Source organism: Sphingomonas paucimobilis NBRC 13935, assembly GCF_000739895.2.
Lineage (GTDB): Bacteria > Pseudomonadota > Alphaproteobacteria > Sphingomonadales > Sphingomonadaceae > Sphingomonas > Sphingomonas paucimobilis.
Genome location: NZ_BBJS01000004.1, coordinates 1 through 103,884, shown reverse-complemented (window position 1 = coordinate 103,884; position 103,884 = coordinate 1). Strand labels below are relative to the sequence as shown.

General features: G+C 65.8%; 123 protein-coding genes, 1 tRNA gene and 1 riboswitch. Of the genes, 54 read left to right on the top strand and 70 right to left on the bottom strand.

Annotated elements, in window-relative coordinates; genetic code table 11:
- The first annotated feature begins 47 nt into the window (after positions 1-47).
- The gene (rnr, locus tag SP6_RS01390) at positions 48-2,246 is read left to right on the top strand and encodes a ribonuclease R (RefSeq protein WP_007407116.1); all 2,199 of its coding nucleotides are present in this window, start codon (positions 48-50) and stop codon (positions 2,244-2,246) included.
- A 181-nt stretch (positions 2,247-2,427) separates the two neighbouring features.
- Positions 2,428-3,396: a glutathione S-transferase family protein gene (locus SP6_RS01385; RefSeq protein WP_016510905.1), complete on the top strand. Its 969-nt coding sequence runs from the start codon at positions 2,428-2,430 to the stop codon at positions 3,394-3,396.
- Between the two features lie 158 nt (positions 3,397-3,554).
- On the opposite strand, the gene proS is transcribed toward SP6_RS01385, so the two are convergent.
- A complete protein-coding gene (proS, locus tag SP6_RS01380) occupies positions 3,555-5,087 on the bottom strand; it encodes a proline--tRNA ligase (RefSeq protein WP_035386813.1) in 1,533 nt (510 codons plus the stop codon).
- A gap of 91 nt (positions 5,088-5,178) precedes the next feature.
- Between proS and SP6_RS01375 the strand changes: the two genes are divergently transcribed.
- Positions 5,179-6,075 (top strand): DMT family transporter, encoded by an 897-nt coding sequence (locus SP6_RS01375; protein WP_016510906.1) that lies wholly within the window; start codon positions 5,179-5,181, stop codon positions 6,073-6,075.
- 131 nt (positions 6,076-6,206) lie between these two features.
- On the opposite strand, the gene bluB is transcribed toward SP6_RS01375, so the two are convergent.
- Complete coding sequence (gene bluB / locus SP6_RS01370) at positions 6,207-6,830, bottom strand: 5,6-dimethylbenzimidazole synthase (protein WP_007406635.1); 624 nt, start codon at positions 6,828-6,830, stop codon at positions 6,207-6,209.
- Between the two features lie 99 nt (positions 6,831-6,929).
- Between bluB and SP6_RS01365 the strand changes: the two genes are divergently transcribed.
- Positions 6,930-7,187 carry a SemiSWEET family transporter gene (locus SP6_RS01365; protein ID WP_197913059.1) on the top strand — a complete coding sequence of 86 codons (258 nt, stop codon included), beginning with the start codon at positions 6,930-6,932 and terminating at the stop codon, positions 7,185-7,187.
- Between the two features lie 174 nt (positions 7,188-7,361).
- On the opposite strand, the gene gcvPB is transcribed toward SP6_RS01365, so the two are convergent.
- The 6 genes from gcvPB to SP6_RS01335 form a co-directional block, all read right to left on the bottom strand.
- On the bottom strand, positions 7,362-8,918 hold the full coding sequence (gene gcvPB, locus SP6_RS01360) for an aminomethyl-transferring glycine dehydrogenase subunit GcvPB (protein ID WP_007406639.1): 1,557 nt from the start codon (positions 8,916-8,918) through the stop codon (positions 7,362-7,364).
- Positions 8,915-10,273 (bottom strand): aminomethyl-transferring glycine dehydrogenase subunit GcvPA, encoded by a 1,359-nt coding sequence (gcvPA, locus tag SP6_RS01355; protein WP_007406641.1) that lies wholly within the window; start codon positions 10,271-10,273, stop codon positions 8,915-8,917. Before gcvPA ends, gcvPB begins: the two co-directional genes overlap by 4 nt.
- Positions 10,273-10,659 carry a hypothetical protein gene (locus tag SP6_RS20735; protein ID WP_007406619.1) on the bottom strand — a complete coding sequence of 129 codons (387 nt, stop codon included), beginning with the start codon at positions 10,657-10,659 and terminating at the stop codon, positions 10,273-10,275. The genes gcvPA and SP6_RS20735 overlap by 1 nt, the downstream gene beginning before the upstream one ends.
- Positions 10,656-11,027, bottom strand: coding sequence for a glycine cleavage system protein GcvH (gene gcvH, locus SP6_RS01345; RefSeq protein ID WP_007406634.1), 372 nt, complete (start codon positions 11,025-11,027; stop codon positions 10,656-10,658). Before gcvH ends, SP6_RS20735 begins: the two co-directional genes overlap by 4 nt.
- A 2-nt stretch (positions 11,028-11,029) precedes the next feature.
- Positions 11,030-12,205 (bottom strand): glycine cleavage system aminomethyltransferase GcvT, encoded by a 1,176-nt coding sequence (gcvT, locus tag SP6_RS01340; RefSeq protein ID WP_007406646.1) that lies wholly within the window; start codon positions 12,203-12,205, stop codon positions 11,030-11,032.
- Positions 12,206-12,365: 160 nt separating this feature from the next.
- Positions 12,366-12,474, bottom strand: a riboswitch (glycine riboswitch).
- 212 nt (positions 12,475-12,686) lie between these two features.
- On the bottom strand, positions 12,687-13,325 hold the full coding sequence (locus SP6_RS01335; protein ID WP_042468327.1) for a hypothetical protein: 639 nt from the start codon (positions 13,323-13,325) through the stop codon (positions 12,687-12,689).
- A 102-nt stretch (positions 13,326-13,427) separates the two neighbouring features.
- Between SP6_RS01335 and ispH the strand changes: the two genes are divergently transcribed.
- Genes ispH through rnhA form a run of 3 tightly spaced genes read left to right on the top strand, consistent with a single transcriptional unit; the run spans position 13,428 to position 15,775 of the window.
- Positions 13,428-14,384: a 4-hydroxy-3-methylbut-2-enyl diphosphate reductase gene (gene ispH / locus SP6_RS01330; protein WP_007406623.1), complete on the top strand. Its 957-nt coding sequence runs from the start codon at positions 13,428-13,430 to the stop codon at positions 14,382-14,384.
- Positions 14,385-14,387: 3 nt separating this feature from the next.
- On the top strand, positions 14,388-15,341 hold the full coding sequence (gene thrB / locus SP6_RS01325) for a homoserine kinase (RefSeq protein ID WP_007406618.1): 954 nt from the start codon (positions 14,388-14,390) through the stop codon (positions 15,339-15,341).
- On the top strand, positions 15,338-15,775 hold the full coding sequence (rnhA, locus tag SP6_RS01320) for a ribonuclease HI (protein WP_007406630.1): 438 nt from the start codon (positions 15,338-15,340) through the stop codon (positions 15,773-15,775). Before thrB ends, rnhA begins: the two co-directional genes overlap by 4 nt.
- Before the next feature lie 552 nt (positions 15,776-16,327).
- Here rnhA and SP6_RS01315 read toward each other — a convergent pair.
- Both SP6_RS01315 and SP6_RS01310 read right to left on the bottom strand, forming a co-directional pair.
- The gene (locus SP6_RS01315) at positions 16,328-17,401 is read right to left on the bottom strand and encodes an NAD(P)/FAD-dependent oxidoreductase (RefSeq protein WP_007406649.1); all 1,074 of its coding nucleotides are present in this window, start codon (positions 17,399-17,401) and stop codon (positions 16,328-16,330) included.
- Positions 17,398-18,324, bottom strand: a complete 927-nt coding sequence (locus SP6_RS01310; RefSeq protein ID WP_007406637.1) for an alpha/beta fold hydrolase — start codon at positions 18,322-18,324, stop codon at positions 17,398-17,400. The genes SP6_RS01315 and SP6_RS01310 overlap by 4 nt, the downstream gene beginning before the upstream one ends.
- 52 nt (positions 18,325-18,376) lie before the next feature.
- On the opposite strand from SP6_RS01310, the gene SP6_RS01305 reads away from it, so the two are divergent.
- From SP6_RS01305 to SP6_RS01270, 8 genes are all read left to right on the top strand, one after another.
- Positions 18,377-18,862 carry an A24 family peptidase gene (locus SP6_RS01305; protein WP_007406625.1) on the top strand — a complete coding sequence of 162 codons (486 nt, stop codon included), beginning with the start codon at positions 18,377-18,379 and terminating at the stop codon, positions 18,860-18,862.
- 52 nt (positions 18,863-18,914) lie between these two features.
- Positions 18,915-19,904 (top strand): Flp pilus assembly protein CpaB, encoded by a 990-nt coding sequence (gene cpaB / locus SP6_RS01300; RefSeq protein ID WP_007406655.1) that lies wholly within the window; start codon positions 18,915-18,917, stop codon positions 19,902-19,904.
- A gap of 8 nt (positions 19,905-19,912) precedes the next feature.
- Complete coding sequence (locus tag SP6_RS01295; protein WP_037569835.1) at positions 19,913-21,436, top strand: type II and III secretion system protein family protein; 1,524 nt, start codon at positions 19,913-19,915, stop codon at positions 21,434-21,436.
- A 26-nt stretch (positions 21,437-21,462) separates the two neighbouring features.
- A complete protein-coding gene (locus SP6_RS01290) occupies positions 21,463-22,155 on the top strand; it encodes a CpaD family pilus assembly protein (protein ID WP_007406621.1) in 693 nt (230 codons plus the stop codon).
- Positions 22,155-23,417, top strand: a complete 1,263-nt coding sequence (locus SP6_RS01285) for a hypothetical protein (protein ID WP_007406617.1) — start codon at positions 22,155-22,157, stop codon at positions 23,415-23,417. Before SP6_RS01290 ends, SP6_RS01285 begins: the two co-directional genes overlap by 1 nt.
- Before the next feature lie 4 nt (positions 23,418-23,421).
- Positions 23,422-24,405 carry a type II secretion system F family protein gene (locus SP6_RS01280; RefSeq protein WP_007406652.1) on the top strand — a complete coding sequence of 328 codons (984 nt, stop codon included), beginning with the start codon at positions 23,422-23,424 and terminating at the stop codon, positions 24,403-24,405.
- Positions 24,406-25,404: a type II secretion system F family protein gene (locus SP6_RS01275; RefSeq protein ID WP_007406632.1), complete on the top strand. Its 999-nt coding sequence runs from the start codon at positions 24,406-24,408 to the stop codon at positions 25,402-25,404.
- Positions 25,405-25,493: 89 nt separating this feature from the next.
- On the top strand, positions 25,494-25,859 hold the full coding sequence (locus SP6_RS01270) for a hypothetical protein (RefSeq protein WP_007406645.1): 366 nt from the start codon (positions 25,494-25,496) through the stop codon (positions 25,857-25,859).
- Positions 25,860-26,033: 174 nt separating this feature from the next.
- Here the strand turns inward: SP6_RS01270 and ppdK are convergent, their stop codons facing one another.
- The 3 genes from ppdK to SP6_RS01255 form a co-directional block, all read right to left on the bottom strand.
- Positions 26,034-28,694, bottom strand: a complete 2,661-nt coding sequence (gene ppdK / locus SP6_RS01265; protein ID WP_007406627.1) for a pyruvate, phosphate dikinase — start codon at positions 28,692-28,694, stop codon at positions 26,034-26,036.
- 124 nt (positions 28,695-28,818) lie between these two features.
- A complete protein-coding gene (gene glyS, locus SP6_RS01260; RefSeq protein ID WP_007406640.1) occupies positions 28,819-30,903 on the bottom strand; it encodes a glycine--tRNA ligase subunit beta in 2,085 nt (694 codons plus the stop codon).
- Positions 30,903-31,742 (bottom strand): glycine--tRNA ligase subunit alpha, encoded by an 840-nt coding sequence (locus SP6_RS01255; RefSeq protein ID WP_007406656.1) that lies wholly within the window; start codon positions 31,740-31,742, stop codon positions 30,903-30,905. The genes glyS and SP6_RS01255 overlap by 1 nt, the downstream gene beginning before the upstream one ends.
- Positions 31,743-31,931: 189 nt before the next feature.
- On the opposite strand from SP6_RS01255, the gene SP6_RS01250 reads away from it, so the two are divergent.
- The 4 genes from SP6_RS01250 to SP6_RS01235 all read left to right on the top strand — a co-directional run bounded on the left by SP6_RS01250 (position 31,932) and on the right by SP6_RS01235 (position 35,428).
- Positions 31,932-32,831: a TraB/GumN family protein gene (locus tag SP6_RS01250; RefSeq protein ID WP_007406624.1), complete on the top strand. Its 900-nt coding sequence runs from the start codon at positions 31,932-31,934 to the stop codon at positions 32,829-32,831.
- Between the two features lie 116 nt (positions 32,832-32,947).
- Positions 32,948-33,781 (top strand): diacylglycerol/lipid kinase family protein, encoded by an 834-nt coding sequence (locus SP6_RS01245; protein ID WP_007406628.1) that lies wholly within the window; start codon positions 32,948-32,950, stop codon positions 33,779-33,781.
- A gap of 190 nt (positions 33,782-33,971) precedes the next feature.
- Entirely contained in the window at positions 33,972-34,589 is a 618-nt protein-coding gene (locus SP6_RS01240) for a 50S ribosomal protein L25/general stress protein Ctc (protein ID WP_007406631.1), read from the top strand.
- Positions 34,590-34,927: 338 nt separating this feature from the next.
- Entirely contained in the window at positions 34,928-35,428 is a 501-nt protein-coding gene (locus tag SP6_RS01235; RefSeq protein WP_053058568.1) for an HIT family protein, read from the top strand.
- Positions 35,429-35,579: 151 nt separating this feature from the next.
- Here SP6_RS01235 and SP6_RS01230 read toward each other — a convergent pair whose 3' ends face one another.
- Positions 35,580-36,038: an EF-hand domain-containing protein gene (locus SP6_RS01230; RefSeq protein WP_007406629.1), complete on the bottom strand. Its 459-nt coding sequence runs from the start codon at positions 36,036-36,038 to the stop codon at positions 35,580-35,582.
- Positions 36,039-36,257: 219 nt separating this feature from the next.
- Between SP6_RS01230 and purB the strand changes: the two genes are divergently transcribed.
- Positions 36,258-37,574 (top strand): adenylosuccinate lyase, encoded by a 1,317-nt coding sequence (gene purB, locus SP6_RS01225; protein ID WP_007406650.1) that lies wholly within the window; start codon positions 36,258-36,260, stop codon positions 37,572-37,574.
- Positions 37,575-37,697: 123 nt separating this feature from the next.
- Here purB and SP6_RS01220 read toward each other — a convergent pair whose 3' ends face one another.
- Positions 37,698-38,213 (bottom strand): thioredoxin family protein, encoded by a 516-nt coding sequence (locus SP6_RS01220; protein ID WP_007406643.1) that lies wholly within the window; start codon positions 38,211-38,213, stop codon positions 37,698-37,700.
- Between the two features lie 170 nt (positions 38,214-38,383).
- On the opposite strand from SP6_RS01220, the gene SP6_RS01215 reads away from it, so the two are divergent.
- Positions 38,384-38,941 (top strand): DUF6624 domain-containing protein, encoded by a 558-nt coding sequence (locus SP6_RS01215; protein ID WP_007406633.1) that lies wholly within the window; start codon positions 38,384-38,386, stop codon positions 38,939-38,941.
- A 63-nt stretch (positions 38,942-39,004) separates the two neighbouring features.
- Here the strand turns inward: SP6_RS01215 and dnaJ are convergent, their stop codons facing one another.
- Both dnaJ and dnaK read right to left on the bottom strand, forming a co-directional pair.
- Positions 39,005-40,135, bottom strand: coding sequence for a molecular chaperone DnaJ (gene dnaJ / locus SP6_RS01210; protein ID WP_007406651.1), 1,131 nt, complete (start codon positions 40,133-40,135; stop codon positions 39,005-39,007).
- Positions 40,136-40,312: 177 nt separating this feature from the next.
- Positions 40,313-42,211 (bottom strand): molecular chaperone DnaK, encoded by a 1,899-nt coding sequence (gene dnaK, locus SP6_RS01205; protein WP_007406620.1) that lies wholly within the window; start codon positions 42,209-42,211, stop codon positions 40,313-40,315.
- A 179-nt stretch (positions 42,212-42,390) separates the two neighbouring features.
- On the opposite strand from dnaK, the gene SP6_RS01200 reads away from it, so the two are divergent.
- The gene (locus tag SP6_RS01200; RefSeq protein ID WP_007406653.1) at positions 42,391-42,828 is read left to right on the top strand and encodes a copper chaperone PCu(A)C; all 438 of its coding nucleotides are present in this window, start codon (positions 42,391-42,393) and stop codon (positions 42,826-42,828) included.
- Between the two features lie 144 nt (positions 42,829-42,972).
- A complete protein-coding gene (locus SP6_RS01195) occupies positions 42,973-44,091 on the top strand; it encodes a flagellin N-terminal helical domain-containing protein (RefSeq protein WP_007406622.1) in 1,119 nt (372 codons plus the stop codon).
- 101 nt (positions 44,092-44,192) lie between these two features.
- Here SP6_RS01195 and grpE read toward each other — a convergent pair whose 3' ends face one another.
- Together grpE and hrcA are read right to left on the bottom strand one after the other, a co-directional pair.
- On the bottom strand, positions 44,193-44,738 hold the full coding sequence (gene grpE / locus SP6_RS01190) for a nucleotide exchange factor GrpE (protein WP_007406638.1): 546 nt from the start codon (positions 44,736-44,738) through the stop codon (positions 44,193-44,195).
- 29 nt (positions 44,739-44,767) lie between these two features.
- The gene (gene hrcA / locus SP6_RS01185; RefSeq protein WP_007406642.1) at positions 44,768-45,808 is read right to left on the bottom strand and encodes a heat-inducible transcriptional repressor HrcA; all 1,041 of its coding nucleotides are present in this window, start codon (positions 45,806-45,808) and stop codon (positions 44,768-44,770) included.
- Between the two features lie 125 nt (positions 45,809-45,933).
- Between hrcA and rph the strand changes: the two genes are divergently transcribed.
- The gene (gene rph / locus SP6_RS01180) at positions 45,934-46,650 is read left to right on the top strand and encodes a ribonuclease PH (RefSeq protein WP_007406647.1); all 717 of its coding nucleotides are present in this window, start codon (positions 45,934-45,936) and stop codon (positions 46,648-46,650) included.
- Entirely contained in the window at positions 46,647-47,273 is a 627-nt protein-coding gene (rdgB, locus tag SP6_RS01175; protein ID WP_007406636.1) for an RdgB/HAM1 family non-canonical purine NTP pyrophosphatase, read from the top strand. The genes rph and rdgB overlap by 4 nt, the downstream gene beginning before the upstream one ends.
- 139 nt (positions 47,274-47,412) lie before the next feature.
- Here the strand turns inward: rdgB and SP6_RS01170 are convergent, their stop codons facing one another.
- A complete protein-coding gene (locus SP6_RS01170; protein ID WP_007406055.1) occupies positions 47,413-47,799 on the bottom strand; it encodes a hypothetical protein in 387 nt (128 codons plus the stop codon).
- A gap of 29 nt (positions 47,800-47,828) precedes the next feature.
- Positions 47,829-48,443, bottom strand: coding sequence for a CAP domain-containing protein (locus SP6_RS01165; protein WP_227876670.1), 615 nt, complete (start codon positions 48,441-48,443; stop codon positions 47,829-47,831).
- On the opposite strand from SP6_RS01165, the gene hemW reads away from it, so the two are divergent.
- On the top strand, positions 48,442-49,605 hold the full coding sequence (gene hemW, locus SP6_RS01160; RefSeq protein ID WP_007406104.1) for a radical SAM family heme chaperone HemW: 1,164 nt from the start codon (positions 48,442-48,444) through the stop codon (positions 49,603-49,605). The genes SP6_RS01165 and hemW overlap by 2 nt on opposite strands.
- Here the strand turns inward: hemW and cutA are convergent.
- Both cutA and SP6_RS01150 read right to left on the bottom strand, forming a co-directional pair.
- Positions 49,602-49,916, bottom strand: a complete 315-nt coding sequence (gene cutA / locus SP6_RS01155) for a divalent-cation tolerance protein CutA (RefSeq protein WP_113667457.1) — start codon at positions 49,914-49,916, stop codon at positions 49,602-49,604. The genes hemW and cutA overlap by 4 nt on opposite strands.
- A gap of 11 nt (positions 49,917-49,927) precedes the next feature.
- Positions 49,928-51,160, bottom strand: coding sequence for a penicillin-binding protein activator (locus SP6_RS01150; RefSeq protein WP_037569349.1), 1,233 nt, complete (start codon positions 51,158-51,160; stop codon positions 49,928-49,930).
- Here SP6_RS01150 and rsmI point away from each other — a divergent pair.
- From rsmI to gmk, 7 genes are all read left to right on the top strand, one after another.
- The gene (gene rsmI, locus SP6_RS01145) at positions 51,159-52,028 is read left to right on the top strand and encodes a 16S rRNA (cytidine(1402)-2'-O)-methyltransferase (RefSeq protein ID WP_007406093.1); all 870 of its coding nucleotides are present in this window, start codon (positions 51,159-51,161) and stop codon (positions 52,026-52,028) included. The two genes, SP6_RS01150 and rsmI, sit on opposite strands and share 2 nt — an antisense overlap.
- Before the next feature lie 60 nt (positions 52,029-52,088).
- A complete protein-coding gene (locus tag SP6_RS01140; RefSeq protein WP_007406125.1) occupies positions 52,089-52,457 on the top strand; it encodes a hypothetical protein in 369 nt (122 codons plus the stop codon).
- Between the two features lie 47 nt (positions 52,458-52,504).
- Positions 52,505-52,876, top strand: coding sequence for a YraN family protein (locus SP6_RS01135; RefSeq protein WP_007406117.1), 372 nt, complete (start codon positions 52,505-52,507; stop codon positions 52,874-52,876).
- Between the two features lie 84 nt (positions 52,877-52,960).
- On the top strand, positions 52,961-53,923 hold the full coding sequence (gshB, locus tag SP6_RS01130; RefSeq protein WP_007406118.1) for a glutathione synthase: 963 nt from the start codon (positions 52,961-52,963) through the stop codon (positions 53,921-53,923).
- 102 nt (positions 53,924-54,025) lie between these two features.
- Complete coding sequence (locus SP6_RS01125; RefSeq protein ID WP_007406046.1) at positions 54,026-54,235, top strand: hypothetical protein; 210 nt, start codon at positions 54,026-54,028, stop codon at positions 54,233-54,235.
- Positions 54,232-54,438, top strand: coding sequence for a hypothetical protein (locus tag SP6_RS01120; protein WP_007406140.1), 207 nt, complete (start codon positions 54,232-54,234; stop codon positions 54,436-54,438). The genes SP6_RS01125 and SP6_RS01120 overlap by 4 nt, the downstream gene beginning before the upstream one ends.
- Before the next feature lie 81 nt (positions 54,439-54,519).
- Complete coding sequence (gene gmk, locus SP6_RS01115) at positions 54,520-55,179, top strand: guanylate kinase (protein WP_007406092.1); 660 nt, start codon at positions 54,520-54,522, stop codon at positions 55,177-55,179.
- A 202-nt stretch (positions 55,180-55,381) separates the two neighbouring features.
- Here gmk and SP6_RS01110 read toward each other — a convergent pair whose 3' ends face one another.
- From SP6_RS01110 to SP6_RS01095, 4 genes are read right to left on the bottom strand one after another with little or no spacing between them, the layout of a single operon-like run.
- Entirely contained in the window at positions 55,382-56,071 is a 690-nt protein-coding gene (locus tag SP6_RS01110; protein ID WP_007406067.1) for an ATP12 family chaperone protein, read from the bottom strand.
- Complete coding sequence (locus tag SP6_RS01105; RefSeq protein WP_037569352.1) at positions 56,068-56,283, bottom strand: hypothetical protein; 216 nt, start codon at positions 56,281-56,283, stop codon at positions 56,068-56,070. The genes SP6_RS01110 and SP6_RS01105 overlap by 4 nt, the downstream gene beginning before the upstream one ends.
- Positions 56,280-56,945 (bottom strand): HAD-IA family hydrolase, encoded by a 666-nt coding sequence (locus SP6_RS01100; RefSeq protein WP_007406123.1) that lies wholly within the window; start codon positions 56,943-56,945, stop codon positions 56,280-56,282. The genes SP6_RS01105 and SP6_RS01100 overlap by 4 nt, the downstream gene beginning before the upstream one ends.
- Positions 56,946-56,998: 53 nt before the next feature.
- A complete protein-coding gene (locus tag SP6_RS01095; protein WP_126053341.1) occupies positions 56,999-57,382 on the bottom strand; it encodes an ExbD/TolR family protein in 384 nt (127 codons plus the stop codon).
- Positions 57,383-57,475: 93 nt separating this feature from the next.
- Here SP6_RS01095 and SP6_RS01090 point away from each other — a divergent pair, with 93 nt between their 5' ends.
- Complete coding sequence (locus SP6_RS01090; RefSeq protein WP_007406065.1) at positions 57,476-57,853, top strand: glycine zipper 2TM domain-containing protein; 378 nt, start codon at positions 57,476-57,478, stop codon at positions 57,851-57,853.
- Positions 57,854-58,081: 228 nt separating this feature from the next.
- On the opposite strand, the gene SP6_RS01085 is transcribed toward SP6_RS01090, so the two are convergent.
- From SP6_RS01085 to SP6_RS01075, 3 genes are all read right to left on the bottom strand, one after another.
- A complete protein-coding gene (locus SP6_RS01085) occupies positions 58,082-59,173 on the bottom strand; it encodes an RluA family pseudouridine synthase (RefSeq protein WP_007406124.1) in 1,092 nt (363 codons plus the stop codon).
- Complete coding sequence (gene crcB, locus SP6_RS01080; RefSeq protein ID WP_037569354.1) at positions 59,170-59,544, bottom strand: fluoride efflux transporter CrcB; 375 nt, start codon at positions 59,542-59,544, stop codon at positions 59,170-59,172. Before crcB ends, SP6_RS01085 begins: the two co-directional genes overlap by 4 nt.
- A 62-nt stretch (positions 59,545-59,606) precedes the next feature.
- Positions 59,607-60,338 (bottom strand): hypothetical protein, encoded by a 732-nt coding sequence (locus SP6_RS01075; RefSeq protein WP_037569400.1) that lies wholly within the window; start codon positions 60,336-60,338, stop codon positions 59,607-59,609.
- A 134-nt stretch (positions 60,339-60,472) separates the two neighbouring features.
- Here SP6_RS01075 and SP6_RS01070 point away from each other — a divergent pair, with 134 nt between their 5' ends.
- On the top strand, positions 60,473-60,694 hold the full coding sequence (locus SP6_RS01070; protein WP_037569402.1) for a hypothetical protein: 222 nt from the start codon (positions 60,473-60,475) through the stop codon (positions 60,692-60,694).
- A gap of 59 nt (positions 60,695-60,753) precedes the next feature.
- On the opposite strand, the gene SP6_RS01065 is transcribed toward SP6_RS01070, so the two are convergent.
- Positions 60,754-61,317 (bottom strand): glycine zipper 2TM domain-containing protein, encoded by a 564-nt coding sequence (locus tag SP6_RS01065; protein WP_037569356.1) that lies wholly within the window; start codon positions 61,315-61,317, stop codon positions 60,754-60,756.
- Between the two features lie 178 nt (positions 61,318-61,495).
- On the bottom strand, positions 61,496-61,804 hold the full coding sequence (locus tag SP6_RS01060; RefSeq protein ID WP_037569358.1) for a glycine zipper 2TM domain-containing protein: 309 nt from the start codon (positions 61,802-61,804) through the stop codon (positions 61,496-61,498).
- A gap of 148 nt (positions 61,805-61,952) precedes the next feature.
- Here SP6_RS01060 and SP6_RS01055 point away from each other — a divergent pair, with 148 nt between their 5' ends.
- Positions 61,953-62,591 (top strand): trimeric intracellular cation channel family protein, encoded by a 639-nt coding sequence (locus tag SP6_RS01055; protein ID WP_037569360.1) that lies wholly within the window; start codon positions 61,953-61,955, stop codon positions 62,589-62,591.
- Positions 62,592-62,691: 100 nt separating this feature from the next.
- Here the strand turns inward: SP6_RS01055 and fumC are convergent, their stop codons facing one another.
- The gene (fumC, locus tag SP6_RS01050; RefSeq protein WP_007406101.1) at positions 62,692-64,083 is read right to left on the bottom strand and encodes a class II fumarate hydratase; all 1,392 of its coding nucleotides are present in this window, start codon (positions 64,081-64,083) and stop codon (positions 62,692-62,694) included.
- Between the two features lie 326 nt (positions 64,084-64,409).
- Entirely contained in the window at positions 64,410-64,895 is a 486-nt protein-coding gene (locus tag SP6_RS01045) for an SspB family protein (protein ID WP_007406096.1), read from the bottom strand.
- A 72-nt stretch (positions 64,896-64,967) separates the two neighbouring features.
- Between SP6_RS01045 and hisB the strand changes: the two genes are divergently transcribed.
- The 8 genes from hisB to SP6_RS01010 all read left to right on the top strand — a co-directional run bounded on the left by hisB (position 64,968) and on the right by SP6_RS01010 (position 70,668).
- A complete protein-coding gene (hisB, locus tag SP6_RS01040) occupies positions 64,968-65,555 on the top strand; it encodes an imidazoleglycerol-phosphate dehydratase HisB (protein WP_007406107.1) in 588 nt (195 codons plus the stop codon).
- The gene (gene hisH, locus SP6_RS01035; protein WP_007406098.1) at positions 65,552-66,157 is read left to right on the top strand and encodes an imidazole glycerol phosphate synthase subunit HisH; all 606 of its coding nucleotides are present in this window, start codon (positions 65,552-65,554) and stop codon (positions 66,155-66,157) included. The genes hisB and hisH overlap by 4 nt, the downstream gene beginning before the upstream one ends.
- On the top strand, positions 66,154-66,888 hold the full coding sequence (hisA, locus tag SP6_RS01030) for a 1-(5-phosphoribosyl)-5-[(5-phosphoribosylamino)methylideneamino]imidazole-4-carboxamide isomerase (RefSeq protein ID WP_037569362.1): 735 nt from the start codon (positions 66,154-66,156) through the stop codon (positions 66,886-66,888). Before hisH ends, hisA begins: the two co-directional genes overlap by 4 nt.
- Positions 66,885-67,646, top strand: a complete 762-nt coding sequence (gene hisF / locus SP6_RS01025; protein WP_007406114.1) for an imidazole glycerol phosphate synthase subunit HisF — start codon at positions 66,885-66,887, stop codon at positions 67,644-67,646. Before hisA ends, hisF begins: the two co-directional genes overlap by 4 nt.
- Before the next feature lie 419 nt (positions 67,647-68,065).
- Positions 68,066-68,221, top strand: a complete 156-nt coding sequence (locus SP6_RS21170) for a hypothetical protein (RefSeq protein WP_007406091.1) — start codon at positions 68,066-68,068, stop codon at positions 68,219-68,221.
- A gap of 32 nt (positions 68,222-68,253) precedes the next feature.
- Positions 68,254-68,568, top strand: a complete 315-nt coding sequence (locus SP6_RS01020; protein ID WP_037569365.1) for a phosphoribosyl-ATP diphosphatase — start codon at positions 68,254-68,256, stop codon at positions 68,566-68,568.
- 18 nt (positions 68,569-68,586) lie between these two features.
- A complete protein-coding gene (locus tag SP6_RS01015) occupies positions 68,587-68,964 on the top strand; it encodes a histidine triad nucleotide-binding protein (RefSeq protein WP_007406044.1) in 378 nt (125 codons plus the stop codon).
- 165 nt (positions 68,965-69,129) lie between these two features.
- Entirely contained in the window at positions 69,130-70,668 is a 1,539-nt protein-coding gene (locus tag SP6_RS01010) for an amino acid permease (RefSeq protein WP_007406142.1), read from the top strand.
- Positions 70,669-70,771: 103 nt separating this feature from the next.
- On the opposite strand, the gene SP6_RS01005 is transcribed toward SP6_RS01010, so the two are convergent.
- The gene (locus tag SP6_RS01005; protein WP_007406111.1) at positions 70,772-71,764 is read right to left on the bottom strand and encodes an adenosine kinase; all 993 of its coding nucleotides are present in this window, start codon (positions 71,762-71,764) and stop codon (positions 70,772-70,774) included.
- A 151-nt stretch (positions 71,765-71,915) separates the two neighbouring features.
- Between SP6_RS01005 and SP6_RS01000 the strand changes: the two genes are divergently transcribed.
- The 4 genes from SP6_RS01000 (at position 71,916) to SP6_RS00985 (ending at position 74,005) form a co-directional block, all read left to right on the top strand.
- Positions 71,916-72,593, top strand: a complete 678-nt coding sequence (locus SP6_RS01000) for an EI24 domain-containing protein (RefSeq protein WP_007406085.1) — start codon at positions 71,916-71,918, stop codon at positions 72,591-72,593.
- A complete protein-coding gene (locus SP6_RS00995) occupies positions 72,590-72,973 on the top strand; it encodes a hypothetical protein (RefSeq protein ID WP_007406139.1) in 384 nt (127 codons plus the stop codon). The genes SP6_RS01000 and SP6_RS00995 overlap by 4 nt, the downstream gene beginning before the upstream one ends.
- Complete coding sequence (locus tag SP6_RS00990) at positions 72,973-73,593, top strand: LysE family translocator (protein ID WP_007406120.1); 621 nt, start codon at positions 72,973-72,975, stop codon at positions 73,591-73,593. The genes SP6_RS00995 and SP6_RS00990 overlap by 1 nt, the downstream gene beginning before the upstream one ends.
- A gap of 175 nt (positions 73,594-73,768) precedes the next feature.
- A complete protein-coding gene (locus SP6_RS00985) occupies positions 73,769-74,005 on the top strand; it encodes a hypothetical protein (RefSeq protein WP_007406138.1) in 237 nt (78 codons plus the stop codon).
- A 91-nt stretch (positions 74,006-74,096) separates the two neighbouring features.
- Here SP6_RS00985 and SP6_RS00980 read toward each other — a convergent pair whose 3' ends face one another.
- Positions 74,097-74,504 carry an HIRAN domain-containing protein gene (locus SP6_RS00980; protein WP_007406084.1) on the bottom strand — a complete coding sequence of 136 codons (408 nt, stop codon included), beginning with the start codon at positions 74,502-74,504 and terminating at the stop codon, positions 74,097-74,099.
- 107 nt (positions 74,505-74,611) lie between these two features.
- Between SP6_RS00980 and SP6_RS00975 the strand changes: the two genes are divergently transcribed.
- Together SP6_RS00975 and SP6_RS00970 are read left to right on the top strand one after the other, a co-directional pair.
- Positions 74,612-76,480 (top strand): M1 family metallopeptidase, encoded by a 1,869-nt coding sequence (locus tag SP6_RS00975; RefSeq protein WP_042468319.1) that lies wholly within the window; start codon positions 74,612-74,614, stop codon positions 76,478-76,480.
- Between the two features lie 206 nt (positions 76,481-76,686).
- Positions 76,687-77,199 carry a CHAP domain-containing protein gene (locus SP6_RS00970; protein WP_050794209.1) on the top strand — a complete coding sequence of 171 codons (513 nt, stop codon included), beginning with the start codon at positions 76,687-76,689 and terminating at the stop codon, positions 77,197-77,199.
- Between the two features lie 172 nt (positions 77,200-77,371).
- On the opposite strand, the gene msrB is transcribed toward SP6_RS00970, so the two are convergent.
- Genes msrB through SP6_RS00955 form a run of 3 tightly spaced genes read right to left on the bottom strand, consistent with a single transcriptional unit; the run spans position 77,372 to position 80,062 of the window.
- Positions 77,372-77,866, bottom strand: a complete 495-nt coding sequence (gene msrB / locus SP6_RS00965) for a peptide-methionine (R)-S-oxide reductase MsrB (protein ID WP_037569370.1) — start codon at positions 77,864-77,866, stop codon at positions 77,372-77,374.
- Positions 77,867-77,924: 58 nt separating this feature from the next.
- Positions 77,925-79,148 carry an ABC transporter permease gene (locus tag SP6_RS00960; protein ID WP_007406110.1) on the bottom strand — a complete coding sequence of 408 codons (1,224 nt, stop codon included), beginning with the start codon at positions 79,146-79,148 and terminating at the stop codon, positions 77,925-77,927.
- Positions 79,145-80,062 (bottom strand): ABC transporter ATP-binding protein, encoded by a 918-nt coding sequence (locus tag SP6_RS00955; protein ID WP_007406048.1) that lies wholly within the window; start codon positions 80,060-80,062, stop codon positions 79,145-79,147. The genes SP6_RS00960 and SP6_RS00955 overlap by 4 nt, the downstream gene beginning before the upstream one ends.
- Before the next feature lie 42 nt (positions 80,063-80,104).
- On the opposite strand from SP6_RS00955, the gene queG reads away from it, so the two are divergent.
- A complete protein-coding gene (gene queG / locus SP6_RS00950; protein WP_007406040.1) occupies positions 80,105-81,166 on the top strand; it encodes a tRNA epoxyqueuosine(34) reductase QueG in 1,062 nt (353 codons plus the stop codon).
- Positions 81,167-81,236: 70 nt separating this feature from the next.
- Here the strand turns inward: queG and era are convergent, their stop codons facing one another.
- Positions 81,237-82,133, bottom strand: coding sequence for a GTPase Era (era, locus tag SP6_RS00945; protein WP_007406064.1), 897 nt, complete (start codon positions 82,131-82,133; stop codon positions 81,237-81,239).
- A gap of 136 nt (positions 82,134-82,269) precedes the next feature.
- Between era and SP6_RS00940 the strand changes: the two genes are divergently transcribed.
- Positions 82,270-82,491, top strand: coding sequence for a hypothetical protein (locus SP6_RS00940; RefSeq protein ID WP_007406128.1), 222 nt, complete (start codon positions 82,270-82,272; stop codon positions 82,489-82,491).
- 124 nt (positions 82,492-82,615) lie between these two features.
- On the opposite strand, the gene rnc is transcribed toward SP6_RS00940, so the two are convergent.
- Both rnc and lepB read right to left on the bottom strand, forming a co-directional pair.
- On the bottom strand, positions 82,616-83,323 hold the full coding sequence (rnc, locus tag SP6_RS00935) for a ribonuclease III (RefSeq protein WP_007406052.1): 708 nt from the start codon (positions 83,321-83,323) through the stop codon (positions 82,616-82,618).
- A complete protein-coding gene (lepB, locus tag SP6_RS00930) occupies positions 83,278-84,075 on the bottom strand; it encodes a signal peptidase I (protein ID WP_007406119.1) in 798 nt (265 codons plus the stop codon). The genes rnc and lepB overlap by 46 nt, the downstream gene beginning before the upstream one ends.
- Before the next feature lie 112 nt (positions 84,076-84,187).
- Between lepB and SP6_RS00925 the strand changes: the two genes are divergently transcribed.
- Entirely contained in the window at positions 84,188-84,793 is a 606-nt protein-coding gene (locus SP6_RS00925) for a DedA family protein (protein ID WP_007406089.1), read from the top strand.
- 6 nt (positions 84,794-84,799) lie between these two features.
- Here the strand turns inward: SP6_RS00925 and SP6_RS00920 are convergent, their stop codons facing one another.
- The 28 genes from SP6_RS00920 to rpsL form a co-directional block, all read right to left on the bottom strand.
- Positions 84,800-85,678: a tyrosine recombinase XerC gene (locus SP6_RS00920; protein ID WP_007406050.1), complete on the bottom strand. Its 879-nt coding sequence runs from the start codon at positions 85,676-85,678 to the stop codon at positions 84,800-84,802.
- A gap of 230 nt (positions 85,679-85,908) precedes the next feature.
- On the bottom strand, positions 85,909-86,556 hold the full coding sequence (locus tag SP6_RS00915) for an adenylate kinase (RefSeq protein ID WP_007406143.1): 648 nt from the start codon (positions 86,554-86,556) through the stop codon (positions 85,909-85,911).
- Positions 86,557-86,599: 43 nt separating this feature from the next.
- Positions 86,600-87,964 (bottom strand): preprotein translocase subunit SecY, encoded by a 1,365-nt coding sequence (gene secY / locus SP6_RS00910; RefSeq protein ID WP_037569375.1) that lies wholly within the window; start codon positions 87,962-87,964, stop codon positions 86,600-86,602.
- Between the two features lie 157 nt (positions 87,965-88,121).
- Positions 88,122-88,652: a 50S ribosomal protein L15 gene (gene rplO, locus SP6_RS00905; RefSeq protein WP_007406041.1), complete on the bottom strand. Its 531-nt coding sequence runs from the start codon at positions 88,650-88,652 to the stop codon at positions 88,122-88,124.
- A gap of 247 nt (positions 88,653-88,899) precedes the next feature.
- Positions 88,900-89,076 (bottom strand): 50S ribosomal protein L30, encoded by a 177-nt coding sequence (rpmD, locus tag SP6_RS00900; protein WP_007406145.1) that lies wholly within the window; start codon positions 89,074-89,076, stop codon positions 88,900-88,902.
- Positions 89,077-89,082: 6 nt separating this feature from the next.
- The gene (rpsE, locus tag SP6_RS00895; protein ID WP_007406126.1) at positions 89,083-89,799 is read right to left on the bottom strand and encodes a 30S ribosomal protein S5; all 717 of its coding nucleotides are present in this window, start codon (positions 89,797-89,799) and stop codon (positions 89,083-89,085) included.
- Position 89,800: 1 nt separating this feature from the next.
- Positions 89,801-90,157 carry a 50S ribosomal protein L18 gene (gene rplR, locus SP6_RS00890; protein ID WP_007406066.1) on the bottom strand — a complete coding sequence of 119 codons (357 nt, stop codon included), beginning with the start codon at positions 90,155-90,157 and terminating at the stop codon, positions 89,801-89,803.
- A complete protein-coding gene (gene rplF, locus SP6_RS00885) occupies positions 90,157-90,690 on the bottom strand; it encodes a 50S ribosomal protein L6 (RefSeq protein ID WP_007406127.1) in 534 nt (177 codons plus the stop codon). Before rplF ends, rplR begins: the two co-directional genes overlap by 1 nt.
- Positions 90,690-91,085: a 30S ribosomal protein S8 gene (gene rpsH / locus SP6_RS00880; RefSeq protein ID WP_037569377.1), complete on the bottom strand. Its 396-nt coding sequence runs from the start codon at positions 91,083-91,085 to the stop codon at positions 90,690-90,692. Before rpsH ends, rplF begins: the two co-directional genes overlap by 1 nt.
- A gap of 12 nt (positions 91,086-91,097) precedes the next feature.
- Positions 91,098-91,403, bottom strand: coding sequence for a 30S ribosomal protein S14 (gene rpsN / locus SP6_RS00875; protein ID WP_007406083.1), 306 nt, complete (start codon positions 91,401-91,403; stop codon positions 91,098-91,100).
- Positions 91,404-91,460: 57 nt separating this feature from the next.
- Positions 91,461-92,042 carry a 50S ribosomal protein L5 gene (gene rplE / locus SP6_RS00870; RefSeq protein ID WP_037569379.1) on the bottom strand — a complete coding sequence of 194 codons (582 nt, stop codon included), beginning with the start codon at positions 92,040-92,042 and terminating at the stop codon, positions 91,461-91,463.
- Positions 92,035-92,352 carry a 50S ribosomal protein L24 gene (gene rplX / locus SP6_RS00865; RefSeq protein WP_007406132.1) on the bottom strand — a complete coding sequence of 106 codons (318 nt, stop codon included), beginning with the start codon at positions 92,350-92,352 and terminating at the stop codon, positions 92,035-92,037. Before rplX ends, rplE begins: the two co-directional genes overlap by 8 nt.
- On the bottom strand, positions 92,352-92,720 hold the full coding sequence (gene rplN / locus SP6_RS00860; RefSeq protein WP_007406105.1) for a 50S ribosomal protein L14: 369 nt from the start codon (positions 92,718-92,720) through the stop codon (positions 92,352-92,354). Before rplN ends, rplX begins: the two co-directional genes overlap by 1 nt.
- Positions 92,721-92,954: 234 nt before the next feature.
- Entirely contained in the window at positions 92,955-93,227 is a 273-nt protein-coding gene (gene rpsQ / locus SP6_RS00855) for a 30S ribosomal protein S17 (RefSeq protein ID WP_037569382.1), read from the bottom strand.
- A gap of 12 nt (positions 93,228-93,239) precedes the next feature.
- The gene (gene rpmC / locus SP6_RS00850) at positions 93,240-93,440 is read right to left on the bottom strand and encodes a 50S ribosomal protein L29 (RefSeq protein ID WP_007406063.1); all 201 of its coding nucleotides are present in this window, start codon (positions 93,438-93,440) and stop codon (positions 93,240-93,242) included.
- The gene (gene rplP / locus SP6_RS00845; protein ID WP_007406071.1) at positions 93,440-93,874 is read right to left on the bottom strand and encodes a 50S ribosomal protein L16; all 435 of its coding nucleotides are present in this window, start codon (positions 93,872-93,874) and stop codon (positions 93,440-93,442) included. Before rplP ends, rpmC begins: the two co-directional genes overlap by 1 nt.
- 12 nt (positions 93,875-93,886) lie before the next feature.
- Positions 93,887-94,597: a 30S ribosomal protein S3 gene (rpsC, locus tag SP6_RS00840; RefSeq protein WP_007406047.1), complete on the bottom strand. Its 711-nt coding sequence runs from the start codon at positions 94,595-94,597 to the stop codon at positions 93,887-93,889.
- Positions 94,597-94,974, bottom strand: coding sequence for a 50S ribosomal protein L22 (gene rplV / locus SP6_RS00835; RefSeq protein WP_007406087.1), 378 nt, complete (start codon positions 94,972-94,974; stop codon positions 94,597-94,599). Before rplV ends, rpsC begins: the two co-directional genes overlap by 1 nt.
- Complete coding sequence (gene rpsS / locus SP6_RS00830) at positions 94,974-95,252, bottom strand: 30S ribosomal protein S19 (protein ID WP_037569384.1); 279 nt, start codon at positions 95,250-95,252, stop codon at positions 94,974-94,976. The genes rplV and rpsS overlap by 1 nt, the downstream gene beginning before the upstream one ends.
- Before the next feature lie 6 nt (positions 95,253-95,258).
- Positions 95,259-96,110 (bottom strand): 50S ribosomal protein L2, encoded by an 852-nt coding sequence (rplB, locus tag SP6_RS00825; protein WP_007406051.1) that lies wholly within the window; start codon positions 96,108-96,110, stop codon positions 95,259-95,261.
- A 4-nt stretch (positions 96,111-96,114) separates the two neighbouring features.
- Positions 96,115-96,426 (bottom strand): 50S ribosomal protein L23, encoded by a 312-nt coding sequence (locus SP6_RS00820; RefSeq protein WP_007406080.1) that lies wholly within the window; start codon positions 96,424-96,426, stop codon positions 96,115-96,117.
- Complete coding sequence (gene rplD / locus SP6_RS00815; RefSeq protein WP_007406134.1) at positions 96,419-97,045, bottom strand: 50S ribosomal protein L4; 627 nt, start codon at positions 97,043-97,045, stop codon at positions 96,419-96,421. Before rplD ends, SP6_RS00820 begins: the two co-directional genes overlap by 8 nt.
- Before the next feature lie 3 nt (positions 97,046-97,048).
- Entirely contained in the window at positions 97,049-97,783 is a 735-nt protein-coding gene (rplC, locus tag SP6_RS00810; protein ID WP_007406081.1) for a 50S ribosomal protein L3, read from the bottom strand.
- A gap of 284 nt (positions 97,784-98,067) precedes the next feature.
- Positions 98,068-98,376 (bottom strand): 30S ribosomal protein S10, encoded by a 309-nt coding sequence (gene rpsJ / locus SP6_RS00805; protein ID WP_007406109.1) that lies wholly within the window; start codon positions 98,374-98,376, stop codon positions 98,068-98,070.
- Positions 98,377-98,972: 596 nt separating this feature from the next.
- Positions 98,973-100,166 (bottom strand): elongation factor Tu, encoded by a 1,194-nt coding sequence (gene tuf, locus SP6_RS00800; protein WP_007406059.1) that lies wholly within the window; start codon positions 100,164-100,166, stop codon positions 98,973-98,975.
- 135 nt (positions 100,167-100,301) lie between these two features.
- Positions 100,302-102,377, bottom strand: a complete 2,076-nt coding sequence (fusA, locus tag SP6_RS00795; RefSeq protein ID WP_007406097.1) for an elongation factor G — start codon at positions 102,375-102,377, stop codon at positions 100,302-100,304.
- Between the two features lie 147 nt (positions 102,378-102,524).
- On the bottom strand, positions 102,525-102,995 hold the full coding sequence (rpsG, locus tag SP6_RS00790; RefSeq protein WP_007406077.1) for a 30S ribosomal protein S7: 471 nt from the start codon (positions 102,993-102,995) through the stop codon (positions 102,525-102,527).
- Positions 102,996-103,061: 66 nt separating this feature from the next.
- The gene (gene rpsL, locus SP6_RS00785) at positions 103,062-103,433 is read right to left on the bottom strand and encodes a 30S ribosomal protein S12 (RefSeq protein ID WP_007406072.1); all 372 of its coding nucleotides are present in this window, start codon (positions 103,431-103,433) and stop codon (positions 103,062-103,064) included.
- A gap of 304 nt (positions 103,434-103,737) precedes the next feature.
- Between rpsL and SP6_RS00780 the strand changes: the two genes are divergently transcribed.
- A tRNA-Trp gene (locus tag SP6_RS00780) sits at positions 103,738-103,813 on the top strand.
- Positions 103,814-103,884 lie beyond the last annotated feature (71 nt).

Here is a 103,884-nt window from a genome sequence, read left to right as displayed (position 1 = left end):
GGACGTCCGGGGGTGACGCCGCCCGCCCTACCCCCTATCTCTTTCCCATGAAAAAACCCCAGCCGGGTCTGCCGACCCGTGAGCAAATCCTCACCTTCATCGAACAGTCGGACCAGCCGGCAGGCAAGCGTGAGATCGCGCGCGCTTTCGGTCTCTCTGCGCAGGAGAAGATCGGGCTGAAGGCGCTGCTCAAGGACATGGCCGACGAAGGGCTGATCGACAGTGCCCCCGGCCGCGCCTTTCACAAGATGGGCGGGCTGCCCAAGGTGACGGTGCTGCGCATCGTCGATGTCGATGACGGCGGCAATGTCTGGGGCCAGCCGGAGCGCTGGGAGGCGGACGGCATCCCCATTCCCCGCCTGCGCATCCGCGAACGCAAGCGCGGGAGTCTGGGCATCGGCCAGCGCGTGCTCGCCCGGACCGAGGAAGCGGGCGGCGGCTGGATCGCGCATGTCATGAAGACGATCGCCCCCGCCGCCGAACAGGTGCTGGGCGTCTTGCGCGAGGAGGCAGGGCGCTTCTGGTTGACCAGCGTCGACAAGAAGGAACGGCGCGAGTGGATGGTCTCCGATACCGGTGGCGCGGAAGCCGGCGATCTGGTGCTGGCCGAGAAAGCCGGCCGCCCGCCGCGCATCACCGCGCGCGTGACCGAGCGGCTGGGCGATCCCTTCGCGCCGCGCAGCTTCTCGCTGATCGCCATCCACAAATTCGAAATCCCCGACCGCTTCCAGCCCGAGACGCTGGAAGAGGCGGAGCGGGTCGCACGTCAGCCGCTGGGTGACGACCGCGAAGACCTGCGCGACCTGCCGATCGTCGCGATCGATCCCGTCGATGCGCGCGACCATGACGACGCGGTCTGGGCCGCACCCGACGACGATCCCGCCAACCCCGAGGGCTGGCGCGCCATCGTCGCGATCGCGGATGTCAGCTTCTATGTCCGCCCCGGCTCGGCGATCGACAAGGATGCGCGGCGGCGGGGCAATTCGGTCTATTTTCCCGACCGGGTGGTCCCGATGCTGCCCGAGATTCTGTCCGCCGATGTCTGTTCGCTGAAAGAGGGCGAAGACCGCGCCGCGCTCGCCTGTCATCTTCAGATTACCAAGGACGGCAAGCTCAAGGGCTTCCGCTTTACCCGCGCGGTCGTGCGGCTGGCGGCGAACATCGCTTATGAGGATGCCCAGGCCGCGATCGACGGCGAACTGTCGCATCCACTCACCGAGACGGCGCTGCGCCCGCTCTGGGACTGCTGGGCGGCACTCGCCAAGGCGCGGGATGCGCGCGAGCCGCTCGACCTCGACCTGCCCGAACGGCGCGTGGTGCTGGACGAGCGCGGCCGCATCCTGTCGGTCGCGCCGCGCGATCGGCTGGATGCGCACCGGTTGATCGAGGATTACATGATCGCCGCCAATGTCGCCGCCGCCAAGGCGCTGGAGGCGAAGAAGGCCCCCGTCATGTACCGCGTCCATGAAGTGCCCAGCCGCACCAAGCTGGTGGCGCTGAAGGAGTATCTGGAAACCTTCGACATCCCCTTCGCCATGGGCCAGGTGATCCGCCCGGCGACCTTCAACCGCATCATCGACAAGATCGGCGACGCCGATTTCAAGCCGCAGGTGATGGAGCAGATCCTGCGCTCGCAGACCCAGGCCTATTATGCGCCGGTCAATCAGGGGCATTTCGGCCTGTCGCTGGGGTCGTACGCGCATTTCACCTCGCCGATCCGGCGCTATGCCGACCTGGTCGTCCACCGCGCGCTGGTCGGGGCGTACAAGCTGGGTGACGGCGGCCTGCTGCCCGAGGGCGACGAGATGGAGCGGCTGGGCACGTCGATCAGCCAATATGAGCGCCGCGCGATGGAGGCGGAGCGCGAGACGATCGACCGCTATGTCGCTGCCTATCTGGCCGAGCATGTCGGGCAGGTGGTCGAGACGCGGATCACCGGCGTCACCAATTTCGGCTTCTTCGCCACGGTCGACGGCGTGGGCGGCGACGGGCTGATGCCGATCCGCGATCTGGGCGGCGACTATTTCCATTATGACGAGAGTTCGCAGCAACTGCTCGGCGAGAAGACCCGCGAAATCTATAAACTGGGCCAACGCCTGCCGCTGCGACTGGCCGAGGCGAACCCGGTGTCGGGCGCGCTGCGCTTCGAACTCCCCGACGGCAAGGGCGCCAAGCCTGAACCGCGCCGGGTGCTGAAGCGGCGCGGACGGCCGGCGAACATCCGGCATAACGGTAAACGGCGCTAAAATCCTCCCCGGCACGGGGAGGGGGACCATCCGAAGGATGGTGGAGGGGGCGTGCCGCCGGGCCAGTCCTTTGTGGAAGCCCCCCCTTCGTCAGGCCTTCGGCCTGCCACCTCCCCGTACCGGGGAGGATCGTGGGATCGCTCCCCGTCCCCATGCGTAACCTTCCCAAAGGAGATCATGCATGGGCAATATGGTGGACGGCGTCTGGCACGCCGACGGACTGTTCAAATCGGACGAGAAGGGCAGCTTCAAGCGCCCCGACTCAGGCTTCCGCGACTGGGTGACGGCGGACGGCGAGCCCGGCCCCGACGGTCAGACCGGCCACCGCGCCGAGCCGGGACGCTATCACCTCTATGTCTCCTATGCCTGCCCCTGGGCGCATCGGACGATGATCGTCCGGGCGCTGAAGGGGCTGGAGTCGATGATCGACCTGTCGGTGGTCGATCCACTGATGCGCGACGATGGCTGGACTTTCGCCACCGAGCGCGGCGGGACCGGCGACCCGCTGCATGGTTCGGATTTTCTCTGGCAACTCTATGCCCGTGCGCGCGAGGGCTATTCGGGCAAGGTCACGGTGCCGGTCCTATGGGACAAGCAGCGCGATACGATCGTCAGCAACGAGTCCGCCGAGATCATCCGCATGTTCAACAGCGCCTTTGACGAACTGGGCGCATCGGAGGGCGACTATTACCCCGCCGAGCGGCGCGACGAAATCGATGCGGTAAATGCGGACGTATATGACCGGGTGAATAACGGCGTGTACAAATGCGGCTTCGCCAAAAACCAGGAGGCCTATGACGAAGCGGTCGCGCCGCTATTCGCCGAACTGGATCGGCTGGAGGAGCGACTGACGGACCGCGAATGGCTGGTCGGCGACCGGATGACCGAGGCGGATATCCGGCTGTTCACCACGTTGGTCCGCTTTGACGCGGTCTATCACGGGCATTTCAAATGTAATGTCCGGCGGATTCAGGATTATCCTGCCCTGGAGGGCCTGCTGGAACGGATGCTGGCCATCCCGGCGATAGCGGATACGGTGCATCTCGATCACATCAAGACGCATTATTATGCCAGCCATCTGGAGTTGAACCCGACCGGGATCATACCCGCCGGGCCGGACTTGCCTTGGGTAGGGCTGGTTCACAATTAATACGCTAAACCGCCCCGGCGGAGGCCGGGGCCCAGGTGCCGTGTCTTCAATGAAGCGGGCGAACATCGATTGGGAGGCGACCGGGCCAGCGCCTCCCAAACGCCGTCGTGACTGGACCCCGGCCCCCGCCGGGATGGTCAAAGCTTTAACGGCAGGGGTTAATAGGCGCGCCCGATCAGCACCCGCTCCACCGCCTCGCGGCCGGTGAAGATGCAGGGACCGTCATCGCAACCCGTCTGGCCCATCGGCGCGTTACGGATGGTCAGCTTCAAGCCCTTCAGCTTCTCGACCACCTGTTCCAGTTCCTCGCCGGTCGGCTTGGCCCAGCGGACATCGACCCAGCCGGGGTTCTTCTGCCCTTCGGCGAAATGCGCCTCGACGCCCGCCCAGTCATCGACCGGTACGATCTGCGCCTTTAGCCGCTCGGTCGACTCGCGATGCAGTTCACCCTGAATGTCGGCCAGCAGCGCCTCGACGCCCGAGACGAAATCGCCCCGCGGCTGCACGACCGAATCCAGCTTGCCGTCCTCACGGTACAGCCGGTCGCGGCGGATCACCGAGACATTGCCGCCCGCCATGTCGCGACCGCCAACCTCGATCACCACCGGCGCGCCCTTCTTGACCCAGCCCCAGCGCTTGGTCGCAGCCTTTTGCGCGCGGGCATCGACCATCGCGCGGATCGGCTCGCCGAGCGCCGACTGGCCGACCAGCTCCTTTTGCAGGTCGCGGCAATAGGCGAGCAGCGCCTCGTCCTCGGGCTGGTCGCGCAGCATGGGGACGATCACCACCTGCCACGGCGCGACCTTGGGCGGCACGCGCATGCCGTCATCGTCGCCGTGCACCATGATCATCGCGCCGATCATCCGGGTCGACACCCCCCAGCTGGTCGTCTGCGCGAAATCCAGCCCGCCCTCGGCATTCTGAAAGCGGATATTCTGCGCCTTGGCGAAATTGTCGCCCAGGAAATGGCTGGTCCCGGCTTGCAACGCCTTGCCGTCCTGCATCATCCCCTCGATCGAATAGGTCTCGACCGCGCCGGGGAAGCGCTCATTCTCGGGCTTCTCACCAGCGATGACATGCATCGCGAGGCAATCCTCGGCGAAGCTGCGATAGACTTCCAGCATCTGGAGCGTCTCGGCCCGCGCCTCATCGACCGTGGCATGGGCGGTGTGCCCTTCCTGCCACAGGAACTCGGCGGTACGCAGGAACATGCGGGTGCGCATTTCCCAGCGGACGACGTTCGCCCACTGGTTGATGAGGACGGGCAGGTCGCGCCACGACTGGACCCAACGGGCAAAGGCGGTGCCGATCACCGTTTCCGACGTCGGGCGCACGACCAGCGGCTCCTCCAGCTTCGCCTCGGGATCGGGGACGAGGCCACCCTTGCCGTCGGCGATCAGCCGGTGATGGGTGACGACCGCCATTTCCTTGGCGAAGCCGTCGACATGCTCGGCTTCCTTCTCGAAATAGCTGAGCGGGATGAAGAGCGGGAAATAGCAATTCTCATGCCCCGTCGCCTTGATCCGGTCATCGAGCAGGCGCTGGATCCGCTCCCAGATGCCGTACCCCCAAGGGCGGATGACCATGCAGCCGCGGACGCCCGATTCCTCGGCCAGATCGCCCTCGGCGATGACGGACTGATACCAGGCGGAGAAATCCGCGTCGCGGGTGACGGACAGAGCGTGCTTCATACCCGCCCGATAGCGGCAAAGACCCATGCTCGCCAAGAGGGCGGCGGTTCCGGCCTTTCGCCACCGCGCCGCAAGGGTTAGGAGCGCCCCCATGTCCGATGACCGCGTGCTGAAAGGCATCGGCCTGCGCCTGATCGCCATCTTCTTTCTGTCGACCATGTCGGCGCTCGTAAAACTGGCCGAATCGCGTGGGGCGAGCTTGTTCGAAACCATGTTCTGGCGCCAGGCCTGTGCCCTGCCGGTGGTGCTGGCCTTCGTCATGGCGGGACCAGGGCTGAAATCGCTGCGCACCACCCGACTGACGGGGCACGCGACGCGGGCCATGATCGGGCTCGTCGGGATGGTCTTCACCTTCGGCGCGGTGATGTTGCTGCCGCTGGCCGAGGCGACGACCTTTCAGTTCACCGTGCCGATCTTCGCGACATTGCTCGGGGCGCTGGTGCTGGGTGAGCGGACGGGTATCCAGCGCTGGAGCGCAGTCTTGATCGGGTTCGCCGGCGTCCTGATCGTGGTGAGGCCAGGAGCCAACGACATGTCGCTGTTTGGCGCGGGCGTCGGCCTGATGGCGGCGATGTTCGTCGCGATCGTCGCCATCGTGCTGCGCCAGTTGCGCGACGAGCCGGCGGGGACGACCGTCTTCTATTTCACCATCCTGACCCTGCCCTTCATCGCCATTCCCTACAGCTTCCATCTCCAGTCGCATGACACGCTGACCTGGGTGGTGCTGGCCTCGGTCGGCTTGGTCGGGGGCATGGGGCAGATCGCGCTGACCGGCGCGTCGAGGCTGGCCCCGGTCGCGGCGGTGGTGCCGATGGATTATTCGGGGCTGATCTGGGCGACCGTCTATGGCTGGCTGATCTTCGGCGTGTTGCCGACCATGGGAACCTGGCTGGGCGCGCCGGTGATCATCGCCAGCGGGCTGTTCATCGTGTGGCGCGAACAGCAGCTGGGCAAGCAACAGACGGTCACGGCCGCGCCGGAGGATTGATCCTCCCCGGTACGGGGAGGTGGCAGGCCAGAGGCCTGACGAAGGGGGGGCTTCTTTCATGGGGCGTCCCTCGCGGTAAGCCCCCTCCACCACCGCTTCGCGGCGGTCCCCCCTCCCCGTACCGGGGAGGATCAGCGTACCTCCCACAGCGTCGGGCTATTCTCCTGCCACCCGGCGCGGTGGAGCAACGGCGTATCGTCATCCCATTCGGCGTGGCCCAGGCACAGATAGGCCGTGAACACCCAGTCGTCGGGCACCGCGAACAACCGCTCCATCGCGTGCGGATCGAGGATGGACACCATCCCCATCCCCAGATTGGCCGCCCGCGCCGCGAGCCAGAGCGTATGGATCGCCATCGCCGTCGACTGGCGCAGCGTCTCCGGCATGGTGCGACGGCCCAGGCCGTGGCCTTCCGCCGGATCGATATGAGTGAAGACCGCCAGTTGCACCGGTGCGGCGTCCAGCCCTGCTAGTTTCAGCGCACGATACGCCGCCGCCTGTTCATCGGCATAGTCCGCCGCCGCTTCTGCATCGCATTGCTGAAAATTCGTCCGGACGGCGGCACGAAGGGCGGCGTCCTCCACTCGGATCACCCGCCAGGGCCGCGCATTGCCGACCGAGGGAGACAGCGCCATCGCCTCCGCCAGCCGCGCCAGCGCTGCCTCGTCGATCGGATGGTCAAGAAAATGCCGGACATCGCGGCGCCAACGCAGGATCGTCTCCAGCGTCGCGGCCTGGGTTTGGTCAAAGCGCATCTTCGTCCCTTCTCCGGCTCGGAGCATCCCGCTTCGCTTGCGCGTTGGGAGGCCTCGCTTCAATCGATTTACCTGTCATGAGAAGGAGACCAAGCGCCCGTGAGCGAACGGAAATTGATGCTGCTCGGCTGGATCGCCACCGCAACCGCCGTGGCCATGTACCTGTCCTATATCGACCAGATACAGCTTAATCTGGCGGGACAGAAGGGATCGACGATCCAGCCGCTGGCGACGATGGTGAACTGCTCGCTCTGGGTCGCCTATGGCTTTATGCGGGAGAAGCGGGACTGGCCGATCGTATTCGCCAATGCGCCGGGGGTGATCCTGGGCGGGATTTCGTTGTTCACCGCCCTTTGATCCGGAACCTACCCTCACCCTTCCCACCCGCTGTCGCGGGCGGGGCCAGTGACGGGTGAACAGCGCCCCGCGCTGTTCAATCCATGCCGGGGGCATGGACGACCCGTCACTCCTCTCCCACTGGGAAAGGGAGGGAGGCGCGAAGCGCCGAAAGGGTGAGGGTGTCTTGACCGATCAGGCCACCTTGTCCTTCCACACCAGCACTGGCTTGCGCGCGGCCAGCGTCTCATCGAGGCGCGCGCGCGGGGCGAAGTGCGGCGCGGTCTTGAGCGACTGGTCGCCCGCCTTGGCCCGCTCCGCCACCGAACGCAGCGCGCCGATGAACTGATCAAGCGCAGCCTTCGATTCGGTTTCGGTCGGCTCGACCAGCATCGCGCCATGGACGACCAGCGGGAAATACATGGTCATCGGATGGAAGCCCTCGTCGATCAGCGCCTTGGCGACGTCGATCGTCGAGAAGCCCTCGGCCAGATTCTCGTCCGAGAAGATGGCCTCGTGCATGCACGGGCCACTCTTGGCGAAGGGCGCGTCGAGCGTGCTCTCCAGCGAGCGCAAGACGTAATTGGCGTTGAGCACCGCATCCTCGGCGACCTGACGCAGGCCGTCCGCGCCGTGGCTGAGGATATAGGTCAGCGCGCGGGTGAACATGCCCATCTGGCCATGGAAGGCGACCATGCGACCGAAGCTGTCGGCGTGATGATCGTCGGCATTTTCTTCCTCGACCAGCCGGAAGCCCTCGCCCGTCTTTTCGACGAAGGGCAACGGTGCGAACGGCGTCAGCGCCTCGGAGAACACCACCGGCCCCGAACCCGGCCCGCCGCCGCCATGCGGGGTCGAGAAGGTCTTGTGCAGGTTGATGTGCATCGCATCGACGCCCAGATCGCCCGGACGCACGCGCCCGACGATGGCGTTGAAGTTCGCGCCGTCGCAATAGACATAGCCGCCCGCCGCGTGGACCGCGTCGGAAATGTCCTTCAGGTCCCGCTCGAACAGGCCGCAGGTGTTCGGGTTCGTGATCATCACGCCCGCCACGTCCGGGCCCAGCCGCGCTTTGAGCGCTGCGGTATCGACGCGGCCATCGGCGGTCGCGGGGATATCCTCGACCGAGAACCCCGCAAAGGCCGCCGTCGCCGGGTTGGTGCCGTGCGCCGATTCGGGGACCAGGATCACCTTGCGATGGCCCTCGCCCCGCTTCTCCAGCGCCGCCTTGATCGCAAGGATCCCGCACAGCTCGCCATGCGCGCCCGCCTTGGGGCTCATCGCGACCGAGGTCATGCCGGTCAGCGTGACCAGCCAGTGCGCCAGCTGATGAATGACCTCCAGCGCGCCCTGCACCGTGTCGACGGGCTGGAGCGGGTGGACGTCGCTGAAACCGGGCAGACGCGCCATCTTCTCGTTCAGGCGCGGATTGTGCTTCATCGTGCACGAACCCAGCGGGAAGAGCCCAAGATCGATCGCGTAGTTCTGACGCGACAGGCGGGTGTAATGGCGCACCGTCTCCGGCTCCGACAGGCCCGGCAGGCCGATCGGGTCCTTACGCGACAGGTCGCCCAGACGCGAACCCGCGACATCACCCTCGGCGAAATCGACGCCGGTCGTCTCAGCATCGCCGATCTCGAAGATCAGCGCCTCTTCCAGCATCAGCGCGCGGTTGCCGGTAAAGGTCGCAGGCGCGCCGCCGTCCTTGGCTTCGGGGCTCGTGGGCTTCCAGCCGCTCTGGTTGATCGTCATGCCAGCACCTCCTCGAGCGCCTTAGCAAGCGTCTCGATATCCTCCGGCGTCACCGTTTCGGTGACCGCCACAACCAGTCCGTTCGCGAGTGCGTCTTCGCCCGGATAGAGCCGGCCGAGCGACACGCCGGCCAGCACGCCGCGATCGGCGAGCGTCCGCACGATCGGACGCGCCTCGCGACCCAGATCGAGCGTGAACTCGTTGAAGAACACGTCGTTGATCAGCTTCACGCCGGGAACCTTGGCCAGACGATCCGCCGCGCGGCAGGCGTTTGCGTGGTTGATCCCCGCCATGCGGCGCAGACCCGCTTCGCCCAGCAGCGTCATGTGGATCGAGAAGGCGAGCGCACACAGCCCCGAATTGGTGCAGATGTTCGACGTCGCCTTTTCGCGGCGGATATGCTGCTCGCGGGTCGACAGCGTCAGCACAAAGCCGCGCTTGCCGTCCGCGTCCACCGTCTCGCCACAGAAGCGGCCCGGCATCTGGCGGATATACTTATCCTTGCAGCCCATCAGGCCGACATAGGGCCCACCGAACTGAAGCCCCACGCCCAGCGACTGGCCTTCGCCGACGACGATGTCGGCATCCATCTCGCCCGGGCTGCGGATCGCGCCCAGTGCGACCGGCTCGGTCACGACCGCGATCAGCAGCGCCTTCTTGGCGTGGCAGGCCTCGGCCAGCGGGGTCAGGTCGGCGATGCGGCCCAGAATGTCCGGATACTGGACGACGACGCAGGACGTGTCGCCGTCGATCGCCGCGATCATCTGGTCGATATCGGTCTCGGCGGTCAGGACCGGCGCGGCCGTCTCCAGCGTGTCGCCGGTATATTTCGCCATGGTCTTGGCGACCGAGACATAGTGCGGGTGCAGGCCCGAGGACAGGATCGCCTTCGACTTCTTGGTGATGCGCCGCGCCATGCCGATCGCTTCCCAGCAGGCGGTCGAGCCGTCATACATGGAGGCGTTGGCGACATCGGTGCCGAGGAGACGTGCGACCTGCGTCTGGAACTCGAACAGCATCTGCAGCGTGCCCTGCGCGATTTCCGGCTGATAGGGCGTATAGGCGGTCAGGAACTCGCCACGCTGGATCAGGTGATCGACGCTGGCGGGGACATGATGGCGATACGCGCCGCAACCCAGGAAGAAGGGCACATCGCCCGCCACGATATTCTTGCGGGCGAGCGCCGTCATGTGCCGCTCGACCGCCAGTTCGGAGGCGTGATTGGGCAGCCCCTCGATGGGGCCGGACAGGCGGGCGGATTCGGGCACGTCGACGAACAGGTCGTCGACCGATCCGGCACCGATGACCGAGAGCATCTCGGCCCGATCGGAAGAGGTAAGGGGCAGGTAGCGCATCAGCGATCCTTGACGGCGGCGCGTGGTGCGCCGAAAATGCGAACAATCCGGGTCGGCATCAATTCCGGCCCATGGTCGGTACAAACTTCACGGCGGCACTCTGCGGTGGCGCGCCCTTCGATCACGACTTCGTGACCGGCGGCATCGGCGAGCGAAGGCGTCAGGCCCGCATTATCGCCGATGCTGACCGAGGCAGACGAACCGCCGCCCTGCATCCGCCTGGAGCGCAAATCGCAACCCCAGGTGCCGCATTCCAACCAACCCCGAATCCGAACCACCCGGCCATCCCAGTCTTCCAGCCCCCGCGACAATTGCGCGGGGGAAAGATCGACCGGTTCGGCGGCAGCCTGTGCCGTCAGCAGGAGGAATGCGGCAAGGCCGCTCACAGCTTGGCGACGAACGCGGCGTAGGCGGTTTCGTCCATCAGGCCGTCCAGCTCGGACGTATCCGACAGCGTGATCTTGAAGAACCAGCCCTCGCCCTCAGGATCGCTGTTGACCAGCGCAGGCTCCTCGGCCAGCTGGGCGTTGCCCTCGATCACGGTGCCCGAGACGGGCGCGTACACATCCGAGGCGGCCTTGACCGACTCGACCACGGCGGCCTCGTCGCCCTTGGACAGCTCGCGGCCTTCCTCGGGGACATCGACGAACACGATGTCGCCCAGCGCGCCCTGCGCGTAATCGCTGATGCCGACCGTGCCGACATCACCGTCGACGTCGATCCACTCATGATCTTCGGTGAAATAGCGGCTCATGGTCACTTGGCTCCTGAACGAACGTAACGATGGGGGACGAACGGCATCGCCGTGACGGTGGCGTCATGGGTCTTGCCGCGTTGAAGCAGTTTGAGGGCCGTGCCGGGGGCAGCCAGCTCGGTGGGGACATAGGCCATGGCGATCGGCGCGCCCATCGAGGGGGCGAAGCCGCCGCTGGTGACGCGGCCGATGACCGAACCGTCCTCGGCGACCACCGACGCGCCTTCGCGCACCGGCTGGCGGCCCGCGACGGTCAGGCCGACGCGCTTGACGGCGGGACCGCTCTCACGCTCGGCGAGGATACGCTCGGCACCCAGGAAGTCGGCGGCCTCGCGACGCTTCTTGGCGAGTGCGAAGCCCAGATCAGCCATCACCGGCGTCGTCTCGGGATCAAGGTCATGACCATAGAGCGGCAGCCCCGCCTCCAGACGCAGCGAGTCGCGCGCGCCCAGGCCGATCGGCTTCACCTCAGCCTGCTCGCACAGCAGGTCGGCGAACGCTGCAGCGTGCTCGGCCGGGATCGAGATTTCGTAGCCGTCCTCGCCGGTATAGCCCGAGCGGCTGATCCACAGCGGCACGTCGTCCCAGGTGAAGTCGGCGGCGGTCATGAACACGAGGTTCTCGACACCCGACACGATCCGCGACAGCGCATCGACCGCCTTCGGCCCCTGGAGCGCCAGCAGCGCCTGCTCGTCAAGCAGGTTCAGCGTCGCATCATCAGGGATGAAATCAAGCAGATAGGCGATGTCGTCATATTTGGTCGCGCCGTTGACGACCATGTAGAGTTCCTCGGCGCCATCCAGGATGCGCTTGGTCACCATCAGGTCGTCGAGGATGCCGCCCTCTTCGTTGAGCAGCAGCGAATAGCGGTTCTTGCGATCGCCCAGCCCGGTGATGTCGCCCGGCAGGACCTTTTCCAGCGCGGTGATGACGGGGCCGAGGCCATTCTCGCCGGTGAAGACCACCTGGCCCATATGGCTGACGTCGAAGAGACCGGCCGCCTCGCGGGTCCAGAGATGCTCGGCCATGATGCCTTCATACTGGACGGGCATGTGATAGCCCGCGAACGGAACCATCCGCCCGCCGCGCGCGCGGTGCCACGCGTCCAGCGGCAGCGTCTGGATGATCTCCTGACCCTCGGGGGCGTCTTCTACATTCAGGTCGGTTGCGTCACTCACGGGGCCGGTCTCCGTCAAAGGGTGTCGGCTAGGGACGCATGTCTCCTACCCGATCCGATCCCCCTCTGTCACGGAACCTGAGAGCTTTCGCCGGAGTTCCGGCTTACCCCTTCGGTGGCGCGACGGCGTGAGGCCGAAGCGCGCTTTCCAGAGTGTCGATGGCGATCGCGCGGTCCCATTTGCCTGAGAGATTCCGGGGTGGTTGCTCCTTCGGCGGCCGGGCTTTTCTCACCTAAAAGATGAACCCGGCGCTCTCCCGCGCGCGCCCATGCCGGATATGCCCGACATCGACGCGGTGGCCTCTGCCGGGCGCACGGGTTCAAGTCAATCGGGGACAGTGAGGACTATGCGCGAATATTGTGGATGGCGTCGCAAATCTTCTTCCCTGCGAGGAAAGCCGGCAGGGCGAAGCCACGACGAAGGGGAACTCCACGAACAAAAGCCCGCAGCAAGCCCCTCCCGCGTGTCGGGAAGGGTCGGATCAGCGAGTCGCGTTGTACTTCAACTGCGCCTCGGTCAGCTGGAACCCGACCAGCGCCTCGAAGCTGGCGCTCGCCACCGCCTGGCGAATCTCGGGCTGGGTCAGCGGATCGACCGCCGCATCCTCGTCGCCCGCCTTGCGGCGGCGCGTCAGCTTCTCGCGCACGTCATCGGGCAGCGTCGCCGCCGAACGCGCGATGGTGGTGGAGGCTTCGCCCGCCACCTGCCCGCGCGCCTGGCCCGCATCGAAATGGACATTCACTCTGGAGACGCGCTTGGCGACCACATTGGTCCCGCCGCGCACGATCGCGACATAATAGGGCAGCGTGACATCGCGCGCCGCCGCCGTATCGGTGCGCCGCGCCTCCACATTGAAGGTCACCGTCGTCACGATATCCGCCCCCGCGTCGGCGCAGGTCGAGCGGACATTGGTCATGTTGGCGACCAGATCGATCGCATTCTCGTCGGTCGCGCCGGGCGTCTTGAACAGCGTCACGTCGCCAGTGCCCGCCGCCACGCCTACCACCGGACAGGCCGAGCGGACGGCGGTAATACCGCCCGAGGCATCGATCTCACCGGTACGGGCGCAGCCCCCCAGGACGAGCGCAAGGGCAACGGGAAGGAGGAGCGGTGCTTTCACAGGTCGAAACGCCTATTCTGGATGCCGAAGCAGGATGCCGGTTTGGCCGCCAGCATAGGAACCGGGTTGGACGCGCGCAAGCAATGGCGTAGAGCCATCCCCATGACCGACGCCATCAAGCCGCCCCTCGACCTGTTGATCGCCGCCCCGCGCGGCTTCTGTGCCGGGGTGGATCGCGCCATCCGCATCGTCGAACTCGCGCTCGAGAAGCATGGCGCGCCGGTCTATGTCCGGCATGAGATCGTCCACAACAAGTTCGTCGTCGACAGTCTGAAGGCCAAGGGTGCGATCTTCGTCGAGGAACTGGACGAGGTGCCGCCCAACGCGCATGTCGTCTTCTCCGCCCACGGTGTGCCCAAGTCGGTGCCCGCCGATGCCGAGAGCCGTGGCCTCGACTATCTCGACGCCACCTGCCCGCTGGTGTCGAAGGTCCATCGCCAGGCCGAGCGGCTGGTCGAGATGGGCCGGCATATTGTCTTCATCGGTCATGCCGGCCACCCCGAGGTCATCGGCACCTTCGGCCAGGTGCCGCAGGGCTCGATGTCGCTGGTGGAAACAGTGGCGGATGTCGAAGCCTTCGCGCCCGCCAATCCCGACAATCTGGCGTTCCTGACCCAGACCACCTTGTCGGTCGACGACACCGCCGCGACGATCGAGGCGCTCCAGCGTCGCTTTCCCAGCATCCAGGCGCCGCGTGGCGAGGACATCTGCTACGCCACCTCCAACCGGCAGGCCGCGGTCAAGGCGATCGCCGCCGAGTGCGACGCGGTGCTGGTGATCGGTGCGCCCAACTCGTCCAATTCGCTGCGCCTCGTCGAAGTCGCCGAGCGCGCGGGCAAGCGGGCGCAACTGATCCAGCGCGCCGCCGATCTCGACTGGGCGTTCCTCGACGGCGTGACGACGCTGGGCCTGACCGCAGGGGCCTCCGCGCCCGAGCTGCTGGTGCGCGAGCTGGTCGATCGCCTGTCGGAACGCTTCACCGTCAGCGAGCGCGAGGAAGAGACGACGCGCGAGACGATCGCGTTCAAGCTTCCGCGCGGGCTGGAAGCGGCCGCCTGATCCATGGCCGTCTATACGCAGGTTTCGGCCGAGGCGCTGTCGGCGTTTCTGGCACGCTATGATGCTGGCGAATTGATTTCCGCCAAGGGGATCGCCGAGGGGGTCGAGAACAGCAACTATCTGGTCGACACCACGATCGCGCGCTTCATCCTGACGCTCTACGAAAAGCGTGTAGCGGCGGGCGACCTACCCTTCTTTCTCGCGCTGCTCGATCATCTGGCGGCCAAGGGGCTGCCGGTGCCGCCCGCGATCAAGGACCGGCAGGGCGTCGAGATCCAGGAACTGGCGGGCCGCCCCGCCTGCCTGATCCAGTTCCTGGCCGGCGTCTCGCTCTCCCACCCCAGCCCGGCACAGGCGCTGGCGGCGGCGGATGCGATGGGCGCGATGCACCGCGCGGTGGCGGACTTCCCGCAGACCCGGTCCAATTCGATGGGGCATGCCAGTTGGCGGCCACTGTTCGAGCAATGCGGACGCGATCTCGATCGGATTCGGCCGGGCCTGCACGATGCGATGGGCGAGGCGCTCGATAGGGTACTCGATGGCTGGGACGCGGAGACGCTCGACACCTGCGTCATCCATGCCGATCTGTTTCCCGACAATGTGCTGGTACTGGGCGATCAGGTCACCGGGCTGATCGACTTCTATTTCGCCTGCACCGATTTCCGCATCTACGATCTGGCCGTCATGCACTCGGCCTGGAGCTTCGACGCGAGCGGAGAGACCTATGCTCCCGAAATCGGCGCGGCGCTGATCCAGGGTTATGAACGCCACTTCTCGCTGTCCGAGATCGAACGCGCAGCGTTCGCGCGCCTCGCCATGGGCGCGTGCATCCGCTTCGCGCTGTCGCGGGCCTGGGACTGGCTCAACACCCCCGCCGACGCGCTGGTGACGCGCAAGGACCCGCTCGCCTATTGGCGGCGCTACATCGCCTATCGCGACGGAAAGGCCGGCCTGTGACGCCTGTCGAGATCGCCACCGACGGCGCGTGCAAGGGCAATCCCGGCCCCGGCGGCTGGGGCGCGCTGATCCGCTCGGGCGCGCATGAAAAGGAATTGTCGGGCGGTGAGGCGCTGACGACCAACAACCGCATGGAACTGATGGCCGCGATCGAGGCGCTGAACGCGCTCAAACGGCCTTGCGCGGTGACGCTGTCGACCGACAGCCGCTATGTGATGGACGGCCTGACCAAATGGATCCACGGCTGGAAGCGCAACGGCTGGCGCACGGCGGACAAGAAGCCGGTCAAGAACGCCGAGCTCTGGCAGGCCCTGCTGGAGGCGGCGGCGCGGCACCAGATCGAATGGAAATGGGTGAAAGGCCATGCCGGCCACCCCGACAACGAACGCGCCGACAAGCTGGCCAGCGATGCGGCGGAGACGTTTCGAAAATAAGGCGTGCGAGAACCAAAGCGCAAATGTCTGCAATGGGTAGAAGGCAGCCGGTGTCGCGGCGCAAAGTGTGCTATGACTGCGATCCAGCTACTGAGTGAGATGCGCAATGCCACTAAAGGATCTCAGCGGTTCACCCCCGCCCACTGTCCAAGAGCGAATGGCGATCAAGGAAATGTGGAAGCGCTATGGACCGTCATTACCAAATTGGTTGACGTCGAGAAAAGATGACGGGGGCGAAATGGCACCCTTACCTTCCGGTCCGAAACCCACTCCTATGGTTGGCGGCGCGGAAGTGACGTCTGAATAGCCATTCTCAAGTCGCCCAGTTATACTAACGGAATATGCGCGTTGGTGAGAACCGAGATGTCCGTGTTTGGGGCGTTAGCGGATACGTGGTGCTGGGAGAGCGGTGGAGGCTCAGCTGCCTTCTGCAAGGCCCCAGCTTTTCCCCTCGCCGGGTCTAATCCACCGGCCCAGCTGAGAGAACGCCCAGCTTAGATTCCTGACGGCATGTCCGCAACTGGGCGATCGCAGTCGAAAACAAAGCCAACTTTAAAACCGCCCCACCCCATAGCGCTCCGCGTCCACATCGGGCGGCACATCCCCCTCGCTCAGCAGCAAGACCGCCGCCAGTGCCGATCCGGCCGGCGCGGTCTGGATGCCGAAGCCGCCTTGCCCCGCGCACCAGAAGAAGCCCGGTACCCGCGTGTCGAAACCATAGACCGGCGCCCGGTCGGGGGCGAAGCTGCGCAGGCCTGCCCAGCGGCGTTCGACCGCTTCCACACGCCAGTCGACCGTCTTTTCCAGACGGTCGATCGCAACCGCAATATCCCATTCCTCGGGTGCGATGTCACAGGGGACGCTCCGCGTCTCGTCATGCGGGGTCAGCCATAGCCGCCCCCCTGCCTCGGGCTTGAAATAGAAATTGCCGTTGATGTCGATGACATGCGGTAGGCCGGCGGGCGCAGGCGGGTCGGTGCGGAGCTGCATCATCGTCCGGCGATAGGGGGTGATGCCGACCGGCGCGGCACCCGCGATCCGGGCGACGATATCGGCCCAGGCGCCCGCCGCATTGACGAGTACGCGTGCCCGTATCGGGCCGGCCTTGGTCTCCAGTCGCCACAGCCCATCGTGACGGTCTGCCATCAGGAGCGCGGCGTCGGTGATCAGCACCGCTCCGGCCGCCTTGGCCGCCGCCAGATAGTCGGCATGAAGCGCGGCGACATCGATATAGGCGCAGCTCGGCTCGGATATGCCGTACACCCATTCGGGGCGCAGGCCGGGCACGCGGGTGGCGGGATCGACCCGCAGCAGTTCCACGCCGCTTCCCGCGAAATCGGCGAGCAAGCGGTCGATCCGCGCCGCATCCTCCCGCCGCCCGATATGCAGCGAGCCGAGCGGCGTCAGATAGCCGCCATCGCGCAAGGTCGGCCCGGAGGCGGTGGTCAGCGGCTGGACCGCCGGACCGCCATAGGTTTCCGACCAGAAGGCCGCCGACCGTCCCGTAGCATGGCGGCCGGGCAGATCCTCCGCCTCGATCAGGACGACGCGCGCACGCGCGCCGATCGCAGCGGCCAAGCTGGCCCCCGCCATGCCGGCGCCGATGATCGCGATGTCGTAGGTCACCGCGCCACCCCGTCCAAAAACGCGTCGATCGCACTTAGAGCGCGCAGCCGCACCGGGTCCACCTCGCGCAGCAATTCATGCGCGGCTTCCGGACCGAAGCGGACGAGCCGCGCCCCGATCCGCGCGGCGATCTGGGCGGTGGCCCGCGGATCGACCAGCCGGTCGGCCTCGGCCAGCAGCATCAGCGTCGGTACGCGCATCCGGTCCAGCCGCGTGTCGTTCGCCAAGGTCCTGATCGAGCGAAGCGCGGCGGCTACCCAGCCCCAGCTCGGCGGTCCCAGCGCGAGGTCCGGCTGCTGCGCATACCAATAGGCTTCGTCTTCATAGCGGCTGACATCATGGGTCAGATTGCGTTGCCGCGTATGCATTCCGGCCTCTTCGCGGGCACGCCAGATGCCGCGCGTCGCACACGTCCCCGCCATGCAACGGACGATCGCGCCGCCAAGCCAGGCCCCCAGCGGCAGCCGCAATCCCAGCATCGGCGCGACGAGAATGAGGGCATCGGGCTCCACCGCGCCCTCGACGACGGCGCGCAACGCCAGATGCCCGCCCATCGAATGGCCGAGCAGGACGGCGGGCCCCGCCGCTTCGGCGCGCCATGCCGACCAGAAGGCACGCAGGTCGTCGACCAGTACCGCGAAATCGCCACCATGCCCGACATGATGATCCGCGCTCAGCCGCCCCGATCCCCCCTGCCCGCGCCAATCAAAGGCGGTGACGCTCCACCTCCGCCCGACCAGATGGGCAAAGACCTCCAGATATTTCTCGATCACATCGGCGCGGCCGGTCTGGAACAGCAACCGGCCCACCGGCCGCTCCGCCACCCAATCGAAGCGCCGATGGTCCCAGCCATCGGGCGCGGTCCAGCGTGACAGGCGCGCGGCCGCGGGGAAATTGCGGCGAAGGGCAAGGGCATCGGTCATCCGATCCCCGGTTACGGTTTGGAAAGCCCCGCCGTCTAGGAGCTTTTGCCTTATGGAATGGTCCATCGTCCGTATCGCCCTGCTCTGCGCGCTCGGCCTGTTGCTGCTGTCCGCCGGGATCGAGGATGCGCGCACCCGTGAGATCGCCGATCGCAAGAACGCCGCGATCGCCCTGATCGCGCCCTTGTGGTGGTGGGCGTCGGGCGTCCCGCTCTGGCCGGATGCCATGCTGCAGATCGGAGTCGCGATCGGCCTGTTCCTGCTGTTCGCTTTGGCCTTTCGCGTCGGGATGATGGGCGGCGGCGATGTGAAGATGATCGCGGCGCTGGCCCTTTGGCTGCCGCTCGGGCCGCTGATGCGGATGTTGTTGCTGATGTCGATCGCGGGCGGGATCGTGACGCTGGCCATGCTGATCGACCATCGCCTGCGGCGTTCAGGCAGCGACGGTGCGATCGAGGTTCCTTATGGCGTCGCCATCGCAATGGCCGGGCTGCTCATCCTTCAGGAACCGATATTTAACCCATTGAGCCATACTTAACGCGCCAGACAGGCCGGGCAGAGGGTCCGGCATGAAGGCCGAAGAACGCAGGATGGACAGTCGCAAGCTTTTACTGCTGGTGGGGGCTCTGCTGGTCGCAGGGATGACCGCCGTTTTCGCCCGCACGCTGACGGCGGGCAGCGGCGCGCCACAGGCCGGCGCGGCCGTCATCGTCGCTCCGCCGCCCGAAACGGGCCCGGAAGTCCTGGTCGCGACGCGCGCCCTGCCGGTCGGCACCATCATCGATGCGACGGCCCTGAAATTTCAGCCCTGGCCCAAGGAAATGGTCGGCGGCGCCTATTATCTCAAAGGTCAGGCCGATCTGGCGAAGCTGCAAGGCACGGTGGTCCGCTATGCGATCACCGCCGGCCAGCCGCTGACCCAGGGTGCGGTGGTGCAGCCGGGCGATCGTGGTTTCCTGGCCGCCGCGCTAACGCCTGGCATGCGCGCGGTGACGGTGCCGGTATCGGCGCAGACGGGGGTCGCCGGCTTTGTGTTTCCCGGCGACCGCATCGACATGGTCCTGACCCAGGACGTGGCGGGTGGCGGCGATGGTCCGCCGCTGAAGGTGTCGGAGACGATCCTGCGCAACGTCCGCGTGCTCGCCACCGATCAGCGTACCGACAGCCAGTCGGGCGAAGACGGCAAGACGCCGATCCAGACCTTCACCACCGTCACCGTCGAGGCGACGCCCAAAATGGCCGAGCAACTGGCGGTCGCACAGACCGTCGGCACGCTGTCGCTGTCGCTGCGGGCGCTCGCCGACCGACCGGACGATCTGCAAAATCCGGCCGCCGTCAACGCGGGTCCGGTCGCCGACCGCGCCTCCTATGTCACCGGCGGCGACATCTCGCGCTATCAGCGGCGGACCGTGCCGGGTCGCCAGATGGGCGGCGGTTCCGATCAGGGGGCTATGACGGTGCCGGGCGCTCCCGCCATGGCAGGGGCGGTTCAACCGGTCACGACGGTCGCGGCAGCCACGCCGGAGGGTCCCATCGTGCGCGTCGCGCGCGGCAGCAGCGCCGCCGGAGGGAAGAATTGACGATGACGATGCGATCCATTCTGACCGGCGCAGGCCGCGGCTCCGTGGTCGCGCTGATGCTGGCCCCGCTGCTCCTCGCGCCCGCCCCGGCGCATGGCGCACCGGCGGGCCCGGGGGATTCGGCCGATGCTGGCAGCGGCGCGGGCGTGCTGGAGATCAACACCGGACGCGCAAGGCTGATCACCCTGCCGCGGCCCATGACCGACCTGTTCGTGGCGGACGACACCATCGCCGATGTCCAGGTCCGCTCGCCGACCCAGCTCTATATCTTCGGCAAGAAGCCGGGCGAGACGACGATCTCGGCCACGGCGCGCGGCGGCGCGGTCGTCTATGCGACGACGGTCCGGATCGGCAACAATCTCGACTCGATCGGCCGGATGCTGCGCCTCGCCATGCCCGAAGCGCAGATCGCGTCGACGCCAATGAACGGCCTGATCCTGCTGACCGGCACGGTCGCCGCCCCCGACGATGTCGCGGAGGCCGAGCGGCTGGTCCAGGCCTATGTCGGCAAGGACACAAAGGTCATCAGCCGGCTGAAGACCGCGACGCCGCTTCAGGTCAATCTTCAGGTTCGCATCGCCGAGGTCAATCGCAACTTCGTCAAATCGATCGGCGTCAACCTGCTGAACCGCGACCGCAACTCCAGCGGCTTCGTGTTCGGCATCGGCTCGGGTCGCAATCCGGGCACGATCACCGACCTGACCAATGCCGCCGGTACGACCATCGGCACCCAATATGGGTTCAACCAAGGGCCATTGCGCACGACGCTGGGCCTCGGCGGCCGGGTGCTGGGCATGGACCTGTTGGGGGCGATGGATCTGGGCGAGACGCTCGGCCAAGTGTCGACGCTGGCCAACCCCAATCTGACCGCACTGTCGGGCGAGACCGCGACCTTCCTGGCGGGTGGCGAGATTCCCATCCCGCTGTCCACAGGACTGGGCGCGGTATCGGTCGAGTATAAGCAATATGGCGTCAGCCTGTCCTACACGCCGACCGTGCTGTCCGACGGACGCATCTCGCTGCGGGTGCGCCCCGAAGTGTCGCAGATCACATCGGTGGGTGCGGTCACGATCAGCGGCACGACCATCCCCGCCCTCACCACCCGCCGCGCCGAGACGACGCTGGAACTGGGATCGGGGCAGAGCATGATGATCGGCGGCCTGTTGTCCAACAGCCGCGACAATTCGATCGAGAAGACGCCGTGGCTGGGCGACCTGCCGCTGATCGGTGCGCTGTTCCGCTCGAATGCGTTCAAGCGCAACGAGACCGAGCTGGTCATCATCATCACCCCCTATCTGGTGAAGCCGGTCAATTCGCCGTCCGACATCGCGCTGCCGACCGATGGGCAGCGCTCGCCCAATGATGCCGAGCGGGTTCTGCTCGGCCGAATGGCCGCCGGATCGAGCGAGCCCCGCCCCGTGCCGACCATGGCCACGCCCGTTCAGGGGCGTCCCGTGACGGGGGCACAAGCGCCCGTCTCGCCCCCAGCGCGTCCGCGCAAGGGCACTCCCATGCCCGGCTTTTCCGAATGATCGCCCGTCCAAGGATGCCCCGCACCATGCGTCTTTCCCTCCCTCTTTCGGCATCGCTCGGCCTGTTGGCGCTGACCGCCGGCTGTGCCGGAGCCGGCCAGCCCGGGCTGGAGACGGTGCATCAGCCGGTGGTGTCGCAGGCCGACTACGCGCTCGATCTCGCCCTGTCGGGCAACCGGCTGGCGGGGGACGAGGCGCAGCGGTTTGAGGGCTGGGCCCGCAATCTGCAGCTCGGCTATGGCGACCGGGTAACGATCGAGGACCCGGCGGGCGATGCCCCTGGCGCCTATCGCCAGATCGCCGAGATGGTCGGCCGTTACGGGCTGCTCGTCGGGCCGGCGGCATCGATCGCACGCGCGCCGCTCGCCCCCGCCACGATCCGGGTCGTCGTCACCCGCGCTCGCGCCACGGTTCCGGGCTGCCCGGACTGGCGCAGCGACGTCGCGCCCGACTGGGTCGGCAACACCTCGTCCAACCATGGCTGCGCGATCAACCGCAACCTGGCCGCCATGGTCGCCGATCCCACCCATCTGGTTCACGGCGCGGAAGGCCCGGCCAGCGCCGATCCTGCCGCCGCGACCCGCGCCATCAATATTTTTCGGCAGGCCCAGCCGACCGGCAATGGCGGCACCGTACTGCGGAGTCCCAATGCCGGGCCCGGGGGCGGCGGCGGCATGAGTGGCAGCGCAAGTGGATCGTCCGCCATGGGGGGCCAGTGATGAACGCCCCCTGGAAACCCCATGGCCTGATCGGACGCGATCCCTTCCAGGCCTATGTCTGCGACGATTGGACCGCCGAGGCGATACGCCCCATGCTGGTCGAACAGGGTTGGTCGACGGAACGCGTGGTGAAGGGCGGCTTGCGCGGCGCGATCCAGTCGCTGTCGGTCGCCGCCAGCCCGCAAATCCTGCTGGTCGATCTGAGCGACACGTCCGATCCGATCGGCGAGATCAGCAATTTGGCCGAAGTGTGTGAACCCGGCACGATCGTGATTGCGGTCGGGCAGGTCAACGACGTGCGCCTCTATCGTGGCCTGCTGGCCAGCGGACTGCATGATTACCTGCTGAAGCCGATCAATCCCGAGCAGTTGCGCGAGACGATCGGCCAGGCCCGGGCGGTGTTGCACACGCCGCGCCCGATGGAGATGGCCCCCGAAAAGGCACCGTGCAGCGTCGCGGTGATCGGCGCGCGTGGCGGCGTCGGCGCATCGACCGTCGCCACCTCGCTCGGCTGGCTGATGGCCGAGCGGCTGGACCGGACCACGGGCCTGCTTGATCTCGACGTGCATTTCGGCACCGCCGCGCTCGCCCTTGATCTGGAGCCGGGGCGCGGGCTGGTCGACGCGATCGACAATCCCAGCCGCATCGACGGGCTGTTCCTGGAACGCGCGATGGTCAAGGCGCTGGAAAAACTGTCCGTCCTGTCCGCCGAGGCGCCGATCGGCGCGCCGATCCTGACCGATGGCGTCGCCTTCACCCAGTTGCAGGAGGAGATGCGCGCCAATTTCGAGACGAGCATCGTCGATCTTCCGCGCGACATGCTGATCCAGCAACCCGTGCTGGCGACGAGTGCGCAGACCATCGTCTTGGTCACCGAATTCACGCTGGCGGCCGCGCGCGACACGATCCGCCTGCTTTCCTGGCTGAAGACCTATGCCCCCCAGGCGAGCGTGCTGATCGTCGCCAACCGCGTCCACCCGGCCGCCCAGGCCGAGATCGCGCAGGGAGATTTCGAGGGATCGATCGAACGCCCGGTCGATTTCCTGATCCCCTATGACCAGAAGCTGGTCGTCCAGGCCGCCAAGGTCGGCAAGCCGATCGCCGAACTGGGCAAGACCTCGCGCACCATCGCGCCGCTGATCGCGCTGGCCGGTCGCATCTGCGCCTCTGCGCAAGGAACCGACCAGATGCGCGGCAAGCGCAGCCTGCTCGACAAGATCGACCTGAAGGCGTTCCTGCCCAAACGGGCGCGGGCGAACTGACCCGATGAGCATGGTCGCGACCCTGATCCTGGCGGCCGGCGTCTTCCTGGCGCTGGTGCTGGCGATGGCCGCATTGTCCGGCCCCTCGGCCTCGCGCAGCCAGTCTCGGCGGCTGGCGGGATTGCGTGGTCGCGTCGCGCTCGACCTCGACACGCCGGTCTCTCCCCTGGCCGCGGCGTCGCGCGGCATCGCGCTGGCAACCGACACGCGCGTCGACAAGGCGTTCGGCCGGCTGCTCCCCAATCCCGAAAAGCTCGCCAAGCGGCTGAATCGAACGGGGCGCGACTGGACGGTCGGCCAATATGGCATCGCCTGCGCTGCGGTCGCGGTCGGCTCGACCATCCTGCTGGCGATGATCGGCCTGCCACTGCTCCTCGCCCTGCCGATGGGCGTCGGATTGGGACTGCTGGTGCCGCATATGGTCGTCAGCATGACGATCAATCGCCGCACGACCAAGTTCATCGCCCGCTTCCCCGACGCCATCGAACTGCTGGTCCGGGGCCTGCGCTCGGGCCTGCCGATCACCGAAACCATGTCGGTCGTCGGCCAGGAAATACCGGGCCCCGTCGGCGACGAATTTCGCGCCGTCTCGGATCGGATGAAGATCGGTCGGACGATGGACGCCGCGCTTCAGGAAACCGCCGATCGGCTGGAAACGCCCGAATTCCAGTTCTTCGTGATCGCCATCGCGATCCAGCGCGAGACCGGCGGCAACTTGGCCGAGACGCTGTCCAACCTGGCCGAGGTGCTGCGCAAGCGCGCGCAGATGAAGCTGAAGATCAAGGCCATGTCGTCCGAGTCCAAGGCGTCGGCCTATATCATCGGCGCCCTGCCCTTCGTCGTCTTCGCCATGATCTGGATGATCAATGCGCCCTATATGGCTCGGTTCTTCGTCGATCCCCGGCTGATGATCATCGGCGGTGGCGGGCTTTTGTGGATGGCGCTCGGCGTCTTCATCATGTCGCGCATGATCAATTTCGAGATCTGAATGACCGGCTCCCCCCAGATCCTCGGCCTCGACGCCGCCTCGGTGACCGCCATGTTGTGGGGCGTGTGTGTCTTCTGCCTGCTCGTCGCCGGCTATATGCTGATCGGCACGCGCGATCCGATGAAGCGTCGCGTCCAGGCCCTCAACGAACGGCGCGAACAACTGAAGGCGGGGATCGACCCCAGCCCCAAGCGACGCGCCCAGTTCATCGAGCGCACCGACCTGCTGGAACGGATGCGCCGCGTGCTGAGCGCGCTCAAGATGCTGCAGGAAGATCAGGTGAAGGCCGTCCAGCTCAAGCTGCTCCAGGCCGGCATCCGATCGAAGGAGATGGCGGTCGCGGTCATTTTCGGTCGCCTGGCGCTGCCGATCGCGCTGGGCGGCGGCATGGCGCTATGGGTCTATGGCACCGAGGACTTCGCGCAGTGGAGCGGGTTCAGCCGCTACATGATGGTCGCCGGCATGCTGGTGCTGAGTTACAAGGCGCCCGACCTGGCGCTGAAGAACCAGATCGACAAGCGCACCCATGCGATCCGCAAGGGTCTGCCCGATGCGCTCGACCTGATGGTCATCTGCGCCGAAGCCGGCCTGACCGTCGATGCCGCCTTCGCCCGTGTCGCGCGCGAGTTGCGTCGCGCCTATCCCGAACTGGGGGACGAGTTTCAGCTGACCTCGGTCGAGCTGGGCTTTCTGACCGATCGCCGCCAGGCGCTGGAAAACCTGTCCATGCGGGTCAATCTGGACGCGCTGCGCGGGGTGGTGACGACCATGATCCAGACCGAGAAATATGGCACCCCGCTCGCCAGCTCGCTGCGCGTGCTGTCGGCCGAGTTCCGCAACGAGCGCATGATGCGCGCCGAGGAAAAAGCCGCGCGCCTGCCCGCGATCATGACGGTGCCGCTGATCCTGTTCATCCTGCCGACGCTGTTCATCGTGATCCTGGGACCTGCCGGCTGTTCGATCAACGATACGCTGATGAGCACGATGGGCGGGAAATAGCGCAGGTTCGCCCGATACGAAATCGGCCCCCCTCGCAACCAGCACCGCGATCGGTCGTTGACCGAACGTAACAGGCAGGGATCGACGCCATGTTGTTCACTTCAACGACGCAGTTCGCCGTGCTGGGGCTGGTCCTCATCGCGGGTTGGCTATTCGGGCTGGCGAGCCATCCGGGCGGCCGCAAATGGCGCACCCGCTACGCCACCGAACGCGATGCGCATGCCGCGCACCAAAAGGATACCGAGACCAAGCTGTCGGCCGCGCAGGCCCGTATCACCGAGCTGGAGCGCGAAAATCATCGGCTGGCGACGGCGCAGCCGGTCGCGGCGGCACCGGTGGCTGAGCGGACCACGCCCTATCGCCCGGCGGCAGCGAGTGCAGCGCGTCCGGCCTATCCGGCGGGTGAGCGTCGCGGTTGGTTCGACTTCGGAAACCGGGTGACGACGCACGGATGATACAAAAATCCTCCCCGGTACGGGGAGGTGGCAGGCCGAAGGCCTGACGGAGGGGGAGCTTCCACAAAGCTATTCCGTGCGGAAAGCCCCCTCCACCAGCCTCGCTGGTCCCCCTCCCCTTCGCAGGGAAGGAAAAGAAAAAGGGCCGCCCGATTACGAGCGGCCCTTTCCTTCTTACTTCGCCTTCAACGCCGCCTGCGCCGCCGCGAGACGCGCGATCGGCACGCGGTAGGGGCTGGCCGAGACGTAATCCAACCCGACCGACTCGCAGAACGCGATCGACGCCGGATCGCCGCCATGCTCGCCGCAGATGCCGAGCTTGATGCCGGGCCGTGTCGCCCGGCCCCGCTCGGCGGCGAGGCTGACGAGTTCGCCCACGCCCTCGACATCCAGGCTGACGAACGGGTCCTTGGCGTAGATGCCCTTCTCAACATAGGCACTCAGGAAGCGCGCCGCGTCGTCGCGGCTGACGCCCAGCGTGGTCTGGGTCAGGTCGTTGGTGCCGAAGGAGAAGAATTCGCCCACCTCGGCGATTTCGCCGGCCTTCAGCGCGGCGCGCGGCAGTTCGATCATGGTGCCGACCAGATATTCGACCGTCTTGCCACGCTCGGCGAAGACAGCTTGCGCCGCCTTGTCGACCACCGCCTTCATCAGCTCCAGCTCGCGGCGGGTGGCGACGAGCGGGATCATGACCTCGGGGATCGGCGCCTCGCCCGACTTCTCCGCGACGTCCAGCGCCGCCTCGAAGATCGCGCGGGCCTGGATTTCGTAGATTTCGGGATAGGTCACGCCCAGGCGGCAACCGCGATGGCCGAGCATCGGGTTGAACTCGTGCAGTTCGCTCGCCCGGCGCTTGAGCGTATCCACGTCCACCCCGGCCGCGGTTGCGACCTCGGCGAACTCGGCCTCCTGCTGCGGCAGGAACTCGTGCAGCGGCGGGTCGAGCAGGCGCACCGTCACCGGCAAACCCGCCATCACCTCGAAGATCGCGGTGAAGTCGGCGCGCTGTTCGGGCAGCAGCTTGGCGAGCGCGGCGCGGCGGCCCGCTTCGTCCGACGCCAGGATCATCTGGCGCACCGCCGTGATCCGCGCGGCGTCGAAGAACATATGCTCGGTGCGGCACAGCCCGACGCCCTCCGCGCCGAAATCGCGCGCGGTCTGGCAGTCGAGCGGGGTTTCGGCGTTGGCACGGACCTTCAGGCGGCGGACCTGATCGGCCCATTCCATCAGCGTGCCGAAATCGCCCGCCAATTCGGGCTGCACCGTCGCCACCGCGCCCAGCATCACCTCGCCGGTCGAACCGTCGAGCGTCAGGATATCGCCCTCGCGCACCTCACGGCTGCCGACCCGCGCGACCTTGGCCTTGTTGTCGATCGACAGGCTGCCCGCGCCTGAAACGCAAGGGCGCCCCATGCCGCGCGCCACGACCGCCGCATGGCTGGTCATGCCACCGCGCGCGGTCAGGATGCCCTTCGCCGCGTGCATGCCGTGGATATCCTCCGGCGAGGTCTCGACACGCACGAGGATCACCGCCTCGCCCGCCGCCGCCGCACGCTCGGCGGCATCGGCGTCGAACACCACCTTGCCCGAGGCCGCGCCCGGTGACGCAGGCAGGCCCTTGGTCAGCACATCGCGCTTGGCGCTGGGGTCGAGCGTCGGGTGGAGCAACTGGTCGAGCGCCGCCGGATCGACGCGGGCAATCGCCTCCTCGCGGGTGATGAGGCCTTCATTCGCCATGTCGACCGCGATCTTCAGCGCCGCCTTGGCGGTGCGCTTGCCCGAACGGGTCTGGAGCATCCAGAGCTTAGCCTGTTCGACCGTGAACTCGATGTCCTGCATGTCGCGATAATGGTTTTCCAGCCGGTCGAAGACGGCGGCCAGCTCGGCATAGACCTCCGGCATCGCCTCTTCCATCGAGGCGGGCTTGGCGTTCGCCTCCTCGCGCGCGGCCTTGGTCAGATATTGCGGCGTGCGAATGCCCGCGACCACGTCCTCGCCCTGCGCGTTGATGAGGAACTCGCCATAATAGGCCCGGTCGCCCTTGGACGGATCGCGCGTGAAGGCCACGCCCGTCGCCGAGGTATCGCCCATATTGCCGAAGACCATCGCCTGCACGTTGACGGCGGTGCCCCAATCGGCGGGAATGTCGTTCAGGCGGCGATAGACCTTGGCGCGCTCCGACTGCCACGATCCGAACACCGCGCCGACCGCGCCCCAGAGCTGGTCCTGCACGTCCTGCGGGAAGGGCTTGCCCCATTGTTCCTCGACCAGGCCCTTGTAGGTCGTGACCAGCGCCTTCCAGTCCTCGGCCGACATCTCGGTATCGAGGGTGAAGCCGTTATCCTCCTTGGCGATCTCCAGCGCTTCCTCGAAGGCGCCGTGATCCAGCTCCAGGACGACATCGGCATACATCTGGATGAAGCGGCGATAGCTGTCCCAGGCGAAACGCTCATCGCCCGCCTTCTTCGCCAGCCCCTCGACCGTCTGGTCGTTGAGGCCGAGGTTCAGCACCGTGTCCATCATGCCCGGCATCGACACGCGCGCGCCCGAGCGGACCGAGACCAGCAGCGGGTTTTCGGGATCGCCGAAGCGCTTTTCCGTCACCGCCTCGATATGCGCGATGCCATCGGCGACTTCGTCGCGCAGTTCCTGCGGAAACTGCTCGCCATCCTCATAATAGCGGGTGCACATCGCGGTCGAGATGGTGAAGCCCGGCGGCACCGGCAGCCCGATCGAGGCCATCTCGGCCAGGTTCGCGCCCTTGCCGCCAAGCAGATTCTTGTCCCCCTTGCCGCCGTCCGAAACGCCGCCGCCGAAGCGGTACACATAGGTCATCGGTTCGATCCTTTACTGGTCGTATCGTCCGACGCCCTGGGGACACAGGCGTCGGCTTTAATAAGGCGATATTGCCGGAGGGGAAGACAGGAACGTGTGCGCCCGTCTCCCGATCCGGCTCAGCTCATCCCTCGATCCTCGAGAAGTCCGCCACCGTGTGGACGGCCGCCCTGACACGGGCGAGCAGCGCGAGGCGCGCGGTCCGCTTGACGGCGTCGGCATCGTTGACGGTGACATCGTCGAAGAAGCGGTCGATCGGCGCGCGCAGCGAGGCGAGCGCGGCCATCGCGGCCTCGAAATCCTCGGCCTTCACCGCTTGCGCCGCCTTCGGCTCGGCCGCATCGAGCGCGGCGATCAGATCGGCCTCGGCGGGTTCGAGCGTATAGGTCGGCGCGGTCCAGTTCTGGTCGCCCTCGACGCCTTCCTTCTTCAGGATGTTCGCGGCACGCTTGTACCCGGCGAGCAGGTTGGTGCCGTCATCGGTGGTGACGAAGGCTTGCAGCGCACGGACACGGGCCAGCAGGCGGACAAGGTCACGCTCGCCGCCAATGTCGTCGTCACCGCCCATGCGAACAACGGCATCAATCACGTCATGCCGAACGCCCTCACTGCGCTGCTGAACTTTCAAGCGATCAATGACGAAGTCATAAAAATAGTCCGCTGCAACGACTTGACCCATGTCGCCATCACCCGCTTCCGGCGCAGATTGATGGAACAGCGAGTAAAGAGAACCACGAAGCCCGTTACTTAGGACGAGCGCGATAACACCTAGCGCTGCACGACGAAGGGCAAAGGGATCTTTCGAGCCGGTCGGCTTCTCATCAATTGAGAAGAATGAAACGATCGTATCTAGCTTATCCGCCAACGCCACGGCCACCGTCACCGGCGCGGAGGGGACGTCATCGCCCTGCCCGACAGGCTTGTAGTGATCGCGAACCGCCTCGGCGACGGCCGTGTCCTCGCCCTGCGCGGCGGCATAATAACCGCCCATCAGGCCCTGGAGCTCGGGGAACTCGCCGACCATACCGGTGACGAGATCGGCCTTAGCCAGTTCCGCCGCGCGACGCGCCAGCACGGAGTCACAGTTCGGGACGATGCCCTCGCTCGCCAGCCATTCGGCCAGCTTCGCCACCCGCTCGACCTTGCCGGCGACAGTACCAAGTTTTTCGTGGAAGACGATCTTTTCCAGCTTGGGCCGCAGATCGTCGAGCTTCGTCTTCAGGTCCGTCTCGTAGAAGAAACGCGCGTCGGACAGGCGGGCGGCGAGCACCTTGCCATTGCCCTCGACGATCTTCGTGCCGCCGTCGGTCGCCTCGATATTGGCAGTACAGACGAACGCGTTCGCCAGCTTGCCGTCTGCCGAGCGGCAGACGAAATATTTCTGGTTCACCCGCGCGGTCAGCTGGATGACTTCGGGCGGCACGTCGAGATAGGCTTCGTCGAAGCGGCCGAGCAGCGGCACCGGCCATTCGGTCAGCCCGGCATTCTCGGCGACCAGACCTTCGTCCTCGACCAGTTCCAGCCCGGCCTCGGCGGCCAGTGCGGAGGCACGCTCGCGAATGATCGCGGCGCGCTCGTCCTGATCGACCAGCACCTTCGCGGCGCGCAACTGCTCGACATAGGTGTCGGCGCCGGTCAGCGTGATCTCGGCGGGCGCGTGGAAGCGGTGCCCCCGCGTGACATTGCCGCTGGTGATCCCGGCGACCTCGAACGGCACGACCTCGCCGCCGAACAGCGCGACGATGGCGTGCAGCGGGCGGACCCAGCGCATCGACTCGGTCGAGGCGGACTCCGCCCCCCAGCGCATCGACTTGGGCCAGGGAAAGGCGCGGACGATCGCGGGGATTGCCTCGGCCAGAACCTCGGCCGTCGCGCGGCCGGGCTTTTCGGTGATCGCGAAGAGCACCCCGTCGCGCTCGGTCAGCTGTTCGCGGGTCAGCCCGGTCTTGCGGAGGAAGCCCTCCAGCGCCTGCGGCGGGGCGGAGGCGCGCGGCCCCTTCACCTCTTCGGACACGGCCTCGGTCGCGGCGGGCAGGCCCTTGGCGATCAGCGCCAGGCGGCGGGGCCCAGCATAGGTGACGATCTCACCCGCCGACAGACCGGCCTTCGCCAGTTCAGCGGTGAACAGCTTGGCGAGACTCTCCCGCGCCCCCGCCTGCATCCGGGCGGGGATTTCTTCGGAGCGGAGTTCGAGCAGAAAATCGGTCATCACGCGGCCCAGCCGTTCTTGTCCATCCAGGCGCCGCACGCACCCTTCGCCAGATCGCGGACGCGGCCCATATAGGCCTGGCGCTCCGCCACCGAGATCACGCCGCGCGCCTGCAGCAGGTTGAAGGTGTGGCTGGCCTTGATCGCCTGTTCATAGGCGGGGATGGGCAGCTTGGCCTCCAGACAGCGCTCGCATTCGGCCGCCGCCTTCTTGAAGGCGTCGAACAGCGTGTCGGTATCGGCGACCTCGAAATTCCAGGTCGACATCTGCTTCTCGTTTTCGAGAAACACGTCGCCATAACTCACGCCCGCATCGTTGAAGCGCAGGTCGTACACATTGTCGACGTCCTGGATGTACATCGCCAGACGCTCGAGCCCATAGGTCAGCTCGCCCGCGACCGGCTTCATGTCGTACCCGCCCATCTGCTGGAAATAGGTGAACTGGGTCACCTCCATGCCGTCGCACCAGACTTCCCAGCCCAGCCCCCAGGCGCCCAGCGTCGGGCTTTCCCAGTCGTCCTCGACGAAGCGGATGTCGTGCTTCGCCATGTCCACGCCGATCGCGGCCAGGCTGCCCAGATACAGGTCCTGCAGGTCGGCGGGCGAGGGCTTCAGGATCACCTGATACTGGTAATAATGCTGGAGCCGGTTGGGGTTCTCGCCATAGCGGCCGTCGGTCGGGCGGCGGCACGGCTGGACGAAGGCGGCATTCCACGAGTCCGGCCCCAGCGCGCGCAGCGTGGTCGCCGGGTGAAAGGTGCCCGCCCCCATCTCCATGTCATAGGGTTGCAGGATCACGCATCCCCGCTCGCTCCAATAATCATGGAGGGTGAGGATCATGCGCTGGAAGGAAAGAGGTCCTTCCGGGGAGCCGTTTCGGGTCTGCATAATGGGGGCAGGCTTTGGCGGATGGCCCTCATATGGTCAAGGCGAGCGCCACCTTTCGCGGTTTGGACTTGGGATTCAGAGACGGGTATGGCCGATGATCGGCGCATACCCCCCCTATTCCCTTTCCGAAAGTCTGATCCCATGAAGACGATCATGAAGACCGCCCTCACCTCGCTCGCGCTGATGCTGGCGCTGCCCGCCTGCGCGCAGAGCAAGCCCGCGCAAAATCCCAATGACGCCGACCCTGCGCTGTGGGTGGTCAAGGATGCCGACACCACCATCTATCTGTTCGGCACCATCCATGTGCTGAAGCCCGGCCTGACCTGGTTCGACGAGGCGGTGAAGGCCGCCTTCGACAAGTCGGACCAACTGGTCCTGGAAATGGTGCAGCCCGATCCGGCGACGATGCAGCAGATCGTGTTGAAGAACGGTATCGTCACCACTGGCCCGACACTGACCGAGCAGCTGCCCGCCGACAAGCGCGGCGCCTATCTGAAGGCGATGACCGAGGCCGGCCTGCCCGCCCCGGCATTCGACAAGATGAAGCCTTGGCTGGCCGCCGTCACCCTGTCGCTCGCGCCGATCCAGAAGCTGGGCTATGATCCGAAGAACGGCCCCGAAACCGTGCTGGCCGATGCGGCCAAGGCGGCGAACAAGCCCGTCGCCGGACTGGAGACCGCCGAGCAGCAGATCGGCTATTTCAACGGCCTGTCGCAAAAGGCGCAGATCGAGTTCCTGACCTCGACCGTCGACGAACTGCCCAAGGCGGGCGAGGAAATGGCTAAGATGGTCGACGAATGGGCGCATGGCGACCCCGACGCGCTGGCCCGCGACATGAACGAGAGCCTGAAGGACTCGCCTGAAGTCGCCAAGACGCTGCTGACCGACCGCAACGCGCGCTGGGCGACGTGGATCAAGCAGCGCATGGCCAAGCCCGGCACCGTCTTCATCGCAGTCGGCGCGGGCCATCTCGCCGGGGCCGACAGCGTCCAGGCCCAGCTCGCCAAGCAGGGCGTCACGGCGCAGCGAATCCAATATTGATCGCGTAAAGGCCATGCCGCCCGACCTGTCAGAGGTGCGGGCGGCATCTCGGCGTCATGGCGGTGACGCATAAATGCGGCTTGCTCATCCGCTCGGGCTACGCGGGTGAATGAGCGATGCGGCGTTTCTGGTTCGTTACCAACGGTCGGTCGGGATCGACCGCCGACACGGTCGCGGCGCAGATCACCGATACTTTGTCCGCCATGGGCCATGAGATGGCCGGGCAGACCGGCTTCCCCGACGAAGCCCTGCCCTCGACCGACATGCTCGCAAGCGTGGGTGCGGATGGGGTCGTCGTCTATGCGGGCGACGGTACGATCAATGCGGTGCTGACGGCACTGAAGGCCTGGGAGGGCGAGATCCTGATCCTGCCCGGCGGCACGATGAACCTGCTCGCCAAGACGCTGCATGGCGATGGCGAGGCGCTGGCGATCCTGCATCGTCTGGCCGACCAGCCGCCCCGCCGCGTCTCACTCCCCTTTGCCGAAGCGGACGGCCGTCACGCCTATGCCGGGCTGATCCTCGGCCCCGCCACACGCTGGGCCCATGCCCGGGAGGCGGTTCGTAACGGACGAGCCCGGCGGCTGATCCAGGCCGTTGCCCTGGCGTGGCGGCGGAGTTTCGGGGCGGGCCTTCGGATCGCGGACGTACCCGAACTGAAGCGGCGCTATCAGGCGCTGTTCGTCACGCCCATGGACGACCATCTGGAGCTGGCGGCGGTCGATGCGCGAACCTGGCACCGGTTGTTCGATCTGGGCCGGATGGCGCTCACCGAAGACTGGACCCGAGCGCAAGGCGTGACATGCGCCCGGACGCCCACGTTTCGCGTGCGGGGCGGCAAGCCTGTCTCCGCACTATTCGATGGCGAACCCCATAGGCTCCCGCCCGGAACGGCGATCCGGCTGACGCGAAGCCGTTCGCATATCCTGGCGACGATCATCAGGGCCTGACGCGCCAGACGCCTTCCTAAGGAGCGGCCCGCCCGATCGGAGACCGGGCCTCATCATCACGATATCGTTGAACGGCGGCGCATGGCTTGTATTTTGCGCCCTTTGCGGCTATGCGCCGCCGCTTCCGGTCATGGTCATCCCTGGAGGCGTGGTCGGAAGCCTATATCCATTTTGTTTCGGAGTTACTGGAATGAGCGACACCCTTACGCTCGCCGCCGAGACGCGCGATCAGGTTGGCAAGGGAGCCTCCCGTTCGCTGCGTCGTGAAGGCCGCGTCCCCGCCGTGATCTATGGCCAGAACAAGGCCGCCGCGTCGATCCATCTCGAAGAGAAGGCCCTCGTCAAGGCGCTGATGACCGGTCACTTCTTCACCTCGGTCATCATGGTGGACGGCCAGCGCACGCTGGCGAAGGACGTCGCGTTCCATCCGGTCACCGACCGTCCGCTGCATGTCGACTTCCTGCGCATCGGCGAGCACGAGACCGTGACCGTCGCCGTGCCGGTCGTCTTCACCGATGAGGACGAGAGCCGTGGCATCAAGCAGGGCGGCGTTCTGAACGTCACCCGCCACGAGATCGAGATCGTTGTCGACGCCGCCGACATCCCCGCCGAGATCACCATCTCGTTGAAGGGTCTGGAAGTTGGCGACTCGATCCACATCTCGGACGTGAAGCTGCCCAAGGGCGCCACCCCGGCGATCGACGACCGCGACTTCGCGATCGCCACGATCGTGCCGCCGACGGTCCCGACCGCCGCGGACGAAGCGGCCGATGCCGAGGCGCAGGCCGAAGGTTCGGAAGAGGCCTGATCCGGCCTCGCTTGTCCTTCGGGACCAAGCGAACGACATCAGGGCAGGTGGCGGCAACGCCCCTGCCCTTTTTCGTGTCGGCGCTCGACGTTGACCCGACCTTCCATGCCCCGGCTCACACTGCCGCTCCCATCGCGGGTGATGGGGAGTCGGAAAGCCGAAGGGCTATCCCGAAAAGAGGCTTTCCAATCTGAAAGGGCGATTGGGTTCTCTGGATCAAGCGGCGTAAGATCACCTCCTCACCAGAGCCGGTGGGGCCGTCCGGGCAGACACCTCCAAATGGAAGCCAATCGGTTCAATCAGGGCGACGTCGTATGAGGCTTTCAAGCATCGGCCATTTGCCGACCCTGATCGTCGCACTTGTGGCCAGCCATTTTTGTGGAAGCGCGCGCATCGCCTACGCACAGGGTCCGACGCTACCCTGTCCGCTGACCGCCCCCTATCGGACGGACAATGCCTTTGCGCGGATCATTCGAGGGGAGCGCCCAGCCTCCGTCATCGCACAGGACAAACGCGTCATGGCGATCATTCCGCTGGATTGGGAGCACCCCGGCCATGCGCTGGTCATTCCCAAATCCCCCGCGCGCAATCTCGACGACCTGAGCGATCGCGATGGGCTTGCGGTGTTGCACATGGTCAAACGTGTCGCTGCCGCGCAGCAGCGCGCACTGGGCAGCACCGGTTATTCCCTGCAACAGAACAATGCGAGCCGGCAGGACGTCTGCCACTTTCACGTCCATGTCATCCCCAATACACCCGCCGTCCCGAGGAGACGGCTTACACGGACCGAGATGGACGCCATGGCGGAACGTTTGCGCGCCGCCCTACCGACACGGTGAGCCGTCGATACAATCCTTCGGGCGCATGATGACAAATTTGGGTGCGCGGCCCGCCAGCCGCACAGCAAAGGGCCGCCGAACCCATGGTCCGGCGGCCCCGCTTATCCCCGCTCAGGGATTGTTCGGAACGGAGGGACGTTCCTTTGATCGGTCAGCCCTGCCCCTGACTCAGAAAGCCGGTCAGCTCGGTCTTGGACACCTTCTTGCTCTTATCGGTGTCGGCTTGGGCAAAGGCCGTGCCGACCCACTTCTTAGTGGCGGGCGACTCGGCCTTGGTCGATGGGTCGGTCTGCGATTTCAGCGCGACCATCCACTGGGTAAATTCGGCCTTGTTGAGCTGCCCGTCGCCGTCCTTGTCATAGGTCGGGAACTGGGTGTCGACGACCTGCGCGATCTGGCTGCCGGTCGCCTGCACCTGACCCTCGGCGGGGGCCGCCTGGGTCGGCGCGGCGGGATCTGCCGCCGGCGTCGCGGCTTGCGCCGGGTCAGTCGTGGTTGCGGGCGCAGATTGCGGCGCGGCCGGTGTGGTCTGGGCGGGTGCGGTCGTGGTCTGCGCAAGTACCGGGGCAGACACCATCATGGCACCAGCAAGAAAAGCATATTTCATCATCTCGTCTCTCCCTTACTCTGGTCGAACGATGACTTTGAAGACCAGGGACGCGATCTTCGTCGTTAGAGATACGGTCCCGATCTGCATTTTACCATATGGGAAAGCGCCCATCGGATTTGAAGGCTCCGCTCGTCCCTGCTAACGGCACGATACACCGCGATTCCGAGAGGAAGACGGCGGTGAGCCGTGCCGTTTCCACGACCTAAAAAGGTGCCCTCGATGATCCCGCGCTACTCCCGTGCCCCCATGACCCGGATCTGGGACCCGCAGACCCGTTTCCGCATCTGGTTCGAGATCGAGGCACATGCCACCGACGCGCTTGCCGAACTGGGCGTCGTCCCCAAGGAAGCCGCCGCGCGCATCTGGGAAGCCGATAAGGCCGCCGGCGATTTCGATATCGAACGCATCGATTCGATCGAGGCCGAGACCAAGCACGACGTCATCGCCTTCCTGACCCATGTCGCCGAGCGGACCGGGCCGGAGGCGCGCTTCCTCCATCAGGGCATGACCTCGTCCGACGTGCTCGACACCTGTCTGGCGGTGCAGTTGGCGCGCGCGGCCGACATCCTGCTTGAAGACCTGGACGCGCTGCTCGCGGTCATCAAGCGCCGCGCGATCGAGCATAAGCTGACCCCGACGATCGGCCGCAGCCATGGCATCCATGCCGAGCCGGTCACGTTCGGCCTGAAGCTGGCACAGGCCTATGCCGAGTTCGACCGCAACCGCGCGCGCCTGGTCGCGGCGCGTGCCGACATCGCCACCTGCGCGATCTCGGGCGCGGTCGGCACCTTCGCGAACATCGATCCCCGCGTCGAGCGCCACGTCGCCGAGAAGATGGGGCTGACCGTCGAGCCCGTCTCGACCCAGGTCATCCCGCGCGACCGCCATGCGATGTTCTTCGCCACGCTGGGCGTCATCGCCAGCTCGATCGAGCGTCTGGCGACCGAGGTCCGCCACCTCCAGCGCACCGAAGTCCTCGAAGCCGAGGAATATTTCTCTCCCGGCCAGAAGGGCTCGTCGGCGATGCCACACAAGCGCAACCCGGTGCTGACCGAGAACCTTACCGGCCTCGCCCGCATGGTACGTGGCTATGTCACCCCGGCGCTGGAGAATGTCGCGCTGTGGCATGAGCGCGACATCAGCCATTCCTCGGTCGAGCGCTATATCGGGCCTGACGCGACCATCACCCTCGACTTCGCGCTGGCGCGTCTGACCGGCGTGATCGACAAGCTGGTCGTCTATCCGGCGCGGATGGAGAAGAACCTCAACAAGATGGGCGGCCTCGTCCATTCGCAGCGCGTGCTGCTGGCGCTGACCCAAGCGGGGGTGAGCCGCGAGGACGCCTATCGCCTCGTCCAGCGCAACGCGATGAAGGTGTGGGAGTCGGACGGCGCGCTATCGCTGATGGAACTGCTCAAGGCCGATGCGGACGTCACCGCCGCGCTGTCGGCGGAGGAGATCGAGGCGCGGTTCGACCTCGACTATCATTATAAGCATGTCGATACGATCTTCGCTCGGGTGTTCGGCGAAGCGTGATCATTCGGGGGGAGCGTTCTGCGCTCCCCCACCTTTTCATGACGAGGCCGAAAGCGACACGGCCATCCAGAGTCCGGTCTTATGCGCCGGACTGCCTCGCTATCCGTAACAACGGAGGGGCTGTTATCCCACCCAACCGGCAAGCCAGTCCGCCACCGCCTGCGGCGTCATCGCCCGCGCATCGGCCAGCGCCGTCTCACGGCCCGCATTGACCAAGCTGTTGGTCTTCGGATCGACGATCAGCACCGCCGGCACACCCTGCAGCCGCCCCTTAATCCCGTAGGACGCCGGGATATCCATATTCTGATCGAACCGGCCGACATCGACCGTCACCACCTCGAAATGCCTGGCGACGAAGCCGCGCATCTGGGGCAATTCCATCACCCCTGCCAGCAAACGGCAGTCGAGGCACCAATTGCCGCCCAGATCAATCAGCACACGCTTGTGCGCCTTCACCGCCCGCGCCCGCGCCGCCGCAATCGCTGACTTCGCGTCGCCCGCATGATAGGGCAGCGGCAAGGGCTTGGGCAGCGCCTCGAAGCTGGCGATGCCGACGCGCGGCGCCGATATCGGCGCGGCGGCGGGAAGCGCAACGGACGCGGCGAGCAGAGGCAGAACGAAAAACCGGGCGTTCATCATGGGGCTTCCTTCGATCGGACCCCGGCAATGGACAAAAAATCCCGCCACTTGGCAAGCAAGTGATCATGTGGGGATCGTCAGTTTTGGTGTGCCTTGCCGATTCTGTTTACAGATGTAATCATCGCACTCCGGTTCAATGAGGGAGAACGGCGATGCGGAGGGCTTGGCTGATGGGTCTGGGTTTGGCGGCGCTGACACCTGTGCACGCCCAGGCCGTGAAGGAAACGGACAATCGCGAAATGACCGCGATGTTCGACGCCGACCAGGCCACGCGCCAATCGATCGATCCCGCCAAGCCGATCGATATGACGCAGGTCCGCCGCATGATCGCCGAGGATGCGGCCCGACGCATGGCGGCTCGGGCGATGCTGGCCGAGGGACGGCTAAAGACGGCCGAGGATTATTATCACGCAGCGTTCATTTTCCAGCATGGACAGGACGCGGCCGATTATCTGCTGGCCCACTCGCTCGCCATGGCGGCAGTGGCGCGGGGCAAGGCGGAGGCCAACTGGATCGCCGCCGCGACGCTTGACCGTTATCTGATGAAGATCGGGCAGCCGCAAATCTATGGTACGCAATATACCCGCTCGAAGGAACGGGGTGCGACCATGGACCCGTATGATCGCGCGCTCATCCCGGACAGTCTGCGCAAGGCACTGGGCGTGCCTGTTCAGCCGGAGCAGGACAAGAAACTGGAGGCGATGAAGACGGCTGTTCCCAAGCCCTGACCGCCTATGAAAAAGGGAGGGCAACCCACCGGCACCCTCCCCTATTTGCCATTCAAGCGAGCGTTATTCGCCTGCGAAGACATTCTTCAACTTGGCGAAAAAGCCCTGGCTTTCGGGGCATTCGTCGCCGGTCTCGGTTTCACGGAAGAGTTCGAGCAGCTCGCGCTGGCGGGTCGACAACTTGGTCGGCGTCTCGACCTCGATCTGCACGACCAAGTCGCCGGTGCCGCGCCCTTGCAGAACGGGCATGCCGGCCCCGCGCTGGCGGAGTTGCTTGCCCGACTGGATACCCGCCGGAATCTTGATCTCATGCGTACGGCCATCGAGTCCGGGGATCGACAGCGATCCACCCAGCGCCGCCGTGGTGAAGCTGATCGGCGCGCGTGCGAACAGGGTCGTGCCCTCCCGCTCGAAGATGGCGTGCCGCTTCACATGGAGGAAGATATAGAGGTCGCCCGCCGGCGCACCCCGTGCGCCCGCCTCGCCCTCACCGGACAGGCGGATGCGGGTCCCTTCGTCGACGCCCGCCGGAATGTTGACCGCCAGCGTCTTGGTCTTCTCGACCCGGCCGTCGCCGCGACAATCGGGGCACGGATCGGCGATGATCTGGCCAGCGCCCTGGCAGACCGGGCAGGTCCGCTCGACGACGAAGAAGCCCTGCTGCGCGCGGACCTTGCCATGGCCGCCGCACTGTTGGCAGGTCTTGGCACTGGTACCAGGCTTGGCGCCCGTGCCGTCGCAGGTGTCGCAGGCGGCCGAGACATCGATCGTGATCTCGGTCGACTTGCCATGGAACGCTTCTTCCAGCGTGATTTCCATGTCGTAGCGCAGGTCCGCGCCGCGCCGGGGCTGTTGCCGCCCGCCGCCGCGTCCACCGCCCATGAATTCGCCGAAGACGCTTTCGAAAATGTCGGAGAAGGCGCCGAAGTCCTGGCCGCCATGGCCGCCACCACCCATGCCGCCCTGCTGGAACGCGGCATGGCCATAGCGATCATAGGCCGCGCGTTTCTGGGGGTCCTTCAGGCAGTCATAGGCTTCGCTGATCGCCTTGAACTTGGCCTCGGATTCCTTGCAGCCTGCATTGCGGTCGGGATGATATTGCATGGCCAGCTTGCGGTAGCGCGACTTGATCGTCGCATCGTCCGCCGTACGCTCGCATTCCAGCAGTTCGTAGTAATCGATCGTCGTGCTCATGCCCGGTCTTGCCCCGTCCGCTTCAGCGCGTGCCCCGTCGACCCTCCGTGCCGTCAGGCCAGACGGAGCGACACCGCCAAGCGCTTCGCCACTTCATGCCCCGAAAAAACGCCGGGGCGGTATTCCAAACGCAAAGCCATGGCCCGGTCCACCCGAAGGTGAACCGGGCCGACAGGCTTACTTGGTGTCGTCGACTTCCGAGAATTCGGCGTCGACCACATCGTCCTGCTTGGCCTGACCGGCGTCAGCGGCCGGCGACGCTTCCGCCTGCTGCTGCTTCTCATAGATCGCCTGGCCCAGCTTCATCGCGACCTGAGCGAGGGCCTGCGCCTTCTCGTTCATGGTGTCGGGGTTGCCACCCTCGACCGCCGTCTTGGTCTCGGCGATCGCCGCCTCGATTTCCGACTTCAGCGACGCGTCGACCTTGTCACCATTGTCGGCGAGCTGACGCTCGGTCGTGTGGATCAGCGACTCGGCGTTGTTCTTGGCCTCGGCCTCGGCACGACGCTTCTTGTCCTCTTCCGCGAACTTCTCCGCGTCACGGACCATCTGGTCGATGTCGTTGTCCGACAGACCGCCCGAGGCCTGGATGCGGATCTGCTGCTCCTTGCCGGTGCCCTTGTCCTTGGCCGAGACGTTGACGATGCCGTTGGCGTCGATGTCGAACGTGACCTCGATCTGCGGCACGCCGCGCGGTGCGGGCGGGATGCCGACCAGGTCGAACTGACCCAGCAGCTTGTTGTCCTGCGCCATCTCGCGCTCGCCCTGGAAGACCCGGATCGTCACCGCATTCTGATTGTCGTCGGCGGTCGAATAGACCTGGCTCTTCTTGGTCGGGATCGTCGTGTTGCGGTCGATCATCTTGGTCATGATGCCGCCCAGCGTCTCGATACCCAGCGACAGCGGGGTCACGTCGAGCAGCAGCACGTCCTTGACGTCGCCCTGCAGCACGCCCGCCTGGATCGCCGCGCCCATGGCGACGACTTCGTCCGGGTTCACGCCGGTGTGCGGGTCCTTGCCGAAGAAGTTCTTCACCACCTCACGCACGCGCGGCATGCGGGTCATGCCGCCCACCAGCACCACGTCGGCGATCTCGTCGGCCTTCATGCCCGCATCGGCCAGCGCCTTCTTGCAGGGCTCCAGCGTGCGCTGGATCAGGTCCTCGACCAGACGCTCCAGATCGGCGCGGGTGATCGTCTTGACCAGATGCTTCGGGCCGTTCTGGTCGGCGGTGATGAAGGGCAGGTTGACCTCGGTCGACTGGGCCGAGGACAGCTCGATCTTCGCCTTTTCGGCCGCTTCCTTCAGACGCTGGAGCGCCAGCTTGTCCTTGGTGAGGTCGATGCCCTCATCCTTCTGGAAGCCCGATGCCAGGAAATCGACGATCTTGTTGTCGAAGTCCTCGCCGCCCAGGAAGGTGTCGCCGTTGGTCGCCTTCACCTCGAACACGCCGTCACCGATCTCGAGGATCGAGATGTCGAAGGTGCCGCCGCCAAGGTCATAAACCGCGATCGTCTTGCCGTCCTGCTTCTCCAGGCCATAGGCCAGAGCAGCCGCGGTCGGCTCGTTGATGATGCGCAGCACTTCCAAACCAGCGATCTGGCCGGCGTCCTTGGTCGCCTGGCGCTGTGCGTCGTTGAAATAGGCCGGAACCGTGATGACCGCCTGGGTCACCGTCTCGCCGAGATACGATTCGGCGGTTTCCTTCATCTTCTGCAGCGTGAAGGCCGAGATCTGCGACGGGCTGTAATCCTTGCCGCCCGCATGGACCCACGCGTCGCCGTTCGGGCCGCGTGCGATCTTGTACGGAACCAGCTCGGTGTCCTTCTTGGTGACGGGATCGTCGTAGCGACGACCGATCAGGCGCTTCACCGCGAAGATCGTGTTGTCGGGGTTGGTCACCGCCTGGCGCTTGGCCGGCTGGCCGATCAGGCGCTCGCCATCCTTGGCGAAGGCGACGATCGACGGCGTGGTGCGCGCGCCTTCCGCGTTTTCGATGACCTTGGGCTTGCCGCCCTCCATGACAGCGACGCAGCTGTTCGTGGTGCCGAGGTCGATGCCGATCACTTTTGCCATAAGTCTCTAAATGCCCCTCAAGAACATAGTCTGGAAGTCCAATGCCAGGGTCGCCCGGTCCCGAAAGCGGCAACCGGAAAACCCCGCTCACTGGCCGGATATAGGTGGGCGTTCCGTTGCCGCAAGATTGGATGGAACCTAGGATGGCTTCAGGATTTGCCGAAACGAGAGGGTATGTCATGCGGCGCGCTATTTTTCTGGGCCTTTGCGCCTTGGCCATGGGCCTGTCCCTCGGCGGATGCGGCGAAAAGCCGGAACTCTATGCCGACGAAGGCTGGGTCCGACTGGCCGCCGTTCCCGGCCGGCCGGCCGCCGCCTATTTCATCGTGCATGGCGGCCCCAAGCCGGTGAACCTCATCTCGGTCAGCAGCGATGTCGCGATCACCAGCGAGATGCATGAGGGCGGCATGGCGATGAAGAAGGTGGACAGCGTCCCCATCCCCGCCGGCGCGACCGTCACCTTCGCCCCCGGTGGGCGGCATGTCATGCTTTACGACATGAATCCGGGGGTTAAGCCGGGGCGCATCCTGTCGCTGCTGCTGACCTTTTCCGATGGCACCCGCCTGCGCCAGGGGGCACGGGTCATCGCGGCCGGCGATCCGGCCCCGCAATCCTGATCCGGCCATTCCGTCAATTTTTTCATAGACTAAGACCGTCGCCTATCCGGGAAAAGCCCGGATAGTTCGTCATGGTTAAATCGCGTCAACCATCCTGTCCGCGCGTGGGGATTCCCCCGCGCTCGTCACGGGATGGGAGTTACCATGACGGTCATCAACACCAATGGCGCCGCGCTTCGTGCGATGGCCGCCACGCAGCGCGCCAATACCGACCTCGCCCAATCCATGGCGCGGCTGTCCTCGGGCCAGCGGATCAATTCGGCCAAGGACGATGCGGCGGGGCTCGCGATCAGCAGCTCGATGACCGCGCAGATTCGCGGGATGTCGCAAGGGATACGCAACGCGATGGACGGCGTGTCGCTGATCCAGACGGCGGACGGCGTGCTGAGCGAGGTGTCCAACATGCTGCAACGCGTCCGCGAACTGGCGGTGCAAGCGGGATCGGGCACTTACAGCATGACCGATCGCGCGGCGCTGCAAAAGGAGGTCACCGCGCTCGCCACCCAGATCGATCAGACGATCCGCTCGGCGTCGTTCAACGGCGTCGCCTTGTTCAACGCCAATGCGCCGATTTACGACGCCGACAACAATCTGGTCGATGCCAGCGTCAAGCTGAACGTCCAGGCGGGGCCCAATATCGCAGACACGATCCCGGTATCGATCGATCCGGTGCCGATCGAATTCGTCCGCGATGATGTCGATGGCTATTGGGGCTGGAGCTATCACGGCCGGCTGACGAACCCGAAATACCGCGATCAGAGCCAGTCGCATCTGGTGACGTTCGACGATTATATGGCGCGCGGGAAGATCGCGGGAACGACGGTCGCCCGCCAGGACATCGGCCGGATCGTGTATCAAAGCGACGGCGACCAATGGTACGACCCCAATGGTCCGACCTATGATCCCGGCGACACTTACGATGCCTATACCGCGCGCCGTCAGTTCTCGCTGGTCGACGAACTCAACGTCATGAACCGTTATCGCACCGATCATACCATGGGCCGCGTCGATGCGCTCCTGTCGACGGTGGCCAGCGTCCAGGGACAACTGGGCGCGACGGGCAACCGGCTGGAATCCGCGATCGCCACGCTGACCAGCGGCACAACCAACCTGTCGGAGGCGCGCTCGCGGATCGCCGATACGGATTATTCGGACGAATCCGTGAAGCTCGCCCGCGCGCAGATCCTGGCCCAGGCCTCGACCGCGATGCTGGCCCAGGCCAATCAGAGCCAGAAGGATGTGCTGAAACTGCTGGGGCAATAAGCTCCCGCCCAGGAGAGCGTAAAGCAACGCGGCGTCATCATGCCCCAACGAAAAAGGGCGGACCTTTCGGCCCGCCCTTCCCGATCACCGATCCGCCGGGATCACTCCGGCTTCTTGGCCACACCCACCAGCGCCGGGCGCAGCAGGCGGTCCTTGATCATGTAACCCGACTGCATCTCCTGCACGATCGTGCCCGGCTCCTGATCGGAGGGGAGTTCGATCATTGCCTGATGCTTGTTGGGGTCGAGCGTCTGGCCCATCGCCTCGATCTTGGTGATGCCGTGACGGCCCAGCACGCTTTCCATCTCGCGACCCGTGGCGTCGAGGCCGGTCACCAGCCCCTTCCACTTGTCGTCCGTGCGCAGATCGGCCGGAATCGTTGCCAGCGCACGCTGGAGATTGTCGGCGACCGACAGCACGTCGCGCGCGAAGGAGGTCGCGGCATAGTTGCGCGCGTCCGACGCGTCCTTTTCCGCCCGACGGCGGATATTCTGAATTTCGGCCTGGGCGTAGAGATACTGCTGCTTGGCCTCGGCCAGTTGATTTTCCAGTTCGCTCAGACGGTCCTGGCCCGCCACTTCGGGCGCGGCCTCGGCCGTTTCCTCGCGAAGATCGGTCTGGGGTTCGTTCGTCTTGTTGTCGCTCATCATAATCCCTGTTCAGCCCGTGATCCGGGTCAGCCCATCATTCGGGCGAGCGTTGCCGCCGTGAAATCCACCATGGGCACGACGCGGGCATAGTTCAACCGCGTCGGCCCGATTACGCCGACCACACCAACCACTTGGCCGTCCAGATTGCGAAATGGCCGGGCGATGACCGACGATCCCGACAGCGCGAATAATTTGTTCTCCGCGCCGATGAAGATGCGAGTCGAATCCCCCGCCCGCGCCGAATCGAGCAGGCGGGCAACCTCCTGCTTGCCTTCCAGATCGTCGAGCAGATCGCGCACCCGCTCCAGATCCGCCGCGGCGGCCGCATCGATCAACCGCCCCTGCCCGCGTACGATCAGGATCGGTCGCCGCTCGCCATCCTCGCTCCAGACGATCAGCCCCTGCTCGACCAGCGCCCGCGCCGCACCGTCTAGCGCCGCCTGTCCGGCGGCCAATTCGCGCTCCAGCCGCTCGCGCGCCTGCCCCAGCGTCAGCCCGGCGAGCGTCGCCGACAGATAATTGCCCGCCTCGATCAGCGCCGAGGGCGTCATGCCTACAGGCAATTCCAGCACCCGGTTCTCGACCGCGCCATCCTCGGCGACCAGCACCGCGAGCGCCTGCGTCGCGGAGAGCGGCACGAAGCCGATCGAGCGCAGCTTCATCTCGCGCTTGGGCACCATGACCAGACCCGCACAAGCCGACAGTCCCGACAAGACCGCCGTCGTCGCCGCCAGCGCCTCTTCGACCGGGCCGGCGCGCGCCGCCCGCGCCTCGATCGCGGCGCGCTCCTCGACGCTCGGCTCCATGGCATGCATCATCCCGTCGACGAACAGCCGCAGCCCGATATCGGTCGGCATCCGCCCCGCGCTGGTATGCGGCGCGGCGAGCAGACCCCGTTCCTCCAGTTCCTGGAGCACGTTGCGGATCGAGGCGGGCGACAGGTTGATCCCCGACAGGGCGATCGTCTTCGACCCCACGGGCTGGCCGCTGGTCAGATAGCTGTCAACCACGACACGAAAGATATCGCGCGCCCGGTCGGTCAGCTCGGTGATCGGTGGGGTGACCATGACGGAAATGTAGGCATGGCAGTGCTCACGCTCAACCGCGATCGCAGGGCATTCCCGTTCTCTTGGTCTCTGGCGCATCGCGCGGGGGCCGGTTAGGGCTGCTCCCAAGGAACAAGGAGAAGACTATGCGCCCGTCCGGCCGGATGCCCGACCAGATGCGTCCCATCACCATCGAGCCGAATTTCACCCGCCACGCCGAAGGTTCGGTGCTGATCGGGTTCGGCGATACCAAGGTACTTGTCACCGCCAGCGTCGAAGAGCGCGTTCCCCCCTTCCTGCGCGGCAAGGGCGAAGGCTGGGTCACGGCCGAATATGGCATGCTGCCCCGCGCCACCCACACGCGCGGCAGCCGTGAGGCCGCCAAGGGCAAGCAGTCGGGCCGCACCCAGGAGATCCAGCGTCTCATCGGCCGCTCCCTGCGCGCCGTCTGCGACCTGAAGGCGCTGGGCGAGCGGCAGATCACCCTCGACTGTGACGTGATCCAGGCCGATGGCGGCACCCGCACCGCCGCGATCTCAGGCGCGTGGGTCGCGCTACGCATGGCGGTCAACAAGCTGATGGCCGAGGGCAAGCTGACCAGCGACCCGATCCGTCACAAGGTCGCCGCCGTCTCCTGCGGAATCCATCAGGGCACGCCCGTGCTCGACCTCGACTATATCGAGGATTCGAACGCCGATGCCGATGCGAACTTCGTGCTGATCGAGAACGGCCATATCGCCGAGGTCCAGGCGACCGCCGAGCATGCCACCTATGACGAAGAGGCGCTGCTGCGCCTGCTCCGTCTGGCGCGCATGGGCTGCACCGAGATCTTCGCCGCGCAAGAGCGGGCAATCCGCGCATGAGCGGTGAAGGCAATGGCCGCCAGGCGATCCGCAAGCTCGAACCCGGCAAGCTGGTCCTCGCCAGCCACAACAAGGGCAAGATCGTCGAATTCCGCGAACTCCTCGCGCCCTACGGCGTCGAGGTGATCGCGGCGGGGGACCTGGACCTGCCCGAGCCCGAGGAAACGGGCACGACCTTCGTCGCCAATGCCGAGTTGAAGGCGCTGGCTGCCGCCGACCTGTCGGGGCTTCCGGCGCTGTCCGACGACAGCGGCCTGTGCGTCGAGGCGCTGGGCGGCGATCCGGGGCTGTTCTCCGCGCGCTGGGCGGGGCCGGAAAAGGATTTCGCCATGGCGATGCGCGCGGTGGAAGACCGGCTGAACGAGGAGCCGGACATGAGCCGCGCCGCGCATTTCGTCTGCGCGCTGGCGGTCGGCTGGCCCGATGGCCATGTCGAGTGGTTCGAGGGCCGTGTCGACGGCACCATCGTCTGGCCGCCGCGGGGCGACAAGGGCCATGGCTATGACCCGATCTTCCAGCCGATCGGCTATACCGAGACCTTCGCCGAGATGGACCAGGGCGAAAAGAACCGCATCAGCCACCGCGCCGACGCCTTCGGGCAGCTGGTCAAGGCAGTGTTCTAAGAAATCCTCCCCGGTACGAACGGGGAGGTGGCAGGCCGAAGGCCTGACGGAGGGGGCTTCCACAAAGGATATCCTCGTGGCGACCCCCTCCACCAGCCTGCGTCTGGTCCCCCTCCCCGTACCGGGGAGGATTTAAGTCCTACCCCTTCGCCAGCCGCTTCTGGTTCGCCGTCACCGTCCGGTGCACCGGGGTCATCGCCTGGAGCGGCATCGACGCACCGATCAGCATCGCGCGCGCCATCGCTTCCCACGCATCCAGCATCCCGCCGCGCGGATTATGGCGGGACAATCGCGACAGCGCCGCCTGATCGCGATTCCACACCCTCGCCGACTGGTCGAACGCCTTGACCTTCTCGCTGACCATCAGCGTCATTTCGGCGGGCGACGAGGTGCCCGTCGCCATCGCGCCCATCCGGGTCGCGATCACGCTCTGTGCGCTCAGCATGGCCTCGCCCGCCATCACCGCGAAGCGCGCGGGCGCGGTCCAGAAGGCGATCCACGCCATCGGATCATAGGGATTGGCCATAATTGCGTTCCTTCGCCACGCCCGGCGGATCAGAAAGCCCGCTCGCCAAAGACGTTGCCCGTCGGGCTATAGCGGCAAACGAGGAAGTCGTCGCGCGCATTACTGGCCATCGCGCATCCCATCGCCGTGGAACGCGCCCAGACGATCTGCGTATAGTGCGCCACATCGCCGAACTGGCCCGTGCGGCTGGATTGCGGCACGGGCAGGTTGACGAAATTGCGCTGTTCGGCGCGCCAATGGGCCATCATCTCGTCATAGCGATAGGCGCCGCGCGTGCCGGTCCACAGATTCTCGCCCTGTCGAGCCGGTCCCTGCGGCTGCTGCGCATGCTCGAACCGGCCGGTCCGCGCCATTTCCTGGGCATAGGACAAGGCGCTCGCCGCCAGCGAGTCGTTCCAGGCGAGCGGCGGCAACCCCACATCCGCCCGCGCCGCCCGGTGGCCGTTCAGCATCGCCTGGCGCAGCAACCCTGCCCCGCGCGGCGCGGGCGCATCGGACAGCCGCTGCTCGACTACCCGCGCGGGCGGACGCTCCCCCGCCCCAGACGGCACGACCGCGCCGCAACTCGACAGCAACAGAGCCAACACGGGCAGCGATAAGAGATGGCGAAGCGCGAACATCGCCGCCATATCGGAGCGCATCATGTCCTCCGCAATATCGCCGTCCTCCGCGCCGCTGGCGCTTTATGTCCACTGGCCCTTCTGCGTCTCCAAATGCCCCTATTGTGACTTCAACAGCCATGTCCGCGAATCGGTGGACCAGGCGGCCTGGGCCGATGCGCTGCTCGCCGATCTAGCGCATGAAGCGGCGATGCTGCCGGGACGGCAACTAACCTCGATCTTCTTCGGCGGCGGCACGCCCTCGCTGATGCCGCCCGCCACGGTCGCCGCGATCCTGGACGCGGCCGAGCGGCATTGGGGCTTTGCCGAGGGGATCGAGATCACGCTGGAGGCCAACCCCTCCTCGGTCGAGGCGGCGCGCTTTGCCGATCTGGCTGCCGCCGGGGTCAATCGCGCCTCGCTGGGCGTCCAGGCGCTCGATGACGAGGCGCTGCGCTTTCTTGGCCGCGCGCACGGCGTAGACGAGGCGTTGCGCGCGCTGCAAACGGCACAGGAGCAGTTTGGCCGGGTCAGCTTCGACCTGATCTATGCCCGCCCCGGCCAGCCGCTGGCCGATTGGGAGGCGGAGCTGACCCGTGCGATCGGCTATGGCACTGAGCATCTGTCGCTCTATCAGCTCACCATCGAGCCGGGTACGCGATTCGCCACCGAGGCAGCAGCAGGGCGGCTGACCATTCCCGATGGCGACGCCGCCGCCGACCTATTCGAGACGACGCGCGCGATCACCGCCGCCGCCGGCCTGCCCGCCTATGAGACCTCCAACCATGCGCGGATCGGGGCAGAGAGTCGTCACAATCTGACCTATTGGCGCTATGGCGATTATGCCGGCATCGGCCCCGGCGCGCATGGCCGGCGTGAAGGCGTGGCGACCGCGCGGCGCAAGAAACCCGAAAACTGGATGGCTGCGGTCGACCGCAACGGCCATGGCATCGAGTTGGAAGAAGCGCTCGCCCCCGTCGCCCGCGCGACCGAGGCGCTGGTCATGGGGCTGCGCCTGACCGAAGGGGTCGACCTCCGCTACGTCACCGCCCTCGCCAAGGGGCGGGAGATGGTCGACGCGGCCCAGGTCGAACGTCTGGCCCAGCAAGGGCTGGTACGCCGCGACGGCGAGCGGCTGATCGTGACCGAAGCGGGCGCGCTGCTGCTCGACGCGATCCTGCGCGAGGTGGTGCTGGACGAGGCTTAAACCGCGTCGGCGACCGCCTCGCGCACCCAGTCCGCATAGGCCGGCAGCGCATCGGTGATCGGCACCGCGACGATTTCGGGCAGTTCATAATCATGCAGCGCGGTCGCCGCCGCGCACAGCGCGTCGAATCGTGCCCGCACCGTCTTGATGGTCAGCATCAGTTCGGGCTCATGCTGGACGGCGCCCTCCCAGCGATACCAGCTTTCGATCGGCGTCATCTGGACACAGGCCGCCAACCGCCGCTCGACCAGCGCCCGGGCGATGGCTGCGGCATTGTCCCGCGACCCCACCGCGCACTGAACGAGGATCAATTCGTTCCCGCTCAATCCCCGAACCCGGTCGGCGCCGGCGAGACGGTCACCGCCGTGCCGTCACGAATCTCCTGCACCTCCAAGGCGCGTTCGGCTACGCCGTCGCGGCCGAAGCGGAAGGCGCCGTCGATGCCGGCAAAGCCGTCCGATGCACGGAGACGCGATTCGGGGAAGGCCGCGTTCATCTTCCAGTCGCGGGCGATCCGCACGGTCAGCAGAACCGCGTCATAGCCCAGGCTCGACAGGCGATAGGGCGCGGTGCGATAGCGGGCCCGGTATTTTGTCGCATATTGGCGGTAGAGGTTGTTCGATACGCTGGCGAACCAGGCGCCGTTCAGCGTCGGGCGCGCCGCGATGTTCGATTCGGAATTCCACAATTCGGTGCCGAGCAGCCGGGTGGTCGCCCCCGATCCGCGCTTGATGACCGGGGCCGCCGCTGCCGCCGCCGCCCCGCCATCGGCGATCAGCACCGCATCATAGGGCGCCTTGGCATTCAGCCGCTGTGCCGCCGCCGCGATGCCGCCCGCGACCCGGCCATAGGGCTGGAGCGAGACGACCTGGCCCCCGGCCCCTTCCACCGCACGCAGGAACGCGGTCGAGGCGCGCTCGCCATAAAGGCCGTTGGGAACAAGGCCGGCGAAGGTGGTGACGCCGCGCCCGCGCGCATAATCGACGACGCGGTCGATCGACTGCGCCGGGGTATAGCCCATCAGATAGGTGCCGCCGCCTGCGACCCCGGTATCGTTGGAGAAGCTGATGACCGGCACGCGGGCGGCGCGCGCGATCGGCGCGACCACGCGGACATCTTCGGAGAGGAGCGGCCCAAGGATGAGCTGGGCCCCCTCGGCGATCGCCTTTTGCGCCGCCGCCGCCGCGCCGGTCGCGGTATCATAATTGGTGATGCGGACGGTGTCGGCCTGGCTGTCAAGCAGGGCCATCATCGTCGCATTGGCGATCGACTGACCGACGCCGGCATTGCTGCCCGAAAGCGGCACGAGCAGCGCGACGCGGTGGCGCGCGGTGTCGCGCGGCAGGCCGGGCTCCACCTCGGTACTCGGACGCGGCGTGGTGGTCTGGGGACGCGGCGGCGGCGCTTCGGTCGGCCCGCGCGGGACCAAAGTCTGACACGCCCCCAGGAACAGCGTCGCGGCCAGCGCCAGCGTGCGGCCCAACCGCAGGCCGCCCTTGTTTCGAAGCCCCGGATAGGCGGCCCCCGGTTGTACGAACAGCCCTGCCTCTGTCATGACACTCCCCGTGACCCAATCCGAACACAAACTCGAACCCGGCCTCTACATCGTCGCGACCCCCATCGGCAATCTCGGCGATCTGTCCCCGCGCGCGGCCAACATATTGACAAACGCCGATGTCATCGCGGTCGAGGACAGCCGCGTGACCGCCGGGCTGCTCCGCCATATCGGCGTGAAGCGCCCCATGCAGCCCTATCATGACCATAACGCCGAGCATGTCCGCCCTGGCCTGATTGCGCGGATGGCGAGCGAGGCGGTGGCCCTGGTCTCCGACGCGGGAACGCCGCTGATTTCCGATCCGGGCTATAAGCTGGTCCGCGACGCGCGCGCCGCCGGCCATGCGGTGGTGACGATCCCAGGCCCATGCGCCGCGATCGCCGCGCTAACGTTGGCGGGCTTGCCGACCGACCGGTTCCTGTTCGTCGGCTTCCTGCCGCCCAAGGAGAAGGCGCGCGCCGACGCCATTGCGGAGATCGCCGGCATCCGCGCCACCCTGGTCCTCTACGAATCGGGGCCACGGCTGTCCGCGACGCTGACCGCGCTCGCCAAGGGGCTGGGCGATCGCGAGGCGGCGGTAACGCGCGAGATCACCAAGAAATTCGAGGAGGCGGTGACCGGCACCCTCTCCACGCTCGCCGCCCGCTATGCCGAGGGAGGGCCCAAGGGCGAGATCGCGATCGTGATCGCGCCGCCCGGCGAAGCACAGCCTGCCAGCGAACAGGATGCCGACGCCGCGCTGGCCGAGGCGCTGACCCGCCTGCCCGTCGGCCGCGCGGCGAGTGAGGTCGCCAAGGCGCTGGGTCTCGATCGCAAGACACTCTATGCGCGGGCGCTGGTGATGAAAGGCGATGCTTCCGAGGCCTAGGGCCGGTGCGTTAGTGATTCGGCAATCGTCGTCGGACCATGATCCGCACAGGAGCCGGACATGTACGCTTATGAATTTCGCCACGACCTGAATCTGCTCGACATACGCTGGACGGGCCTGTTCACCCCCGAGATCGCGACGCGCTATGCCCGCGAGCTGGTAGACGCATTCCGACGCAGCGGCTTCCGCCCCGGCTATCGCCTGCGTATCGACATGAGCGAAATCACCGTCCAGCCGCGCGAGGCGATCATGACCGTGCACGAGGCACTGCGCGACTTTCCCCGCGCCAGCCGCATCGCCATGATCAACAACAGCGCGATCGGCCGACAGCAGATCCGGCGGCTGATGACCCAACCCTATCTGCGCGTGTTCGACTGCGCAGAGGACAGTGTGGCTTGGCTATCCGAGCAGGAAGAACCCGTCGCCTGATACACGACCAGGTGCAGAGGATATCCGGATCCGCTATCGTCGCGAGCATGTCGATGCCCCGCCCCCTCCGCGATCGTCGCCAGGCCGAGGCAACCGGCCGTCGCGGCGAACGTCTCGCAGCGTGGTGGCTGCGCCTCAAAGGCTGGACCATTCTCGACCGCCGCGTCCGCACGCCAGCCGGCGAGGTCGACCTGATCGCGCGGCGCGGGTCGCTGGTCGCTTTTGTCGAGGTCAAGACGCGCAAGTCCGCCGCCGAACTCGACTTCGCGATCGATGAGCGACGCCTCGCCCGGGTCGCGGCGGCGGCGGAGGTGCTGATGCCGACCTATGCCGGGCCGGGCGACGATATCCGGATCGATGTCATCCTGCTCGCGCCGGGCACGCGGCCGCGTCATATCGAAAATGCCTGGTGCGGGTGACGCGCGGGTGACAGGCGCGGGTTGAGCGATTACCTCCGCTGGCGATCGTGCGGCCCCGGCCGCTCCGCATAAGAGGAACGCCCCATGACCCAGTCGCTGACCGTCGCCGTCCAGATGGACCCGATGGACCAGATCAACATCGCGGGGGATTCGACCTTCGCGCTGATGCTGTCGGCGCAGGCGCGGGGCCACCGGCTGTTCCACTATGACGCGGGCGATCTCAACTGGTCGGACGGACATCTGTGGACCAAGGCGCACCCCGTCACGGTGCAGCGGGTCGCCGGCCATCACTATAGCTTCGGCGATCCCGTGAAGCTCGACCTGGGCGACGAGGCCGATGTCGTGCTGATGCGGCAGGATCCGCCCTTCGACCTGGGCTATATCACCGCCACCCACTTGCTCGAGCGGGTCGCCGAGAAGACATTGGTCGTCAACAATCCGCGCAGCGTGCGCAACGCGCCCGAGAAAGTCTTCGTGCTCGACTATCCGCAGTTCATGCCACCGACGCTGGTCACGCGCTCGCTGGAGGAGGCACGCGCGTTCCTGGCCCAGCATGGCGAGATCGTCATCAAGCCGCTGCACGGCAATGGCGGCAAGGCGATCTTCAAGGTCGGGCGCGACGGCGCGAATCTGTCGGCGCTGATCGAGGTGTTCAACACCGCCTATCGCGAGCCGCATATGGTGCAGGCCTTCCTGCCCGCCGTGGCCAAGGGCGACAAGCGCATCGTCCTGATCGACGGCGAGGTCGCGGGCGCGATCAATCGCCTGCCGGGCGAGGGCGAGATCCGCTCCAATCTGGCGGTGGGCGGCTCGGCGGAGAAGACCGAGTTGACGGCACGCGAGCGGGAGATTTGCGACGTGCTGGGGCCGGAGCTCAAGCGGCGCGGGCTGCTGTTCGTCGGGATCGACGTGATCGGCGGCGAATGGCTGACCGAAATCAACGTCACCTCCCCCACCGGCATCGTCGCCATCGAGAAATTCGACGGCACCGACGTCGCCGCGATGATCTGGTCCGCGATCGAGGGCAAGATCGGCGCCAAGGGCTGATTCCGGTCCTTCCCGGTACAGGGAGGATTGAGGCGGCCCCCAACGGAACTCATCCACGCCCCCGCGCTTTTGCCCTTGCGAGAAAGGAAGGGTTGGTTTGCGATGGGTGCAACGACGATCGGGGCGATGGTGGGTGCCGCAATCGACGGCATGTCGGGCGATGATGGTGTCGCCGACGGTGCGGTCATCGGTGCCGTGACCGCCAATGTTCTGAAGATCGTGCTGCCGATCGCAATCACCTATGCCGTGGGCTGGGCGGTGCTGCGTGGCGCCGGCGAGCTCAAGGACCGCGTTTTTGGAGAGGCACAATGATCGGACGTATCATCGGCGCGCTTGTCGGGCGTGAAGTCAGCCGTCGCGACGGCAATAGCGGGTTCAAGGGCGCGGCGCTGGGTGCGCTGGCAGTCGGCGGCATGCGTCGGCTGGGCCCGCTCGGCCTGCTGCTCGGCGGCGGTTATGCGGCCAAGAAGGCCTATGATCGGCACAAGGCCGGCAAGGTGGCTGGTCGCTACTAAACCCCATATTGGGTCGATCGCCCTATCGCAGCGCGTCAGCCATGGCTTGACGCGCTGCAACAGCGTGCGTCAAAGGCAGGCATGTCCAATTCGCCCGCAGACCCCGACGATCCCCATAAGCTGAAGCGCCGCGGCATGTTGTTCGTGCTGTCCTCGCCCTCGGGCGCGGGCAAGTCGACGATCGCGCGCAAATTGCTGGCGGACGATCCCGGCCTCCAAATGTCGGTGTCGGCCACCACGCGCGGGATGCGGCCCGGCGAGGTGGAGGGCAAGGACTATCATTTCGTCGATCTCGAGGAATTTCGCCGCATGGTGGCGAATGACGAGTTCCTCGAATGGGCGCATGTCTTCGACAATCGCTATGGCACGCCGCGCGCGCAGGTCGAGGCGATGCTGGCAGCCGGCAAGGACGTGCTGTTCGACATCGACTGGCAGGGCGCGCAGCAGCTGTTCCAGATCGCGGGCGGCGACGTGGTGCGCGTCTTCATCTTCCCGCCCTCCATGGAGGAATTGCGTCAGCGGCTGGAACGCCGCGCGACCGATTCCATCGAGGTGATCGACGCCCGCATGGCCCGTGCCACCAACGAGGTCAGCCACTGGGACGGTTACGACTATGTCCTGGTCAATGACGATGTCGAACAATGCTTCCTGGGGGTGAAGACCATCCTCCAGGCCGAACGGCTGAAGCGCTCGCGTCAGACCGGGCTGATCGGGTTCATCCGGAAGCTGACGACGAAGTAGGCGTGGGGCGGCTGTGCGTCGCGTGCACTTCGACTTCGCTCAGTGCGAACGGAGGTCGGGGTAGGCGACAGCAGGTAGCCGGGGTCACGCGTTTTATCCCCCAACTCCGTTCAGGCTGAGCGAAGTCGAAGGCCACGCTTAGCCTTATCGGCGGGTGACTCCCTTGCGCTTCGACTTCGCTCAGCGCGAACGGACGCGGGGGTTACCCAAGCTCCAACGCGCTCAAAAACCGAACCGCCGCGTCGAACTCGCGCCGCTTAGCCTCGCGCGCTTCGAGGGCGAGATAATCCTCGCCCCATTGCTCGGCCTGGAAATCCTCGTCGACATGCGCGGCCGTCCAGATCGCATTGGTATCGGCCGCCCCTTCAAGCAGGGCCAGCGCCAGCACCAGCGAACCGGTGATCGTCACCACCGGCGACAGTGCGGCCAGTCGGAACGGATCGAGCGCCGCCACCGCCGCGGATAGCCGCTCGACCGTCGCCTTGGGCTGCGGCCGATGCATGATCCCCGTAACCAGCGCGAAGTGCACGTCATAGCGATCGCGCGCCCAGTCGAGCAGCGGGTTCCACACCGCATCCTGCCGCGCCACCAGCTCCGGCGGCGAATCGGCACGATAACAGAGCAGATCGCTCTCGGCATAGCGCGCCAGCCCGGTGGCGAACGGCACGGGGTCCGCAGCGATCCGGTCGATCGCGGCATTGGCGAGTCCCGTCAGCGGCATGGCACGCGGGTCGACGGTCTCGCCGACACTGCGCCACTCCTCCGCCACCGCTTCGGCCAGCGCGGGGGTCGGCAGCGCGAGCGGGGTGCGGCCCGGCGTGCGGACGGGGCGATCGTCCAATCGGACGACGCGCTCGGCATCGACCGTGACTTCCGACCAGAACCGCTTCATTCGTCCCCGCTCCGCCAGCGATGCGCCAGCCCCGCCGGGACGATCGCGATCATCGCCAGCGCCGACAGGACGATCGCCACGCCCAGTACCTTATGTGGCCACGCGACGCCCCGGGACGCCAGCACCACGCCGAACAACGCCCCCGCCACGCCGATCAGGCGCACGGCGACAATGATGAACCAGCGCTGCCGCGCGGGGTCCCGCCCGCTCATGGCCGCACCAGCAACGCGGGCAGATCGGCCACATCCTGCGCGACGACATCCGCGCCCGCCCTCACCAGATCATGCACGTCATGATATCCCCAGGCGACACCGACCGCGAAGGCGCCCGCCGCCTTGCCCATCGCCATGTCGAAGCTCGTATCGCCGATCATCGCCACGTCCGCCGCCGCGACGCCGCTCTCGGCCATGGCAGCCAGCACCATGGCGGGATCGGGCTTGGACGGATGGCGGTCGGCGGTCTGCAGCGTGACGAAATGATGCGCGAGACCATGTTCGGCGAGCACACGCGCTAGGCCGCGATCCGACTTGCCCGTCGCCACGCCCATCAGCCAGCCCCGCTCCGCCAGATGATCGAGCAGCGCCGGAATGCCCTCGAACAGGGGTTCGGGCTCCATCGCGCCTTCGGTGCGCAGGCGGAAAAAGGCCGCCTTGTAATCGCTTGCCAACTGCCGGTGCAGATCATCGGTCAGCGTGGGGGCGAGCACCTGCATCGCCTCGACCAGGCTGAGGCCGACGATTCGGCGAATCGCCTGGGCCGGCGGCGGGGTCAGCCCCGCCATGGTGAACGCCTCCACCGCCGCGAGGCAGATATTGGCTTGGCTGTCGACGAGGGTACCGTCGCAATCGAACAGGGCTAGGCGCGGTCGCGTCATCGCCCCGTCCTATCGCGCTCCGCCGCCGGGGGAAAGCGTGTGCGCCATCCCGATCACCTGCCGTGGAAGGTCACCCGCATGAAGCCGGCCTGCTGCAAACGGTAAACGGCACCGCCGACGCAGCGATAGGAAATGGATGCCTTCGCGGAAACGACCACCTCGCGCCGCCCATACCGCTCTGCCAATTCCTTCAGGGCGGCGTCGTCTATGGGTTGCCCTTCTCGTTCCAGAAGACAGTCGGGCGTACGGTCGCTGATGACGAACGTCAGCGGGGCCGAGGCTTGGTCGGCAGCCGATGGAGCGGGGGCCAACAGCAGCATACCAACACCGGCCCAAGCGGCGACGCGACGGCGACGAAGTGGATTCGACGGGCTAATGCTGGCTCCCCAAGATGACGCATGACGAATATTATGATGAATATTGGCTAACAACCGCATTCAGCATCGCATCACACCGAATCGGGCAGAAGAGCATCAACGACGACGGGAATAATCCCGCCGCCGCCGGTTTGAAGATCAAGGGAGATGACGATGTTCAAGAAGCTCTCGCTCGCTGCTGCCGCCCTTGCCGTCGGCGCGACGGCCATGGTTCCGACCGCTGCTTCGGCGCAGCGTTATTATGGCGACCGTTATGAGCGTGCCTATGGCGATGCCTATTATGACGGCTACAACCGTGGGCCGCGTTACGACCGTCGCTATTATGACAATCGCGGCTATGCCTATCGCGGCCCGCAGCGCTGCAACAACGGCACCACGGGCACGATCGTCGGCGCGATCGCCGGTGGCCTGCTCGGCCGCACCATCGACTCGCGGGGTGACCGCACCCTCGGCACGATCCTGGGCGGCGGCGCCGGTGCGCTGGCCGGTCACGCGATCGAGAAGTCGAACAATCCCGGCTATTGCCGTTAATCATCGGGCGTGAGGGGCCATGGCCCCTTCCGTCATACAAAGAACCCCGCTGGCCTCTCGCTGGCGGGGTTTTCTCATCCGCCGCGCCGTTCGCGCTGAGCGAAGTCGAAGCGCACGGGAACTGCTCTCGGAAAGGCTTGGGCGTGGGCTTCGACTTCGCTCAGCCTGAACGGAGTTGAGGGAACGTCACCCCTAGGCGGGTTCGTGAGCCATGGCTCACGAACCTAACTACCGCGCCCCGCGCCCCCGCCGTTCGCCACGGCGTTCCTTGCGATACTGCTTGGCATGCGCCTTGGCGCGCTGTTTCAGCACGTCCTTGGGCGGCGGACCGCGATCCTCTTCCTGCGGCAGCACATCGCCGCGAATCTCGTCGAAGCCGAGCTGGTTCATCGACTCGGCAAAGTGGCTCGGCAACTCGGCGGTCTGGTCAATGCGACCGCCATCGGGATGGTCGACGCGGATGCGGCGCGCGTGCAGGTGCATCTTGCGGCTGATCCCGCCGGTGAGGAAGGCCGCTGCCCCGCCATATTTGCCGTCGCCGACGATCGGATGGCCGATCGCCGCCATATGCACGCGCAACTGATGGGTGCGACCCGTAAAGGGCTGCAACTCGACCCAGCAACAGCGATTGCCCGCACGCTCGATCACCCGGTAGCGCGAGCGGGCGGCCTGGCCGTTCTCCTCATCGACATGCATCTTCTCGCCACCGGTACCCGGCTGCTTGGCGATGGGCAGTTCGATCGTGCCGTCCTCGATCGACGGCACGCCGACGACCAGCGCCCAGTAGATCTTCTTGGCGGTGCGCCCCGAAAACGCCTTGGCGAAGAACGCCGCCGAGCGTGCGTTGCGCGCGACGAGGAGCGCGCCGGACGTATCCTTGTCGAGCCGATGGACCAGCTTGGGCCGCCCCTCCGCCTCGAACTGCAACGCGTCGAGCAGGCCGTCGACATGGGTGGTGGTCTTGGTCCCCCCTTGCGTCGCCAGGCCCGGCGGCTTGTTCAGGACCAGCGCGTCGCGGTCCTTGTGGATCACCATCTCGCGGGCGAACGCGGCCTCGTCTTCGGACAGGATGTTGCGCGGACGGCTCGGCTTGGCGCTTTCGGCGGGCGCGGGCTCGGCGGGGGGCACGCGCAGCACTTGGCCTGCCGTGATGCGGTCGCCCGGCGTCGCGCGCGCGCCATCGACGCGGAGCTGCCCGGTACGCGCCCATTTGGCCACGGTGGTGAAGCTGGTGTCGGGCAAATGCCGCTTGAACCAGCGGTCCAGCCGGATACCGTCATCGTCGTAACCGACCGTGAATTGGCGGACAAAGTCCGTCATGCGAAAATCCTTGTAATCGAAAGTCCGGCCCAAAGCGCGGCCAGCGAACCCAGCAACGACAAGGCGATATAACCGAGCGCGACCGTCACCTGGCCGCGTTCGATGAGCGTGATCGTGTCCAGCGAGAAGGAGGAAAAGGTGGTGAAGCCCCCCAAAACCCCCACGCCGATGAACAGTCGCCACCCCTCCGTACCGCCGGTGCGCGCCATGATGCCGGCCAGCAAGCCCATCAGCAGCCCGCCGACCCAGTTGACGGTCAGCGTGCCATAGGGAAAGCCTGGACCAAGCGCGTGGAGCATGAATCGCCCGGTCAGATGCCTGGCCCCCGACCCCAATGCGCCGCCCAGCATCACGAGAAGAAGCGGTGACATGATTCCGCTCCCCTAGCGCAAGGCCGCTTTCCAAGCAAAGGAAGCTTGCAAGGCGTCCGGGATCAGCCGCCCTTGACGATCAGGTCGACATCGGTGCCGCCGTCACGCCGCGCGGTGGCATAGACGATATAGGCCGCCGCCCCCTGCGTGCCGCCCAGCACATGCTGCGCCCCATCGCGCTTATGGTCCGCATCATAGCCGGCGGCGGTGGCGCGGGTGAAATAATAGTCGATGACCTTGTCGACAGGTCCGCCCGCGCGGAAGCTGACGATCCGCACATGGCATCCCCCGGCGTCATTGCCGGCGGCCTCGTTCAGCCGGCTGCCCGGATAGACCGCGAAGGCGGCCGGCAAATGTCCTGCCCAGCCGGCCGAATAGCGAAGCCCCGCCAGACACCGGGCATTGGCCGCCTGTTGCCCCGCCAGAGCGCCGAGCGTCAGGGCCTTGGCCGAGGCGCGGCATTCGGGACAGTCGGACGAAGCCTTGGGCGCCGATTTCAGCGTGCGGGGATCGACCGGGTCGCCCGGCGGCGGCAGGACGGGCACCTGGTCGCTGTCCGGCCGATTGGGCGGACGCACGGCATTGGCATTCGATGTCTGGGTCAGACCCGGATCGACCATGATCTGACCCGCCAGCGCCTCGGCCAGTTGCGGGTCCTGCGCCGGCTGGCCGTCATTCATCGCCGCCAGTTCGTTATCGAGCGCGTTCAGTTGCGCATCGTCATCCGACTGGCCGCCGCAGCCGGCCAGCAGCAGACAAGTCAGGGGAATCAGAATTCGCAGCGGCTTGGCCATCATGTCCATCGCTGTAGCATGCACCGCCGATGCGATCGTTAACGGTGGCGGCCTTCCCAAGCGCGTTTCGTCCCACGCTGGGATGAGGTGTCGCACGCTTGTATATCGCGCGATCGGCCGCCATCTTGGGCGCCATGCTGAACCTTTTCTCGATCGTCATCGGCGTCGTCGCGCTTTTGCTCGGCATCGTGCCGTTCCTGCCCTTCTTCGCCTGGGGCTATTGGTTCGTCATCCCGATCGCGATCGTCGGTGCCGCCGTCGGCTCCCTGTCGTCACGCAACAGCGGTCGGAACCTCAATCTCATCCTGATCCTGATCTTCGGCCTTCGCCTGATGCTGGGTGGTGGCCTGATCTGAATGCGAAACGGCCCGGCACGCGAAGGTGCCGGGCCGTCCTGATCGCAGAGCAGAGGGGCTTAGCGGCAGCGAACCTGACCGCGATCGATCTGCTGCCCCAGCAGCGCGCCGCCGCCCGCACCGATCAGCGTGCCGAGCAGACGCGAACCACCGCCCGCAATCACATTGCCCAGGGCGCCGCCGGCCAGACCGCCGACTACCAAGCCGGTGGTCCCGTCATTGCGACGGCAATAGTAGCGCCCGTTCATGCCGCGATAGATGCGGTCGTTCCGCCCCAGGCTCCGGGGCTGATAATAGCGGCCGTCGCGGTAATAGCGCTCGGCATAATAGCCGCGCTGGCCCGGCTCGAACCGGTTATAGTCGTAATTGCGCCAACGAATGTCGCGCATGTCGCGGCGATAGTCCTTGCGCGCGTCGCGCACTTCGTCGCGATATTCCCGGCGCGCCTCGCGAACGTCACGCCGCGAATCGGCATTGCGGACATCACGGCGATAATCGTGGCGAGCATCCCGGATTTCGTCGCGATATTCGCGGCGCGCTTCCCGGCCATTGCTCTGCGCCGCGACCGGTATGGCGGTAAAAGTGATCGCGGCCATCGTGGCCGATAAGAGAGCGATACGCATAACTATACTCCCGTCTTCTGAGGTGAGGGTTGAACGCCCTGTTTGCGGAAGTCGTTTCGTGAACCGAAAACTACCTTCCATTCATCGACGAGACATGAGCAAGTGATTGAAGATCGTAGCAAAAAGGGCGCCACCCGAAGGTGACGCCCTTTTTGCTTTTGGGTATGGGAAGAGGCGATCAGCGGCAGCGGCGGCTGCTGGTGCCACGCTCCACTTCGCGACCGGCCAGCGCGCCGACGGCGGCACCGCCCAGCGTACCCAGCGTACGGTCGCCGCGCGTATCGATGGTGCGGCCTAGCAGAGCGCCCGCGACGCCACCGACGACCAGACCGGTCGTGCCATCGGGCTTGCGGCAGCGGACACGGCCGCGATCGTCGCGCCATTCGCGATACTTGTACCGGCGCTGCGCATCGGCAGCGGTGACGGGCAGAACCAGCGACGGGACGACCATGGCGGTGCAACCCAGTGCGAGCATCAATTTCCGCATGACAATTTTCCTTTCGAACATGATCTGATGCCGTAACGTTCGCATCCTAATGTCCGTTGCATGAACCAAACATAACGTGCCGTTCATGACAGGGCATCCTTCCGCCGGCCTTTCCCCCGGATCATCCCCGCCCTAAGAGCAGGGGGCGATGCTTCCCGAACCGACCGCCATGCTGCCCGCCGCGATGCCGTGGCTCGACCTTGCCGGTCTGGCGGTGTTTGCCGTCTCGGGCGCGCTGGCGGCGGCCAAGCATCGCCAGACCATGGTGACGCTGGTCTTCTTCGCGCTCATCACCGGGGTCGGCGGCGGGACACTGCGCGACTTGCTGATCGATGCGCCGGTCTTCTGGGTGCATGACGCGCGGGTCCCCGCCGTCTGTCTGGCCGCCGCCGTCGCGGTTTGGGCGACGCCCGAGCGCTGGTGGCGCGGCAGCGCGCTCGACTGGTTCGATGCGGTGGGACTGGCAGCCTATGCCGTGTATGGCGCGGCGAAGGCGAGCGGCTATGGTATCCCGCCCATCCCGGCCGCCATGCTGGGCGTGGTGTCGGCCTGTGTCGGCGGCATCATCCGCGACGTGATCGCCGGCGAACCATCGATCCTGATGCGGCCCGAACTCTACGTCACCGCCGCCGCGCTCGCCTCGACCAGCTATGTCATCCTGATGCAATTGGGGGTGCCCATGGCGGGCCCGATCGCCGCGCTGGCCGGGTTCATCCTGCGCGGGGCGGCGATTCGCTATCGGCTCGCCCTGCCCGCCTACCCCGCCGAGAAATGGGAGGATCGGTAGTGATTCCCTTGGCCTTCGACTTCGCTCAGCCTGAACGGGCTGGAGTATGTATTCCCTACTTCCGTTCAGCCTGAGCGAAGTAGAAGGCCACGCCGACTCATCACCGCCCGAGCATCAACTCCGGTCGCACCACCCGGTCGAAGGTCGCTTCATCGACCAATCCCAGTTCCAGCCCCGCTTCCTTCAGCGTCTGCCCCTTCTCATGCGCATGCTTGGCGATCTTGGCGGCATTGTCATAACCGATCTCGGGCGCCAGCGCCGTAACCAGCATCAGCGAGCGGTCGAGGAGTTCGCCGATCCGATCGCGATTGACCGTCATCCCCTCGACCGTGCGCTCGGCGAAGCTCTCCATGCCGACCGACAGCAGATGGATCGATCGTAGGACGTTCGCGCCAATTAGTGGCTTGAAGACGTTCAGTTCCAGATGCCCCTGAAGCCCCCCCACGGTCACGGCGGCATTGTTGCCGATCACTTGGGCGGCGACCATGGTCAGCATCTCGCACTGGGTCGGGTTGACCTTGCCCGGCATGATCGAGCTGCCCGGCTCGTTGGCGGGCAATTCCAGTTCGCCCAGCCCAGAGCGCGGGCCGGAGCCGAGCAGGCGGATGTCATTGGCGATCTTGGTCAGCGCCACCGCGAGCACGTTGAGCGTGCCGTGCAGATCGACCAGCCCGTCATTGCTCGCCAGCGCCTCGAACTTGTTGGGCGCGGTGACGAAGTCGAGCCCGGTCGCGTCGGCGATCTCGGCTGCGATCGCCTCGGCAAAACCATGCGGCGCGTTCAGACCGGTGCCGACCGCCGTGCCCCCTTGCGCGAGCGGCAGGATGTTGCGGTGAAGCGTCCCCTCGATCCGGTCGCGGGCATTGGCGAGTTGCTGGACATAGCCGGAGAATTCCTGGCCCAAAGTCAGCGGGGTCGCGTCCTGCAAATGGGTGCGGCCGATCTTGACGATCGAATCCCATTCCTTGGCCTTGGCATCGAGCGCGGCGTGAAGCCGGTCGAGCGCGGGGAAAAGCTGCTTCGTCACCGCCAGAGCGGCAGCGACATGGAGCGCAGTCGGGAAGGTATCGTTGGAGGACTGACCGCGATTGACGTCGTCATTAGGGTGAACGGGCGACTTTCCCCCACGCGTACCGGTCAGGATTTCGTTGGCACGGCCCGCGATCACCTCATTGGCGTTCATGTTGGACTGGGTGCCGGAGCCGGTCTGCCAGATGACCAGCGGGAACTGGTCGTCATGCCGCCCCTCGATCACCTCCTGCGCCGCCGATTCGATCGCATCGGCCTTTTCGCCCGCGAGGCCATGGCCGCGATTGATCCGTGCCGCGGCCTTTTTAACGATGGCGAGCGCATGGACGATGCCGATCGGCATCTGCTCGCGCGCGCCGAAGGGGAAATTCTCAAGACTCCGTTCGGTCTGCGCGCCCCAATAGGCGTCGGCGGGGACTTCGATCGGGCCGATCGAATCGGTTTCGGTGCGGGTCTGGGTCATGGGCAGAGGGACTCACCGGATAGGGGATGGGTTCCTTCAATCTAGCCCTGCTGATCCCACTAAACAAAGGCCCCACCCCGGCGAAGGCCGGGGTCCAGTCGCTGCCCGCTCTCAATAGCGTTTGGCGTTTGCCTCCCACGCAACCGCAAGGCGCGCCCTATGCCTATTAGAGACTTGGCCCCGGCCTACGCCGGGGAAGTCGAAAATTTTGGTTCGCGGAGGCGCGGAGGGGGTTCGCTTTGCGGTATCTCCGACCCTACCCCAACGGCGGTGGGGGGGCAGGACGTCGCGGCCAGTGCCGGACACCGCCGCGCCCTCGCGCGAAATTACTTCTTCCGCTTGAAATCCACGGCGACGACGTTGCTGCCGTCTTCGACCGGCTTGGCGACCGGTTCGTCATTCTCGGCCGAATCATGCGGATCGGGATCGCCCTGGGGATCGTCCGCCACATGGAAGCCCAGTTCGAACTGCACTTCGGGATCATGGAAGCGGGTGATCGCCGAATAGGGGATGACCAGCTTCGACGGCACCTGGTTGAAGCTGAGCCCAACCGAGAAGCGATTCTCGTCCACCGTCAGGTCCCAGAAGCGATTTTGCAGGACGATGGTCATCTCGTCCGGGAATCGCTCGATCAGACGCTGCGGAATGTCCACGCCGGGCGCCTGGGTCTTGAAGGTGATGTAGAAATGGTGGGTGCCGGGCAAGTGTCCCGTCTCCGCCACCGGGCCGAGCACACGCCCCACCACGGCGCGCAGGGCCTCCTGCACGATGTCGTCATAGGGGATGAGGCTGTCGGGCAATCCTTCGGTCATGTCCCTTGGACTAGCGGCCTTTGATCGCGGGTCAAGATTGCATGGGACGGATAGGTGTTTAAGGGAGGGGCCATGCGCACCGCCACCGTCCACCGCGCCACTGCGGAAACCGTCATCGACGTCACCGTCAATCTCGACGGCACCGGCGTCTATCAGAACGCCACCGGCATCGGCTTTCTCGATCACATGCTCGACCAGCTGTCGCGGCATTCGCTGATCGATCTGTCGGTCAAGGTCGAGGGCGACCTGCATATCGACGGCCACCACACCACCGAGGACAGCGCGTTGGCGATCGGACAGGCCTTTGCCAAGGCGCTGGGCGACAAGCGCGGCATCTATCGCTACGGCGAGGCGCTTTCGCCGATGGACGAGGTGCTGACCCGCACCGCGCTCGACATTTCGGGCCGCCCCTGGCTGGTGTGGAAGGTGCCGTTCACCAATCCCATGCTCGGCACGCTCCAGACCGAGATGATCGAGCACTGGTTCCACAGCTTCGCGCAGGAGGCGGGCATCACGCTCCATGTCGAGCTGCTGCACGGCCACAACAATCATCACATCGCCGAGAGCATCTTCAAGGGCTTGGCCCGTGCGCTGCGGATGGCGGTGGAGATCGACCCGCGCAAGGCCGACGCCATCCCCTCGACCAAGGGCATGCTGTGACGCTGGCGCTGATCGACATCGAATCGGGCAATCTCCATTCGGTCGACAATGCGCTGCGTGCGGCGGGGGCGAGCGACGTCGTCATCACCGCCGACCCGGACGTGATCGCCAAGGTCGACCGCATCGTCCTGCCGGGCGTCGGCGCGTTCGGGGCGTGCGCGGCGAATCTGCGCGCCGTGGATGGGCTGGAAGAAGCGCTGCGCGATGCCGCCCTCACCCGCGCCCGCCCCTTCTTGGGCATTTGCGTCGGGATGCAGTTGCTCGCCGACACCGGCGAGGAGATGGGCGAGCATCGCGGGCTCGGCTGGATTCCCGGTCGAGTCGCGCGTCTCACGCCCACCGATCCCACGGCAAAGGTCCCGCATATGGGCTGGAATGACGTCCAGCCCGTGGGCGAGCATCCGCTGATCGTGCCGGGCGAGGCCTATTTCCTGCACAGCTATGCCTTTACCGGCGCGCATGTGCTGGCGACCACCGACCATGATGGCCCCGTCACCGCCGCGATCGGCCGCGACACGGTGGTCGGCGTCCAGTTTCACCCCGAGAAGAGCCAGCGCTACGGCCTCTCGCTTCTGACCCGTTTCCTGGAGTGGCATCCGTGAGCTTGATCGTCTTCCCCGCCATCGATCTGAAGGGCGGCCAGGTCGTCCGCCTGGCCGAGGGCGATATGGACCGCGCCACCGTCTATGGCGACGATCCCACCCATCAGGCGATGCTTTTCGCCGAGGCGGGCGCGCAACACTTGCACGTCGTCGACCTCGACGGCGCCTTTGCGGGCGAATCGGTCAATGGCGAGGCCGTACAGGCGATCGTCAAAGCCTTTCCCGGCCATGTCCAGCTGGGTGGCGGCATCCGGAAAGCAGAGAATGTCGAGCGTTGGTTCGACCTGGGCGTGTCGCGCGTGGTGATCGGCACGGCGGCGCTGGAGAATCCCGACTTCGTGCGCGACATGGCCAAGGCCTATCCGGGCGGCATTGTCGTCGCGGTCGATGCGAAGGACGGCATGGTCGCGACGCGTGGCTGGGCCGACGTGTCGGACGTGTCTGTCGAGGACCTTGCCCGCCGGTTCGAGGATGCGGGCGTGGCGGCGCTGCTGTTCACCGATGTGGGCCGCGACGGATTGCTCAAGGGCTGCAACGTGCCCGCGACCGTCGATCTCGCCCGCGCGGTGCGCATCCCGGTCATCGCCAGCGGTGGCGTTGCCGGGATCGGCGATATCCACATGCTGGCGTTGCATCATCAGGATGGGGTGGAGGGCGTCATCACCGGCCGCGCGCTCTATGACGGGCGGCTCGATCTGGCGGCGGCGCTGTCAGTGGCGGCCGCCGCATGACGGTCCGCGCACGCGTCATCCCCTGTCTGGACGTCGCCAATGGCCGGGTGGTCAAGGGCGTCAACTTCGTTGACCTGATCGATGCGGGCGATCCGGTCGAACAGGCGCGTGCCTATGATGCGGCGGGCGCGGACGAGCTCTGCTTCCTCGACATCACCGCCAGCCATGAGGCGCGCGGGACCATCCTGGACGTGGTGCGGCGGACGGCGGCGGTGTGCTTCATGCCGCTGACCGTCGGCGGCGGCGTGCGCACGGCAGAGGATGCGCGCGCGCTGCTGCTGGCGGGCGCCGACAAGGTCGCGGTCAACTCCGCCGCGGTCAGCCGCCCCGAAGTCGTCTCCGACATCGCCGAGCGATTCGGTAGCCAGTGCTGTGTCGCCAGCGTCGATGCGCGGCGGGCGGCCGATGGCTGGGAGGTGTTCACCCATGGCGGACGGCGCGCGACCGGGATCGATGCGGTCGAGCATGCACTGCGGCTGGCCGAACTGGGCGCAGGCGAATTGCTGGTCACCTCGATGGACCGGGACGGCACGCGCGGCGGCTATGACCTGGAGCTGATCCGCACCATCGCCGACCGGACCAGCGTGCCGGTGGTGGCGTCGGGCGGCGTCGGCGGGCTGGACGATCTGGTGGCGGGGGTGCGTGACGGCCATGCCTCGGCGGTGCTGGCGGCGTCGATCTTCCACTTCGGCGACGCGTCGATCGCGGATGCACATCGGGCCCTCGCGGCGGCGGGAGTGCCGGTTCGGGCGCATTGAGTTCACGCGAAGCCGCTAAGCCGCGAAGATTCCTTTGGTTCGCGTGGAAACGCGGAGGGTCTGGTTGTTGGGGGAGGCGGTGGCCTGCACATCGGACCGGGTGCGCGTCTCCCGATCGACGGGGCGGGTAGAGATGCTCCCCAACCCCCGTTCAGCCTGAGCGAAGTCGAAGGCCAAGGGATAACTTCACCACCTGGCGGAGTGCAGGACGTGCGCTTCGACTTCGCTCAGCGTGAACGGGGCGGGGGAGAGGCGGCGGATGGGAGACGTGGTCCTGCCGTATGGAAAGCCAATCGCCAACCTAACAACCACCCCCTCCGCGCCTCCGCGCGAACCAGAAAATCTTCGCAGCTTAGCGGCTTCGCGTGAACAAAAATCCCCCGGATGACCCATGCGCAGACCGCTGCTAACATCCCAACATGCCCCTCGCCTCCCTGACCACCGCCGCCGCGCATAACGGAGCGCCCAAGCCGCGAAGCCATCCCGAATGGTCCGACATCGGCCTGTTCGTCTTCGCGATCGGCGCGATCTGGTTGCTCCGCCACTTGATGCGCCGCCGGAACCGCAAGGATTGACGCCGCCCGCCGCCTGCGCCACCCACGCCGCCATGGACATGCTCGACCGCCTCGAAGCCACGATCCGCGCGCGCCGGGACGAAGGTGACGCCGCCACCTCCTATGCAGCCAGCCTCTTTGCCAAGGGGCGCCCCAAGATCGCGCAGAAGCTGGGCGAGGAAGCGGTGGAAACCGTCATCGCCGCCATGGCCCAGCCCGACAAGATCGTGTCCGAGGCCGCCGACCTGCTCTTCCACCTGATCGTGCTGCTGACCGATGCGGGCCTGTCGCTGGACGATGTCCGCGCCGAACTGGCACGGCGCGAGGGCGTGTCGGGGCATGAGGAAAAGGCCGCGCGGCCCCGCTGAGCTTCACGGAGATTATCGATGCCGATCGACGCCACCCAGCCTTATGACGACCAGAATATCTTCGCGAAGATCCTGCGCGACGAAATCCCGTCGCGCCGGGTCTATGAGGATGAATGGGCCGTCGCCTTTCACGACATCGCGCCGCACGCACCGACACATATCCTCGTGATCCCGCGCGGCCCCTATGTCTCATGGGACGATTTCGCAGCGCGTGCCAGCGAGGCGGAGATCGCCGGTTTCGTCCGCGCGGTCGGCCATGTCGCGCGCGAAGCGGGCGCGGTCGAACCCGGCTATCGCCTGCTTGCCAATATCGGGCCGGATGCGGGACAGGAGGTGCCGCACCTGCACGTCCACATCCTGGCGGGCCGTCCCCTGGGACCCATGCTCGCCAGATAAGGGCGTTTTTGGTGGCAACGGCGCATTCGCCCCCTCCCTCTGTCGCATTTGTCACCTCTTTTGGTTTGCACGTAATAAAATTGCAGCTAACCTCCCGCCGTCATTCATCGAACGCCGGGCATACTCCCATTGGGGTAGCCCTTCCCTTGGGGGGATTGGACATTCATGATTTTCGGGCGCGTTAAGCCTCTGGACGCCATATTGGCGACCGCCGAGAAGAAGGGGCTGCAACGATCGCTAGGCGCGTTCCAGCTCACCATGCTGGGTATCGGCGCCGTCATCGGCACGGGTATCTTCGTTCTCACCTCCGAAGCCGCGCAAAAGGCGGGGCCGGGCATGATGCTGTCCTTCGTGCTGGCGGGTTTCGTCTGCGCGGTGGCGGCGCTCTGCTATTCCGAGCTGGCCTCGATGGTCCCGGTCGCGGGGTCGGCCTATACCTATACCTATGCGGTCATGGGCGAGCTTCTCGCCTGGATGGTCGGCTGGGCCTTGATCCTCGAATATGCGGTCGGCGCATCCGCCGTCGCGGTCGGTTGGTCGGGCTATGTCGTCGGGCAGATCCGCAATCTGCTGGGCATCGACATACCCATGGAATGGGTCAACGGCCCCTCCTCAGGCGGTTACATCAACCTGCCCGCCGTCATCATCTCGCTGCTGGTCACTTGGTTGCTCGTGGTCGGCACGACCGAGAGCGCGCGCGTCAATGCCATCCTGGTCGCGATCAAGGTCGCCGCGCTGACCCTGTTCATCGCGCTGTCGGTGCCGGTCATGAACGGCGCCCATTTCGAGCCGTTCATGCCGACCGGCCTGACCGGCGTGGCGGGGGCCGCGGCGTCGATCTTCTTCGCCTATGTCGGCTTCGACGCGGTGTCGACCGCCGCTGAGGAGACCAAGAACCCGCAGCGCAACGTGCCGATCGGTCTGATCGCCTCGCTGCTGTTCTGCACCATCTTCTATCTGCTGGTCTCGGCGGGCGCGATCGGCTCGCCGCTGGGCGCGCAGCCGGTGCGCGATGCCGCCGGTGTGGTGCTGTCGCCGGGTACGTCGGAACTGGCCGCGCAGTGCAAGGCGATCGTCGCTGGTGGAACGCCTGAGCCGCTGTCCTGCTCGCGCGAGGCGCTGGCGCATGTCCTGCGCACCATCGGATGGGAAAAGATCGGCAATCTGATCGGCCTGGCGGCCACGCTGGCGTTGCCTTCGGTCGTGCTGATGATGATGTTCGGCCAGACCCGCGTGTTCTTCACCATGGCGCGTGACGGCCTGCTGCCCGAAAAGCTGGCCTCGGTGCATCCGCGCTACCGCACGCCGCACGTCGTGACGATCGTGACCGGCATCGCCGCAACCATCGCCTCGGCCTTCCTGCCGGTCGGTAAGCTGGCGGATTATTCCAACTCGGGCACGCTGTTCGCGTTCTTCATGGTCGCGCTATCGGTGATGGTGCTGCGCAAGACCGATCCGGGTCGCAAGCGTCCGTTCCGCACGCCCGCCGTGTATATCGTCGCGCCAGCCGCGATGATCGGGTGCGCCTATCTCTACTTCTCGCTGCCGCTGATCGCGATCCTGGTCCTGCCGGGTTGGGGCGCGGTGGGTCTGCTGATCTACTTCCTCTATAGCCGCAAGCGCAGCCATGTCGGGCGCGGCATCATCGATGTGGTGGAAGACCCCGCGATGCAGCCGGAAATCGCCAAGCCGCTCGATCGCTGATCGGATTCGCCAGACATGGAAAAAGGGCCGGAGGAGCGATCCTCCGGCCCTTTTCTTTTATCCTGTCGCCATCACGGCCTGCGCCGAGATGACAGCGGATCGATCAGAGGCTGGCGGCCAGCGCCTTCAGGTCCACCTGCGGCCGTGCGCCGAAATGGCTGATGATCTCGGCGGCGCAGGCGGCGCCCAGCGTCAGCGAAGCCTTCAGGTCTTGGCCCTGGGTCTGGCCATGGAGGAAGCCCGCGGCGAACAGGTCGCCCGCCCCGGTGGTGTCGATCACCTTGTCCACCGGGTGTGCCGGTACCGTCACGCGCTCGTCGCCGCGCTGCGCCAGCGCACCCTTTTCGGCGAGCGTCACGACCAGCGTCTCGACCTTGTCCTTCAGCGAGGCGATGGCCGCCTCGACATCGGCGGTTTCGGTCAGCGCGACGATCTCGGTCTCATTGGCGAAGATCACGTCGATCATGCCGCCATCGATCAGCGCATGGAAATCGGCGCGGTGACGGTCGATCACGAACTCGGCCGAGGCGGTGAAGGCGATCTTGCGGCCCGCCTCCCGCGCGACTTCGATCGCGGCGCGCATCGCGGCGCGGGGCTCTTCGGGGTCCCACAAATAGCCTTCGATATAGAGATAGGCCGCATCCGCGATCAGCGCGCGGTCCAGCGCCTCGGCGGGCAGATAGTGCGATGCGCCGAGGAAGGTGTTCATCGTCCGCTGGCCATCGGGGCTGACAAAGATCATGCAGCGCGCCGTGGTCGGCTGCCCCGCACGCGCCGGCGTGTCGAAACGGACGCCCGCCGCGCGAATGTCGTGCGCGAAGACCTGGCCTAGCTGATCGTCGGCGACCTGGCCGATAAAGGCCGTCTTGCCGCCCAGCGCGGCGATGCCCGCCAGCGTGTTGGCGGCCGAGCCCCCCGAAATCTCGCGGCCCGGGCCCATCTTGTCGTACAGCGCATCGGCCTCCTCGGTCGAGAAGACGAGCTGCATCGCGCCCTTGGTCATGCCCTGTTCGGCGATGAAATCATCCTCGGCCGAGGCGAGGATGTCGACGATCGCATTGCCGATCGCCACCACGTCATAAGTGGGGTTGGTCAAGAAACAGGCTCCGGGAAAAACATGATGATGCCGTCGCCCTAGTCAGCGCGCTACCCCCGCGCAAGGGATGCCCGAGGGGCCCCGCCATCCACGCAAAAGCCGTGTTCGATCGCATTGACTTGGCCCCGCCCCCCACGCCATCCCTGATGTCATGATCCGCGCCTTCTTCTTGTCGTTGGGGCAGCTCGGCGATCCCGTCATCCGCCGGGTCCTGTTCCGCTCGCTGGCGATGACGCTGGCCTTGTTCGTCGTCGCCGGCGTCGCGCTCTGGTGGGGGGTGCGGGCGGCGCTCACCGGCTGGTTGGGCGCGCAGGCCGGGGGCTGGTCGGCGGCGCTGGTCGTGGCGGTCGAGATCGTGACGCTGTGGCTGGCCTTTCGCGCCGTGGCGATGGCAGTGGTCGGGCTGTTCGCCGAGGATATCGTCGCGGCGGTCGAAGCGCGCCATTATCCCAAGGCGCTGGACACCGCCCGGCCGGTTCCCTTGGCGCGGGGGATAGCGATGGGGCTGGGCTCGGCAGGGCGGGTCGTGGCGATCAACCTGGTATTGCTGCCGGTCTATATCGGGCTGCTGGTGACCGGGGTCGGTACGGCGGCGATGTTCTTGTTGGTCAATGGCTGGCTGCTGTCACGCGATCTGGGCGACATGGTGGCGGCGCGGCATATGGATGCGGGCGCGATGCGTCGCTGGCGCAAGGCGACCGGGCCGCAGCGACTGCTCTTGGGCCTTGCCGTCGCGGTGCTGTTCGTGGTTCCGGGGCTGAACCTGCTGGCCCCGGTCCTGGGCGCCAGCATGGCGACGCATTTCTTCCATCGGAGGCGACCGGCATGACCACCTTCTGGCGCAGGTACGCGCTGCTCCTGCTCCCCCCCCTCGCCCTGGCCGGCTGCACCGTGCCGCAGACCGCCGCCCCGGTGCGGGGCATGGCGCCCGTCCCGGTGCCTTATACCAGCGTCGGGCTGGAGCGGGTGCTGGGCCAGGACGCAGCGGGGCTGACCAAGTTGTTCGGCGCGGCCGATGCCGATGTCCGTGAGGGCCAGGCACGCAAGCTGCAATATCAGGGCAAGTTCTGCGTCCTCGACGCCTATCTCTATCCCAAGGACGGGGGCGAGCCGCGCGTCTCCTATATCGACGCGCGCGAACCCGATGGCAGCGCGATCGACCGCGCGAGCTGTGTCGCGGCGCTGACCCGGCGCGACGGCGGCCGCTGATGCGACCCGATCTGTGGCTCGCCTTTGTCGCGGCAACGCTGGTCATCGGGTTGGTGCCCGGGCCCGGGGTCGCGGCGATCCTGGGCTATGCGATCGGATCGGGACGGCGCACCGCCTTTGCCTCGGTGGCCGGGCTCGCGCTGGGCAATGCCGGCGCCGCGATCGCCAGCCTGGCGGGGGTGGGTGCGCTGCTGGCGGCCTCGGCCTTTCTGTTCGGGCTACTCAAATGGGCGGGTGCGGTCTATCTGATCACGATCGGCGTGCTGTCGCTGTGGCGCGCTCGCGATACGCAGGCGGTGGCCGTTCGCCCGCGCATGATCACACCGCGCGCGGCGTTTCTGGGCAATCTGGGTGTCGGGACCTTCCACCCCAAGACGATCCTGTTCCTCGCCGCCTTTACACCGCAGTTTCTGGACCCCGCCCGCCCCTATGGAATGCAGGCCAGCCTGTTGGTCGTCACCTTCGTCCTGACCTTGGCGGCGACCGATTCCGCCTATGCCTGGGCCGCCTCCAGCGCGGGAGGGCTATTGCGATCGCCGAGAGCCCTGGCCTGGGCGCACCGCGCCGGCGGAGGCGCGTTGATCTTTGCTGGTTTGGCCACGGCGACTATCCGCCGATAACAAGGTGTTACGTCCCTGATCAGCACCCCGTTACGACCGAGGTGCGGTACGGTTCCCACAGTCATTCAAAAAAATTGATGCACTGCGGGAACAATTTTGCACCCCGACACATTTGCGCTATTGGGACGATGAACATTGCCGCGTCTTGGCGGTCGTTCGCCATGGGAGATTATATATGATGAAGTTTCTGTCTGCTGTTGCCGCCACCGCGCTTGTTGCCGCTCCGGTTGCCGCTGCCCCGACCAACCCGGCCGCCAGCCTGTCGGTTTCGAAGTCGGTTCGCGCTTCGGCTCCGTCGGCCAAGAGCAACAAGCTGGCCGGCGGCGGCGTCCTGGCCGCGCTGATCGCCGCTGGCGTCGTCGCCATCGGTGTTGTCGCGATCGTCAAGGACGACAACGCGGACAGCAACTGATCGGACTGGGCGGGTTCGCCCGCCCATAGGTCAACGCATGTGAATGCGCGGAGAGGGAGCCGGTTTCGGCTCCCTCTTTTGCGTTGGGGTATCAGGCGCCCCAGTCCAGCCCCTCGGCATCCGGGTAGAAATCGTCATCGGCAACCTCCGGGCGCGAGGGCGCGGCTTGAGCCGGCGGGAGCGATGGTGCTCCCCCGCCAAAGCGGACGCGAATATAGGCGACGCTCTTATCCAGCCCTTGGAAGACGGCCTGCACCTCGTCCCCTCGCCTGATCCGCATGCCGACCCATGGCGCCCGTTCAGCCGACAGATAGCCACCCTGAACACCCCTCGAACTGAATACCGCGATCGCGTTGGGATCATGGGCGTTGCGCGGTTCGGGGCGCAGCGTCACCGGATCGCCGACGGCGGAGGCCAGCCATTCGAACCGCCTGTTGCTCCGCGCCTTGTCCTCATTGGGAAAGTCGATCCCCACCACCGCCAGCGTCATCTCGTCCATCGCCTCTAGCTGGTGGCGATGGTTCGCCGCGTCCAGGGGTGCGCCTCCCCTCCCAATCCGTCACGATCCCGCTATGGTGCAATCATCCTGTCCCATTCGGAGTCACCATGTCCGTTGCCGCCCTGGCGATGCTGCTCGCCGCCCAGACGCCCAATCCCACCGCCGCTCCTGCGGTCGCCCCGATCCTGACCACGCCCGATGCGCGTGACGTGCACAGCTTCGCCCGGCCGCTGGAGGCACGGGTGAGCCATGTCTCGCTCAATCTCTATGCCGATTTCGACACCCATGTGATCCGCGGCGTCGCGACCCTGTCGGTCGATGCCAAGCCCGATGCCAAGCAACTGGTGGTCGATGACAATGGCCTGCGCATCGTGACGGTGACCGATGCGCAGAACCGCCCCCTGCCCTACACGGTCGGCCAGGCGGACAAGGTGCATGGCGCGCCGTTGACGATCACGCTGAACGGCAATCGCACGGTCAAGATCGCCTATGCCTCCGCGCCCGGCGCCAAGGCGCTGCAATGGCTTTCGCCCGAACAGACGGCGGGCAAGAAACAGCCCTATCTGTTCAGCCAGGGCGAGGCGATCCTCAACCGTAGCTGGATTCCGACCCAGGATTCGCCCGGCATCCGCCAGACCTGGGACGCCACCGTCAACGCCCCCTGCGCGCTGACCGTCGTGATGAGCGGCGAGCGGACGGCCGAGACGCCGTGCGAGGGCGGCCGCCACACCGCCAGCTATCGCATGGACAAGCCGGTCGCCCCCTATTTGATCGCGCTTGCCATCGGCGACCTGAAGTTCAAGCCCTTAAGCGCCAACACCGGCATCTGGACCGAACCCGCGATGCTCGACAAATCGGCCTGGGAGTTTGCCGGGCTCGACAAATTCGTGACCGCCGCCGAGGGGCTGTACGGCCCCTATCGCTGGGGTCGCTATGACGTGCTGGTCCTGCCGCCCAGCTTCCCGTTCGGTGGCATGGAAAACCCCATGCTCACCTTCGCCACGCCGACGGTGCTGGCGGGCGACCGCAGCCTCGTCAGCCTGATCGCGCATGAACTGGCGCATAGCTGGTCGGGCAATCTGGTCACCAACGCGACCTGGGACGATTTTTGGCTGAACGAAGGCTTCACCAGCTATTTCGAAAACCGGATCATGGAGTCGATGTACGGCAAGCGCCGCGCCGCCATGGAGGCGGACCTGGCCTGGACCGACATGCAGAATGCGGTGAAGGAAGCCGGCGGTCCTGAATCGCCCGACACCAAGCTGCACCTTGATCTCGATGCCAAGCGGGATCCCGACGACGGCATGACCCAGATCGCCTATGACAAGGGCGCGACCTTCCTGCGGACGATCGAGTCGGTGGTCGGCCGGCCGCGCTGGGACGCGTATTTGCGCGGCTATTTCGATCGCCACGCCTTTCAGCCCCAGACGAGTGCGGGCTTCCTCGCCGATCTGAAGGCCAATTTGCTCAAGCCCGGCGAGGCGGAGAAGATCGGCGTCGACCAATGGGTCTATCAGCCGGGCATCCCCGCCAATGCCGTCCATGTCCGCTCCGACGCCTTCCCCGCGATCGACGCGGCGGCCAAGGTGTTCGCGACCGGCGGCCCCGTCTCGGCCGTCCCCGACAAGGTCACGACGCAGGAATATGTCCGCTTCCTCGACCAGTTGCCGCGCCAGTTGCCTGCCAGGCGGCTCGCCACGCTCGACGGGCGGTTTCATTGGAACGAGACGGGCAATAGCGAGATCCGCTTCGCCTGGCTGCGCCTCGCGCTCGCCAACCGCTATCCGCCCGCTGAGGCCTCAGCCGAGCAGTTCCTGACGTCGCAAGGCCGCCGCAAGTTCGTCGCACCGCTGTTCCAGCAGCTTCAGGGCCAGGGCGAATGGGGCCAGGCGCTGGCCAAGCGAATCTACGACAAAGCGCGTCCGGGCTATCATTCGGTAACCCAGGTGACGGTGGATCGCCTGCTCGGACGGTAAAGCGAGCCTCTTACACGGCGAAATGAGGAACGAAATTTTCGTTTCGCCGTGTGACTTTCAGGTCACCGCCGCCGAAACACCGTTCACCGGATATGGTTCCGGCCGCGCTTTCCAACGCGTTTAGCCCCGGTTAATCGACACTCACACCGACATTCCGACCGGGGGGTCACGTGAAGTTCAAGGCATTTGCAGTGCGATTCGCGCTGATGGCATCGTGCGGCCTGATGATGGCCGCTCCCGCCGCAGCTCAGTTCTGGCAGTGTGCGCCCTATGCCCGCGAGATTTCGGGCATCGATATTCATGGCAACGCCAACACCTGGTGGGGCCAAGCCGAGGGCCGTTACGAGCGTGGCCACACGCCGGCGGAAGGTTCGGTCCTGGCGTTCGAGGCGACCCACCGCATGCGCGTCGGCCATGTCGCGATGGTCAGCAAGGTCATCAGCGGCCGCGAAGTCCTCCTGACCCACGCCAACTGGTCGCGTCGCGGCGGCATCGAGCGTGACGTCCGCGCGGTCGACATCTCGCCGAACAACGACTGGTCGATGGTCAAGGTCTGGTACGGCCCCAATGGCGGCCTGGGCACCTCGGCCTATCCGACCAAGGGCTTCATCTATGCCGGCCACAAGCCCAGCGTCTCGTCGCTGCCCGCGACCGAAATCGCTTCGAACACCAATGGCCGCGTCAACGGCATCCTGACCTTCGCCGCGCCGACTCAGTAATCGGCGGTTCGGGCTTACAGTCCCGACGATTTTATCAAGCGCGGAACGTGCACTTCGACTTCGCTCAGTGCGAACGGAGTGAGAGACAAGGCCCCAATCCTCGCCGACCTGCGCTACAAATTCCGTTCAGCCTGAGCGAAGTCGAAGGCCACGGGAATCCCCGCCCGCAAGGCTAAGCCGCCCGGAACGTCATCGCCACGCCGTTCATACAGTACCGCTTGCCCGTCGGCTTCGGCCCATCGTCGAAGACATGGCCGAGATGGCCACCGCACCGGCTACAATGCACCTCGACCCGCTCCATCATCAGCGATCGGTCGCTATGCATACCGACGACCTTAGGCAGCGGCGCCCAGAAGCTAGGCCAGCCCGTGCCGCTATCGAACTTGGTCTTCGACGAGAAGAGCGGTTGCGCGCACCCCTTGCAGGAAAAGACGCCGCTGCGATGCTCGCCGTTGAGCGGGCTGCTATAGGGCCGTTCAGTGCCCTCACGGCGCAGGACGTCATAGGCCGCCGGCCCCAGTTTCTGCCGCCATGCGGCATCGCTCATCGCAACGGGAAAGCGCTCCGCCGCCTCGGCCTCATGGCCACAGGCGGACAGCCCGACGCCGATAGCCCCCAGGCCCATCAGTGAGAGAAAAGCGCGGCGATCGGAAGGCGATGCGGTCATAGACCCAAGATAGGAAGGCCGTCTGCATACGCAAAGGCCCGTCACCCCTCCTATAGGATCAGGCCCGCTTCCGCCGCCAGAAGGGCTGCGCACTGCCCGATTGCAGCACGCCGCGCCGGAACAGCCGCGCACCCATGGTCACGAAGATCGCGACCCATAGCCCCTGCCAGGCCAGCGCCAGCGCGTGTGGCCACAGCGCATCGTCCGCCGCCGCCAGTCCCGCCATCGCAAAGGGCGAGGATAGCGGAAATATCTCCGCCACCCGGGCCAGCCAGCCATCGGGTTCGGACAAGCCGCTGAGCGTCAGGGTGAACATGCCGACCTGCACGATAGTGATCGGCAGCGAGAGCATCTGAATCTCCCGCATCGTCGATGCCTGCGCGCCGATCGTCAGGAACACCGAGCCCAGCAGCAGATAGGCCATGGTGAAATAAGCCACGAACAGGATCGCGAACATCGGCAGGCCGACCGCCGGAGACAATTCGCCGACCATGCCGGCGAAGGACGGCGGCAACAGGCTGGTCACCTGACCCATCACCGTTCCCCAAAAGCCGATGAACAATATCGCGACCCCGAACATGCCGAGCAACTTGCCCAGGAACACCGCCTCCAACGGCACGGCGGCGGCCAGCACCTCGATCACCTTGTTCGACCGTTCCTCCGCCATGGTACCGACGACCTGGCCGGCAAGGAACAGGGTCAGGAAGAAGACGCCGAACACCGCCAGGAACGCCGTCTGGTTCTGGCCTCCCAGCGTCGCGCGCTGGCGGCTGAACGCGATCTTGGTCGGCGTACTGCTCGGCAACGGCCCGCCCAACCGTTCGGCGGCGAGCGCACTGCCCGCCAGAACCGCCAGATAATCGGCGGTCCGGGCGCCACGCGGCCCATAGAGGATGGTCGGGCGGTCAAGCGGGCCATAAAGGACCGCCGTCGCATCATAATCCTTCGCCTCGAAACTGGCACGCGCCTGCGCCGCTATATCGCGCGCGGGCGACAGGGTGACGAGCGACGGTGGCTCCTCGTCCCGGCGGAAAACCTTGCGCGCGCGCTGATCCGCCTCGGCAAAGGCCGGCGCCACGGCGTCGGGGACGATCGCGACGATGCGCACCCGCTCGCTGCCCTGATCGGCGGCCTGGCGTGCGCCGAGCGCGCCGATGGTGCTGAACGCGACCATGATCAGCGGCGCGAACAGGAACAGAAGGAAGATCGGCGTGAAGACGGTGGCGATGAAATCGCGCCGGGCGATCGTCATCGTCTGGCGGATCAGGCGACGCGCGCTCATGCCGCGACCTCCGCAGCAGATTCGCCGACGATGCGGACAAAGGCCTCGTGCAGGCTGGGTCGCTCGATTGACAGGTTCAGGATGCCCGCCCCCGCCGCCAGCAACCGGCCCAGCACCGGTTCGATCCCCTCATCGGGCAAGGCGAAGCGCCAATCCTCACCCTCGCGCACCGCATCGGCGGGCAAGGATGCAGGCGACACCCGGTCCGGATCGCGCGGACGATAGCGGACCCGAGCGCGCAACGTCCCGCGCGCTTCGTCCACCGTGCCCTCGAACCGGCGCCGGCCACCGGCGATGATCGCCAGCCGGTCGCACAGCCGCTCGGCATGGGCCATGACATGCGTCGAAAACAATATGGTCGCTCCCCGATCGCGCTCGCCGAGGATCAGCGCCTCGAGCCGTTCCTGATTGACCGGGTCCAGCCCCGAAAAGGGTTCGTCGAGCACCAGCAGGCGCGGCCGATGGACGACCGAGCCGAGCAGTTGCACCAGCTGCGCCATGCCCTTGGACAATTTGCGGATCTTGTTGTCGGCGGCATGGCCGAGTCCGGCCTGTTCCAGCAATTCGGACGCCCGCGCCCGCCCGGTCGCCCAGTCGAGCCCGCGCAGCGCGCCCATGAAGGCGATCGCCTCGCGCGCCTTCATCGCCGGGTAAAGCCCGCGCTCCTCGGGCAGATAGCCGACCAGATCGCTCGCATCGCGGGGATGGGCATGGCCCAGCAGCGTGCGATGCCCGGCATCGGGTTCGATAATGCCCAAGAGCATGCGCAAGGTCGTGGTCTTGCCCGCGCCATTGGGGCCCAGGACGCCGTACACCGCCCCCGTCGGCACGGCGATGTCGACTCCGTCCACCACGCTTCGATCGCCGAAACGCTTTGCCAGGCCCGAGGCGCTGACCGCCCACTGATTGTCCAAGCCCTGTTCCTCCGCCCTATCCTCCTGTGGTAGCGGGCTGACGTGGCGCAAGACAAGCTGGAAACCCGGATCAAGGCAAAGGCGGCCGAACTGGGCTTTGCCGCGATCGGTATCACCCATGCCGATGCCGCGCCCAAAACGGTCGAGCGGTTGCACCAATGGCTGGCCGAGGGACGCCACGGATCGATGATCTGGATGGCCGACCGCGCGCACCAAAGGCAAAGCCCCGCAAGCCTGTGGCCCGAGGTGCGCAGCGTCATCTCGCTGGGCGTCAGCTATGCCCCCGCCGAAGATCCGATGCGGCTGGCCGAACATAAGCGGATCGGGCGCATCTCGGTCTATGCACAGGGCGCCGACTATCATGACGTGGTCAAGCGGCAGTTGAAGGCGCTAGGCCGCTGGCTGGCGCAGGAGGCGGGGTGCGACCTGAAAGTCTTCGTCGATACCGCGCCGGTGATGGAAAAGCCGCTGGCCGAGGCGGCGGGGCTGGGCTGGCAGGGCAAGCACACCAATCTGGTCAGCCGCGAGCATGGCAGCTGGCTGTTCCTAGGCGCGATCTACACCACGCTGGAACTGGAGCCCGATGCGGTGGCGCGCGATACCTGCGGGCGCTGCGACGCCTGCCAGCGTGCCTGCCCGACTGATGCCTTTCCGGCGCCTTATCAGTTGGATGCCCGGCGGTGCATTTCCTATCTGACGATCGAACATGCCGGGCCCATCCCGGAGGAGTTCCGCGTGGCGATCGGCAACCGCATCTATGGCTGCGATGATTGCCTGGCGGTCTGCCCCTGGAACAAGTTCGCCGCGGCGGCGCAGGCGAACATGGCCTTCCACCCCCGCGCCGAGCTGACCGCGCCGGAACTGGGGGATTTGCTGTCGCTGGACGATGCCGAATTTCGGCAGGTCTTTTCCGGCTCACCGATCAAGCGGATCGGCCGCAACCGGATGGTGCGCAATGCGGCGATCGCAGCGGGCAATAGCGGCGCGGCGGAATTGGTGCCGGTGTTGCGGGGCTTGCTGGGGGACGCCGACCCGGTGGTTGTTGAAGCAGCGGAATGGGCCTTGGGGCGATTGAATGCACAACCGTCGTCATGGCGAGTGTAGCGAAGCAATCCCAATGTCCGGGCACGACGCCCCGGATCGCTTCGCTACGCTCGCCATGACGGAATAGGGGTCAGTCCACCCAGTCGAGCCCGATATCCCGGTACACATCCCGATCCTCGTCCCAGCCCGGCTTGACCTTCACATGCAGGTACAGATGCACCTTCTGTCCCAGTAATTCGGACAGTTGCGCCCGTGCCCGCGCGCCGATCTCCTTGATCCGCACGCCGTTCTTCCCGAGCACGATCGCGCGCTGGGTGGGGCGTTCGACCAGGATCTGCTGGTGGATCTCGACCGATCCGTCCTCGCGTTCCTTATAGGCCTCGGTCTCGACCGCGCTGGCATAGGGCAGTTCGGCATGAAGCTGGAGATAGATCTGCTCGCGCGTCACCTCGGCCGCCAGCGCGCGCTCGGTCGCGTCGGAGACCTGATCCTCCGGGTAATGCCACGGCCCCTGAGGCATCAGTCCGGCAAGGCGGGTCTTCAACTCGGGTAGCCCGTCGCCCGTCTGCGCGGAGACGAACCAGGTCTCGTCGAACGGCACCACCTGGTTGAGCTTTTCGGCATGGCCGAGCAGCCGCGCCTTGTCGGCGATATCGACCTTGTTGAGGATCAGATGCTTGGGTTCGGGCCGGTGTGCGATCGACTCGGCGATGGCGGTGACCTTGGGGCCGATGCCGCCCTTGCCATCGACGACCAGCGCCAGGATATCGGCGCCCTCCGCGCCTTCCCAGGCGGCTGCGACCATCGCGCGGTCGAGACGCCGCTTGGGCTCGAAGATGCCGGGCGTGTCGACCAGCAGGATCTGCGCCTCGCCTTCGATCGCGACGCCGAGCAATTTGGCGCGAGTCGTCTGCGCCTTGGGGCTGACGATGGCGACCTTCTGGCCGACCAGCGCGTTGACGAGGGTGGATTTGCCGGCATTGGGCGCGCCGACGACGGCAACAAGGCCGCAACGTTGTTCAGTCATGGCGACCAGCGGTACAGGCCCGGCCCCCTTCCCGCAACGCCAAGCCCATATGGACGGAATATAATGGTCCGATCACGGAACGGCCAAGCTCGCGCGCGCATTTTTTGCAGGTGATTTCAGAGTAAGGAGAGATGCCATGAAGACCCTTCTCACCGCGCTGTCGGCCGCCGCGCTGCTGACCGTCGCGGGCCCCGCCTCGGCCAAGGGTTGCCTGAAGGGCGCGGCCGTCGGCGGTGTCGGCGGGCATTTCGTCGGCAAGGGCCATGCGGTGCTCGGCGCCGCGGCGGGCTGCGCGATCGGCCACCACCGGGCCAAGGTGCAGGCGAAGAAGGAAGCAGCGGCCGCCAAGGGTAAGTAATTCGGTGACAGCCTGAGCGAGGCGGAGGTTTTCCCTTGGCCTTCGACTTCGCTCAGGCTGAACGGCTGTTGTGAAAAAGCCCCCCCCCGTTCAGGCTGAGCGAAGTCGAAGCCTAAGCCCCCCCTTACGCCTTTAACTTCGCCAGCAACGCCTTGGCGGCGGCCGTCTCGGCCTCCTGCTTGTTCGCCCCCGACGCGCTCGCCTCGGCGGTCCGCCCGATCCGCACCGTGACGGTGAAGCGCGGCGCGTGATGCGGGCCCGAGCGGTCGGTCACCTCATATTCCGGCGCCTTGCGATTATGCGCGGCGGCCCATTCCTGCAGCGCCGATTTAGGATGCTGCGGCGCCTTGCCCTGCGAGTGCACCCGATCACCCCAGGCCTTGCGGACAAAGGCACGCGCCGCATCCAGCCCCGCTTCCCGATACCAGGCGCCGATCAGCGCCTCCATCACATCGCCCAGCACATTGTCGCTATCCGACGCACCATCGTCCCGCGCCTGCTTGCCCAACCGCAGATGATCGCGCACGCCCAGGTCGCGCGCGACATCGGCGCACACCGGGCCCGTCACCAGCGAATTGAGCCGGCGCGATAATTGCCCTTCAGGTTCATTCGGAAACTGTTCCCACAGCCATTCGGCCATGATGAGGCCCAGCACCCGGTCACCCAGAAACTCTAGCCGCTCATAATTCTCCGCCGCCTGGCTGCCATGGGTCAGCGCGCGGTGAAAGGGTGCGCTATCCTGGGGGGCACGGCCGAAAATCTGGGTCAGCCAGGAATCGACAGAACTCAAAACCCTTCTCCGATCCGGTTCCAGCGCGCGGCGGATACCCATGTCCAGGGCTTGATCCATTCAGCCGAGCCATCGGTCGAGAAGAAGGTGACCGCCGCACGCCCCTCCAGCCGGTTCATCGGGATATAGCCCATGCCCATGGGCGGCGCGAAGCGGCTGTCCGCCGAATCATCGCGGTTGTCGCCCATCAGGAAGACGTCACCGGCGGGCACCGTATAGACGACCGTGTCGTCGCGATCGGGAAAGTCGCCCTGGTCGAGCACATCATAGCTCTTGCCATTGGGTAGCGTCTCGCGGAACCGGGCATAGCGGCACACCGCCTTCCCCGCGACAGTGTCGAGATGCTCGGCACCGCATTTCTCGGCGGGGAAATTGGGGGTCAGCGGCAGGATGAAATCGGCGACGCGCTGCTTGGGCACCGGGCGACCGTTCAGAATGACTTGGCCATTCTGCACCTGGATCGTGTCGCCGGGCAGGCCGATGACCCGCTTAATGACGTCATGATCGTCGGGCCCCGGCGAGCGGAACACCACCACGTCGCCGCGCGCCGGATCACGACCCAGGATACGACCGGGCAGCAAGGGCAGGCCGAAGGGAAAGGACCAGCGCGAATAGCCGTAATTCCACTTGGTCACGAACAGATAATCGCCGATCAACAGGCGCGGCAGCATCGATTCCGACGGAATGACGAACGACGTCACGATGAAGCTGCGCAGGATGAAGACGAACAACGCCAGCTTCAGGAAGAAGCGCAGCGTGTCCTTGGCTTCCGATTTTTGGGGTGTGTCGGCCATGGTCAGCGGGTTCGCGCAACCCGCCCGCGGCGTCAAGCCGCTTCGCCTTTCCTCGGGGCGGCATCGGCGATAGGGGAACCGCCCGTCCCTTCATCGGTACATCCCTGCATCCATGACCGAGTTCATCCTCAACCTCATCGCCTGGGGCGGCTATTTCGGCATCTTCCTGCTGATGGCATTGGAGAATATCCTGCCGCCCATCCCGTCCGAGGTCATCATGGGGCTGGGCGGCATGGCGGTGGCGCGCGGCGACATGGCGATGGTGCCGCTGCTGCTCTGGGGTACCGCCGGGACGACCGTCGGCAATTACGCCTGGTACGCGGTCGGGCGCTATATCGGCTATGAGCGGTTTCGCCCCTTTGTCGAGCGACATGGCCGCTGGCTGACCATGGACTGGCGCGATGTCGAGCGGCTGCACCTGTTCTTCGTGCGGCATGGCGGCTGGGTGGTCTTCGTCTTCCGCTTCATGCCGGCCTTTCGCACGATGATCTCGCTGCCCGCCGGCATCACCAAGATGCCGCTCGTCAAGTTCCTACTGTGGACCTTTGCCGGCAGCATCATCTGGAACGCGATCCTGGCCTATGCGGGGCTGTGGCTGGGCGCCAATTTCAAGGCGATCGATCGCTATATCGGGCCGGCGGCGATCGTGATGACGGTGGTCATCGTCATCGGCTATGTCTGGCGCGTGGTCACCTGGAAGCCGCGCTGCGAACGCTGAACGCCCTCACCCGCGCGGATGGGCGGTCCGATATATGTCCAGCAACCGCGCCGCATCGACCGCCGTATAGATTTGCGTCGAGCTCAGGCTCGCATGGCCGAGCAGTTCCTGAAGCTGGCGCAGATCGGCGCCGCGCCCCAGCAGATGCGTAGCGAAGCTGTGGCGGAGCGCATGCGGCGTGGTACGCGCGCCCAGTCCCAGCCGCTCGCGCGCGCCGCGCACCGACCGGCGGATGATCGCCGGCGACAGCGGGCCGCCCTTCGCCCCCCGAAACAATGGCTCTCGCCCCTCCACGGCAAAGGGCATCTGCGCGGCATAGCGCTCGATCGCCTCGCGCACCTGGGGCAGCAAAGGCACGATCCGGGTCTTGTCGCGCTTGCCCAAAACGCGCAGCGTCTCGCCCAGCGGCAGGATCGCGGCGGGCAGCGCCAGCGCCTCGCCGATGCGAAGCCCCGCGCCATAGAGAAGAAGAAGCACCGCCCAGTCGCGCGCCGCGATCCAGGGCTCGGCGGCATCCTCCGCGACATCCTCCGCTAGCGCAATGATATCGGCCGGCGCCTGGGGACGCGGCATGCTCCGCTTTCGGCGTGGGCCTTTCAGTGCCGGGGGCTCGATGCCGGCGAACTGAAGGAAGGTCCGTACCGCCGACAATTCCCGCGCGGTGGAGGCGGCGGTCAGCCCTTCTCCACGGCGGAATGCCAAATAGGCACGCAGATCGGTGGCGGTGATGCGAGACAAGGCTCCGGCATCGACTTCGCTGCCCCAATGCCGGGTAAGAAAACCGGTCAATCGCTCGGCGGTGGCGACATAGGCGCGGACCGTGTGATCCGATCGCCGCAGGTCCACGGTGAGATGGCGATAATAGTCGGCGATCAGCACGGTCATGTCATGGGCTTAGGCTGGATTGTGGCGGAGGTCATCCCGTGGCCTTCGACTTCGCTCAGGCTGAACGGAGGTCGGGATACAGGGGAATAGAGACGAGGCGAGCGCCCATCCCACCCTCCGTTCGCGCTGAGCGAAGTCGAAGCGCACGCCCGGCCCTCACCAAACAGAACCCAAAACAAAAGGGGCGTTTCCTCACGGAAACGCCCCTTCCAAAACCAAAGTCGGAAAAATCAGCGATCGAGGATCGCGTCGATCTCCGCCCCCACCGCGTCCATCGCGGCCATGCCATCGACGCGGGTCACGATACCGCGCGCTTCGTAGATCGGCAGGATCGGCGCCGTCTTGGCACGATACTCGGCCATGCGGGTACGCACCGTCTCGGCATTGTCGTCCGGACGCCGCTTGAACTCGGTCGAGCCGCAAACGTCGCACACGCCCTCGACCTGGGTCGGCTTGAAGGTGTCGTGATAGCCGGCACCGCACGACGCGCAGGTGAAGCGCCCGGTGATCCGCTCGACCAGCGCATCCTCGTCGACGGCCAATTCGATGACATGGTCCAGCGTCTTGCCACGTTCGGACAGCAGCAGGTCCAGCGCCTCGGCCTGGGCTTCGGTGCGCGGATAGCCGTCGAAGATCGCGCCACCCTCGGCATCCGCCTGGTCCAGCCGCTCGCCGATCAGCGCCGAGACGATCGCGTCGGACACCAGCTCGCCGGCATCCATCACCGCCTTGGCCTGGAGCCCGACAGGGGTGCCCGCCTTGACCGCCGCGCGCAGCATGTCGCCCGTCGACAGTTGCACCATGCCGCGATTGGCCACCAGCCGCTGCGCCTGGGTTCCCTTACCCGCACCGGGTGGACCCAGCAGGATGATGTTCACGCCCACGTCAATCTCCCCTCTTTGGCTGCGATTCGCCCGCGCTTCAGCGCAGGCGACCACCCTTCAGCTTCGCCTTCTTGATCAGATCGCCATATTGATGCGCGAGCAAGTGGCTTTGAATCTGCGTCACCGTGTCCATCGTCACGTTGACCACGATCAGCAAGCTGGTGCCCCCCAGATAGAAAGGAATCTGGAGCGCCGAGACCAGATATTCCGGCAGCAGACAGATGATGGTCAGATAGGCCGCGCCAATCACGGTGATACGGGTCAGCACGTAATCGAGATAGGTCTCGGTGTTCTTGCCCGGCCGGATGCCGGGGATGAACCCGCCATAGCGCTTCAGATTGTCCGCCGTCTCTTCCGGGTTGAACACGACCGCCGTGTAGAAGAACGAGAAGAAGATGATGCCCGCACCATAGAGCAGCATGTACACCGGGCTGCCGTGCTGCAGATACTGGTTGAGGCTGATGATGAAGTCGCCCCAGCGGCTCTCACCGGCCACGCGCTGCCCCGCGAACTGCGAGATGGTCAGCGGCATCAGCAGCAGCGACGAAGCGAAGATCGGAGGGATCACGCCGGCGGTGTTGATCTTCAGCGGTAGGTGGCTACGGTCGGCCTGCATGCCCCGCTGCGTCGCGCGCTTGGGATACTGGATCAGGATGCGGCGCTGGGCACGCTCCATGAAGCAGATGAACAGGACGAGGATGACGACGGCGACGACGATGCCGATCAGGCGGACCGGATCGATGCTGCCGGTGCGGCCGCCTTCGAGCAGGTTGACCAGCGTGGTCGGCAGATGGGCGACGATGCCCGCCATGATGATGAGCGACACGCCGTTGCCGATGCCCCGGCTGGTGATCTGCTCGCCCAGCCACATCAGGAACATCGTACCGCCGATCAGCGAGATGACCGCCGCAATGCGGAAGGTCATGCCCGGCTCGATCACCGCCTGGATGCCCTGGCTGGCGCCCAGCGTTTCGAGACCAACGGCGATGAAATAGCCCTGGATCGCGGTCAGCAGCACCGTGCCGTAGCGGGTATATTGGTTCAGCTTCTTGCGGCCGCTCTCGCCTTCCTTCTTGATGGCGGCGAGCTGCGGGCTCAGCGAGGTCGCGAGCTGCACGACGATCGACGCCGTGATGTACGGCATCACGCCCAGCGCGATCAGCGACATGCGGCTGAGCGAACCGCCCGAGAAGGTGTTGAAGAAGTCGAGCACGCCGCCCGTGGTCTTCTGGCTCAGCAGGCCCAGCGCGGTCGGGTCGACGCCCGGCAGCGGAACATAGCTGAGCAGGCGGAAGACGATCAGCGCGCCGATCGTGAACCACAGCCGCTTCTTGAGGTCGGTGGCCTTGGCGAATTTCGCCAGGCTGATGCTTTGCGCCATCTGGTCGGCTGCGGATGCCATAGCTGTTGCGTTATCCTGGAAACGAAAAACGGCGGGATGCGTTTTGAACCGCCCCGCCGCTCATATAGGCGCGAAGACGCGCTTGTCTAACCCGGATGCAAAATCCGCCGCTGTCATTCGGGCCGGAGCCTTGGGACAGCGGCGGATCTTATCCGGTTCAGGCCTTGGCGGCGAGCTTCGCGGCGCGGGCCTGGCCCTTCTTCGCGGCGGCCTTCTCGGCGGCGGGCACGACGTGCGGCACGTCGACCGAACCACCGGCCTTCTCGACCGCTTCACGCGCCGAGGCCGACACGCCCTGCACGACGAACGACAGCTTGGTGGTCAGTTCGCCCTTGCCGAGCAGACGGACGCCGTCCTTGCCGCCACGCGCCAGGCCAGCGGCCTTCAGCGCGGCGTGGTCGATCGTGCCGTCGGTCTTCAGCTTGCCCGAGTCGACCGCCTTCTGGATCGCGCCCAGATTCACCTCGGCATAGTCCTTGGCGAAGATGTTGTTGAAGCCACGCTTCGGCAGACGCATGTGGAGCGGCATCTGACCGCCCTCGAAGCCCGCAATGGACACGCCCTCACGGCTCTTCTGACCCTTGACGCCGCGACCACCGGTCTTGCCCTTGCCCGAACCGATACCGCGACCGACGCGGATCTTGGACTTGCGGGCACCCTGGTTGTCGAAAAGTTCGTTCAGCTTCATGATTTGCACTCGCTTTCGCTTGTTTCGCGCATGGCCGTCACTCGGGAAGAATCACGACCGTTGGATAAAAGGAAGGGGGCCGCATAGCCCCCTTCCCCGTGTTTGTCACTGTTCATTGTGACGGATGTGAGACCGGGACCGCATCCTTCTCTCCGTTCGCACTGAGCGAAGTCGAAGTGCAAGCGGAGCGGCGAGGCCTTCGATTACGCTCAGGCTGAACGGAGCGCAGGATCGATCCCGAAGTGCCTCAGTCCACCACCTGAACCATGTGCTGCACCTTGCGGATCATACCGCGGACTTCAGGGCTGTCCTGAAGCTCGGAGACCTTGTGCATCTTGTTCAGGCCCAGGCCGACGAGGGTCGCGCGCTGGTCCTTGGTGCGGCGGATCGGCGAACCGGTCTGCTTGACTTTGATGGTAGCCATGGTCGCTTACTCCACGACGGCCGCGGCTTCCGCCTCGGCAGTCTGCTGGGTGGCACCGTGACCGCGACCCAGCAGGTCGGCGATCTTCTTGCCACGACGCTGCGCCACCGCCTTCGGCGAAGTCTGGTCGCCCAGCGCTTCGAAGGTGGCACGGATCATGTTGTACGGGTTCGACGTGCCGACCGACTTCGTCACCACGTCGGCGACGCCGAGCGATTCGAAGATGGCGCGCATCGGACCACCGGCGATGATGCCGGTACCCTGCGGAGCCGAACGCACCGTCACGCGGCCCGCACCAAAATGGCCGTTGCCATCATGATGCAGCGTGCGACCGTCCTTCAGCGGAACGCGGACCATCGCCTTCTTGGCGGCAGCCGTCGCCTTCGAGATGGCTTCCGGCACTTCGCGCGCCTTGCCATGACCGAAGCCCGCACGTCCCTTGCCGTCGCCGACCACGACGAGCGCGGCGAAGCCGAAACGCTTACCGCCCTTCACGGTCTTCGAGACGCGGTTGATGTGGACGAGCTTTTCGATCAGCTCTTCGCCCTGCTCCTCGGCGCCACCGCGACGGTCGTCGCGACGACCACGGTTGCCGTCACGGCCGCCACGGCCGCGATCGCCGCCCGGACCACGGCCACGGCCGCCCCGGGGACCGCGACCCTGGGTCGCGTCCTGCGCGGCGCCTTCGGCACCGGCAACGGCCACGTTGTTCTCGTCAGCCATATTAGAACTCCAATCCCGCTTCGCGTGCCGCCTCGGCCAGCGCCTTGACGCGGCCGTGGAACAGGAAGCCGCCACGGTCGAAAACGACCTGCGTGACGCCGGCGGCCTTGGCCTTCTCGGCCACGCGCTTGCCGACTTCGCTCGCCGCTGCGACGTTCGCGCCCGACTGGCCGCGTGCGTCCTTTTCCAGCGTCGAGGCCGAAGCCACGGTACGACCCGCCTCGTCGTCGATCACCTGGGCATAGATGTGCTTGCCCGAGCGATGCACCGACAGGCGCGGACGGGTGCCCGCACGCGCACGCAGCGCGGTACGGTTGCGCCGACGGCGCTTCTCGAAAAGAGAGAGACCCTTGGTCATTACTTCTTCTTCCCTTCCTTGCGGAAGATGAACTCGCCGTCGTACTTGATGCCCTTGCCCTTATACGGCTCGGGCTTGCGCCAGCGGCGGATCTCGGCGGCCAGCTGGCCGACCTTCTGCTTGTCCGCACCGCTGATCTCGACGGTGGTGGCGTCCGGCGTCTTCACCTCGATGCCTTCCGGCACGTCGATGTTGACGTCGTGGCTGTAGCCGAGCTGCAGCTTCAGGGTCTTGCCCTGCGCGGCGGCGCGGTAGCCGACGCCGGTGATGACCAGCTTCTTCGAGAAGCCTGCGGTCACGCCGGTGACGAGGTTCTGCACCATGGTGCGCTGCATGCCCCAGAAGGCACGGGCGCGCTTGGTGTCGTTCGCGGGCTGGACCCCGATGGCGTCCGCCTGGACGTCATAGGTGATCTCGTCGGCGAGCGGCATGGAGAGGGTGCCCTTGGGCCCCTTCACGCTCAGCACCTTGTCGGCGATGGTCGCGGTGACGCCGGCCGGAACCGACACCGCCTTCTTACCAATGCGGCTCATCAGAACACCTCCGCCAGGACTTCGCCACCGACATTCTGCTCGCGCGCTTCGGCGTCCGACAGAACGCCACGCGGCGTCGACACGATGGTGATGCCCAGGCCGTTGCGAACGCGCGGAAGCTCCTGCGCGCCCGAATAGATACGGCGGCCGGGCTTGGACACGCGCGCGACATGCTTGATCGCGGGCTGGCCTTCGAAATACTTCAGCTCGATGCGGATGCCGGCCGCAGGGCCCATCTGCTCTTCGCTGTAGCCACGGATATAGCCTTCGCGCTGGAGCACGTCGAGCACGCGGGCGCGCAGCTTCGACGCAGGCGTCAGGACGGAGTCCTTGCGCGCGCGCTGGCCGTTGCGGATGCGGGTGAGCAAGTCACCCAGGGGATCGGTCACTGCCATCTCAAATGGTCCTTACCAGCTCGACTTGGTGACGCCGGGGATCAGGCCCTTGTTGGCCAGATCGCGCAGCATGACGCGAGCGAGACGGAACTTGCGGTAATACGCACGCGGGCGACCGGTGATCTCGCAGCGGTTGCGGATGCGGGTCGGATTGCCGTTGCGGGGGATCTCGGCCATCTTCAGGCGCGCGATCAGACGCTCGGTCTCATCGAGGCTCTGGTCGTTCGCGATCGCCTTCAGCTTCGCGTACTTGCCGGCATACTTCTTGACGAGAAGACGACGCTTCTCGTTCTTGTTGATTGAACTCAGTTTCGCCATGGACTTAAGCTCTTTCTGTAAGGACCCCCTCCCCGGCGTGGGGAGGGGGCAGTCCGGTTACGCCGCCTTCTTCTCGTCGGCAGCGTCTTCCTTGGGGAACGGGAAGCCGAACAGACGGAGCAGCTCGCGCGCTTCGTCGTCGGTCTTCGCCGAGGTGGTCACGATCACATCCATGCCGCGCACCTTGTCGATGCGGTCATAGTTGATTTCGGGGAAGATGATCTGTTCCTTGATGCCGCAGGCATAGTTGCCGCGACCGTCGAAGGACTTCGGATTCAGGCCGCGGAAGTCGCGAACGCGCGGCAGCGCGATCGTGATGAAGCGGTCCAGGAATTCGTACATGCGCTCGCGACGCAGCGTGACCTTCACACCGATCGGCATGCCTTCACGCAGCTTGAACTGCGCGATCGACTTCTTCGCCTTGGTGATGACGGGCTTCTGACCCGCGATCAGCTCCATCTCGGAGGCGGCCTGGTCGACGCGCTTCTTGTCCTGCGTCGCTTCGCCCACGCCCATGTTGAGCACGATCTTCTCGATCCGGGGGATCTCGTTGACGTTCTTGTAACCGAACTTGTCGGTCATCGCCTTGATGATGCTATCGTCATAGATAGCCTTCATGCGGGGCTTGTAATCAGCCATCGATCTTCTCCCCGGTCTTGACGGCCACGCGGACCTTCTTGCCATCCTGCGTCTCGAAACGGACGCGGGTCGGCTTGCCATCGGCGGTCACGTGCGCAACCTTCGAGATGTGCAGCGGAGCGGCCGTGCGCTCCAGGCCACCCTGCGGGTTCGCCTGGGTCGGCTTGCGGTGACGGGTGGCGATGTTGACGCCGTCCACGACGACCTTGCCGTCCTTCGGCATCGCCAGCGACACGGTGCCGGTCTTGCCCTTGTCCTTGCCGGACAGGACGATGACCTTGTCACCCTTCTTGATGCGTGCAGCGGCCATTACAAAACCTCCGGCGCCAGCGAGATGATCTTCATGTGCTTCTTACCGCGAAGCTCACGCACGACCGGGCCAAAGATACGGGTGCCGATCGGCTCCTCGTTCTTGTTGACCAGCACGGCGGCGTTACCGTCGAAACGGATCACCGAACCGTCGGCGCGACGGATGTCCTTGGCGGTACGCACGATCACCGCGCGGTGAACGTCGCCCTTCTTCACGCGGCCACGCGGCTGCGCTTCCTTGACGCTGACGACGATGATGTCGCCGACCGATGCGGTACGGCGCTTCGAGCCGCCCAGCACCTTGATGCACTGCACCCGCTTCGCGCCGCTGTTGTCCGCGACGTCGAGATTGGACTGCATCTGGATCATGGATCCGCTTCCTTCTCTCTTCTGGGGTGGATACCGACCCAACCCCGCCTTAAAAAACGACCCCCGGCGCGGAGGTCCGCGCCAGGGGGAGAGGCCCCATAGCCACTCCTGGTGCGAAAGGCAAGCGAGTCGCTTGGAACCTTTCGCCCAATCCGCTCATCGCCCCGAAGGGCGCCGTCTCATTCCGAACCCCGCCCCTCCAACACGGAGAAGCGGGACTCGAAATCAAGAACGTCAGCCCTCGGCCGAGGCCCGTTCCGGCGTCGTGTGGGTGTTCACCCGCTCGATCACCTTCCAGGTCTTCAGCTTCGAGATCGGGGCGGTCTCTTCGATCCGCACCGTCTCACCGGCCTTGAACTCATTGCTCTCGTCGTGAGCATGATACTTCTTCGACCGACGGATGATCTTGCCGTAGAGGGGGTGCTTAACCTTCCGCTCCACATTGACGACGACCGTCTTGTCGGTCTTGTCCGAGACAATCACCCCGGTCAGCACGCGCTTCGGCATGTGTCTCGGTCCTTACTTGGCAGCCGCAGCGGTGCGCTGCGCTTGAATGGTCTTGATCCGCGCGATGTCGCGACGGACTTCCTTGACCCGGCTGGGCTTTTCGAGCTGGCTGGTGGCCGCCTGGAAGCGCAGGTTGAACTGCTCCCGCTTCAGGTTGCCCAGCGCCTCGACGAGCTGGTCGTCGCTCTGGCCGGTATATTCAGTCTTGGCCATTACTCGCCTCCGAGGTGCGAGGTGTCGCCCAGGCGGGCAACGACCTTGGTCTTGATGGGCAGCTTCATCGCGGCGCGCTCGAACGCCTCGGCGGCCAGCGGGCCGTCGACACCGTCGAGCTCGAACAGGATGCGACCCGGCTTCACGCGGGCGGCCCAGAATTCCGGCGAACCCTTACCCGAGCCCATGCGGACTTCGGCAGGCTTCGACGAAACCGGAACGTCCGGGAAGATGCGGATCCACAAGCGGCCCTGACGCTTGATGTGACGCGTGATCGCGCGGCGAGCCGCCTCGATCTGGCGAGCGGTGATACGCTCCGGCTCCATGGCCTTCAGGCCATAGGAACCGAAGTTCAGGCTGGTGCCGCCCTTCGCATCGCCGTGGATGCGGCCCTTGAAGGCCTTGCGGAACTTGGTGCGCTTTGGTTGCAGCATGTTCTTTGATCCTTAGCGGCGATGATCGTCGCGCGCCGGGCGCACGCCGGAGGTCTGAGCCTCCATCATCAGCCGGTCCTGCGCCATGGGGTCATGACCCAGGATCTCGCCCTTGAAGATCCACACCTTCACGCCGCACACACCATAAGCGGTGTGGGCCTGCGCTTCGGCATAGTCGACGTTCGCACGCAGCGTGTGCAGCGGAACGCGGCCTTCACGATACCATTCGGTACGCGCGATTTCCGCGCCGCCCAGACGGCCGCCGCAGGTGATACGGATGCCTTCGGCGCCCAGACGGAGCGCCGACTGCACCGCACGCTTCATGGCGCGACGGAACGCGATACGGCGCTCCAGCTGATCGGCCACGCCCTGCGCGACGAGCTTGGCGTCGATCTCGGGCTTGCGGATTTCGACGATATTCAGCGACACGTCGGACGAGGTCATCGAACCCAGCTTCTTGCGAAGCTTTTCGATGTCGGCGCCCTTCTTGCCGATGATCACGCCCGGACGCGCCGCGAAGATCGAGATGCGGCACAGCTTAGCCGGACGCTCGATGACGACCTTCGAGATCGCGGCCTGGGGCAGCGTCTTCATGATGTACTGGCGGATCTTCAGATCCTCCAGCAGCAGGCGGCCATAGTCATGGCCTTCGGCGAACCAGCGGCTGTCCCAGGTGCGGTTGATCTGGAGACGCAGGCCGATCGGATTGCTCTTCTGACCCATTATGCTTCTTCCTGCTCGCGGACGACGATGCGGAGCCGCGAAAACGGCTTCAGGATGCGGGTGGACTTGCCACGGCCGCGCGTCGCGAAACGCTTCATGGTGATCGACTTGCCGACCGACGCCTCGGCGACGACGAGCGCGTCGACGTCGAGGTTGTGGTTGTTCTCGGCATTGGCGATCGCGGAGGCTAGGACCTTGCGCGCGTCGACGGCCATCGCCTTCGTCGAGAAAGCGAGGATGTTCATCGCGTCGCCGGCCTTCTTGCCGCGGATGAGCCCCGCGACCAGGTTCAGCTTCTGCGCCGAACCACGGATCTGCGTGCCGACCGACAGCGCTTCCTTCTCACCGACCTTGCGGGGGGATGCGGGCTTGGACATCAGCGCTTACCCTTCTTGTCGGCAGCGTGGCCGGGGAAGTAGCGCGTGGGCGCGAATTCACCGAGCTTCATGCCGACCATGTCCTCGTTCACCGAGACGGGAACGAACTTGCGACCATTGTAGACGTTGAAGGTCAGGCCGACGAACGACGGCAGGATGGTCGAGCGACGCGACCAGGTCTTGATCGGACCTGCGCGGTTGCCAGCATCCTGAGCCACTTCGGCCTTCTTCAGGAGATGGAGGTCCACGAAAGGACCCTTCCAAACGGAACGAGCCATTGCGTGTTAGCCCTTCTTCTTGGCGTGACGGCTACGGATGATCATCTTGTCCGTCGCCTTGTTGTGACGAGTGCGCGCACCCTTCGTCGGCTTGCCCCACGGGGTGACCGGATGACGGCCGCCCGAGGTCCGGCCTTCACCACCGCCGTGCGGGTGGTCGACCGGGTTCTTCGCGACACCGCGGGTAAGCGGACGATGGCCCTTCCAACGGTTGCGACCAGCCTTCGCCAGGTTGGTGTTGCCGTTGTCGGGGTTCGACACCGCGCCGACGGTCGCCATGCAGTCTGCACGGATGTAGCGCTGCTCGCCCGAGTTCAGACGGACGATGACCATGCCCTTGTCGCGACCCACGACCTGCACATAGGTGCCGGCCGAACGTGCGATCTGACCGCCCTTGCCAGGCTTCATCTCGACGTTGTGGACAATGGTGCCGACCGGCATCTGGCCCAGCTCCATGGCGTTGCCCGGCTTCACGTCGGTCTTCTTGCCGGCGATGACCTTGTCGCCAACGGTCAGACGCTGCGGCGCGATGATGTAGGCCAGGTTGTCCTTGCCCTCGGCATCGGTGCCATAGTTGATCAGCGCGATGAAGGCGGTGCGGTTGGGATCATATTCGATCCGCTCCACGGTGCCCTCGACGTCCCACTGACGACGCTTGAAGTCGATGAAGCGGTAACGCTGCTTGTGGCCGCCCGCGATGCCGCGGCTGGTCACATGGCCCTTGTTGTTGCGGCCGCCGGTCTTGCGCTTGCCTTCGGTGAGCGCCTTGACGGGCGCGCCCTTCCAGAGCGCCGAGCGGTCGACGAGGATCAGGCCGCGGCGGGCCGGGCTCGTCGGGTTATAATGCTTGAGTGCCATCGCCTCAGATCCCCGTCGTCACGTCAATGGACTGACCGTCCTTGAGGGTGACGATCGCCTTCTTCATGTCCGAGCGCTGGTACGGAGCGCCCTTCCACTTCTTGGTCTTGCCCTTCTGGACGATGGTGTTCACGCCGGTGACGGTCACGTCGAACAGCGCTTCCACCGCCGCCTTGATCTCGGGCTTGGAAGCACCGGGGGCGACCTTGAACACCACGGCGTTGTGCTCGCTGAGGAGCGTCGCCTTCTCGGTGATGTGCGGCGCAACGATCACGTCGTAATGACGCGGATCGATCGCCTTCTGCTGCTTAGCCATGGAAACGGGCCTCCAGCTTTTCGACAGCCGAGCGCGTCAGCACCAGGGTGTCATGCTTCAGAATGTCGTAGACATTGGCGCCAGCGGCCGGAAGGACGTTGATTTCCTTCAGGTTGCCCGCGGCCAGCGCGAACGACGTCTCGACGGCGTCGCCATCGATGACCAGCGCGGTCTTGCCGAAGCCGAGCTTCACCAGATCGCCCTGCAGCGTCTTCGTCTTGTTACCCTCGACGGCCAGATCGTTCATCACGATCAGCGAACCCGCCTTGGCGTGGCTCGACAGCGCCATCTTCAGGCCCAGGGCGCGAACCTTCTTGTTCAGACCCGGGTTGAAGTCGCGGACGCGGGCGCCGTGCGCCTTACCACCGCCGATGAAGACGGGGGCCCGACGATCGCCGTGACGAGCGACACCGCCGCCCTTCTGGCGACCGAGCTTCTTGCCCGAGCGGGCGACATCGGCGCGCTCACGGGTGCCGCGCGCGGTGGCGCGACGCTTTTCCAGCTGCCAGGTCACAACGCGGTGCAGGATGTCGGCGCGCGGATCGAGGCCGAAGACCTCGTCGTTGAGCTCGATGTCCGCGGCGTCGGTGCCGGCGAAGGATTGAACCTTGACCTTCACGACTTAGCCCTCCTGGCTCTCGGTGGCTTCCGGAGCAGGCTCGGCAGAAGCGTTATTGTTGGCGGCCGCCTTGATGCTGGCGGGGAACGGGGCGTCCGCGTGGCGCGAAACCTTGACCGCGTCCTTGACGATCAGCCAGCCACCCTTCGAGCCGGGCACCGAGCCCTTGACGAAGATCAGGCCGCGCTCGACGTCGGTCGACACGATTTCCAGATTCTGCTGGGTGCGGTTCTTGTCGCCCATGTGGCCGGCCATCTTCTTGTTCTTGAAGACGCGACCCGGATCCTGACGGTTACCGGTCGAACCATGCGAACGGTGCGAGACCGAGACGCCGTGGGTCGCACGCAGACCACCGAAGTTCCAGCGCTTCATCGCACCGGCAAAGCCCTTACCCTGGGTACGACCCTGGATATCGACATACTGACCGGGGACGAAATGGTCGGCGGCGATTTCCGCGCCGACGTCCAGCAGGCCGTCTTCGTTCACGCGGAACTCGACCAGCACCTGCTTGGGCTCGACTTCGGCCTTGCCGAAGTGGCCACGCTGCGGCTTGGCAACATTCTTGGTCTTGGCGACACCTGCACCAAGCTGGACGGCGGTGTAGCCGTCACGATCCATCTCGCGGCGAGCGACGACCTGTACGCCTTCAAGCGCCAGGACGGTGACCGGCACGTGCCGACCATCGTCCTGGAACAGGCGGGTCATCCCCAGCTTCTTCGCGATCACGCCGGTACGCATGATCCTGTTCCTTCCTCGACAGAGGCCCCCAAGAACCATTCAAGGGGGGCATATCCAGCCCGGATAAAGCGAAACGAGCCCCCGTCCCGGGCTGGCGACCGGCGGACCGGTCAGACGGGGGACGCTGCCCCGGCACCATCCCGCTTTCGCGAGATCACCGGGCGGTATCCCTTAAGAGTGCCGGATCGCGGGAGCGACCTCGACGCGTTGCCTGGCAGCTTTAGAACCAGGAAACGCCAAAATCCCGTGGGACGGAATCGTCAACCACGGGAACGCTGGCCCTCTTACGCCAGCTTGATCTCGACATCAACACCTGCGGCGAGGTCGAGCTTCATCAGCGCATCGACGGTCTGCGGGGTCGGCTGCACGATGTCCAGCATCCGCTTGTAGGTACGGACCTCGAACTGCTCGCGCGACTTCTTGTCGATGTGCGGACCACGGTTGACCGTGAACTTCTCGATGCGCGTCGGAAGCGGGATCGGACCGCGGATAAGAGCGCCGGTACGGCGCGCGGTGTCGGCGATGTCGCCGGTCGCCTGATCGAGCACGCGATGGTCGAACGCCTTCAGACGAATGCGGATATTGCTGTCCATGATCCCTACCGATGCGAAAGAGCGGGCTTTCCGGTTGCGATCACGACAGCGGCAAGTGCGATCGGTCTGTCCGACCATGCACTCGACCGTCCGCCGTGAAGGCGACCTTGGGCCGAAACAAACTCTGGGTTACGACAGTGGCGGAAAGACCACCCCTGCCCTCACTAAAAGCAAACGGCCGACTCCGGTTTTTCCGGTGCCAGCCGATTCCCTCAAGGCGTGTGCCTATACGCAGATGCGGGGGGTGCCGCAAGGGGTGGATGCGGCTTTTTGTTGGAAGGGGTGGAACCCTGCGTCAACAGGCGCAAATCCCCCACCCCGTTCAGCCTGAGCGAAGTCGAAGGCTACGCCTTGGTCGAGCCGCCTGGCGTGCACTTCGACTTCGCTCAGTGCCAACGGACGTAGTGAGGCCACCACCCTCACCCTTTCCGCTCGCTCACGCGGGCGGGGCCCTTCCCTCTCCCGGCGGGAGAGGGAGGAAGGCGCGTAGCGCCGGAATGGTGAGGGTGTCGCGTCCAACGCCACAAACGAAAAAGGCCGACCCCGTCGCCGGGGCCGGCCCTTTTACCGATAAGCTACAGGCTTTCGCCCGAGACTTACTTGTCGATCGAGCTGACGACGCCGGCGCCGACGGTACGACCGCCTTCACGGATCGTGAAGCGCTGACCGATGTCCATGGCGATCGGAGCGATCAGCTTCACGCCCAGAGCGACGTTGTCGCCCGGCATGACCATCTCGGTGCCCTCAGGCAGCTCGACGGTGCCGGTGACGTCGGTCGTGCGGAAGTAGAACTGCGGACGATAGTTCGCGAAGAACGGGGTGTGACGGCCGCCTTCTTCCTTCGACAGGACGTACACTTCCGACTGGAAGTCGGTGTGCGGGGTGATCGAACCCGGCTTGGCCAGAACCTGACCACGCTCGACTTCGTCACGGGCAACGCCACGGATCAGCGCGCCGATGTTGTCGCCGGCCTGGCCCGAGTCGAGCAGCTTGCGGAACATTTCCACGCCGGTGACGGTGGTCTTGCGGGTGTCGTTAATGCCGACGATCTCGACTTCTTCACCAACCTTGATGATGCCGGTTTCGACACGGCCGGTGACGACGGTGCCGCGACCCGAGATCGAGAACACGTCTTCGATCGGCATCATGAACGGCTTGTCGAGCGGACGCTCCGGCTGCGGGATGTATTCGTCGACCTGCTTCATCAGCTCGAGAACGGCATCCTTGCCGAACTTGTCGTTCGAACCCGACAGCGCGCAGGTCGCCGAACCCTTGACGACGGGGATGTCGTCGCCCGGGAATTCGTACGAGCTGAGCAGCTCGCGGATTTCCAGCTCGACCAGCTCGAGGATTTCCTCGTCGTCGACCAGGTCGACCTTGTTCATGAACACGACCATCGCGGGCACGCCGACCTGGCGGGCGAGCAGGATGTGCTCGCGGGTCTGCGGCATCGGGCCGTCGGTCGACGAAACGACGAGGATCGCGCCGTCCATCTGCGCCGCGCCGGTGATCATGTTCTTCACATAGTCGGCGTGGCCCGGGCAGTCGACGTGCGCATAGTGGCGCGCTTCGGTCTCATACTCGACGTGCGCGGTCGAGATGGTGATGCCGCGCTCACGCTCTTCCGGCGCCTTGTCGATGTTCGCGAAGTCCACCGCCGCGTTGCCGGCGACGTTATCCGCCAGAACCTTGGTGATCGCTGCGGTCAGCGAGGTCTTGCCGTGGTCGACGTGGCCGATGGTGCCGATGTTGAGGTGCGGCTTGTTCCGCTCGAATTTTGCCTTTGCCATTTTCCTACCTTCTGAATCGAATTCGGTGCCGCATCCGAGGCCACGCGAACGCGGCCCCATAGCGGGTGTTTGAAGCGATTGCCAGCCCCTAGCGTGCTCCCCGCGCCTCCGGTTTCCCGAAGGCGCGGAAGACGCTTAGGCCATCTTCGCCTTGACCTCGTCCGCAACATTCTGCGGCACTTCGTCATAGTGCGAGAACTGCATCGAGTACTGCGCACGGCCCTGGGTGAACGAGCGGAGCGCGTTCACATAGCCGAACATGTTGGCCAGCGGGACCATCGCCTCGACCGTCTGCGCGTTGCCGCGCGTGTCGGTGCCCTGGATCTGGCCACGACGGCTGTTCATGTCGCCGATGACGTCGCCCAGATAGTCTTCCGGGGTCACGACTTCGACCTTCATGACCGGCTCGAGCAGCGTGATGCCCGACTTCTGGGCCGCTTCGCGCATCGCGCCACGGGCACAGATTTCGAACGCCAGCGCCGACGAGTCGACGTCGTGGTACGCGCCGTCATACAGCAGGACTTCGAAGTCGATGATCGGGAAGCCGACCAGCGAACCGGTTTCCGCGGTTTCACGGAAGCCCTTCTCGATCGCGGGGATATATTCCTTCGGAATGTTACCGCCCTTGATCTCGTCCTTGAAGACGAAGCCCGAACCACGCTCGCCCGGGGTCAGCTTGACCTTGACGCGACCGAACTGGCCGGTGCCGCCCGACTGCTTCTTGTGCGTGTAGTCGATGTCGACCGGCTTCTTGAGGTATTCGCGATACGCCACCTGCGGCGCACCGACGTTCGCCTCGACCTTGAACTCGCGCTTCATGCGGTCGACCAGGATCTCAAGATGGAGCTCGCCCATGCCCTTGATGATGGTCTGGCCCGACTCGGCGTCCGAGGTCACGCGGAACGAGGGGTCCTCGCGAGCGAGACGATTGAGCGCGACGCCCATCTTCTCCTGGTCGGCCTTGGTCTTCGGCTCCACCGACAGCTCGATGACGGGCTCGGGGAATTCCATGCGCTCCAGGATGATCGGGGCGTTCTGCGCGCAGAGCGTGTCACCGGTCGTGGTATCCTTGAGGCCCGCGAGCGCGACGATGTCGCCGGCATAGGCTTCCTGGATGTCCTCACGGCTGTTCGCATGCATGAGCAGCATGCGGCCGATCTTTTCCTTCTTGTCCTTGACCGAGTTCAGGACCTGCGACGAGGTCTCGAGCTTGCCCGAATAGATGCGGGCGAAGGTCAGCGAACCGACGAACGGGTCGTTCATGATCTTGAACGCCAGCGCCGAGAAGGGCTCGGTGTCCGACGAAGGACGCTCGTCCGGCGTCTCGCCGTCGAGCTTCACGCCCTTGATGGCCGGAACGTCGAGCGGGCTCGGCAGATAGTCGATGACCGCGTCGAGCAGGGGCTGCACGCCCTTGTTCTTGAACGCCGAGCCGCAGACCACGGGGACGAACGCCATTTCCAGCGTGCCCTTGCGGATCAGCTTCTTCAGCTCGTCCACCGACGGCTCGTTGCCCTCGAGGTACGATTCCATCGCGGCGTCGTCCTGCTCGACGGCCATTTCGATCAGGTCGCTGCGATACTTGGCGGCCTTTTCCTTCAGGTCATCGGGGATGTCCTGATATTCGAACTTGGCACCCAGCGACTCTTCGAGCCAGATGATCGCGCGGTTGTGGACCAGGTCGACCAGGCCCTTGAAGCCGCCCTCGATGCCGATCGGCAGATACAGGACCGCCGGACGCGCGCCGAGACGCTCGATGATCGAGTTCACGCAAAAATAGAAGTCGGCGCCGGTGCGGTCGAGCTTGTTGACGAAGCACATGCGCGGCACGCCGTACTTGTCGGCCTGACGCCACACGGTTTCCGATTGCGGCTCAACACCCGCCACGCCGTCGAAGCAGGCGACCGCGCCGTCGAGCACGCGGAGCGAACGCTCCACTTCGATGGTGAAGTCGACGTGCCCGGGGGTGTCGATGATGTTGATGCGGTTGTCGTTCCAGAAACAGGTCGTCGCGGCCGACGTGATGGTGATGCCGCGCTCCTGCTCCTGCTCCATCCAGTCCATGGTGGCGGTGCCTTCGTGCACTTCGCCGATCTTGTAGGACTTGCCGGTGTAATAAAGAATGCGCTCGGTCGTGGTCGTCTTGCCGGCATCGATGTGCGCCATGATGCCGATGTTGCGATACTTCTCGAGCGGATGGCTGCGGGCCATGATCGATCTTCCTCAAGCGTAGGGGGGAGCCGGTTGGCCCGGCTCCCCCTTATATAGGCTGTTTGCGTGACCAGCGGAAGACCGCCGGCACCGCACCCTGAAAAGGTTGCGGCAGGCCGGAAACAAATCCGGTCCGCCGCAAGGCCCTTACCAGCGGTAGTGCGAGAAGGCGCGATTCGCTTCCGCCATGCGGTGCGTATCTTCGCGCTTCTTGACCGCGTTGCCGCGGTTGTTCGCGGCATCCATCAGCTCACCCGACAGACGCGCGGCCATCGTGTTCTCCGAACGGGCGCGCGACGCGCCGATCAGCCAACGGATGGCCAGAGCCTGGGCGCGCTCCGGACGGACTTCGACCGGAACCTGGTAGGTCGCACCGCCGACGCGGCGCGAACGGACTTCGATGCCCGGCTTGATGTTGTTCAGCGCATCGTGGAACACGCCGATCGGATCGCGCTTGGCGCGAGTCTCGACGGTTTCCAGAGCACCGTACACGATAGCTTCGGCCACGGACTTCTTACCGTCCAGCATGACCGAATTCATGAACTTCGACAGGACCACATCTCCGAACTTGGGGTCCGGCAGGATTTCCCGCTTTTCGGGACGACGACGACGAGCCATTCTCGTATTTCCTTACAAAACTTCAGCCTTTGGTGGTCGAGGAGCCTCAGGAGAGGCCCGACCGGCTTACTTCGGACGCTTCGCGCCGTACTTCGAGCGGGACTGCTTGCGATCCTTCACACCCTGCGTGTCGAGAACGCCGCGCAGCACGTGGTAGCGCACGCCGGGAAGGTCGCGCACACGGCCGCCGCGGATGAGCACCACCGAGTGCTCCTGCAGGTTGTGGCCTTCGCCCGGGATGTACGAAATGACTTCGCGGCTGTTGGTCAGACGGACCTTGGCCACCTTGCGAAGCGCCGAGTTCGGCTTCTTCGGGGTCGTCGTGTAGACACGGGTGCAAACGCCGCGCTTCTGCGGGTTCTGCTCCATTGCAGGGACCTTGGACTTGGCCTTCTGCAGTTCGCGGCCCTTGCGGACCAGCTGGTTGATCGTCGGCATTGAAGCCTTCACCTTTCCATGAGGTTACTTTGCTGGAGCCATCACAGCACTTCGGAATACAAAAAGGGGCCTTTGCGGCTTTCGCCCGGCCCTATTCGCATCCAGCAATGTTCAAGCTTGCCCGACGGACATGTCCCGAATCCCGAGAAATCCCCTTCGTGCAGCGGCGGCCTATACGCGGGAGTCGGGCGGGGGTCAATGTCGGCGCGGGGAGCACGGCAAGCGCTCTTTCGAACTATATGCGGAAATCACATAATTGGGTCTTGTCCCGACCGGCTAGCCGGGCTAATGGCGGCCGCCTCGCAGGAGTGTAGCTCAGTTGGTAGAGCATCGGTCTCCAAAACCGAGGGCCCACGGTTCGAGTCCGTGCACTCCTGCCACTTTTCCCGACATCGTTGGATTTGTAACGCCGCCCTCGCGGTGAGCGTCCCGTTGCGCCTTTTTCCTCCCC

Coding starts and splice junctions, on each gene's coding strand:
- SP6_RS01275 (WP_007406632.1), top strand. CDS start 24,406: ATGACCGGCTCCCCCCAGATCCTCGGCCTCGACGCCGCCTCGGTGACC.
- lepB (WP_007406119.1), bottom strand. CDS start 84,075: ATGGCCGACACACCCCAAAAATCGGAAGCCAAGGACACGCTGCGCTTC.
- SP6_RS01310 (WP_007406637.1), bottom strand. CDS start 18,324: ATGACCGATGCCCTTGCCCTTCGCCGCAATTTCCCCGCGGCCGCGCGC.
- purB (WP_007406650.1), top strand. CDS start 36,258: ATGATCCCGCGCTACTCCCGTGCCCCCATGACCCGGATCTGGGACCCG.
- gshB (WP_007406118.1), top strand. CDS start 52,961: ATGACCCAGTCGCTGACCGTCGCCGTCCAGATGGACCCGATGGACCAG.
- tuf (WP_007406059.1), bottom strand. CDS start 100,166: ATGGCAAAGGCAAAATTCGAGCGGAACAAGCCGCACCTCAACATCGGC.
- SP6_RS01065 (WP_037569356.1), bottom strand. CDS start 61,317: ATGCGTATCGCTCTCTTATCGGCCACGATGGCCGCGATCACTTTTACC.
- SP6_RS01270 (WP_007406645.1), top strand. CDS start 25,494: ATGTTGTTCACTTCAACGACGCAGTTCGCCGTGCTGGGGCTGGTCCTC.
- SP6_RS01245 (WP_007406628.1), top strand. CDS start 32,948: ATGCGGCGTTTCTGGTTCGTTACCAACGGTCGGTCGGGATCGACCGCC.
- SP6_RS01195 (WP_007406622.1), top strand. CDS start 42,973: ATGACGGTCATCAACACCAATGGCGCCGCGCTTCGTGCGATGGCCGCC.
- rpsG (WP_007406077.1), bottom strand. CDS start 102,995: ATGGCTCGTCGTCGTCGTCCCGAAAAGCGGGAAATCCTGCCGGACCCC.
- SP6_RS00920 (WP_007406050.1), bottom strand. CDS start 85,678: ATGACCGTGCTGATCGCCGACTATTATCGCCATCTCACCGTGGACCTG.
- cpaB (WP_007406655.1), top strand. CDS start 18,915: ATGGACAGTCGCAAGCTTTTACTGCTGGTGGGGGCTCTGCTGGTCGCA.
- SP6_RS01165 (WP_227876670.1), bottom strand. CDS start 48,443: ATGATGCGCTCCGATATGGCGGCGATGTTCGCGCTTCGCCATCTCTTA.
- SP6_RS01055 (WP_037569360.1), top strand. CDS start 61,953: ATGCTTCCCGAACCGACCGCCATGCTGCCCGCCGCGATGCCGTGGCTC.
- SP6_RS01150 (WP_037569349.1), bottom strand. CDS start 51,160: ATGACAGAGGCAGGGCTGTTCGTACAACCGGGGGCCGCCTATCCGGGG.
- SP6_RS01250 (WP_007406624.1), top strand. CDS start 31,932: ATGAAGACGATCATGAAGACCGCCCTCACCTCGCTCGCGCTGATGCTG.
- gmk (WP_007406092.1), top strand. CDS start 54,520: ATGTCCAATTCGCCCGCAGACCCCGACGATCCCCATAAGCTGAAGCGC.
- SP6_RS01010 (WP_007406142.1), top strand. CDS start 69,130: ATGATTTTCGGGCGCGTTAAGCCTCTGGACGCCATATTGGCGACCGCC.
- SP6_RS01375 (WP_016510906.1), top strand. CDS start 5,179: ATGTCCGATGACCGCGTGCTGAAAGGCATCGGCCTGCGCCTGATCGCC.
- SP6_RS01285 (WP_007406617.1), top strand. CDS start 22,155: ATGAACGCCCCCTGGAAACCCCATGGCCTGATCGGACGCGATCCCTTC.
- SP6_RS00995 (WP_007406139.1), top strand. CDS start 72,590: ATGACCACCTTCTGGCGCAGGTACGCGCTGCTCCTGCTCCCCCCCCTC.
- SP6_RS01125 (WP_007406046.1), top strand. CDS start 54,026: ATGGGTGCAACGACGATCGGGGCGATGGTGGGTGCCGCAATCGACGGC.
- rplC (WP_007406081.1), bottom strand. CDS start 97,783: ATGCGTACCGGCGTGATCGCGAAGAAGCTGGGGATGACCCGCCTGTTC.
- SP6_RS00925 (WP_007406089.1), top strand. CDS start 84,188: ATGACCGAGTTCATCCTCAACCTCATCGCCTGGGGCGGCTATTTCGGC.
- SP6_RS01280 (WP_007406652.1), top strand. CDS start 23,422: ATGAGCATGGTCGCGACCCTGATCCTGGCGGCCGGCGTCTTCCTGGCG.
- SP6_RS01305 (WP_007406625.1), top strand. CDS start 18,377: ATGGAATGGTCCATCGTCCGTATCGCCCTGCTCTGCGCGCTCGGCCTG.
- grpE (WP_007406638.1), bottom strand. CDS start 44,738: ATGAGCGACAACAAGACGAACGAACCCCAGACCGATCTTCGCGAGGAA.
- SP6_RS01110 (WP_007406067.1), bottom strand. CDS start 56,071: ATGAAGCGGTTCTGGTCGGAAGTCACGGTCGATGCCGAGCGCGTCGTC.
- dnaJ (WP_007406651.1), bottom strand. CDS start 40,135: ATGAGCACGACGATCGATTACTACGAACTGCTGGAATGCGAGCGTACG.
- SP6_RS01060 (WP_037569358.1), bottom strand. CDS start 61,804: ATGCGGAAATTGATGCTCGCACTGGGTTGCACCGCCATGGTCGTCCCG.
- msrB (WP_037569370.1), bottom strand. CDS start 77,866: ATGACCGCATCGCCTTCCGATCGCCGCGCTTTTCTCTCACTGATGGGC.
- SP6_RS00980 (WP_007406084.1), bottom strand. CDS start 74,504: ATGGACGAGATGACGCTGGCGGTGGTGGGGATCGACTTTCCCAATGAG.
- SP6_RS01290 (WP_007406621.1), top strand. CDS start 21,463: ATGCGTCTTTCCCTCCCTCTTTCGGCATCGCTCGGCCTGTTGGCGCTG.
- rplB (WP_007406051.1), bottom strand. CDS start 96,110: ATGGCACTCAAGCATTATAACCCGACGAGCCCGGCCCGCCGCGGCCTG.
- SP6_RS01200 (WP_007406653.1), top strand. CDS start 42,391: ATGCGGCGCGCTATTTTTCTGGGCCTTTGCGCCTTGGCCATGGGCCTG.
- rpsH (WP_037569377.1), bottom strand. CDS start 91,085: ATGGCAGTGACCGATCCCCTGGGTGACTTGCTCACCCGCATCCGCAAC.
- SP6_RS01070 (WP_037569402.1), top strand. CDS start 60,473: ATGCTGAACCTTTTCTCGATCGTCATCGGCGTCGTCGCGCTTTTGCTC.
- SP6_RS01120 (WP_007406140.1), top strand. CDS start 54,232: ATGATCGGACGTATCATCGGCGCGCTTGTCGGGCGTGAAGTCAGCCGT.
- secY (WP_037569375.1), bottom strand. CDS start 87,964: ATGGCATCCGCAGCCGACCAGATGGCGCAAAGCATCAGCCTGGCGAAA.
- fumC (WP_007406101.1), bottom strand. CDS start 64,083: ATGACCCAGACCCGCACCGAAACCGATTCGATCGGCCCGATCGAAGTC.
- SP6_RS01020 (WP_037569365.1), top strand. CDS start 68,254: ATGGACATGCTCGACCGCCTCGAAGCCACGATCCGCGCGCGCCGGGAC.
- hemW (WP_007406104.1), top strand. CDS start 48,442: ATGTCCTCCGCAATATCGCCGTCCTCCGCGCCGCTGGCGCTTTATGTC.
- SP6_RS00820 (WP_007406080.1), bottom strand. CDS start 96,426: ATGGCTAAGCAGCAGAAGGCGATCGATCCGCGTCATTACGACGTGATC.
- SP6_RS01220 (WP_007406643.1), bottom strand. CDS start 38,213: ATGATGAACGCCCGGTTTTTCGTTCTGCCTCTGCTCGCCGCGTCCGTT.
- SP6_RS00975 (WP_042468319.1), top strand. CDS start 74,612: ATGTCCGTTGCCGCCCTGGCGATGCTGCTCGCCGCCCAGACGCCCAAT.
- gcvH (WP_007406634.1), bottom strand. CDS start 11,027: ATGAGCCGCTATTTCACCGAAGATCATGAGTGGATCGACGTCGACGGT.
- thrB (WP_007406618.1), top strand. CDS start 14,388: ATGGCCGTCTATACGCAGGTTTCGGCCGAGGCGCTGTCGGCGTTTCTG.
- rnr (WP_007407116.1), top strand. CDS start 48: ATGAAAAAACCCCAGCCGGGTCTGCCGACCCGTGAGCAAATCCTCACC.
- gcvPB (WP_007406639.1), bottom strand. CDS start 8,918: ATGACGATCAACCAGAGCGGCTGGAAGCCCACGAGCCCCGAAGCCAAG.
- hisB (WP_007406107.1), top strand. CDS start 64,968: ATGCGCACCGCCACCGTCCACCGCGCCACTGCGGAAACCGTCATCGAC.
- rplE (WP_037569379.1), bottom strand. CDS start 92,042: ATGGCTGATTACAAGCCCCGCATGAAGGCTATCTATGACGATAGCATC.
- hisF (WP_007406114.1), top strand. CDS start 66,885: ATGACGGTCCGCGCACGCGTCATCCCCTGTCTGGACGTCGCCAATGGC.
- SP6_RS01230 (WP_007406629.1), bottom strand. CDS start 36,038: ATGATGAAATATGCTTTTCTTGCTGGTGCCATGATGGTGTCTGCCCCG.
- rph (WP_007406647.1), top strand. CDS start 45,934: ATGCGCCCGTCCGGCCGGATGCCCGACCAGATGCGTCCCATCACCATC.
- rpmD (WP_007406145.1), bottom strand. CDS start 89,076: ATGGCTACCATCAAAGTCAAGCAGACCGGTTCGCCGATCCGCCGCACC.
- era (WP_007406064.1), bottom strand. CDS start 82,133: ATGACTGAACAACGTTGCGGCCTTGTTGCCGTCGTCGGCGCGCCCAAT.
- SP6_RS00985 (WP_007406138.1), top strand. CDS start 73,769: ATGATGAAGTTTCTGTCTGCTGTTGCCGCCACCGCGCTTGTTGCCGCT.
- SP6_RS00990 (WP_007406120.1), top strand. CDS start 72,973: ATGCGACCCGATCTGTGGCTCGCCTTTGTCGCGGCAACGCTGGTCATC.
- SP6_RS01105 (WP_037569352.1), bottom strand. CDS start 56,283: ATGAGCGGGCGGGACCCCGCGCGGCAGCGCTGGTTCATCATTGTCGCC.
- SP6_RS01100 (WP_007406123.1), bottom strand. CDS start 56,945: ATGACGCGACCGCGCCTAGCCCTGTTCGATTGCGACGGTACCCTCGTC.
- rplF (WP_007406127.1), bottom strand. CDS start 90,690: ATGAGCCGCATTGGTAAGAAGGCGGTGTCGGTTCCGGCCGGCGTCACC.
- dnaK (WP_007406620.1), bottom strand. CDS start 42,211: ATGGCAAAAGTGATCGGCATCGACCTCGGCACCACGAACAGCTGCGTC.
- SP6_RS01240 (WP_007406631.1), top strand. CDS start 33,972: ATGAGCGACACCCTTACGCTCGCCGCCGAGACGCGCGATCAGGTTGGC.
- rpsJ (WP_007406109.1), bottom strand. CDS start 98,376: ATGGACAGCAATATCCGCATTCGTCTGAAGGCGTTCGACCATCGCGTG.
- rplP (WP_007406071.1), bottom strand. CDS start 93,874: ATGCTGCAACCAAAGCGCACCAAGTTCCGCAAGGCCTTCAAGGGCCGC.
- glyS (WP_007406640.1), bottom strand. CDS start 30,903: ATGACCGATTTTCTGCTCGAACTCCGCTCCGAAGAAATCCCCGCCCGG.
- rplX (WP_007406132.1), bottom strand. CDS start 92,352: ATGGCCGCTGCACGCATCAAGAAGGGTGACAAGGTCATCGTCCTGTCC.
- SP6_RS01085 (WP_007406124.1), bottom strand. CDS start 59,173: ATGACGGACTTTGTCCGCCAATTCACGGTCGGTTACGACGATGACGGT.
- SP6_RS00960 (WP_007406110.1), bottom strand. CDS start 79,148: ATGAGCGCGCGTCGCCTGATCCGCCAGACGATGACGATCGCCCGGCGC.
- rsmI (WP_007406093.1), top strand. CDS start 51,159: ATGACACTCCCCGTGACCCAATCCGAACACAAACTCGAACCCGGCCTC.
- SP6_RS21170 (WP_007406091.1), top strand. CDS start 68,066: ATGCCCCTCGCCTCCCTGACCACCGCCGCCGCGCATAACGGAGCGCCC.
- SP6_RS01215 (WP_007406633.1), top strand. CDS start 38,384: ATGGGTCTGGGTTTGGCGGCGCTGACACCTGTGCACGCCCAGGCCGTG.
- SP6_RS01170 (WP_007406055.1), bottom strand. CDS start 47,799: ATGGCCAATCCCTATGATCCGATGGCGTGGATCGCCTTCTGGACCGCG.
- gcvPA (WP_007406641.1), bottom strand. CDS start 10,273: ATGCGCTACCTGCCCCTTACCTCTTCCGATCGGGCCGAGATGCTCTCG.
- rpmC (WP_007406063.1), bottom strand. CDS start 93,440: ATGGCCAAGACTGAATATACCGGCCAGAGCGACGACCAGCTCGTCGAG.
- SP6_RS01045 (WP_007406096.1), bottom strand. CDS start 64,895: ATGACCGAAGGATTGCCCGACAGCCTCATCCCCTATGACGACATCGTG.
- rplV (WP_007406087.1), bottom strand. CDS start 94,974: ATGTCCAAGCCCGCATCCCCCCGCAAGGTCGGTGAGAAGGAAGCGCTG.
- SP6_RS01075 (WP_037569400.1), bottom strand. CDS start 60,338: ATGGCCAAGCCGCTGCGAATTCTGATTCCCCTGACTTGTCTGCTGCTG.
- rpsN (WP_007406083.1), bottom strand. CDS start 91,403: ATGGCGAAACTGAGTTCAATCAACAAGAACGAGAAGCGTCGTCTTCTC.
- SP6_RS00940 (WP_007406128.1), top strand. CDS start 82,270: ATGAAGACCCTTCTCACCGCGCTGTCGGCCGCCGCGCTGCTGACCGTC.
- SP6_RS01385 (WP_016510905.1), top strand. CDS start 2,428: ATGGGCAATATGGTGGACGGCGTCTGGCACGCCGACGGACTGTTCAAA.
- SP6_RS01255 (WP_007406656.1), bottom strand. CDS start 31,742: ATGATCCTCACCCTCCATGATTATTGGAGCGAGCGGGGATGCGTGATC.
- rpsC (WP_007406047.1), bottom strand. CDS start 94,597: ATGGGTCAGAAGAGCAATCCGATCGGCCTGCGTCTCCAGATCAACCGC.
- rplR (WP_007406066.1), bottom strand. CDS start 90,157: ATGACCAAGGGTCTCTCTCTTTTCGAGAAGCGCCGTCGGCGCAACCGT.
- SP6_RS00970 (WP_050794209.1), top strand. CDS start 76,687: ATGGCATCGTGCGGCCTGATGATGGCCGCTCCCGCCGCAGCTCAGTTC.
- fusA (WP_007406097.1), bottom strand. CDS start 102,377: ATGGCCCGCAGCCATCCGCTCGAGAAGTATCGCAACATCGGCATCATG.
- rpsS (WP_037569384.1), bottom strand. CDS start 95,252: ATGGCTCGTTCCGTTTGGAAGGGTCCTTTCGTGGACCTCCATCTCCTG.
- SP6_RS01090 (WP_007406065.1), top strand. CDS start 57,476: ATGTTCAAGAAGCTCTCGCTCGCTGCTGCCGCCCTTGCCGTCGGCGCG.
- crcB (WP_037569354.1), bottom strand. CDS start 59,544: ATGTCACCGCTTCTTCTCGTGATGCTGGGCGGCGCATTGGGGTCGGGG.
- SP6_RS01015 (WP_007406044.1), top strand. CDS start 68,587: ATGCCGATCGACGCCACCCAGCCTTATGACGACCAGAATATCTTCGCG.
- rdgB (WP_007406636.1), top strand. CDS start 46,647: ATGAGCGGTGAAGGCAATGGCCGCCAGGCGATCCGCAAGCTCGAACCC.
- rpsE (WP_007406126.1), bottom strand. CDS start 89,799: ATGGCTGACGAGAACAACGTGGCCGTTGCCGGTGCCGAAGGCGCCGCG.
- hrcA (WP_007406642.1), bottom strand. CDS start 45,808: ATGGTCACCCCACCGATCACCGAGCTGACCGACCGGGCGCGCGATATC.
- ispH (WP_007406623.1), top strand. CDS start 13,428: ATGACCGACGCCATCAAGCCGCCCCTCGACCTGTTGATCGCCGCCCCG.
- rplN (WP_007406105.1), bottom strand. CDS start 92,720: ATGATCCAGATGCAGTCCAATCTCGACGTCGCGGACAACAGCGGCGCG.
- bluB (WP_007406635.1), bottom strand. CDS start 6,830: ATGCGCTTTGACCAAACCCAGGCCGCGACGCTGGAGACGATCCTGCGT.
- SP6_RS01095 (WP_126053341.1), bottom strand. CDS start 57,382: ATGCGGTTGTTAGCCAATATTCATCATAATATTCGTCATGCGTCATCT.
- rnc (WP_007406052.1), bottom strand. CDS start 83,323: ATGGGTATCCGCCGCGCGCTGGAACCGGATCGGAGAAGGGTTTTGAGT.
- ppdK (WP_007406627.1), bottom strand. CDS start 28,694: ATGACCTATGTGTACCGCTTCGGCGGCGGCGTTTCGGACGGCGGCAAG.
- rpsL (WP_007406072.1), bottom strand. CDS start 103,433: ATGCCGACGATCAACCAGCTGGTCCGCAAGGGCCGCGAACTGCAGAAG.
- proS (WP_035386813.1), bottom strand. CDS start 5,087: ATGAAGCACGCTCTGTCCGTCACCCGCGACGCGGATTTCTCCGCCTGG.
- rpsQ (WP_037569382.1), bottom strand. CDS start 93,227: ATGCCGAAGCGCGTGCTGACCGGGGTGATTGTCTCGGACAAGACCGAC.
- SP6_RS01140 (WP_007406125.1), top strand. CDS start 52,089: ATGTACGCTTATGAATTTCGCCACGACCTGAATCTGCTCGACATACGC.
- SP6_RS01135 (WP_007406117.1), top strand. CDS start 52,505: ATGTCGATGCCCCGCCCCCTCCGCGATCGTCGCCAGGCCGAGGCAACC.
- SP6_RS01295 (WP_037569835.1), top strand. CDS start 19,913: ATGCGATCCATTCTGACCGGCGCAGGCCGCGGCTCCGTGGTCGCGCTG.
- SP6_RS01000 (WP_007406085.1), top strand. CDS start 71,916: ATGATCCGCGCCTTCTTCTTGTCGTTGGGGCAGCTCGGCGATCCCGTC.
- rplO (WP_007406041.1), bottom strand. CDS start 88,652: ATGAAGCTGAACGAACTTTTCGACAACCAGGGTGCCCGCAAGTCCAAG.